The 96437-nt window shown below is 59.4% G+C and carries 74 protein-coding genes, 2 rRNA genes, 4 pseudogenes and 2 CRISPR repeat arrays; of the genes and pseudogenes, 34 read left to right on the top strand and 46 right to left on the bottom strand.

What is annotated here, in order from left to right:
- Both C483_RS20605 and rrf read left to right on the top strand, forming a co-directional pair.
- Positions 1-170 (top strand): 23S ribosomal RNA (locus C483_RS20605); the annotation flags it as partial.
- 129 nt (positions 171-299) lie between these two features.
- Positions 300-390: ribosomal RNA gene (rrf, locus tag C483_RS09485) — 5S ribosomal RNA — on the top strand.
- 150 nt (positions 391-540) lie between these two features.
- On the opposite strand, the gene C483_RS09480 is transcribed toward rrf, so the two are convergent.
- The gene (locus C483_RS09480) at positions 541-2361 is read right to left on the bottom strand and encodes a PAS domain-containing protein (RefSeq protein WP_006653138.1); all 1821 of its coding nucleotides are present in this window, start codon (positions 2359-2361) and stop codon (positions 541-543) included.
- A 289-nt stretch (positions 2362-2650) separates the two neighbouring features.
- On the opposite strand from C483_RS09480, the gene C483_RS09475 reads away from it, so the two are divergent.
- A complete protein-coding gene (locus C483_RS09475) occupies positions 2651-3280 on the top strand; it encodes a response regulator transcription factor (protein WP_049912531.1) in 630 nt (209 codons plus the stop codon).
- Positions 3281-3545: 265 nt separating this feature from the next.
- On the opposite strand, the gene C483_RS09470 is transcribed toward C483_RS09475, so the two are convergent.
- From C483_RS09470 to C483_RS09455, 4 genes are all read right to left on the bottom strand, one after another.
- Entirely contained in the window at positions 3546-4865 is a 1320-nt protein-coding gene (locus C483_RS09470; protein WP_006653136.1) for a DUF5305 domain-containing protein, read from the bottom strand.
- 164 nt (positions 4866-5029) lie between these two features.
- Positions 5030-6184 carry a S26 family signal peptidase gene (locus C483_RS09465; protein ID WP_006653135.1) on the bottom strand — a complete coding sequence of 385 codons (1155 nt, stop codon included), beginning with the start codon at positions 6182-6184 and terminating at the stop codon, positions 5030-5032.
- Positions 6185-6398: 214 nt separating this feature from the next.
- Complete coding sequence (locus C483_RS09460; protein WP_006653134.1) at positions 6399-7637, bottom strand: CARDB domain-containing protein; 1239 nt, start codon at positions 7635-7637, stop codon at positions 6399-6401.
- Positions 7638-7788: 151 nt separating this feature from the next.
- Positions 7789-8319: a hypothetical protein gene (locus C483_RS09455; RefSeq protein ID WP_006653133.1), complete on the bottom strand. Its 531-nt coding sequence runs from the start codon at positions 8317-8319 to the stop codon at positions 7789-7791.
- A 505-nt stretch (positions 8320-8824) separates the two neighbouring features.
- Here C483_RS09455 and C483_RS09450 point away from each other — a divergent pair.
- The 4 genes from C483_RS09450 to C483_RS09435 all read left to right on the top strand — a co-directional run bounded on the left by C483_RS09450 (position 8825) and on the right by C483_RS09435 (position 11761).
- Positions 8825-9322, top strand: a complete 498-nt coding sequence (locus tag C483_RS09450; RefSeq protein ID WP_049912535.1) for a DUF7344 domain-containing protein — start codon at positions 8825-8827, stop codon at positions 9320-9322.
- Positions 9323-9336: 14 nt separating this feature from the next.
- A complete protein-coding gene (locus tag C483_RS09445) occupies positions 9337-10110 on the top strand; it encodes a hypothetical protein (RefSeq protein WP_006653131.1) in 774 nt (257 codons plus the stop codon).
- Between the two features lie 234 nt (positions 10111-10344).
- Positions 10345-10938, top strand: a complete 594-nt coding sequence (locus C483_RS09440; protein WP_152419861.1) for a hypothetical protein — start codon at positions 10345-10347, stop codon at positions 10936-10938.
- 196 nt (positions 10939-11134) lie between these two features.
- A complete protein-coding gene (locus C483_RS09435; protein WP_006653129.1) occupies positions 11135-11761 on the top strand; it encodes an RAD55 family ATPase in 627 nt (208 codons plus the stop codon).
- 464 nt (positions 11762-12225) lie between these two features.
- On the opposite strand, the gene C483_RS09430 is transcribed toward C483_RS09435, so the two are convergent.
- A complete protein-coding gene (locus tag C483_RS09430) occupies positions 12226-13548 on the bottom strand; it encodes an aspartate aminotransferase family protein (RefSeq protein ID WP_006653128.1) in 1323 nt (440 codons plus the stop codon).
- Between the two features lies 1 nt (position 13549).
- Positions 13550-15031 carry a CoA-acylating methylmalonate-semialdehyde dehydrogenase gene (gene mmsA, locus C483_RS09425; protein ID WP_006653127.1) on the bottom strand — a complete coding sequence of 494 codons (1482 nt, stop codon included), beginning with the start codon at positions 15029-15031 and terminating at the stop codon, positions 13550-13552.
- Between the two features lie 176 nt (positions 15032-15207).
- Here mmsA and C483_RS09420 point away from each other — a divergent pair, with 176 nt between their 5' ends.
- The gene (locus C483_RS09420; protein WP_006653126.1) at positions 15208-16554 is read left to right on the top strand and encodes an aminotransferase family protein; all 1347 of its coding nucleotides are present in this window, start codon (positions 15208-15210) and stop codon (positions 16552-16554) included.
- Between the two features lie 96 nt (positions 16555-16650).
- Positions 16651-17145, top strand: a complete 495-nt coding sequence (locus tag C483_RS09415) for an Lrp/AsnC family transcriptional regulator (RefSeq protein ID WP_006653125.1) — start codon at positions 16651-16653, stop codon at positions 17143-17145.
- A gap of 78 nt (positions 17146-17223) precedes the next feature.
- Here the strand turns inward: C483_RS09415 and C483_RS09410 are convergent, their stop codons facing one another.
- The 8 genes from C483_RS09410 to C483_RS09375 form a co-directional block, all read right to left on the bottom strand.
- On the bottom strand, positions 17224-18459 hold the full coding sequence (locus C483_RS09410; RefSeq protein ID WP_006653124.1) for a Zn-dependent hydrolase: 1236 nt from the start codon (positions 18457-18459) through the stop codon (positions 17224-17226).
- Positions 18460-18570: 111 nt separating this feature from the next.
- Positions 18571-20028 (bottom strand): sodium:solute symporter family protein, encoded by a 1458-nt coding sequence (locus C483_RS09405; RefSeq protein ID WP_006653123.1) that lies wholly within the window; start codon positions 20026-20028, stop codon positions 18571-18573.
- Entirely contained in the window at positions 20021-20215 is a 195-nt protein-coding gene (locus tag C483_RS09400; RefSeq protein ID WP_152419860.1) for a hypothetical protein, read from the bottom strand. Before C483_RS09400 ends, C483_RS09405 begins: the two co-directional genes overlap by 8 nt.
- A 197-nt stretch (positions 20216-20412) precedes the next feature.
- Positions 20413-21576 carry a M20 family metallopeptidase gene (locus C483_RS09395; RefSeq protein WP_006653121.1) on the bottom strand — a complete coding sequence of 388 codons (1164 nt, stop codon included), beginning with the start codon at positions 21574-21576 and terminating at the stop codon, positions 20413-20415.
- 160 nt (positions 21577-21736) lie between these two features.
- Positions 21737-21934 carry a hypothetical protein gene (locus C483_RS09390; protein WP_006653120.1) on the bottom strand — a complete coding sequence of 66 codons (198 nt, stop codon included), beginning with the start codon at positions 21932-21934 and terminating at the stop codon, positions 21737-21739.
- Positions 21934-23709, bottom strand: coding sequence for a b(o/a)3-type cytochrome-c oxidase subunit 1 (locus C483_RS09385; protein ID WP_006653119.1), 1776 nt, complete (start codon positions 23707-23709; stop codon positions 21934-21936). Before C483_RS09385 ends, C483_RS09390 begins: the two co-directional genes overlap by 1 nt.
- Positions 23706-24620: a cytochrome c oxidase subunit II gene (locus C483_RS09380; protein WP_006653118.1), complete on the bottom strand. Its 915-nt coding sequence runs from the start codon at positions 24618-24620 to the stop codon at positions 23706-23708. The genes C483_RS09385 and C483_RS09380 overlap by 4 nt, the downstream gene beginning before the upstream one ends.
- Positions 24617-24844, bottom strand: coding sequence for a hypothetical protein (locus C483_RS09375; RefSeq protein ID WP_006653117.1), 228 nt, complete (start codon positions 24842-24844; stop codon positions 24617-24619). Before C483_RS09375 ends, C483_RS09380 begins: the two co-directional genes overlap by 4 nt.
- Before the next feature lie 101 nt (positions 24845-24945).
- Here C483_RS09375 and C483_RS09370 point away from each other — a divergent pair, with 101 nt between their 5' ends.
- From C483_RS09370 to gdhB, 4 genes are all read left to right on the top strand, one after another.
- Complete coding sequence (locus tag C483_RS09370; RefSeq protein WP_049912530.1) at positions 24946-25170, top strand: hypothetical protein; 225 nt, start codon at positions 24946-24948, stop codon at positions 25168-25170.
- Between the two features lie 234 nt (positions 25171-25404).
- Positions 25405-27975: a heavy metal translocating P-type ATPase gene (locus C483_RS09365; RefSeq protein ID WP_006653115.1), complete on the top strand. Its 2571-nt coding sequence runs from the start codon at positions 25405-25407 to the stop codon at positions 27973-27975.
- Positions 27976-28103: 128 nt separating this feature from the next.
- Positions 28104-29282: a M24 family metallopeptidase gene (locus tag C483_RS09360; protein WP_006653114.1), complete on the top strand. Its 1179-nt coding sequence runs from the start codon at positions 28104-28106 to the stop codon at positions 29280-29282.
- A gap of 6 nt (positions 29283-29288) precedes the next feature.
- Positions 29289-30587 (top strand): glutamate dehydrogenase GdhB, encoded by a 1299-nt coding sequence (gene gdhB, locus C483_RS09355; RefSeq protein ID WP_006653113.1) that lies wholly within the window; start codon positions 29289-29291, stop codon positions 30585-30587.
- Between the two features lie 28 nt (positions 30588-30615).
- Here the strand turns inward: gdhB and C483_RS09350 are convergent, their stop codons facing one another.
- The 4 genes from C483_RS09350 to C483_RS09335 form a co-directional block, all read right to left on the bottom strand.
- Positions 30616-30972: a type II toxin-antitoxin system PemK/MazF family toxin gene (locus C483_RS09350; RefSeq protein ID WP_006653112.1), complete on the bottom strand. Its 357-nt coding sequence runs from the start codon at positions 30970-30972 to the stop codon at positions 30616-30618.
- A complete protein-coding gene (locus C483_RS09345) occupies positions 30969-31412 on the bottom strand; it encodes a TrmB family transcriptional regulator (protein ID WP_241431499.1) in 444 nt (147 codons plus the stop codon). Before C483_RS09345 ends, C483_RS09350 begins: the two co-directional genes overlap by 4 nt.
- A 230-nt stretch (positions 31413-31642) precedes the next feature.
- A complete protein-coding gene (locus C483_RS09340; protein WP_006653110.1) occupies positions 31643-34861 on the bottom strand; it encodes an FAD-binding and (Fe-S)-binding domain-containing protein in 3219 nt (1072 codons plus the stop codon).
- Between the two features lie 6 nt (positions 34862-34867).
- Entirely contained in the window at positions 34868-35839 is a 972-nt protein-coding gene (locus tag C483_RS09335) for an NAD(P)-dependent oxidoreductase (protein ID WP_006653109.1), read from the bottom strand.
- A gap of 151 nt (positions 35840-35990) precedes the next feature.
- Between C483_RS09335 and C483_RS09330 the strand changes: the two genes are divergently transcribed.
- The 3 genes and pseudogenes from C483_RS09330 to C483_RS19490 form a co-directional block, all read left to right on the top strand.
- On the top strand, positions 35991-37313 hold the full coding sequence (locus C483_RS09330) for an amidohydrolase (protein WP_006653108.1): 1323 nt from the start codon (positions 35991-35993) through the stop codon (positions 37311-37313).
- A complete protein-coding gene (locus C483_RS09325; RefSeq protein ID WP_006653107.1) occupies positions 37310-38608 on the top strand; it encodes a threonine ammonia-lyase in 1299 nt (432 codons plus the stop codon). Before C483_RS09330 ends, C483_RS09325 begins: the two co-directional genes overlap by 4 nt.
- Positions 38609-38936: 328 nt before the next feature.
- Positions 38937-44046: direct repeats of the CRISPR family, unit length 30 nt; unit sequence GTTTCAGACGAACCTTTGTAGGGTTGAAGC.
- A 32-nt stretch (positions 44047-44078) separates the two neighbouring features.
- Positions 44079-44293: pseudogene (locus tag C483_RS19490) on the top strand (IS1595 family transposase); the annotation flags it as partial.
- Between the two features lie 369 nt (positions 44294-44662).
- On the opposite strand, the gene C483_RS20235 reads toward C483_RS19490, so the two are convergent.
- The 7 genes and pseudogenes from C483_RS20235 to C483_RS21340 form a co-directional block, all read right to left on the bottom strand.
- Positions 44663-44809 carry a hypothetical protein gene (locus C483_RS20235; protein ID WP_160166256.1) on the bottom strand — a complete coding sequence of 49 codons (147 nt, stop codon included), beginning with the start codon at positions 44807-44809 and terminating at the stop codon, positions 44663-44665.
- A gap of 4 nt (positions 44810-44813) precedes the next feature.
- A complete protein-coding gene (locus tag C483_RS09320) occupies positions 44814-45551 on the bottom strand; it encodes a hypothetical protein (protein WP_006653106.1) in 738 nt (245 codons plus the stop codon).
- A 234-nt stretch (positions 45552-45785) separates the two neighbouring features.
- Positions 45786-46630: pseudogene (locus C483_RS09315) on the bottom strand (eCIS core domain-containing protein); the annotation flags it as partial.
- A gap of 82 nt (positions 46631-46712) precedes the next feature.
- Positions 46713-47549 carry a hypothetical protein gene (locus tag C483_RS09310; protein ID WP_006653104.1) on the bottom strand — a complete coding sequence of 279 codons (837 nt, stop codon included), beginning with the start codon at positions 47547-47549 and terminating at the stop codon, positions 46713-46715.
- A gap of 93 nt (positions 47550-47642) precedes the next feature.
- The gene (locus C483_RS09305; protein ID WP_006653103.1) at positions 47643-48830 is read right to left on the bottom strand and encodes an eCIS core domain-containing protein; all 1188 of its coding nucleotides are present in this window, start codon (positions 48828-48830) and stop codon (positions 47643-47645) included.
- Between the two features lie 72 nt (positions 48831-48902).
- Positions 48903-49850 carry a hypothetical protein gene (locus tag C483_RS09300; protein ID WP_049912528.1) on the bottom strand — a complete coding sequence of 316 codons (948 nt, stop codon included), beginning with the start codon at positions 49848-49850 and terminating at the stop codon, positions 48903-48905.
- Positions 49847-51299 (bottom strand): annotated as a pseudogene (locus tag C483_RS21340) (eCIS core domain-containing protein). The gene C483_RS09300 and the pseudogene C483_RS21340 overlap by 4 nt, the downstream one beginning before the upstream one ends.
- A gap of 241 nt (positions 51300-51540) precedes the next feature.
- On the opposite strand from C483_RS21340, the gene C483_RS09285 reads away from it, so the two are divergent.
- Positions 51541-54522: an ATP-binding protein gene (locus C483_RS09285; protein WP_006653101.1), complete on the top strand. Its 2982-nt coding sequence runs from the start codon at positions 51541-51543 to the stop codon at positions 54520-54522.
- A 264-nt stretch (positions 54523-54786) separates the two neighbouring features.
- Here C483_RS09285 and C483_RS21165 read toward each other — a convergent pair whose 3' ends face one another.
- The 3 genes from C483_RS21165 to C483_RS09275 form a co-directional block, all read right to left on the bottom strand.
- Positions 54787-54933, bottom strand: coding sequence for a hypothetical protein (locus tag C483_RS21165; protein WP_160166255.1), 147 nt, complete (start codon positions 54931-54933; stop codon positions 54787-54789).
- 32 nt (positions 54934-54965) lie between these two features.
- A complete protein-coding gene (locus C483_RS21160) occupies positions 54966-55220 on the bottom strand; it encodes a hypothetical protein (RefSeq protein ID WP_160166254.1) in 255 nt (84 codons plus the stop codon).
- A 110-nt stretch (positions 55221-55330) separates the two neighbouring features.
- Positions 55331-55555 (bottom strand): HalOD1 output domain-containing protein, encoded by a 225-nt coding sequence (locus tag C483_RS09275; protein WP_049912526.1) that lies wholly within the window; start codon positions 55553-55555, stop codon positions 55331-55333.
- A gap of 850 nt (positions 55556-56405) precedes the next feature.
- Here C483_RS09275 and cas6 point away from each other — a divergent pair.
- From cas6 to cas2, 8 genes are read left to right on the top strand one after another with little or no spacing between them, the layout of a single operon-like run.
- Entirely contained in the window at positions 56406-57212 is an 807-nt protein-coding gene (cas6, locus tag C483_RS09270; RefSeq protein WP_086009730.1) for a CRISPR-associated endoribonuclease Cas6, read from the top strand.
- Positions 57199-59355 carry a type I-B CRISPR-associated protein Cas8b/Csh1 gene (cas8b, locus tag C483_RS09265; RefSeq protein ID WP_006653096.1) on the top strand — a complete coding sequence of 719 codons (2157 nt, stop codon included), beginning with the start codon at positions 57199-57201 and terminating at the stop codon, positions 59353-59355. The genes cas6 and cas8b overlap by 14 nt, the downstream gene beginning before the upstream one ends.
- Before the next feature lies 1 nt (position 59356).
- Entirely contained in the window at positions 59357-60430 is a 1074-nt protein-coding gene (cas7b, locus tag C483_RS09260) for a type I-B CRISPR-associated protein Cas7/Csh2 (RefSeq protein ID WP_006653095.1), read from the top strand.
- 4 nt (positions 60431-60434) lie between these two features.
- Complete coding sequence (gene cas5b, locus C483_RS09255; RefSeq protein ID WP_006653094.1) at positions 60435-61244, top strand: type I-B CRISPR-associated protein Cas5b; 810 nt, start codon at positions 60435-60437, stop codon at positions 61242-61244.
- A gap of 1 nt (position 61245) precedes the next feature.
- Entirely contained in the window at positions 61246-63918 is a 2673-nt protein-coding gene (locus C483_RS09250; protein ID WP_049912525.1) for a CRISPR-associated endonuclease Cas3'', read from the top strand.
- Positions 63915-64463, top strand: a complete 549-nt coding sequence (locus C483_RS09245; RefSeq protein ID WP_006165800.1) for a CRISPR-associated protein Cas4 — start codon at positions 63915-63917, stop codon at positions 64461-64463. Before C483_RS09250 ends, C483_RS09245 begins: the two co-directional genes overlap by 4 nt.
- Positions 64464-64465: 2 nt before the next feature.
- Complete coding sequence (gene cas1b, locus C483_RS09240) at positions 64466-65458, top strand: type I-B CRISPR-associated endonuclease Cas1b (protein ID WP_006653092.1); 993 nt, start codon at positions 64466-64468, stop codon at positions 65456-65458.
- A 1-nt stretch (position 65459) separates the two neighbouring features.
- Positions 65460-65720, top strand: a complete 261-nt coding sequence (gene cas2, locus C483_RS09235) for a CRISPR-associated endonuclease Cas2 (protein WP_006165803.1) — start codon at positions 65460-65462, stop codon at positions 65718-65720.
- A gap of 109 nt (positions 65721-65829) precedes the next feature.
- Positions 65830-67488: direct repeats of the CRISPR family, unit length 30 nt; unit sequence GTTTCAGACGAACCTTTGTAGGGTTGAAGC.
- Between the two features lie 55 nt (positions 67489-67543).
- On the opposite strand, the pseudogene nirK reads toward cas2, so the two are convergent.
- Positions 67544-68512: pseudogene (gene nirK, locus C483_RS21235) on the bottom strand (copper-containing nitrite reductase); the annotation flags it as partial.
- A gap of 537 nt (positions 68513-69049) precedes the next feature.
- On the opposite strand from nirK, the gene C483_RS09225 reads away from it, so the two are divergent.
- The 4 genes from C483_RS09225 to C483_RS09210 all read left to right on the top strand — a co-directional run bounded on the left by C483_RS09225 (position 69050) and on the right by C483_RS09210 (position 72138).
- Positions 69050-69646 (top strand): hypothetical protein, encoded by a 597-nt coding sequence (locus C483_RS09225; protein WP_006653090.1) that lies wholly within the window; start codon positions 69050-69052, stop codon positions 69644-69646.
- A gap of 92 nt (positions 69647-69738) precedes the next feature.
- Positions 69739-71082 carry a hypothetical protein gene (locus C483_RS09220; RefSeq protein ID WP_006653089.1) on the top strand — a complete coding sequence of 448 codons (1344 nt, stop codon included), beginning with the start codon at positions 69739-69741 and terminating at the stop codon, positions 71080-71082.
- Positions 71083-71192: 110 nt separating this feature from the next.
- On the top strand, positions 71193-71675 hold the full coding sequence (locus tag C483_RS09215) for a metal-dependent transcriptional regulator (RefSeq protein ID WP_049912532.1): 483 nt from the start codon (positions 71193-71195) through the stop codon (positions 71673-71675).
- Positions 71676-71811: 136 nt separating this feature from the next.
- Positions 71812-72138, top strand: coding sequence for a CGCGG family putative rSAM-modified RiPP protein (locus C483_RS09210; protein ID WP_006653087.1), 327 nt, complete (start codon positions 71812-71814; stop codon positions 72136-72138).
- 36 nt (positions 72139-72174) lie between these two features.
- On the opposite strand, the gene C483_RS09205 is transcribed toward C483_RS09210, so the two are convergent.
- From C483_RS09205 to C483_RS09160, 10 genes are all read right to left on the bottom strand, one after another.
- Complete coding sequence (locus C483_RS09205) at positions 72175-72753, bottom strand: nitrous oxide reductase accessory protein NosL (RefSeq protein WP_049912524.1); 579 nt, start codon at positions 72751-72753, stop codon at positions 72175-72177.
- Positions 72750-73661, bottom strand: coding sequence for an ABC transporter permease (locus C483_RS09200; protein WP_006653085.1), 912 nt, complete (start codon positions 73659-73661; stop codon positions 72750-72752). Before C483_RS09200 ends, C483_RS09205 begins: the two co-directional genes overlap by 4 nt.
- Positions 73661-74713 (bottom strand): ABC transporter ATP-binding protein, encoded by a 1053-nt coding sequence (locus C483_RS09195; protein ID WP_006653084.1) that lies wholly within the window; start codon positions 74711-74713, stop codon positions 73661-73663. Before C483_RS09195 ends, C483_RS09200 begins: the two co-directional genes overlap by 1 nt.
- Positions 74694-76118, bottom strand: coding sequence for a nitrous oxide reductase family maturation protein NosD (nosD, locus tag C483_RS19720; protein WP_006653083.1), 1425 nt, complete (start codon positions 76116-76118; stop codon positions 74694-74696). Before nosD ends, C483_RS09195 begins: the two co-directional genes overlap by 20 nt.
- Positions 76111-76890 carry a hypothetical protein gene (locus C483_RS19715; protein ID WP_006653082.1) on the bottom strand — a complete coding sequence of 260 codons (780 nt, stop codon included), beginning with the start codon at positions 76888-76890 and terminating at the stop codon, positions 76111-76113. The genes nosD and C483_RS19715 overlap by 8 nt, the downstream gene beginning before the upstream one ends.
- Positions 76891-76923: 33 nt before the next feature.
- Positions 76924-78825, bottom strand: coding sequence for a TAT-dependent nitrous-oxide reductase (gene nosZ, locus C483_RS09180; RefSeq protein ID WP_006653081.1), 1902 nt, complete (start codon positions 78823-78825; stop codon positions 76924-76926).
- A 542-nt stretch (positions 78826-79367) separates the two neighbouring features.
- Positions 79368-80729, bottom strand: a complete 1362-nt coding sequence (locus C483_RS09175) for a class-III pyridoxal-phosphate-dependent aminotransferase (protein WP_006653080.1) — start codon at positions 80727-80729, stop codon at positions 79368-79370.
- A gap of 142 nt (positions 80730-80871) precedes the next feature.
- Positions 80872-82545, bottom strand: coding sequence for a BCCT family transporter (locus tag C483_RS09170; protein ID WP_006653079.1), 1674 nt, complete (start codon positions 82543-82545; stop codon positions 80872-80874).
- A gap of 602 nt (positions 82546-83147) precedes the next feature.
- Positions 83148-83795: a hypothetical protein gene (locus C483_RS09165; protein ID WP_006653078.1), complete on the bottom strand. Its 648-nt coding sequence runs from the start codon at positions 83793-83795 to the stop codon at positions 83148-83150.
- Positions 83796-83866: 71 nt separating this feature from the next.
- Positions 83867-85147 carry an amidohydrolase gene (locus C483_RS09160; RefSeq protein WP_006653077.1) on the bottom strand — a complete coding sequence of 427 codons (1281 nt, stop codon included), beginning with the start codon at positions 85145-85147 and terminating at the stop codon, positions 83867-83869.
- 220 nt (positions 85148-85367) lie between these two features.
- Between C483_RS09160 and C483_RS09155 the strand changes: the two genes are divergently transcribed.
- From C483_RS09155 to C483_RS09145, 3 genes are all read left to right on the top strand, one after another.
- Positions 85368-85589, top strand: a complete 222-nt coding sequence (locus tag C483_RS09155; RefSeq protein WP_006653076.1) for a DUF7130 family rubredoxin-like protein — start codon at positions 85368-85370, stop codon at positions 85587-85589.
- A 72-nt stretch (positions 85590-85661) separates the two neighbouring features.
- Complete coding sequence (locus C483_RS09150; protein WP_083860417.1) at positions 85662-86945, top strand: ethylbenzene dehydrogenase-related protein; 1284 nt, start codon at positions 85662-85664, stop codon at positions 86943-86945.
- 76 nt (positions 86946-87021) lie between these two features.
- The gene (locus tag C483_RS09145) at positions 87022-88338 is read left to right on the top strand and encodes an MFS transporter (protein ID WP_006653074.1); all 1317 of its coding nucleotides are present in this window, start codon (positions 87022-87024) and stop codon (positions 88336-88338) included.
- A gap of 67 nt (positions 88339-88405) precedes the next feature.
- On the opposite strand, the gene C483_RS09140 is transcribed toward C483_RS09145, so the two are convergent.
- From C483_RS09140 to C483_RS09125, 4 genes are all read right to left on the bottom strand, one after another.
- Positions 88406-89230: an ABC transporter permease gene (locus C483_RS09140; protein ID WP_006653073.1), complete on the bottom strand. Its 825-nt coding sequence runs from the start codon at positions 89228-89230 to the stop codon at positions 88406-88408.
- On the bottom strand, positions 89227-89898 hold the full coding sequence (locus C483_RS09135) for an ABC transporter ATP-binding protein (protein WP_006653072.1): 672 nt from the start codon (positions 89896-89898) through the stop codon (positions 89227-89229). Before C483_RS09135 ends, C483_RS09140 begins: the two co-directional genes overlap by 4 nt.
- 305 nt (positions 89899-90203) lie before the next feature.
- A complete protein-coding gene (locus C483_RS09130; protein ID WP_006653071.1) occupies positions 90204-90593 on the bottom strand; it encodes a Rid family detoxifying hydrolase in 390 nt (129 codons plus the stop codon).
- Positions 90594-90615: 22 nt separating this feature from the next.
- Entirely contained in the window at positions 90616-91998 is a 1383-nt protein-coding gene (locus C483_RS09125) for an aspartate aminotransferase family protein (RefSeq protein ID WP_006653070.1), read from the bottom strand.
- Between the two features lie 281 nt (positions 91999-92279).
- Here C483_RS09125 and C483_RS09120 point away from each other — a divergent pair, with 281 nt between their 5' ends.
- Positions 92280-92732, top strand: coding sequence for a GAF domain-containing protein (locus C483_RS09120; RefSeq protein ID WP_006653069.1), 453 nt, complete (start codon positions 92280-92282; stop codon positions 92730-92732).
- Positions 92733-92758: 26 nt separating this feature from the next.
- Here C483_RS09120 and C483_RS09115 read toward each other — a convergent pair whose 3' ends face one another.
- A complete protein-coding gene (locus tag C483_RS09115) occupies positions 92759-93841 on the bottom strand; it encodes a zinc-dependent alcohol dehydrogenase family protein (protein ID WP_006653068.1) in 1083 nt (360 codons plus the stop codon).
- 132 nt (positions 93842-93973) lie between these two features.
- On the bottom strand, positions 93974-94573 hold the full coding sequence (locus C483_RS09110; protein ID WP_006653067.1) for an NAD(P)/FAD-dependent oxidoreductase: 600 nt from the start codon (positions 94571-94573) through the stop codon (positions 93974-93976).
- A gap of 473 nt (positions 94574-95046) precedes the next feature.
- Here C483_RS09110 and C483_RS09105 point away from each other — a divergent pair, with 473 nt between their 5' ends.
- Entirely contained in the window at positions 95047-96231 is a 1185-nt protein-coding gene (locus tag C483_RS09105) for a hypothetical protein (RefSeq protein WP_006653066.1), read from the top strand.
- The last annotated feature ends 206 nt before the right edge of the window (positions 96232-96437 follow it).

Here is a 96437-nt window from a genome sequence, read left to right as displayed (position 1 = left end):
AGCCACGCACCACGGGGTAAGAGCTGAACGCATCTAAGCTCGAAACCCACCTGGAAAAGAGGAGCCACTGAGGCCACTCGTAGAAGACGAGATCGATAGACTCGGGGTGTACGCGCCAAGGCAACGAGGCGTTGAGCCCGCGAGCACTAATCGGCCAAGCCACACATTCATACATATCGCATTGGATCCGTGACGCGAGAACGGGTCCGGACGCAAACTGGACTACACGTACGACACGGTCATCGGAGACCACTGATACTGGTGTCAGATAGTCACGGTTCGATTCCGTGGATCAGCGTTTAGGCGGCCATCGCGGCGGGGTTCCTCCCGTACCCATCCCGAACACGGAAGATAAGCCCNCCCTCTGGGAGAGCCGATTCGCCGCCCTCATTCATACTTCAATTCATACTCACGCTCCGCAGAGCACCTGCTCTGTGGGGCGTTTTGCATAATTTCAACCGTTCAGCAACAGCTCTCTCGGGTTTATACTATCGAAACAACTGTTATGATATCTCCCTGCGAGACCTCCTCCGTCTCCAGTTAATCGCTGTCAATGTCAGTTCGCAGTTCCAAACTGACTCGAGTACCTTGCTCCTGTTCCTGTTCCTGTTCGCCGCAGTGATCGATCGTGAGAGTACCGCCGAGTCTGGTAATTCCCCATTTCATGATCCATAAGCCGAGGCCACTGCTATGAGTGGTCGTCGAGATGGTTTCCTCGAGTACTGCCGTTCGGTCACGGGTGGGGATTCCGGGGCCGTTGTCGGTGATAAGCAGTTCGAGACGTGCCCCTTCGGTGGGTGCCGTTGTCACGTGTACTTCTGGCGGGTCAGTCTCGGTGTGTTCGATGCCGTTTTCGAGGGCATGCTTGCAGACGAGTGTGAGAAGTTGTCTGTCGGCAGCGACGGTTGCGGATGGTGGCACGTCGAGACGGAGAATCGCCTCTGGATAGGTTGCCCGTAGGTCGGTGACAACAGCCGTGAGTACGCTCTGGAGCGAGATGGATTGCATGTCAAGTGGTTGGGAGAGGAGTCGGTTGACGGCTCCTGCATCGTGTGCGAGGTCGGTGAGTTCGGTTGATTGCTGTTGGATCTGTTCGGCAACTGCTCGTTCCGGTTCCTCGAGCGATGCCACCAGTTCTGTGGCATAGCCGTGGATAATCTGCATATCGTTGCGCAGATTGTGGCGGAGGATGCGATTGAGGACGTCTAGATGTTGCTCTGTTCGTTTTTGCTCCGTGATTTCAGAGGAGACACCACAGGTCGCATAGAGGGTTCCGTCGTCGTCGAACAGAGGAGTGATTCTGGTGAGATACGTTCGATAGCCCGCGCTAGTGAGGCGTTTTTCTTCGAACGTCTGTGAGGATCCTTGTTCGAGTACATGCTGATCGTGGACACGGATTTCTGCTGCAACGTCGTCGGGGAACAGCGCTTCTGGCGGTTTGCCGGCGATGGGTTCGGTAGGGTCGATTCCGTATCGGGTTCGGTACTCCTGGTTGAGGAGGACGAACTGGCTGTCGGTATCTCGAATCCAGATCGCTGCTTCGATACTGTCGAGGAGTCCGTGTAGTTGTGCTGTCGTCTCCTCGAGTTCGAGTTGGCGCTCTTTTTTGGCTGTGATATTTTCGAATATAATCGTGAGCCCGTTTCCTGTCGGATATATGTATTCGGCGTACCAGCGATCGAGGGGCTCGTAGTACTCTTCGATTCGTTTTGAGCCGCCGTTGGCCATCACGTCACGGTAGTGGTCGTAAAACGTTGTTTCGACGACTTCTGGTACGAGGTCCTGTAGCCGCTGGCCGATCAGTTCGGACGATGGCCGCTGGAAAAACTCCTGTGCGCCGTCGTTTGCGTACGTGACTGCCCACGTCTCATCGAGAACGATGATCCCATCGGAGATTCGTTCGAGTAACACAGCCGGATTCTGGTCTAGCTGGTGGCGCAGCTGTCGGTGCTCATACGCTGTCGTCGCTTCTGCGATTTGCTCGACGAGTTGGTGGCCGGCAGTGGCACTCGATTGTGGGACGTATCCAGTGACATCAGCGGCGATTGCCTCACTTGCGAGTGCTTCGCTCCCATCGTCCGGAAATAGGATCACTGGGAGTGCTGGATGGTCGTCTCGTATTGTCGTGAGCAACTCGAGTGCGTCCAGAGTTGGTGGGTTGTGATTGGTAACAACACAGTCGACTGATGTCGTTTCGAGACGGGCGAGTGCGTCAGAGGGGTTCGATTCCCGCTGGACGGTAAGAAAGACGTCCGCAACGGTATGAACGGTGGGATACGACGTCAGCGGGCGGCCAGCCCCGACCTGCAACACGGTTGCAGTTTCGGCGAGATCATGGAGTGCAGAGGGGATGCTAGTCATTGCTTACTAGGTGAATAGCCCGAGTTTGCGAGGTGGATACTACCACTGTGTTTAGACGAATCTATTATATATTATACGGCCAATATGTATCATTTGTTATCGAAAATAGACCGGCAGAGAGCCGGATTGTTGTCAGAAAGAATATTTTGTTAGATTGTTGTAGTTATGTCGATTGCGGCAGTATAACTTATACCACGGCCAAATGTTGCCGCTATACGTTCCCGGATCGTCAAATCGGTCATGAGATTTATAACCCAGTACTGCCATTCACTTGCCAGGCGCATGACCAATGACGGAACGAAATGGCTCTCCGCCGGGTGAGGTGTCTGAGGTGCTCGTCGTCGACGACGAGCCACGACTTGCGGATCTCTTCGAAGGCTGGTTGGCGTCGAAGTGGTCTGTTAGCACTGCCTATAGCGGGGAAGAGGCACTCGAGAAGGTCAGTGAATCGGTCGATCTCGTCCTGCTGGACCGGCGAATGCCGGAGCAGTCGGGCGATGATGTGCTTGCGACGATCCGATCACAGGGGTACGATACCCGAGTAATGATGGTGACGGCTGTCGATCCCGATTTCGATATCATCGAGATGGGGTTCGACGACTACCTTGTCAAGCCGGTCTCTAAGGATGAACTCCTCGCCAGCGTCGAGGATGTCCTCGAGCGGGCTGCCTACGAGTCGTCTGTCCGTGAGTACTACTCGCTCGTCTCGAAGCGGGCGCTCCTCGAAAAGGAAAAGGCTGAGCACGAACTCAACGAAAATGCGGCGTATCAGGAGTTGATCGCGCGAATCGACGACGTTGCCGCAGAAACCGACCGAACGATCTCGCGCCTCGAGAGCCACACGGACTTTGCGGATGTCTTTCGCGATCTCGACGCCGGTTCAGATGGTGTTGGGTCTCGGCCACCTGGGTCGGATTGACGCTGATCTCGTCCTCAACAGTAGTTGGGAGTACGATTTCTTTATTTAGTGTGAGACGTGAAACTCACGGTCGGTGCAAATCGCTGGGATAGACGTTTCATCGGATCAACGAGCACTGTATAGTACTGACTTACTGGCGTTCCTTTGGCGTAGCGTTGGGTTTCCCGCTGAACTCTCGCCGCTTCGCGTTCTGTTCTGAGTGGCAGTTACTGACTCCGGCGCGGACAACCCCGTTCTTCTCACTAGAACGGTGGCCTGTCGGCACTCAGATTTGTTCCCAGGCGTCATCGTCGTCTGGGTCCGGAAGATCCGATTTCGAGAGTGGTGCGGAGTCACGCTCGCTATCAGACGCTGGTGTCCCTGCTGTGTCGGTCTCCGCTTGGCTGCGTTGCTCATCACTCCCCTGTCCACGCACACTGTCCGGTGCTTCCTCGTGTCCGTGCGACGTTGCAGACTCATCGCCCGGAATTCCGGGTGAGCCATGACCGGACTGTGCGTGTGCTTGCTGGTGGTCCACTGCCCCTGAGCCAGCCGTCTCGTCGTCGTGGTTGATCTCGACTGTTGGCCATGCCGTTTCACCCCAGCCACCGCGATCGCTGTAGTAGTAGACGACATCGTCGTTGACGACCGCAAACAGATCGCGCTGTGTATCGTGAACCACGCGTTCGTTCGTGTCGATTGCGACGTCGACGACGTCTTCGAGCGTATCGAGTTCGAGGTGGTGTTCACCGATCCACATCGGTATCGATCCCGTCGAGATCCACTCGTCGTAGCGTCGTTCGTGAATCCGTTTGCGAGCGTCTGAGACGTCCACGCCTGAGCGCGACGCCACGAGTGCAGCCCCACCCAGCGAGAGTGCGGCAAGGAGTGCACCCACACCAACAGCCACTGTATTCGGTGACTCCTGTACCTCGACTGGTGCCGTCTCGGGCGTCGTCTCCGTGATTTCGTGGGTCCCATCGAGCCAGTATGCACTCCCGGTGAGTGCCAGTGGCACCGCATCGTCGTCTGTCCCGCTGTTCGATCCCGTCTCGTACACCGTCTCCGCACTGATCGAGACCGACACGTCACCGACACCGTCGAGTGTCTCTTCCAACTCGAGTGTTCGCTCGCGAATCTCCCGGACGTCGACGGTCGTCGCCGTGCGTACCTGTCCATCGTCAGTGGCTGTGGTCTCGTTGTGCAGTACCTCGCGGTCGCTCCAGAACACCTCCCCGTCCCGCTCGGCCTCGTAGACCAGTGCCAGTTCGTGTGTCACGGTTACTTCATCGAGTGGCGCACCGGAATCGGTAGCCGTCGTCGCTGCCGTAATCGTCAACTCGGGCGTATCGTTGTACGTGTAGACCGGACTCGACTCGAGTGTCGTTCCACGTTCCCAGAGGCCATCCTGCACGACGGTGGCGTTGGTCGTGACATCGGTTTCGATGCGTTCCTCACCGACTTCCTGTGTTACTGTGGTCGTCGACGGCGTTGCGATTACCCACCCTGTGAGCACGAGAAGGGCGATACCGACGACGAGAAGCGCCACTACGAGTCGCTGTCCGTGTCTGGCAGCAATGAGGTCGAACCGTGGATTGTCGATCATCGTAGCGTCCCCCTTTTTTGTCGCCTTTTCGCCGACAACTGCGTCCCGTTGGTCCCTCGTGCCAGGGACTCCTGTCACGCACACAGTGACGTGAAATTCGTATGCATATCTACAAGTCGACACTCATAATGATACTGGTTCAATACAGCGATAGATGACGGTCACTACCGGAATTTCCGTCGAAGGCGTGTGAGCATAGAGACGTTCGCGCCTGGATTTCGGAGTCGCAGATCTGTCGTCCCAAAGAGGGCGACCATGATGGTAACGGTCACAGCAACGATCATGCCGTTGACCGCCGCGATCGCGACGAGCGGGTGGAGGCTATGCAGCCAGACCAGCAGTGTCGGCGGTAATACCAACAGATACCGGTTTTCTTCCACGTGGCGGGTATACTCGCCAGTTTCGTCCGGGGCAACCGCAGTGAACGTTGCTGTTTCGGAACTCCGCGGCGAGACCGTTTGCCTCTCTGGGGTTGCAGACACTGTCTCGTGGCTTGCATCCCGTGTGACAACGACCGGGAGATAGCCCGAATTTTCGGTTTCGTGTTCGATCTCGACGGACTCTCCGGGTGCAACGACCTGTGGGTTGTCACCGGGCGTCGTTGCACTTCCGACACCGAACGCAATCGTCCCCGAGGGGATCACCATCGACGCCGTTGCGAACGTGACGAAGACGAGCAAGACCAGTCCGATCGTCGTCCAGATACCGAGCATGTTCGGACGGCTTCGCGACCGCCGCGTGTCTCGTTTCCCTGGCCCAACTGTCTCGAGTAGGACGCCAAACCCGAGGAGTGCAGTTCCGACACCGACGAGCAGCGCACCGGCGTTGTCGGCGTCGAACGCGGCTGTGACGCCGACCGTCGCTGTGACGGTTCCGACTGCGGTTTCGACGATCGACTGCACCCCCATGATGATCGAGCCGAGATACGGAATCGTAACGACATCACCGTTGATCTGCAGCGCGTGGGCGACGATCTGCCCGTCGCTAACCGGTGGCTCGGTGGCGTCCTGGTCGGTGAACGGGTTCGCATCACCGGCCGTAACGTAGCCGTCATCGGTTTCCTCGAGCACGCGATGCGTGGTGAGTTCTCCCCCGTGAAGTTCGACTGCATCGAAGACAACGACATCGCCCTCCGCTGGCGGACCGGAGACGGCGCTTGGGACGGCGATGAAGCCGTCACCTGCGTTCATCGTTGGCTCCATGCTTCCGGTTGCGACGTAGCCAAGCAGGATCGGCTGGCCGAGCAGTTGGCCGAGCAACAACGAAACGACAACGAGCGCCAGCACGAAGCCGAGTGCTCGTTGCAGCAGTGCTCGCATTGGTCAGTGGTCGTGAGTTGGTCGTGACCAGCTGTCGTTCTGCCAGGTGTTCGTGGTCGTGGTCGTGGCCGTGACCGTGACTGTGGTCCTGGCCGTGACCATCGCCGTCCCCGTCATCGTGACCACCTGCAGATGCAGCAGGTTCTGAGTGCTCTCCTGGTCATCGAGATCATCTGCTCGTCCTGCTCACCGACCGTTGTGTGCTCAATACTGTTCATCGATGCGACCGAATCGACGTAATCTTTCCGGCACCACCGTACCAGACGAGAAACAGCGTCAGCGCCGTTGGTGGGACTGCTGCAACGACTGTTGGTGCGGCGAATTCCGTCGCAGACAGCGGTGTGAGTACACCGTTGATGCCCTCACCAACCGTCACCGTTCCTACTGACTCGCCTGCAACTGCCAGTTCGTACGTTCCGCGTTCGTCCATGCTGAACGTGAGTTCTACCGTCGTCTGCTCTCCCGGGGCGAGTGAGACGGCCCGGTCGTCTACGACAAGTCCGCCGACCGCGAGCCCGGGCGTGAACGTCCCCGTCTCGGTCCCGGTGTTTGAAACCGTCGCACGGACAGTCGTTTCTTCGCCGAGGTCGATTGCGTCCGACTCGAGTACCGTTTCGACGACGGTCAGTTCGGGTGTGGAATCGTTGTCTTTGCCGACGGTCACCGTCTGGCTGTACAGCAGCTCGTCCTCGTCACCGACGCCGATCTCGAGTGGCCCTGATGCGTGGGGGTACCACTCGAACTGAACGGTGGCTGTCTCTCCGGGAGCAGCGGTCACAGAGCTGGTTTCGACGATCGTTCCGTTGATGTGCAGTGTCGATTGCTTGCTTCCAGTGGCAGCTCCCACATTTTCGTACACCGCGGTCACGAGAAGCGGTGTGCCCGGTTGGAGCTTCGTCTCTGTCCCTGTCGCTCCCGCTGTGCCGTCATCCGAAACCGTCACATCCGTTAGTGTGAGGTCGGCTCCCGATCGTGGCTCCGTCTCGTCGTCGGCCGTTTCGACAGCGATCGTAAACGCCTCCGCATCGTACTCGTCTGCAGGGCCCGACGTATCGGCAAGCACGCCGACGGACACCGACTCGCCCGACTCAAGTACCACCGGATTCGACGTCGTAATCGGTGTCCGGGTGGCACTCTCGTAGAACGTCAGCGCGTCGCTCTCGAGGACGACTTCCTCGATGGTGTCATCGTGTGCGGTGATTGCAAACAGCTCGTCGACCATCGTCACCGCCTCGTCGTTGAGCTGTGTGAGGTCCAACTCGAGTTCGCCTGTCTCGGCACCGTCGGTGTCGTCGATGATCGCGTAGGGACTCGTGGACTCGAGTGAGAGTGAGCCATCAGCGAGGGACTCAGTTTGAGACTCTGCTGCTGGTTCGCCTGCCACCGTGACGGCCACCGTCGGCACTGTGATGCAGAGTGCGAGTAGACAGACGAGGAGGAGTTTGCCGTTCATCTCCGGTTCGTGTTGGGTTGTGGCCGATTTTCGGTTGGTGTGCCGTACTAGACGGCAGGTAGGACCAACCTCGATTGGTTCCTTCGCTACTACATTCGAACAAATCGTTAGATACGTCGTTGCCCGCTATCCCGAGGTTAGATCCGACGGATTATGAGTCGTCCTCTGCAGTCGTCGCTACAATCGTTATGGAGTCTGGAATATCGTCTTCTCCGGTATCTCCGGTCAGATCGAATTCGACAGCCAGCGTGGCTTGGTGCTCGTCCTCGTCGTCCTCGTCGTCCGTCCCGAGGTCGATCTCGGAATCAGACGAGTCGTGAGTGAACGACATTGCTTTGTCCACATCTCCAATGAGATTCTCTTCACCTTCGTCTTCAATCGTGACCGTTACCGGCTCCGTTCCGTTGTTTGTAATCTCCAATGCGTCTTCGAACGTCGTGGTCGCGTCAGCGTTGAGGTTATCGAGATCGAATTTGATGACATCCTCGTCCTCTTCTCCGTCACCGCTGAGCGTGTCACTTAGAATCTCGAGCCCCAACAGCGCACCACCGTCTCCCGTGGTTTCGACCTCAACGGACCGGTCCGCTTCGACCGTGTCAAACGCCCCCGTTCCAAGTGCTGCGCCGCCGCCTGCAACAATCGTACCCAGTCCAATCAGCGTGGTTCGTCGATTAACTTTCATGGTGTGTCCCTTTCCTGCGCGATCGACTCCGCAATCGACCGTCGTCGCGCAGTTCGTATCTCATACTCTATGACTCCACCTACTTTGTATTCAGCAGCCAGAACTTCTTCTGCCCGGGCAATACCGTCGTTCAAGCACACTCAGAACCCCATTCTGAAGTCCCCCCACTCCCATCAAATGGTAATATTCGGTAAAGGTTATGTGTCGCCGCTCACAAGATATAGGCAACCTGTCCGTTCTTATGCCTCCACAATCCGGATCCACTGTTGAACACGTCTCCGACTCGAGTACGGAGCAGACTCACTCGAGTCAGTCGACAGCAACTGGCTCTGGACAGGCGACTGACATCGACACCGGACACCGACCAGACGAGTCTGGTGAATCGGCATCGACATCGGTACCGGCATCGGCGTCGGCATCGACAAACAACCAGCAGACAAGCACTGCAGACACTTCTGTCCAGGGGGACGCAGCGACGCACGACCAGTCACTCGATCAGGGCACGATCTTCGACCTGCTGAGTAATCACCGGCGTCGCTACGTGATCCACTACTGCAAGCAGGAGGATCGCCCGGTCGAACTCGGCGAACTCGCAGAGCAGGTTGCTGCCTGGGAACTGGATACGGAGATCGAGGCGCTCACCTCGGCAGAGCGAAAGCGAATCTACACCTCGCTTCAGCAGACACACTTGCCAACGCTTGAACGAGCCGGGATGGTGCGATTCGACGACCGAACGATCGAACTCACGGAGGAGGCCAGCACGCTCGAGATTTACCTCGATATCGTTCCTGGCGATTCGGTTCCGTGGGGGCTGTACTACAGTGGCCTCTCGGGCATCGCGACGGTTGTGATGGCCGGCCTCTGGCTTGACTTGCTCCCGACGGAAACCGTGTCAGTACTCGGCTGGTCGACGCTCGTGGTCGCGCTGTTCGTCGGCTCTGCTGTCGTTCACGTCGCACAGAATCGCCGGATGCGTCTCGGCGATGTCGAACACCCGCCGTAAACGGGAGACAACTCATGCGCACGATCACACTATTTGGTGTCGCCCTCGTTCTCATCGGGACGGTGTTGCTCGCCGGTCCGGCGTTCGGATTCGCCACGATCAGCGCAGACCGCGGTGTGATGGTCCAGACGGCCGGCGACGACGAGGGACTGCTCGAAATTACGGACACCTCTGATGGTGCGACAGTCTCTCCCGAGAACGAGCCAACTCTCTTCGAGGTAATGGATACAACCGGACAGATCAGCGATATCACTGTCGATTCGGTGTCGATTGCGGGCACCGAGACGGCCGATCTCGACGTAATTGTCGAGCAGGATGATGGGACGTATACTGTTAGCGTCGCCTGTGACGAGTCCGATAGAGAGACAGCCGCTACTATCTCAGTAACACTCGAGGCCAGTGGTGACGTTCACGTCGTTGCGGACCGGACGACGGAGAACACTGTTTCAATCGAGTGTGGCGCTGAAGAGGAGTCCTACGACGACGAATTTGACGGGGGGAACGATGATATCGATATCGAAGACGACGGTACGTTCGAGGAAGATGTAGATCTCGATGGAAATGGAGGTATCGCTGCAGGTGGCGATCTGACGTTCGAAGATGATGTCGAACTCGATGGTACTTCGCAGATCAGTACCAACGGTACCATCACTTTTGAAGGGAGCGTTAGTCTTGATGGCAATAGTGTGGTGTATGCTGAGGAAGACATAATCTGCACCGAACCGCCTGAGATATCTGGTAACGCGGATATCACTGCTGAAGGCGAGACTATTGGATGTGAGCTATAACCTGCTTTGTGAGGTTGTGAAGTTGGTATTCAATCGCCTCATTCTCTGGCCGCTTTCCCTGTAGTTTTTGGTTCAAGCCGTTCCTGATCCTATTCTGATCACCATTCCCCCCCGTATTTCGGTTATAATGGCTTTCACTCTAACCAATACAAAGTGGGTTGCAGTAGTCGTCTTCTGTAACTCCCGTACTGTCACAGACACAGTTGTGCCGGTGCGGTTACGGTGAGTAAACGCATGAAACTACAGCGACGTACTATACTGGTGGGTGTCGGAGCGATTATTGCTGGCGGTGGCGCTGCACTCGGCACAGGAGCCTTCAGCTCCGTCGAAGCGTCACGGCAGGTGAGCATCGAGACAACAGGCGATTCGAGCGCATTGCTTGCGATCGAGATTCGTGACGACTATGCGACCGACAGCGATACCGCGGAAATCGCGCTTACCGACGAGGCACTCGAGTCCGATGGGTTGAACCTCGATGCGGAGACGACGTTCGAGGGGATGACTGCACTCAGTAACCAGGGTTCGGAGACGGTCCAACTCGGTGGCGTGTCACAGGAGTTGGGGGACGAGATCGAACTTTGGTTTGAGCCACAGACTGAGCCGCAAGCGTCACTGGGCGACGATCATTTCGAAGGGACCGTCACAGATTCGAATATCGCTGACGGAGAGTTCGCAGATCCACACTATCGGCACCCGGCGAGACGACGGTCTACGACCTCATCGTTACGACCGAGGAGACGCCGTCGTCGCTCAGCGAGGAGTAACGCTCAGTGCGATGTCGTTCGACTAGCAAGTAACGTTCTTCTCTTCGAAGAGAAACCGCGTTAGCTCTCCAATCCCGTCGCGTTCAAATACAACTATAGCGAACGGTAAATACCGTCAACGTCCGCTGAGGACGCTGTGTCTGACAATTCGAAGGTCTTCACAAAGATTATATTTGCGTCCCACAACGGTACGACTGACTTTCGCACAACTGCATTGCGATCGGTGACGACAGTCGAAATCATCGGAGGTACGCATCATTATGTATGATTTCGCGGACGTCCAGACGGACGCGACAATCGCTCCCGGGACAAACATCCTCGTGACTGGACCACCACTCACCGGGAAGCGACGACTCGCGCTTGACGTTCTCGCACAGGGGGCCGACCGAGGGGATGGATCGATCATCGTAACGACAAAAGACAATGCCGACACCATGCGGTCCGGATTTCGCGATCGAATACAGACATCGGACCCGCCGGTCGGCATTGTTGACTGCGTTTCGAACCAACAACGGGCTAGCGTGCCTGAAGACGACTCACAGGTCTCTTACGTTTCCTCTCCCGTCGATATGACCGGCATCGGGATTACGGTTTCAGAGTACCTTCAGGAGTTCTACCAGGAACGCGGGCTTACCGAGAACCGGGTCATGTTACACTCAATCTCGACGCTGTTGATGTACTCGGATCTCGAGACCGTGTTTCGGTTCTTGCACGTCTTCACTGGTCGGATTCAGAGCGCTGATGGACTTGGCATCTATCTCATTGATACCGCGGCACACGACGAACAGACAGTCAACACGCTCAAACAACTGTTCGATGGGGTCGTCGAAGTCACCGCAGAAGACGACACCGAGACGGCCGTCACGACGACCGGGCTCGCACTGTAGGCCGTCCAGTCGACGCCGCTTCGGTTGTTCTCATCCATCGCCCGTGGTCGACGCGACACTCGAGACCCTGTTGCTGACGATTGCGGCGGCAGATATCGAAATCACGGTCGAGTAACTACCACGGTCTCCGGCGACGACACCCCACCTTCGCCAGGTGTTTCAGAATGCTATCGCGAACGTACTCGAGTACGCTGGTAGTGAGCCACCGACCATTGCGACCGGGGCCGATCGACCGGCGATATCGTGTGGTTGTCAGCGATTTCATAGTAGGGTGGAACATGATGGGACCGGTAGTGGACTCGCACTCTGCCGACGAATTAGCGAGTGATACGATGGCGAACTCTGGGTGGGATGTAATTCTGGCGATGGATCGAGGTTTTGGGCTGTGGTAGAAGATTACTGAAGAGCGGGGAGTGTCGGTGCTCGGTACGAGGTGCGGAGAACGCCGGTTGTTGGAGGGGGTGTCAACGAGTGGGACTCTCAGCAATCGACTCGAGTGCCCGGTCGAACGCAGTCACAATCTGGTCGAGATCCGAGTCGGTCATCGGCGTCGAGAGGTTCCCCATTCCGCGCGGTGCGATGAAGACGCCTTCGCGGCGTAGTTCGTGGAAGAGCTGTTCTGCCGCTGGGTCGCCAGCCGCCGACGACGCGAGGTCCCGGACCGGTCCGTCGGTGAAGTGGATCTGAAACAGCGATCCTTCGCCGGTGATCGTGATCGGCTGGTCGGCGTCGTCGCCGATCTCCTGGAGCCGCGTGCGAAGGTCGGCTCCCTGCTGGTTCAGCGTCTCGATGGCGTCCGCGTCCAGCTCTCGAAGGGTTGCGACGCCGCCGGCCATCGTCGCTGGATTTGCGTTGAACGTCCCGGAGTGATCGACAGAGCCAGTTTCGGGGTGGAACTGTGCCATCAGGTCGGCGCGGCCGCCGACGGCACCGACCGGGAGCCCGCCGCCGATCAGTTTCCCGAACGCGGTCAGATCCGGCTCGATCACGCGGCGCTGCTGTGCGCCGCCGGGCGCGAGTCGGAACGACATCATCTCGTCGAAGATGAGTGGCGTGTCAGTTTCGGCAGTGAGATCCCGTGCCGTGTGCAGGAACTCGTCAGTCGCCGGAATCATGCCGCCGACGCCGAGGATCGGTTCGAGGATGAGACATGCGAGGTCGTCCCCGACGGCTTCGAACGTCGCTTTCAGTTGGTCAGTGTCGTTGTACGAGACCGTCTGCACTCGTTGTTCGGCGGTCCGTGGAATCCCTGTGTGTTCTCGTCCCTCGTCTGCGACGCCGACTTCGACGACATCGTGTGTTCCGTGGTAGCCACCGGTGATCTTACAGACGCGTTCGTTTTGGGTCCAGGCCATCGCAGCGCGAATCGCGTTCATCGTCGCTTCGGTGCCCGAATTACAGAATCGGACCTGCTCGACTGACGGGACGCGGCCGACGAGCAGTTCCGCGAGTTCGACCGCTGGCTCCGTCGGTGCTGCAACGCCGTTCCCCGCCCGGAATCGGGTGCAGACGTCGTCAACGACCGGCTCTGGCGTGTGACCGAGCACGCTCTGGGTGTAGTTGTTGAGCACGTCGAGGAGCGTTTCTCCGTCGACCGTCTCGAGTTGCGCGCCGTGTGCCGATTCGACGTACGACGGATACGGCCGGACGTAGGTCACCGAGCGCGTATCGCCGCCCGGCATCACGTCTCGCGCTCGCTCGGCGAGCTCCCGGGACCGCGGCGTCGACTCGACGTACGACTGTTCGAGTTCGTCGGACAGCGCCGTTTCCTCAGCAGGTGTCGTCATCTTAGGCGTCCGGCCAGCGCTCGATGTAGATCGCTTTGTCCGTGTAGAACTGGATCATGTCCTCGCCCTGGGCGTGTAGGTCGCCGAAGAACGAGTCCTTCCAGCCGCCGAAGTGGAAGAAGGCCATCGGAGCCGACGTGCCGACGTTGACGCCGATGTTCCCGATTTCGGCCTGGTGGCGGAACTTCTGGGCGTCAGCGCCGCTGCCGGTGAACAGGCTCGCGGCGTTTCCGAACTGGCTCGCGTTCATGCGTTCGATTGCGGCGTCGACCGACTCGACGGCGTCGAGTGCGAGTACCGGACCGAAAATTTCCTCCTGGGAGATGACCATGTCTTCGGTTACGTCCCCGAAGACGGTCGGGCCGACGAAGTTCCCCTCGTCGTAGCCGTCGACGCTGGCGTCTCGGCCGTCACGCAGCATCGTTGCGCCCTCTTCGATACCGGTCTGGATGTAGTTACGAACTGTCGTCTCGTGTTCCTCGCTGATGAGCGAGCCGATATCCGTTCCGTCATCCAGTCCGTAGCCGACCGTCTGAGCTTCGGCTTCCGCGACGACGAGGTCGGCGAACTCGTCGTACACCGACTCTTCGACGAGGACGACGTCGTTTGCAAGACAGCGCTCGCCGGCACAGGCGCAGGCCGAGGAAACCGTCTTCTCGGCGGCGAACTCGAGATCAGCCGTTTCCGTCACGACGATGTGGTTCTTCGCGCCACCCTGGGCCTGGACGCGCTTGCCGTTCGCGGCTGCCCGCTCGTAGACGAGCTTTGCGATCGGGGTGGAACCGACGAACGAGATGCCCTCGATTCCGTCGTGGTCGATCAGGGCGTTGACGGTGTCCTTGCCGCCGTTGACGAGCTGGACGACGCCGTCCGGGAAGCCGGCCTCGTCGATGAGTTCGAAGAGTTTCTGGGTGACGAGCGGGTCCTGCTCGCTCGGCTTGAGAATGAAACTGTTTCCGGTCGCGACCGCGTAGGGGAGGAACCAGAGCGGGATCATGCCGGGGAAGTTAAACGGCGTAATCGCGGCGAACGTCCCGAGTGGCTTTCTGACTGCACTCTCGTCGATTTCCGGGGCGGCGTTCAGCAGCGTGCCGCTCTGCATCATCGACGGAATGCCGCAGGCGACCTCGACGTTCTCGATGCCGCGGCGGAGTTCGCCGCGCGCTTCTGCTCGCGTTTTCCCGTGATCCTGCACGAGGATCTCCGCGAGCTCCTCGAGGTTCTCCTCGAGCAGGGACTTCAGTTCGAACAGCGGCTGGATTCGCTCCTCGACGGGACGTCCGGACCAGTCTTCGAACGCGTCGTTCGCCGTTCGGACAGCGTCGTCCACGTCGTCCGTCGAACTGAACGGTACCCGGCCCAGTTCCTCACCGGTTGCGGGGTCCGTCGTCACCAGTTCTTCGTCGCTTTCGGGCGTTACCCAGTCGCCGCCGACGTAGTTTCGAACCGTATCCGCCTCTCCTAACGAGTCGAGTTCGACCATAGCGGACATACCGCAAGGGCCGAAATAAATGCTTCGGAGAATGGGGAAATATTTCCAAATAGTGGTTTTCTACTCGAATAGAGTTCTCCAATATGTGTTCTAATCAGGAATTATAACTCGAATTTTTCTCAGACGGGAAAGATTAATGCCTGATGCTTTCGTACCTTTGCGAAAGAATGACAGGCGACGATACTGCAACGACTGCAGGCGACGAACGCACCGATGTCGAACGTCTCGACAAGGAGTACGTCTTCGGCACGTGGTCCTATCAGAGCGAAGTCGATCCGACGGAAATCGTCGGCGGCGAGGGCGTCCGTTTCCAGGATGCACACGGTAGCGAGTGGATCGACTTTTCGGGCCAGCTCATGTGCTCGAATCTCGGCCACTCCGCTGACGGCGTTGCGGATGCCATCGCGGAGCAGGCCCGCGAGGGTGCGTACTTCGCGCCCGGATTCGCGACCGAAGCGCGCGCGAAACTCGGCGAGAAACTCGCCGAGGTAACGCCGGGCGACCTCTCGAAGACGTTCTTCTCGACCAGCGGTACCGAGGCCGTCGAAGCCGCGATCAAAATCGCGCGGATGTACACGGGCAAACAGAAGATCATCTCGCGCTATCGCTCCTATCACGGCGCGACCGCCGGCTCGATCAGCGTCACGGGCGATCCGCGGCGACTCGCCGGCGAACCCGGTATCCCCGGAACGATCAAGGCACCCGACCCCTACGCCTACGGCTCGACGCTCGATCCAATGGAGAGCCTCGAGTACATCGACGAGATGCTGATGCTCGAGGGCGACACTGTCGCAGCGATTCTCGTCGAACCGATCGTCGGCTCGAACGGCATTCTCGTCCCGCCGGAGGAGTACCTGCCGCGACTCAAGGAGATCGCCCACGAGCACGATGCACTGCTCATCTGCGACGAAGTGATGGCCGGCTTCGGCCGCACCGGCGAGTGGTTCGGCTGTGACGTCTTCGACGTGCAGCCGGACATCATGACGATGGCCAAAGGGCTCTCCGGCGCATACGCGCCGCTCGGCGCGACGATCGTGACGCCCGAAATCGCGGACCACTTCGAGGACGAACTGTTCTGTCACGGCCACACCTACGCCGGCCACCCGGTCGCCTGCGCGGCCGGACTCGCCGCGGTCGAGACCTACCAGGAGGAGAACCTCATCGAGCACGCAAGCGAGGTCGGCTCCTATCTCGGCGACCGACTTGAGGAGCTCGCCGAAGCGCACCCGAGCGTCGGCGACACTCGCGGCGTCGGTCTCTTCCGTGGCATCGAACTGACCCGCGACCCAGACGAGCGTGTGCCGTTCGGCACCCGCGACGACAAGATTTCGAAGGGCTCCACCGTCGTCGACGAGGTTGCGGCCGCTGCGTCCGACGGTGGCGTCTACGTCGCGAACATGATCAACACGCTGATCATCGCGCCGCCGCTGACGATCACCGAATCGGATATCGACGAAGCGGTCTCGGTCCTCGATGACGCACTCGAGGTGTCTGACGCAGCCATGGACGGGTAACGAGTGTCTGTGGATTATGGGTGGGTATTGTCTCCGGGTCACACCACCCGCCGCAAGTAATGACATTTAACTACAACCTCACCAAAGAGTAGAAAAATGGACGTTGACCTCGACGAAACAGACATCGAGATTTTGAAGCGTCTCGAGAAGTCTGACGACAAGAATCTCGAGGAGCTCTCCGACGAGCTTGGGCTCTCGAAGTCTGCAATTCACTACCGCGTGACGAATTTGAAGCAGAGCGACGTGATCACCACCATCTCCGCAGATGTGGACCCGCATGCGCTGGATCTCAGCATGCTCCTGTTTACGGAGGTGACCGTCTCCCACGAGAGCGGCTACGCCGAAGACGTCGGCGAATCGCTCACCGAGATCGACGGCGTAAACCACGTCTACTACATGATGGGCGATGTCGACTTCATCGTCATTTCACGGGTTCAAAACCACGATCAGATGCACGCGCTGATCGACGATATCGTCGAGATCGACGGCGTCAACGAGACGTCCTCGCGATTCGTAATTCAGGAACTCGAGACTGGCGGTCAGCTCATCGATAATATGTCCGACGAGATGGTCGATCAGGTCGTCGAGTAAGAGCGAGCAGGCGAACGCGCAGTCGTTCGTTACTCACTTTTTCATCCGCTCACCGCTTACCGCTCGTCCGCCACTCAGTCACTCCGTTGCCAACTGCAACGCAGCGTTCGCAAACACCGTTGCCGCCTGACAGCAGTCGTCCCAACTCGTATACTCCGCCGGCGAGTGACTTTTGCCGTCCTCGCTCACCGCGAAGACCATGCCAGTATCACAGACGGACGTCAGATGTGTCGCGTCGTGACCGGCACCGCTCTCGAGTTCGATCGCTCGACAGTCCGCCATCTCATCCGCCGCTGCCGTCACTGCCGACACTGTCCGGTCGGCGAACGAAATACTCGGGGCGCGCATCCGGTCGCTCACTTCGTACTCGACGCCCTCCCGTGTCGCGGCGGCCGCCGCTTCCTGTCGTGCACGCTGTGCCGCTTGTTCAACGACCGCGTCGTCTCCGTCGCGAACGTCCCACGTGACGGTCACCTCGTTCGGGATCACGTTGATCGAGTTCGGTGAGACATCGACCGCGCCGACGGTACCGACTGTCGCCTCGCCGAGCGTTCCCGGCAACCGACGCACGGCGGTAATGAAGTCGGCCGCCGCGACGAGCGCATCCCGTCGGTGGTCCATCGGTGTCGGTCCCGAATGATCTGCCTCTCCAGTGAACGTCACCTCACCCCATGTGAACCCGACGATGCCCGTTACGATGCCAACGTTCGCGCCAGCGCGCTCCAGCCGCGGTCCCTGCTCGATGTGCAACTCGAGATACGAGTCGTAGGGCTCCGTGGGCTCCGCAGGGGATTCGCCCAGATAGCCGATCCGCTCGAGTTCCTCTCGTACCGCGGTCCCTGCCCGGTCGGTTTTCTGGTATTCCGCTTCAAGTGCGTGTGCGCCGGCCCAGACACCGCTTCCCTGCATCGCCGGCTGGAAGCGCGATCCCTCCTCGTTGGTCCAGTTCACGATCTCGATCGGACGTCTCGTCTCGATTCCCTCGTCCTCGAGTGTGCGGAGGAACTCAAGTGCGGTGACGACACCCAGTTGGCCGTCGTAGATACCGCCATTAGGCTGGGAGTCGAGGTGTGAGCCGATGAGGACGGGATTGGCGTCGGGATTGGTTCCCTGCCGGCGACCGAAGATATTACCGAACTCGTCGATTCGGACGGTGAGGTTGAGATCGGTGAGTTGGTCGACGAACCAGTCGCGGATCTCCTTGTCGGCGTCGGTGAGGGCGAGTCGGTGGAGTCCGTCGTCGGGTGTTGCACCGATTGCGGCCTGTTCTTCCATTGTTGCGACGAAGCGGTCCGTGTCGAGTTGGAGTGTCATTGGTGTTCGTTGAGAGTCGTTGTGTTGGGAGTCGCTGCTGTCTACGTCTGAAGCGGGAAAATCCGCGGTTGCATTCCCGCCCGTTTCAGGTCGCCTGATTCGAGCAGGCGGCTAGTCGCTCATCGGACTGGTGTCTGGGGTCGCTTCCTGTCCGAACAGGTAGTGGCCGACGAGCAGGACAATTGTCGCGACGCCAAGGCCGATGAAGACTGCTGGAACCGGCCCAATTCCGCCGGCGATGAGATCTGTCCCGAGGCCCAGAAGTGCACCTGCGGTAACTGCGCCGACCACTGCCCGCCCGTCCAGGTCAGTCCAGTAGATCGCGAGGTAAACTGGGATGAGGAACGCACTCGTGAGCAATACCGCACGCAGGTTGTACAGTTCGATGATCGTTCCCGGTGGATTCACCGCGACGGCGGTCGCCGTCACGCCGAAGACGACCGTCGCAATCCGGGATACTTTCATCAGTCGTTCTTCCCCTGCCTGTGGCTTGAAGTACTGATACAGGTCGCGAGCGGTCGTGATGCCGGTCGCGTGCAGACGAGTGTCTGTCGTCGAGAGGATGGCACTCATCACCGCGAGAATGATGATGACACCGATCTCAGTTGGGACGTAGTCGGTGATCAGGACAGGGAAGGCTGCGTCCGGATCGTCGACGGTGAGTCCAGCGTCGAACAGTGCCACCGTCGTTGCGCCGCCGAGGACGATGAGCAGCGAGTAGAAGACTGACAGGACGACGCCCGCTGCAGCTAGATGAATCTTTGCCGTTCGAATGTCCTTGGTTGCAGCGATTCGAACGATGTTGTTCTGTTCTGTAAAGATCGTCCCAAAGAACGCGATGAGCGAGGCAGCGATTGCGATTGCCGTGTACGTGCCGTCGTACGTCGGGTGGACAAACGCCTCGTCGACGGCAGCGAATTCGGCGCTAATCGCGGAGAAACTGCCGATATCGAACGTCATGTACGCCAGTGTGATCAACACTGCACCGACCATCAACAGGCCCTGTACGAGGTCGGTCCAGGCGACGCTGACGAGTCCACCCAGTACAGTGTACAGGATGAATACGGCACCGATGACCCAGACCATGTACTCGTAGGGAACACCGGTGATCGCCGTAATCAGCAGACTCGCCCCGACGAGTTGCATGATCAGGTACAGCCAGGCGTTTGCGAGGAGGACAGAGCCCGAGATCGGTCGCGCAACTCTGTAGCCGGTTACCTCTGCGACGAGATCTGGCAGTGTTAACACGTCGAGTGCACGTATTTTGCCGACGACGAAGTACAACCCACTGATCCCGACCATAAGGCCGAGAATCGTGTGTGTCATCAGCGAATACCCTTCGACGTAGACGGCACCGATGAAGCCGATGACGCTGACGGAACTGACGAAGTTCGCGATCAGCGACCACGTCGCCAGTGTGGGCCCCATTCCCTGTCCAAACACCCAGAAATCGAGCACGTTCTCCGTTCGTGTATACCCCCAGACACCGATCCCGAGTACGAGCACCAGGTACAGCACGAACGCACCAAGATAGTAGGGATTGACGTCACTCATTCCAGCCTCAATCATCTCCCTCACCTCGTTCTGCGAGCGCGTCTGTCGGTTTTGTTCCGCCCGTTTGTTCCCCCTCTTCGTCTGCGAACGGTTTCCCCAGGAGTACGTGTACGACCGTGTAATGAATTGCACCGAGACTGCCACCGATGACCGTGAGTGCGAACACGATGAACATCGACTCTGGCATGCCAATTATTGTCATGTTACTTCAGGACATACTGTCACGATACACTATTGTAAACGTACCGGTCGTTTTGAAATAGATACTATGAATAAGCGACCTTGGTGCATATATTTCTCAAATCAACCGAAAAGTTGGATGATTTATTTCACACCCCGTTTGCGGGAGAGGCCAACTGTACCCGCACCCGGTCCGTCTTGCGTCGCTCGCTTTCTGTACTATGTCTCTTCAAGGAGTTCACGAGCAGCACCGAGCAGCGCCTCCAACCCATCGACGGCAGCCGGGAGCGACACGTGCTCGTCGTATGTGTGCGCCTGTGTGAGATCACCTGGTCCCCAGGTGATTGCCTCTATTCCGTGATCGTTGACGAAGTTCCGAACGTCGGTCGAGGCACTAATTCCCCAGTCGCTCGTCGACGTACCGGCGACCTTCTTCGAGTGCTTCCTAAACACCGCCGCGAGGTGACTCTCAGTCTCGATCGACGCCGATTCGTACGTCCGCGTCCGTTCCCACGTCGTCTCGATGTCGTGCGCTGCCGATACCGTCTCGAGTACGTCCTCGATTTCGGCGTCGATTTCTTCGATGCTCTCGGCCGGCAGGAAGCGTCGATCGATCGTGATCACCGCCTCTTCGGGCACGACGTTCTCTTTCGTCCCTGCCTCGATCATCGTCACCGTCGAGTATGCCTGCCCGACGAGGTCGTCTTCCCGTTCACGAACGGTTGCATCGTATTCGTCGAGGGCCTCGAGTACTGGCTGAGCGTTGCGGATCGCGTTCGTGCCCTGATCAGGACGACTCGCGTGTGAGGGGTCACCGTTTACGCGGACTTTGTACCAGGCGAGTCCCTTCTCGCTCGTTCCCGTTCGCATCGATGTAGGCTCGAGGACAACGCCGTAGTCCCCGGCGTAACCCCGGTCGAGCAGTGTTTTCGTTCCTGGCTCGGCGGTTTCCTCACCGATCGCTGCGTGGAACACGACGGAGCCGTCGCGCTCACCGGCCTCGATTTCGTCTGCTAGCTGTGCCGTCGCGAGCATCCCGATCGCGACGCCGGTCTTCATGTCGACGCTTCCCCGACCATACAGTGAGTCGTCGACGACGGTCGGCTCGTAGGGGTCTGTCGCCCACTGGCTTCTGTCACCTGCTGGAACGACGTCGATATGCCCGTTGAGAACGAGTGTTGGATCACCGCCACCGACTTTTACGCCGACCTGTGGCCGATCTGCATACGGCTCTTCGACGAGTTCAGCTTCGATCTCCCGATTAGCGAACCAGTCCGCGATATACTCTGCACACACGCGCTCGTTCCCCGGCGGATTCTCCGTTTCAATTGCAACGAGGTCTTCGACGAGCGACTCGACGGCCTCGCGCTGTGGTTGTGACATGAGTTGCCAAATACCATTAACAAATAAAATGTTTTTGGTACTGGTGAACACACTCCGACAATCATCTCGAAATATCGGATTGTGGTTCCTCCTCCGTTCTACTCGAGGATTCTATCCGGAATAGTGGTGGTTTCTGTGCATTACCGCTTCAGCTGATCTGCTACCCCGCCGATTCGGACGTCCCCTCTTGGGGCCACAGTGCCCAGACGAGAATCACCCCAATCAGTCCGATGCCGAGGACGGCGGACTCGAGTAGGGTGAGCTCGACGTTGACCCACGCCAGCACTGTCCGAAGTTCGACGATGAGTGGCGCGATGAACGCGATGACGATGAGCAACGCGCCCTTCGAGATCCGCACTACGAACTCACCCCCGCAATGATCGTGATGGCAGTCTCACCAGCGGCCGTCACCGTCGAGACGGTGGTGACCCACAGGTACTCGAGTCCGAGTCCGATGCTCACGGGGAGTTCGGTGAGTTCGGGGCCGAACAGGCCGCCGCGTTCGATGATCGACAGCAGTGGGAAGCTGTAGGCGAAGATCACGAGAACGATGGCGATCGCCGTCCAGAGTTTCAGGTTGTCGAGGACCAGTGGGGCATCCGATGGTCCCGAGAGCGTGTCGGCGTACTCGTTCGCGGGGAGATCATCGCTGCGGCTGTTCAGGGCGGTTCCGACGACGTTGGCGAAGAACAACACGAGCGAGAGTGTGAGGAGGGCACCGCCGAGTGCGATCTGGGCGTCGAGTTCGCCGACGCTGCCGACGGCGGCTTCGAACTCGAATCCCTCGTACTGGGGTTCGGCGGTTCGGCGTGGGATGCCGAGCAGGCCGCCGCGGTGCATGGCGTTCGACATGAATGTCATGCCGACGAACCAGAGGACGACCTGCCCGAGTGCAACGGATCGGCTCCACAGCGCCTTGCCGGTTACCTGCGGGAGGAACCAGTAGGTGACTGCCATAAACGTCAGCGCGACCGCGGTGCCGACGGTGAGATGGAAGTGGCCGACGACCCAGAAGGTATTGTGCACGAGGTAGTTGATGTTCATTCCGGCGTTGATCATCCCTGAGAAGCCGGCGGCGGCGAACATCAGTCCGGCAAGTGCCATACCGGCGAAGACTGGGTCACGCCATGGAAGAGCCTTCAGCCAGCCGAGATAGCCGGTGCCGCCGCGCTGGCGTGCGCCGTGTTCCATACTGGCGACGACTGTAAATGCCGTGAGTAAACTGGGCAGCAGTAAGAACATCGTGTTCGTCATCGCGATGAATTTGAAGCCTTCGGCGATGCCGGGGTCGAGATACTGGTGGTGGATTCCGGTCGGCACCGAGAGGATCAGGAACAGGACGAACACGACGCGTGCGAGCGGGTCGCTGAACAACTTCCCACCCGAAATCTTCGGCAACAGGACGTACCACATCATGTACGCCGGCATGAGCCAGAAGTAGACGACCGGGTGGCCGAAGAACCAGAACAGGGTTCTGGTGAGCAGTGGGTTTACCGACTCGACGAGGCCGAGCGACCACGGCAACAGGAAGAGCAAGATTGCCGCGGCGACGCCGAGCGTCGCGATGTACCACATCAGCGTCGTCGTCAGCACCATAAACGTCGGCAGCGGAATCCGCTCGTCCGGGTGCTCTTGTTTCCAGGCCCACCACGAACGGAACCAGTCGACGCCGGCGAGCCAGGTTCCGACGACGAACAACACCAGCCCGAAGTAAAACAGCGGGTGGCCCTGCAGTGGTGCGTAGAACGTAAAGAGCACCGACGCACTCATCTCCGAGTCCGTGAAGCCGGCGAAGATCGGAATCGCGGTGAGGACCGTTCCGAGTACCATGAGTCCGTACCAGGCCCAGGTAAAACGGATGTCCTCGACGGGTCGATCCAGACTCGTCGTTGTCGCCCAGGTGAACACCCCCACGAGGAAGAAAATCGTGAACGTGATCGCCAGAAGGACACCGTGTGCGGTGAGGACCGTGTAGTAGTCCGCAGAGTCCATAAACCGGTAGTAGCCGGTTCGGTGCAGCGTCTGGATGATCCCGAACAGCCCGCCGATTGCGAGCGCGAGGAAGGAACTGTAGAACGCTGCGCGAACGACCTTTGCCTCCGCCGGGAACGACTCAATGTAGGTGTTCGTCATTCGTCGTCACCTCCGCTGGCATCGCTTTCGGTCTCGTCTGTGTCGGTTTCGTCTTCGGTGCCGTTCTCGCCACCGTCGGTGTCATCGCCCGCATCTGTGTTCTCGTTGGATTCGTCGTCTGCATCGTCATCTGCATCGCCGTCCTCGAGTTCGTCGACCACGGTCACGGTCCAGCTGTCAGTGTGCTCGTCGACCGTCACCGTCCACTCGTGGTCGCCCTCGCCTAACTGCGCCGAGTCGACGGTGAACGTCGTCTCGTCCGTCTCTCCACCGTCGATCGTCACGTCTTCGCTGACCGTTTCGTTCCCGATCTCGAGCGTGACTGTCGTTTCGATCGGATCGAGGAGGCGGTTCTCGACCGTTGCGGTGACGTCGATATCGTCACCGGTTTCGACTTCGTCGGGTGCCTCAGCGTCGAGTTCCGTTAGATCGAACTCGTCTTCAGGAACGACGTGGACCATCCCCTCCATATTGTGGTGATTGGGGCCGCAGTACTCGTTACAGACGACGCCGTAGTCCTGGGGTTCGTCGAACTCGACGGTCATTTCGGCTACCTCGCCGGGAATAACCATCGTGTTGACGTTGGTTCCGACGAGACTGAAGCTGTGAATGACGTCCCGGCTCGTGACGTAGAACGTCACCTCACTGTCTTCGGGGACCTCAATCGGATCTGGCTGGAAACTAAACATCTGCGCTGTAACGTAGGCTTCGTACTCGTTCTCGCCGACCTGTGCGACACGAGGGTCACTGAATCGCTCGTCGTCCAGTTCGGTCGGCTCGACCGTGTCCTGCTGGTCGCCGACCATCGTGATCCCCAGCCCAACCGAGCCGTACGTGATCGTTGCGATGAACCCGACGATCAACACCATCGCTGCGATCAGCCACAGTTTTTCGTAGGTGTGTATGTTCATGCCAATCGCTCTCCAGTCGCCAGGAATACCAGGGTCCCACTGACGACCGTGGGATCGTTCCCGAGAAACTCGACGAAGTACATGAAGAACCACAGGAACACCAGGATCAGGAAGTAGATCCCGATCAGCGTGAGCGTCCCGATGGGATCGAACTCGTCGTGTCCGATCTCCCGGACGTGCTCCGATGTTTCGTTGCTCGCTTCGTGTTCGGCCGTCTGACTCATACGGCCGGGTTAGGACAGGTGTTACTTAGCGGTAGACGGGGTTTGCCGCTTCGTTGGAATGGGGTGTAGTTATTAAGTATCTCTACTGTTCAGTTCACTACATGGAATTCGAGGACGTGTCTCCGCGGGTCGCGTTACCGGTTGGATTGCTGGCTCTCCTCCCGTTGGCGTGGTACGGTGTCAGTGGCTCCATCATGGCAGGCATCGTCTCCACCGTGAACGTCGTCCTCATCCTCGCGTGCCTCTATCTCGCGTTCAGTCCCGTTGAGGGCGGTCACGGTCACGATCACGACCATGAGCACGACTCGAGCGGCACCGCACCGTAATCGGACCGTCTCACGGGACGAACACACGTTGGCGACGCGCTCCGAGTACGACCCCATCGCCAATCGCCATCCCGGCCACACAGCTGCATCCGGGTACACAACCGCTCTGTCATTGCCGATGACTGCTACACGCTCCGGCTCCGTCGTTACTGTTCGATCGGTTACTCGCAGTATCCACAGCCACTCTTCGGACCCTGAGTACAGCCAGACAACGATGAGTCGCTCTCCGCCGCTATGACCGACCAACTTACCGACTCCAATTCGTCAATTTCGGATTCGACGCGGGCTGACAGTGATTTTCAGCCCTCGTCTACTCGAGTACCACCCGACGCTGACAACTCTTCTGGCGACGAGCAGTCGGACGGCTGTACGCTCTGCTCGCTGGCGCTTCCGTCCAGCCCGATCACTGCGGCCGATGTCGCGGGACGGTTCTGCTGTCAGGGCTGTCTCGAGGTTTCGCGGACGCTCTCGGCGGTCGAAACCGACGAACACGGGTCACAGATCGACCCGGCAGCCATTCGGGAGCGGATTGCTGACAGTGCCGACGCTGGCGGGTTATCTACCGAACAGGGTGACGCTCAGAAGACCGATGCGGAGTCTTCGTCACCATCATCGCCATCGCCATCGTCAGCGGCCGAGGCCGACGATGCCTTCCTGGCCGTTGAAGGGATGCACTGCTCGACGTGTGAGGTGTTCCTCGAGTCGGTTGCCGAATCGAACGACGGCATTCTCGCGGCTGAAGCCAGCTACGCAACCGAGACAGTCCGGCTAGCGTACGACCCGACGACGGTCGAGACGAGCGAGCTCCCCGAGCTGATTTCGGGGTACGGCTACGCCGCACGCGAACGCGGCACGGCCGACGACGAGCAGGACGGAGCCGACCAGGCGCTCGTGAAGTTTCTCATCGGCGGCGGGCTCTTCGGGATGATGGTGATGGTGTGGTACGCCGTCTTCCTCTATCCCACCTACTTTGGCTACGACCCGGTCGTCGACTTCGGCAGCTATGACGGCTACTACCTCGCGGTCAACATCTGGCTACTGACCACGTTCGTCCTCTTCTATACTGGCTATCCGATCCTTCGAGGGGCGTTCGTGAGTCTGAGAGCAGGCCATCCGAACATGGACCTGCTCGTCACGACCGCTGCGGTCGGCTCTTACGGCTACAGCACCCTCGCCATGACACTCGGTCGAACGGACCTCTACTTCGACGTTACCGTCGCCGTCATCCTCGCCGTCACCGCCGGCACGTACTACGAGGAGCGGATCAAACGCCGCGCCGCGGGCCTGCTCTCCGATCTCACCGAACAGCAGGTCGACGAGGCTCGTCGGGTCGACGGCGAGACGGTCCCACTCGAGTCCGTCGAGCCTGGTGACCACCTCCTGGTCCGTCCTGGAGAACGTGTCCCGCTCGACGGCCAGTTGCACGAGGGCACGGCCGCCGTCGACGAGTCGCTGGTCACGGGTGAGTCGCTTCCCGTTCAGAAGGAGCCGGGCGACGAGTTACAGGGCGGAACAGTCGTTACCGACGCGCCGGTCGTCCTCGAGGTCGGTGCCGACGCGACGAGTACACTCGATCGACTCGTCTCGCTGCTGTGGTCGATCCAGAGCGCCCGGCCCGGCGTGCAGCGCCTCGCCGACAAGTTAGCGACGATTTTCGTCCCGCTCGTACTCGTTCTGGCGGCCGGTGCGACTGGCGTATTGCTCGCCACTGGGTCGTCGCTCTCGTCGGCGCTGCTCGTCGGCCTGACTGTCGTCATCGTCTCCTGTCCCTGTGCGCTGGGGCTTGCGACCCCGCTCGCAATCGCATCGGGCGTTCAATCCGCCGCAAAACGCGGCATCGTCGTCGCTGCCGAGACAATCTTCGAGGACGCACCGGACGTTGACATCGTCGTCCTCGACAAGACCGGCACGCTCACCACCGGTTCGATGACGGTCGCGTCGGTGCACACGACAGCCGAGGTGGACTCGAGTACACTCCACCGTCGGGCGGCTGCGGTCGAAGCACTCTCCGAACATCCCATCGCGGAAGCCATCGTCTCGGACGCGCCAGGGGCGGACTCGGCCGACCACGCGAGAGCGACGGTTGCGGAGTTCGAGCGCGACCAACGGGGTGTGAGCGGGCTTGTCGACGGTGAGCGCGTTACTGTTGGCCACCCCGACTACCTTCGCGATCGCGGCCACGAACTTTCCTCGCGTCTCGAGGAGAGTGCCGAGGAGGCCCGGACAGCCGGTGACGTTCCGGTCGCAGTCGGCTGGGACGGTCGCGTCCAGGGGGTGCTCGTCGTCGGCGACGCGCCGCGTGAGGAGTGGCGAGCGGCAGTCAACTCGCTGGCCGACGGTCGTGAGGTCATCGTTCTGACCGGGGACGACGGCGGTGCGGCTGATCGGTTCCGCGAGGTCGCCGGCGTCGACGAGGTGTTCGCCGGCGTGCCGCCGGCGGCCAAGGCCGAGACGATTCGCCGCCTCCAATCGCGAGGAACGGTTGCGATGGTCGGCGACGGGAGCAACGACGCACCGGCGCTCGCGGCTGCAGACATCGGCATTGCGATGGGGAGTGCGACGAAGATTGCGACTGACGCGGCGGATGCGGTGATCGTCAGCAACGACCTCTCCGCCGTTCCCGAAACGTTCGATCTGGCTGCGGGGACACACAGCCGGATCCGACAGAACCTCGGCTGGGCGTTCGTCTACAACGCGATTGCTATTCCACTCGCTGTGACGGGGCTGTTGAACCCACTCTTTGCTGCGCTGGCGATGGCTGCCAGTAGCGCGCTCGTCGTGATCAACTCGGCGCGCTCGCTCTGAACGCTCTTCTTCTCAGAGTGAACACATCAGGACAGCCCTGAGCGCCATACTATAAACAGTATCCGTATCCACCATACACGAAAGTTTTTACGTCCGGGCGGTCGTCACTCCTCGTAGGGTTTGGTACCATGTCCCGAGATATCTTCGACGACGCCGAATACGACCGCCGGCTCGACCGGACGAAAACGCGATTGCGCGAGGAAAACCTCGACGCCATCGTCGTCACTGATCCGGCCAACATGAACTATCTCACCGGCTACGACGGCTGGTCGTTCTACGTCCACCAGGCCGTCGTCGTCACGACCGACCGCGACGAACCCGTCTGGGTCGGCCGTCAGATGGACGCCGACGGTGCCCGAGCAACGACCGCTCTCTCCGAAGAGAGCATCCGCGCCTACAGCGACGACCACGTCCACTCGCCGTACGACCTCCATCCGATGGACTACGTCGCAGGCGTTCTCGAGGAACTCGACGTTTCCGAGGGCCGCATCGGCCTCGAGATGGACGCCGCCTACTTCACCGCGAAATCCTACACGCGCCTCCAGCAGAACCTCCCCGACGCTACCTTCGAGGACACGACCCTCCTCGTCGGCTGGGTCCGGGTCAAGAAATCCGACCAGGAACTCGAGTACATGCGTGAAGCAGCCGAAATTTCTGAAACCGCGATGCAGGCCGGCCTCGATGCAATCGAGGCGGGTGTGCCCGAGTACGAGGCTGCAGCGGCGATTTACGACGCGCTAATTTCGGGAACTGACGAATTTGGCGGCGACTACCCATCTATCGTCCCGCTGATGCCGTCTGGTGATCATACGGGAACGCCACATCTGACCTGGACCGATCGGCCGTTCGAAGAGGGTGATCCGGTCATCATCGAACTCTCGGGCTGTCGGCACCGCTATCACTCGCCGCTCGCACGGACGACGTTCGTCGGGGATCCACCGGCCGAACTCGAGCGCACTGCGACGATCGTCAACGAAGGCATTCAGGCCGCTCTCGATGTCGCTGAACCGGGCGTCACCTGCGAGGAAGTCGAGAAAGCCTGGCGGGAGACGATTGCGAAGTACGACATCGAGAAGGAGGATCGCATCGGTTACTCGGTGGGGCTTGGCTACCCGCCGGACTGGGGCGAACACACCGCGAGTATCCGCCCCGGCGACGAGACGGCACTCGAGGAGAACATGACGTTCCACATGATCCCCGGGATCTGGACGGAAGACATGGGGATGGAGACAAGCGAGACGTTCCGGGTGACGAACAACGGAGTCGAAACACTTGCGGACTTCCCGCGGAAACTGTTCACCGCATAACGACCGATGACTACGATACCACCAGATCAGGACGCAGACTCGGAGTCGGGCTCGGGGGAGGAACTCGACTCGGCACTCGTCACGGCACGCCGGCAACTCGAGCGCGCCGCAGCACACGTCGACGTCGACGACGGCGTCGTCGAACGACTGAAACACCCGACTCGCGTCGAGCAGGTTTCGGTGCCACTCGAGCGCGACGACGGCAGCGTCGACGTGTTCACGGGTTATCGCGCCCAGCACGACGACGTTCGCGGGCCGTACAAGGGCGGCCTGCGATTCCACCCGGAAGTAAACGCCGACGAGTGTGTCGGCCTCTCGATGTGGATGACCTGGAAGTGCGCCGTGATGGACCTCCCGTTCGGCGGCGGAAAGGGCGGCATCTCCGTCAACCCGAAGGAACTCAGCGAGGCAGAGACCGAACGGCTCACCCGCCGCTTCGCGGAGGAACTGCGCTACGTGATCGGTCCGACGACGGACGTTCCGGCCCCTGACATGGGGACGGACGCCCAGACGATGGCCTGGTTCATGGACGCCTACTCGATGCAACAGGGCGAGACGATTCCTGGCGTCGTCACCGGCAAGCCGCCGGTCATCGGTGGCTCCTACGGCCGTCAAGAGGCACCCGGCCGCTCGACGGCGATCGCCACCCGCGAGGCCGTCGACTACTACGATCGCGACCTCAAGAACACCACCGTCGCCGTGCAGGGCTTCGGTAGCGTCGGCGCGAACGCCGCCCGCCTCCTCGACGAGTGGGGCGCGAGCGTCGTCGCCGTCAGCGACGTCAACGGGGCGATCTACGACCCTGACGGACTCGACATCGACTCGATTCCGACCCACGAAGAAGAGCCCGAGGCGGTCCTCGAGCAGGACGCCCCGGAGACGCTCACCAACGAGGAGATCCTCGAACTCGACGTGGACGTGCTCATCCCTGCCGCAGTCGGAAACGTCATCACCGCCGACAACGCCGGCGACATCGAGGCTGATATCGTCGTCGAGGGTGCGAACGGCCCGACGACGTTCGCCGCCGACTCGATCCTCGAGGAACGAGACGTTCCGGTCATCCCCGACTTCCTCGCGAACGCGGGCGGCGTCACCGTCTCCTACTTCGAGTGGCTTCAGGACATCAACCGCCGCAAGTGGAGCCTCGAGGAAGTGAACGAGGAACTCGAGAAGAAGATGCTCGACGCCTGGGAAGACGTCCAGTCCGAAGTCGAGGCGAAGGATCTGAGCTGGCGCGACGCGGCCTACGTCGTTGCACTCTCACGGATTGCAGAGGCGAAGTCGAAGCGGGGTCTCTGGCCGTAACGTTCTCGAAAACGCTGTTTTTGCGCGATTATCGGAGATATGCGAGCAGCATTTCGACGGCGAGATCGAGTGGCTCGTCTCGGACACGACACACATAGTCCGTAATCAACTGTGGCTGCAGCGAGGCAACTGCGTGCGGAACAATCGAACTGTCACGTGGTGCCTGTCGGTGGCTGTAATCGTCGTCGTTCAGTGGCACTCGTGCGTCGTACCATGTCTGTGTCGTCAATCCCATGACGACGTACTGTTGTGCGTCGAACGGATGATGCTCGTTGTTGACGACGACCCATGGTCTTGTGATGTCCGTGTCCGATTTGAACGGATCCGGTGCGAGAACGATGTGCCCTCGCTCGAGGTCGTCGAACGCGGGCTCTGATTCAGTCACTTGTCGTCCTCGTCTGCGCTCGTGTCGGTGCCCTCGGTTTCGGTTGTGCTTGCGCTTGTGTCTGCGTTTGTACTCTCGCTTGCCCTTCCGCTACCGTCGTTCGCAGATTCCTCCGCGGCCGCAAGCCATGCTTCCCGACTTTCGGAGCCCAATTCCTCGTCGAGAAATTCCGCCGTCGAGTGAAAGACGGCTGCCTCCTGTATACGCTCTATATCGCCGATCGCCCAGTAGGGCTCCTTGTGCCGAACGAGTTCCCGTGATCGGAGCCGATTGAGAACTGGCTGAATTGAGTTTACATTGACATCGGTCTCTTCAGCGATTTCAGCCGCTCTGAACGCCTTGTTACGGTTTTCAATGAGAAATCGGAGAACTCGCTGCGCATTCGTTTCGCGTCGATCCGGCGATTCGTGGTGGTCGAACTCGTCGATACTGATGGGCACGGTATTTTCCCCTACCTCGCACATCGAGTTCGAGGCTTATAAGTGTATTATGTACTCTCTGATTGCATACTGTGTATTCTGTACCTTCGTATTCTGTACCTGCGTATTCTCCCACCTCTGTATTCGAATATTCACGATCAGTTATACATTTGCGCTGCTGTCCAGCTCACCAGATACCGTCCCCACTACCCGCTCTCCGCTCGAAAACAAGTATCCGTCTCAAGACACCGCTACCGTGTGCTACCGACGAGCGCATCCGATACCGTCTCGATCGGATGCACTGGCTCGTCACAGCCGTCGTAACTCGCAAGCTGAGACTGACATGACGCTCCCGGCGCGACGACGCGCTCGCCGTCGCTGGCGGTCACCTGGTCGACCAGAATCTCGCCGATCCGCCGGCTCAGCGAGTAGTGTTCGGCCTCGTAGCCGAACGAGCCTGCCATCCCGCAACAGCCCGAATCGAGCGCGTCGACTTCGTAGCCGACCGACTCGAGTACCGCCACTGCGTGGCCGTCCTTCTTCGTCGCCTTCTGGTGACAGTGGCCGTGGTAGGTCAGCGCCTCGCCGGGTTCGCCGGCCTCGCCCGTCGGCAAGTCGTCTGCGAGGTCGAACCGGTCGAGGTACTCGAGTACCCCGTACGTATTCGATGCGACCAGCTCCACATCGGGCCCCGAGAGGAGGTCCAGATAGTCCGACTGGAGCATGACTGCGTCGGAGGGTTCGACGAGGACGACCTCCCAGTCGTCTTCGACGGCGGGTGCGAGCGCGTCGACGTTGGTCCGCGCTCGCTCGCGGGAGATGTCGAGGAAGCCCTTCGAGTGGGCTGGTCGTCCGGTCGACGTGATGTCGTCGGGAACCTGGACGTGGACGCCGGCGGTCTCGAGGACTTGCACGGCTGCCTTCCCGGCTCGCGGGTGGTTGTAGTTGGTGTACGCGTCGGGAACGAGCAGGACCGTGCGGTCCGCGTCGGCACGCGAAATGCGTGGGCCGCGCGTTTCGAACCAGTCGTCGAAGCTCTGGCTCGCGAACGTCGGCAGGTCGCGTTCGCGGGCGATGCCGACCGTCTTCTCCGCGAGGAAGCCGGAGCCGGGAAGGGCCGTCGCCCAGTTTGACAGCGGCGCGAACAGCGAGCCGACGGCGTTGAGTCGATCGACGTTCGCGAATAGGCGGTCGCGCAGGCTCGCGCCGTGGCGCTGGTGGGCCGCGTGCTCGACTTCGGCTTTGAGCTTCGCCATATCGACCTCGCTGGGGCAGTCCCGGGCACAGCCCTTACAGCCGATGCAGAGGTCCATGATTTCTGCCAGGAACTCCTCGTCAGTTGCGTCCGTCTCGATGTCGCCGCTCATCGCGGCCCGGAGCATGTTTGCCCGTCCGCGGGTCGTGAGGCTCTCTTCTTCGGCAGCGCGGTAGGTCGGGCACATCACGCCACCGGTCGTCTCCTGGTCGCCGCGACAGCCGCCACAGCCGTGACAGAGTTCGACCATGCCCTGGAAGCCGTTCTCGTTGTCCCACTCCAGCGCGGGGTCGAAGCCGGCCTCGAAGTCGTACTCCGGGTCGAAGCGCAGGTGCTCGGTCATGCTGTGGTCGCCACAGACGTTTCCGGGGTTCAGGAGCCAATCCGGGTCGAACGCGGTCTTGAGTTCTCGGAAGCACTTCCAGACGTCGTCGCCGTAGAGCTTGTGGTTCCACTGCGTTCGTGCCCGTCCGTCGCCGTGCTCGCCGGAGACGCTACCGCCGTACTCGACGACGAGGTCAGTGACGGCGTCCGAGATTGCTTCGAACTCCGCGAGCCCGGCTTCGGATTTCGTATCGACCAGCGGGCGCATGTGCATACAGCCCGGTCCCGCGTGCGCGTAGAAACTCGCGAACGTGTCGTGGGACTCGAGTACCTCCTGAAAGTCGGCCACGTAGTCCGCGAGGTTCTCGGTCGGGACGGCGGTGTCCTCGATGAACGAGATGTGCTTTGCATCCGAGGTTCGCGAGAGGAGGATCGGGGCGGCGCTCTTGCGGAGCTTCCAGAGTTCGGCGATTCCCTCGGGGTCGTGAGCTTCGAGGACGTCGAACGCGCGGACGGGGTCTGAGGATACTGTCTCGCCGTCGTCGCCGGTGGGATCCGGTACCGTCTCGTCCGGCAGCCGATCAGCGAGCAGATCGCCGACCTGTTCGCGACCGTCGTCGTCGCTTTCGGCGTAGAACTCGACGAGCAGCGCCGTCTCCGTTCCGGCGGGAAGTCGCTCGGCGACCGGTGCGAACTCCTCGGTTTGCTCGGCGAGGTCGATCAGGACGTCGTCGATGGCTTCTATTGCGGCCGGATCGTGGTGCTTGACGATCGTGTCGACGTCGGCCATTGCGTCGAGCAGGTTGCGGTACGTTAGCAACGCCACGGCGGTCGTCTCGGGAACAGGTTCGAGCGAGACGGCGGCTTCCGTCACGATGCCGAGCGTCCCCTCGCTGCCGGCGAACACGCGCGCGAGGTTGACCACGGCGTCCGGATCTGGTTCGGCGTCAGCGTCGATCTCGAGGCCGTCGCCGGTGGATTCGTCGAACGCGTTCGGCTTCCCGTAGGCTTCCGCGACCAGCCGATCGAGGTTGTATCCTGAGACGTTGCGCTTCAGTTGTGGAAAGACGTCCTGAATCGCGTCGGCCTCCTCGTCGATGACTCGCCGCAGTGCCTCGTGGATTTGCTCGAGCAGGGTGCCGTCGGGGTCGGCCTGTTCGCGCAGTTCGCTTACCGTCACCTCACCGAAGCGCTCTACCGTGCCGTCGGCGAGGACAACCTCGCACGACTCCACGTAGGCGTCCGTCTTGCCGTACTGGAGCGAGTGTGCGCCGGTAGAGTTGTTGCCGATTGCACCGCCGATCGTACTCCGATTACCAGCTGCCGGATCCGGTGCAAACTTCAGCCCGTGGGGATCGAGCTCGTCGTTGAGATCTGCGAGGACGGTCCCTGCCTGAACGGTTGCCCGCTGCTTGCCTGGTGAGACGGAGAGCACTTCGCCCATGTGGGCCGTGAAATCGAGGACGACGGCCTCGTTGACCGCCTGTCCTGCGAGGCTGGTCCCGCCGCCGCGTGGGAGGACGGGAATCCCGTGCTCGGCGCAGTAAGAGACGACGTTCGCTACGTCAGCCGTCGTCCGCGGAAGGACGACGCCGACCGGGACGACCTCGTAGGCGCTGGCATCGGTCGCGTACAGCTGTCGCGTGTACTCGTCGAAGCGGACCTCTCCCTCGATACGAGTCTGTAGCGCGGCGACGAGTGCTGGTTGATCGATGTCTCCACCAACGTAGTTGTACGCGGTGCGGTCGTCCGCTGCGGGATCGGATGCTGTTGTCTGCTTCCGGTTTCCCCCCGCTCTCTTCCCGCCACTGCCTCTCCCGAGCCGTCGCTCGTTCGGCGTCGACGTCTGCGGGCTGTGGTCGGTCGTCGACTGCGTATCGTCGGTCGCCATCGCTAGTTAGCTCGACTCCGAATGGAGGACGACGTTCTGGAGGCCACCGTTCTCCTCGAGTGCGTGTACGTTGTGCGCGACGATGTCGGCCAACCTGTCCCAGTGTTTCGGCGTGTGGCCGCCCGTGTGGGGCGTGATGAGACAGTTCTCGAGATCCCAGAGCTCGTGATCGTTCGGCAGCGGCTCCGGCTCGGTGACGTCGAGGGCAGCGCCGCGAATCGCGTTCGACTGCAGTGCGCCGACGAGTGCGTCGGTGTCGATGATCCCGCCGCGGGCGGCGTTGACGACGACCGCATTTGGGGGGAGCGTCGCGAGTTCGTCCGCGCCGACGAGACCGCGGGTCAGGTCGTTCAGCGGGCAGGCGAGCACGACGTAGTCGCTGCGGGCGAACGCATCGTGGATATCCGCCTCGTCGAAGCCGAGGACTTCGTCGGTCGGACCGCCCTTCGATGGCGTGTAGCGAATGCCGATCGTCTCGACGCCGAATCCCTCGAGTCGTGTGACGATTTCCTGGCCGATCGACCCGAGACCGACGACCGTGACGGTGCTGTCGGTGAACTCGTGCGATTGGAAGTGGCGCCACTCGTTGTGTTGCTTTCGCCGCCAGCCCTCGTGGAGGTTCCGCGCGAAGACGAGCATGTTGGCGATCGACTGCTCTGCGATGCCGGGGGCGTGGATGCCGCCCGCGTTCGTCACGGCGATGCCGTGCTCGGCCAGCGCGTCCATCGGTACGTGGTCCGTTCCGGCGAACGTACAGGCGAACAGCTCGAGCCGTTCGGCCCGCTCGAGAAGATCTTCCTCGATCGTGATTCCGGTCACGATCTGTGCCTGCGGGACGAGTTCGCGCTCTTCCTGTGGCGTCCGTGCGAGCGCAACACTGTAGTCGGGCAGTCGCTCACGCAGGGTTTCGGCGTACGATTCCATCGACAGGCCTTCCGTTCCCTCTCGGAGAACGACGATATCTGGGTTCGTGCTCATGTGAACTTTCTGTACGGTGTGACACGGGAGGTGTCGGTCTCCCGTCTCGCTCTTACCCTATGGTTGGTATCGTCTCTCTTATTCCTTTTGTGTATTCGTCGTTAACATAGATTGTGTATAGTTAAGTCGGTGGAGTGAGTCAGTCTCTGGCATGAACGAGCCGATACGAGACCGCCTCGTGACGCTTCGACGGAACCTCCACCGTCACCCAGAGCCGGCCTGGCGCGAGTTCTACACGACCGCGCGCGTCGTCGCGGAACTCCGCGCGATCGGTGTTGACGAACTGGCTGTCGGTCCCGATGCGTACGACCCTGCCGACCGAATGGCCGTCCCGGACACTGACATAGAGCCGTGGGTCGACCGCGCACGCGAACGCGGCGCAGACCCAGCGCTCCTCGAACGGATGACCGGCGGCAACACCGGTGCCGTCGCCGTACTCGAGTGCGGCGACGGCCCAGCGGTCGGGCTCCGGGTGGACATCGACGCGCTGTTCATCGAGGAATCGACCGACACAGGGCACGTGCCGGCCGCCGAGGGGTTCCGATCGGAGGTCGAGGGGACGATGCACGCCTGCGGCCACGACGTGCACATGACGTGGGGGCTGGCGGTCCTCGAGGCGATCAAAGAGAGCGACTTCGCGGGACGGCTGGTCGTCTTCTTCCAGCCCGCAGAGGAGACAAGTGGGGGCGGTTGTCCGATGGCCAAAAGCGAGTTCGCGGCAGATCTGGACTACCTCCTTGCCGTCCACGTCGGGCTCGATCATCCAACTGGCGAGGTCGTTGCCGGCATTGAGAAGCCGCTGGCGATGTGCCACGTCGACGCGACGATTCGGGGGACCTCCGCCCACGCAGGGAAGGCGCCGAACGAAGGGGCGAACGCCATGCACGCAATGGGGACGGCGATCGAGAACACCTACGGGATTCCCCGGCATAGCGACGGGATGACGCGGGTAAACATCGGCCGCGCGGAGTCGGGCACGGCGAGCAACGTCATCGCCGAACGGGCACACATGGAGGCCGAGGCGCGTGGCGAGACGACCGACCTGATGGAATACATGAAGGATCGGCTCGCGCGAACCATCAACTCGGCCGCGACGATGCACGGCTGTGAGGCCGAGGTCGACGTCGTCAGCGAGTCGCCGCGAGCGGACAGCGATCCAGAACTGCAGGCGCTCGTCAGCGAGATTGCAGCAGACGTTCCCGGCACTGAGCACGTGCTCCCCGCCGCTGATTTCGGTGCGAGCGAGGACGCGACGTTCCTGATGAATCGCGTCCAGCGTGACGGTGGGCTCGCGACCTACCTCATCGTCGGAACCGACCATCCCGACAGCCACCACACGCCGACGTTCGACGTGGACGAGGCGAGCCTCGAACACGGTGTCGACGTGCTCACCGAGACGATTCTCGAACTCGAACGCCAGCATCCGGTTCCGCACGTGAACACGGATTCCGTTAACGCGGAGGGAGGTGCATGACTGACGACACCGAGACCGACAGCAGCGATACCGACAGTATCGATCTCGTCACGTGCACCGATGTCGAGGACGCTCGCAAGCGAATCGACGACGTCGTCCACCGAACGCCGCTCGACACGTCGCGCACGTTCGCCGATCTGAGCGGCGCGGCGTCGGTCGGGCTCAAACTCGAGAACGTCCAGCGGACGGGCTCGTTCAAGATCCGCGGGGCGTACAACAAGATGGCTCAGCTCTCGGCCGACGAACGAGATGCGGGCGTCATCTCCGCCAGCGCGGGCAACCACGCCCAGGGCGTCGCGCTAGCGGGACAGCTACTCGACATCGACACGACGATCGTCGTTCCCGCGGTCACTCCCGCCGCGAAAATCGAGGCCACCCGCGGCTACGGTGCCGAGCTCGTCGTCGAGGGCGACATCTACGAACGATCGTACGAGTTCGCACGCGAGCGCGCCGACGAAACCGGCGAAACGTTCGTCCACCCCTTCGACGACGAGGACATCATCGCCGGTCAGGGAACGATCGGCCTCGAACTCCGCGAGCAGTACCCCGACCTCGACACCGTCTTCGTCGCAATCGGTGGCGGTGGGCTGATCTCCGGTATCGGAACAGTGCTGAAGGCCCACGACCCGGCGACGCGAGTGATCGGCGTCCAGCCCGAGGGGGCCGCTCACGCGAAACCGACACTCGAGTCCGCCCAGGGCGAGTCTATCTACGAACTGGCGGATGTCGACACCGTCGCGGAGGGGATCGCAGATACCAGGCTACTCGAGACGACAGCGGCGAACGTTCGCGAAGTGGTCGACGACGTGGTGAGCGTCAGCGACCGTGACATCGCGACCGCCGTCACGTTGCTAGCCGAGCGTGCAAAGACTGTCGTCGAGGGGGCCGGTGCTGCCCCGCTCGCGGCTGCGCTTTCGGATGCACTCGACGTGACAGACGAGCACGTCGCCGTCGTGATTTCTGGCGGGAACGTCAACCTCACCGACCACGCCGAACTCACTCGCACCGGCCTGCACGAACTGGGTCGCTACGCCGAAGCGAGACTGGCCGTCGACGGTTGGCCGACTGCGGTCAGCGACGTGGTCGAAACCGTCGAAACCGAGGGTGCAGAACTGGACGTACTCGAGCGTGCCCGCCGCGGGTCGGGACTCGGAACGGATACAGTGGACCACCCGAACCGCGTTCCCGTGACGGTCGGACTCGAGGGCAGCGGGCCGGATCATCTTGCGGGTGTGCTTGATGCGATTGCGGAACTCGACACCGTCGATGTACTTTCTTCGTTGCCGGAAGAGTGATTGGTCTCTCTCCCGTTCAGGTGTGCTTTTGGTTTCACTTTGCGCGCTCGAACGGTCGTTTGACGGTTGACTATTGGGACTTGTCCGCCGGCGTCGCCTCAATTAGACTGTCTGACTTGACTCTTTGTTGTGGGTTGCTCTTTGATCCTCCTGGTCTCGTTCCTCTTATCGTCTCAGTCTGTCTGTACGATGTGGGAACTCGCCTACGGGCACCATTCGTGGTGTGGTTTTCCATCGACCCCTGGGGGGAACACGTGTATTAGGGGTCGATGGAAATTACTTTGTGTGAACGGTCGAATGAGTGACTCATAGCCGGATTTCCGGCATGGTTTCAGACGAACCTTTGTAGGGTTGAAGCCTCGTCGCCGGCGAGTTAGACGACGGCACGCCGGTGTTTCAGACGAACCTTTGTAGGGTTGAAGCCTCGCAATCGTGTTCGCGATCGACCTCGAATAGACTGTTTCAGACGAACCTTTGTAGGGTTGAAGCGTCCGCAGAATCGGGCGACGTGCCCCAGGAACAGCAGTTTCAGACGAACCTTTGTAGGGTTGAAGCGACATCGAAGTCGTCGTCGACCAGATCCGGGATGTGTTTCAGACGAACCTTTGTAGGGTTGAAGCTCAGTGTTGCATCCAACCAACTCTCAGGTGGAACTCGTTTCAGACGAACCTTTGTAGGGTTGAAGCCGGGAGACGAAACGGACGTGGATGGCCGCCGGATCGTTTCAGACGAACCTTTGTAGGGTTGAAGCCACGGTCAGTCACCCCCGGTCGCCCGGCCGATGATCGTTTCAGACGAACCTTTGTAGGGTTGAAGCGGTCGACACGTTGCCGAAGAAGTCGTCTCCTAGCAAGTTTCAGACGAACCTTTGTAGGGTTGAAGCTGCCATTGACTACGCTGCTGTCGGCTTCCGTGTTGAGGTTTCAGACGAACCTTTGTAGGGTTGAAGCGGCGAGTTGACGATGGCCGGCGAGACGCTAACGACGTTTCAGACGAACCTTTGTAGGGTTGAAGCCGTGCTCGCACAGAAGGCGTTCACTGCCCGAGCTGTGTTTCAGACGAACCTTTGTAGGGTTGAAGCAACCGACGGCGCTGGCAAGTGGTCGCCCGCACACTCGTTTCAGACGAACCTTTGTAGGGTTGAAGCGCCACGAGGCAGACCGGACGGAGTACTCCGCCAAAACGGTTTCAGACGAACCTTTGTAGGGTTGAAGCTGTTGTCGTGGCTCTGCCTTAAAACTAGGCGCGCTGGTTTCAGACGAACCTTTGTAGGGTTGAAGCGTAGTCGGCGTTGCCAAAGTCTATCGTTTGCTCGGGTTTCAGACGAACCTTTGTAGGGTTGAAGCGATATCGTCGGCACCGACCCACTCGAAGGGCGAGTTTCAGACGAACCTTTGTAGGGTTGAAGCCGGGTGCCGGGCCGATGTTCCCAAAGTACGCGATTGTTTCAGACGAACCTTTGTAGGGTTGAAGCTTCTGCGAGCCCTCTTTCATCTTGGCCGCCGCCCAGAGGTTTCAGACGAACCTTTGTAGGGTTGAAGCAGGTAATGCGTGCCGTCGCCCTCGGGCTGCACAGGTTTCAGACGAACCTTTGTAGGGTTGAAGCGTCGGGTCCCGACCGAACGCTATCCCAGTTGACGAGTTTCAGACGAACCTTTGTAGGGTTGAAGCAGTATCCGTTCGTACCCAGTCGTATGGCGTCGTTACCGGTTTCAGACGAACCTTTGTAGGGTTGAAGCTCGTGATTCCGGCGGCGGCGGTGCTTGCCGTGTTGAGTTTCAGACGAACCTTTGTAGGGTTGAAGCGAGAACGACCTCCAGGCCGGCAAACTGGAAGTCGAGTTTCAGACGAACCTTTGTAGGGTTGAAGCGGAGGGAACGCGGACCAATGACAAACGAACACGAGTTTCAGACGAACCTTTGTAGGGTTGAAGCGTACTGGGAACAGCATGATTATCAAATCCGGTGGATGTTTCAGACGAACCTTTGTAGGGTTGAAGCGAGCAGCGGGAGGAACTCATCCTCGACGCGCTGCTCGTTTCAGACGAACCTTTGTAGGGTTGAAGCGCAAACGCATGGAACGATACGGTATCGAGCGCGAGGTTTCAGACGAACCTTTGTAGGGTTGAAGCTCCTCGACGACGCGGTCGACCAGTTTCGACTCGCCGTTTCAGACGGTTTCAGACGAACCTTTGTAGGGTTGAAGCCAAGGCGCGCGCGTACTATACTATAGGTATCTACTGGTTTCAGACGAACCTTTGTAGGGTTGAAGCCGTTGATTGTAATCTCAGGTTCTCGAGAGTCCGATAGTTTCAGACGAACCTTTGTAGGGTTGAAGCTTGGTGTTCGTTCATTGCTCAGTCCTCACAGGTCGCTCGTTTCAGACGAACCTTTGTAGGGTTGAAGCTCGAGTCGCGTCGTCGAGATCAGCGACCTCGAGATCGTTTCAGACGAACCTTTGTAGGGTTGAAGCTCAATCATTCTTGAGTTGTCCCGCGTATGGCTGCCGGGTTTCAGACGAACCTTTGTAGGGTTGAAGCACCGAACTCACGGTATGCGCCCATCACGTCGTCGGTTTCAGACGAACCTTTGTAGGGTTGAAGCTGTTGCTGGCTGACTAACCATGTCAGCACACACCGTTTCAGACGAACCTTTGTAGGGTTGAAGCCGTTCGTACACTCGAGTACGCACTCTGGGGACTCGTGTTTCAGACGAACCTTTGTAGGGTTGAAGCGGCCGCCCGCTCCGCGAGGTCCGCGAGTAACTCGTGTTTCAGACGAACCTTTGTAGGGTTGAAGCCAGACGCTCGTCCGGGATACTGAAACTCGGGTTTGGGTTTCAGACGAACCTTTGTAGGGTTGAAGCGCGAGAACCACATCGCCCAGGCCGCCGGCCGATACGTTTCAGACGAACCTTTGTAGGGTTGAAGCGAAGTCACCCGCTGGGGCATCATCGGCTTCGATGACGGTTTCAGACGAACCTTTGTAGGGTTGAAGCGTACTGGACGGTACCGTCGAGCGGAGCACCCTCGTAGTTTCAGACGAACCTTTGTAGGGTTGAAGCCTCGAGTCCATCGTCACTCTGAGCAGGGGGTGCAGCGTTTCAGACGAACCTTTGTAGGGTTGAAGCGCATCGCCCAGGCGTTCGACGATGCCGAGGCTCGCGTTTCAGACGAACCTTTGTAGGGTTGAAGCCCGAATCTCGTACACTGTCTGCATTAGTAACCACCCGTTTCAGACGAACCTTTGTAGGGTTGAAGCTCGAGTTGCCAATCGGGGGTCGCATCGAGATCCTGGTTTCAGACGAACCTTTGTAGGGTTGAAGCTCGTTCTCACCCTCACGAACGCTAAGAACCAGACCGTGGTTTCAGACGAACCTTTGTAGGGTTGAAGCACTTCTCTGAACTCAGCAGACGCGATCGCCGGCTCAGGTTTCAGACGAACCTTTGTAGGGTTGAAGCGCACCTCGACGAGTCGGATTACGAGGAGGGGGGCGACGTTTCAGACGAACCTTTGTAGGGTTGAAGCGCCCGATCAACAACTGGCGGTTAGTGGTGACCGGGAGTTTCAGACGAACCTTTGTAGGGTTGAAGCCGCTTTCCTCGCTTCGAAGGACGATTCCCGCGCCGAGTTTCAGACGAACCTTTGTAGGGTTGAAGCCGTTGTCCACGTCACAAGGAATTCATTGCCCGGCTCGTTTCAGACGAACCTTTGTAGGGTTGAAGCATACGCTCGTCCTCGTCGCTCTGGTACTGCACGTACGTTTCAGACGAACCTTTGTAGGGTTGAAGCAGTTTGAGTTTGCCTGAGTTAGAGCCAGTTGACTTTGTTTCAGACGAACCTTTGTAGGGTTGAAGCCGTTCTCTGCCGTTGCCTCCGGGTTGCTGTCCAGTTTCAGACGAACCTTTGTAGGGTTGAAGCAGTACAACACACGGCATCAGCTGGTCCTGATCAACACTGTTTCAGACGAACCTTTGTAGGGTTGAAGCCGTTTTTGTTCGCGGTGCGTGCGTCGTGTGATTCGTTTCAGACGAACCTTTGTAGGGTTGAAGCATGCGCTACTGTTCACAGGCCGGCGACGACTGTCACGTTTCAGACGAACCTTTGTAGGGTTGAAGCTTTATGAGTTGCATCTGTGGGGTCTGTCCCACCTGAGTTTCAGACGAACCTTTGTAGGGTTGAAGCGAAATTGACGTGAACCCGCGCGCCTATACTGGCACGGTTTCAGACGAACCTTTGTAGGGTTGAAGCGAAATTCGAATGCTCACCGGGCAGGAAACGATGGTTGTTTCAGACGAACCTTTGTAGGGTTGAAGCGATCGACTCGTGGTCGGGTGCGTCTACCAGCACGAGTTTCAGACGAACCTTTGTAGGGTTGAAGCGTCTAACTTGTCTTCGCCGACCGCGCCCGCGAAATGGTTTCAGACGAACCTTTGTAGGGTTGAAGCCCACCGAACAGGGCTGGGCATCGTGCATCAGTCTGGTTTCAGACGAACCTTTGTAGGGTTGAAGCGACGATGGGACTGTTAGTAAGATAGACACATCGGATGGTTTCAGACGAACCTTTGTAGGGTTGAAGCCACTCGTCGGTGAACGTGATCGCGAGCTCGCCGTCGCGGTTTCAGACGAACCTTTGTAGGGTTGAAGCTCGGGATATGTCGGCCGACCCGCCGCCGGACTGTTCGGGTTTCAGACGAACCTTTGTAGGGTTGAAGCGACAAACGCATCCGGATCAACCGGAGTATCATTATCGTTTCAGACGAACCTTTGTAGGGTTGAAGCCGGCAGTGCTCCATGTGAGGTCGTTGTCTTCGATCACGGTTTCAGACGAACCTTTGTAGGGTTGAAGCAAAAAGGGACTCAACGGCGAAGCACACCCCTGGCAGTTTCAGACGAACCTTTGTAGGGTTGAAGCGAGCGTGTCGACCGGTTGGCGATCGCCGTTGTGCCAGGTTTCAGACGAACCTTTGTAGGGTTGAAGCAGGAGGGCGGCCGCTACCCCGACGCAGGATACTACGTTTCAGACGAACCTTTGTAGGGTTGAAGCCGGGCTTTCACCCATCCGGCACTCGTCGCGCTCGTGTTTCAGACGAACCTTTGTAGGGTTGAAGCGTTCAGCGCGTCCTCGGCCCACTCGAGACTCGTCGTTTCAGACGAACCTTTGTAGGGTTGAAGCGCCCTCTTGACGCGTTTGAACTCCTCAGCGTTGGGCGTTTCAGACGAACCCTTGTAGGGTTGAATCTGGTGGTTTGACGTGACGCTGCCCTGGAGAGGGCTCGGTTTCAGACGAACCTTTGTAGGGTTGAAGCCGGCACAATATCCTTGACGAGTCTAAAGACGGCGCGTTTCAGACGAACCTTTGTAGGGTTGAAGCGATCAGTTCGGCAAAGCCGACCAGGGGGATCGCGAGGTTTCAGACGAACCTTTGTAGGGTTGAAGCATCACACTCTTGCGTTATAGGCGAGAAGGTCCTTCACGATTCACGTGTTCTTACGTCCCAACACGAGCATTCGGCAAAATCGAAGCTGAACTCGATCTCTCGTACAGAACGGTAAGACAGCGCGTCGAGCGCTTTGCCAGAGCGCTCAACGCGCCTTCGCTCACGCTATCTGGTCCGGTCGAAATCGACGAAGTATACGTCTCAACGGATGAAAGGCCGCGAGCGAGACCATAGTAGTTCACAGAAGAACTGGGTATTTGGAGCGACGTGTTCGGGGAGAGAAGATAGCTCCCTGCGGCTCATCAGTTCAGTACACCCAGAAGTTTGCTGGAGCACTAACGGGTGTCGCCGTCCGCTCTCACTCCCACGGTTCATCAAATTCCGCCGCGTAGCACTCGCTGAGCTGGTCTGCGAGCAACATTCCAAACCAACTCTACGACCTGCTCATTCCTCAAGTTGCGCTAACTAGACGGTGCCCCGACGAACGTATTATCAACTATCTCAAAGGCGATAATAGTCTCGATCAAGCGTGTAAACGGTACTCGGCGAGCAACTTCGAGGCGCTGGCCGAACCGATCGCATCCACTCCATCGGACCCGTAAACGTCCTCTTTCAACTATTTGACGTCGTCGATGATCAGATTGATCGACTCCGAGAGGTCGCCCCGCTCGTCGTCATCAATTGTGTGTACTCCCTCCTCGAACGCCGGCTGGTCGAGCGAGCGTGCTTCGCAGCAACGCTTGGTAAGTGAGCTTGCTGCCACCGGCTCAGATGAACGCTTCCTCGTCTTGAGGATCGACGTAGTTCGGGTACATCTCGAGGCGCTTGTACTGCTCGGCGGCTTCGAAATCACCGTAGCCGAGGATCTGGAACGGTTCCGGTGGTTCGAGGCCCATCCGGATGAAGGCGTCGCGCACCTGGCAGGCCAAATTATGGTTGACGTAGTCCTGGAACTCGGCGAGGCTACCGGCATCCATCACAGGGAGTTCGATCCGTGCGTCGGGTTCACGGTCGAACGGCTCGGCAGCATCGGTGACGTGTTCCTCACCCTGGTCATCGAGATAGGCCATGTGGAGCGACGAGACACCGTCGATTTGGAGGCCGTCGGACAGGTCACTATCAGCGGCGTCGGCCAGTGCTCCCAGTTCTCGAGACGCAACTCCCCAGCCATCGAGATCGACCGTGTTTCCGTCCTCAAACGACATGGTGTCTAGCCGGTCTGGCGAGAGATCCAGTCCATGTCGGGCAGCGATCGCTTCAGCTTCTTCACTGTATTCGGTCTCGAACGGGTCTACTCCCAAGTAGACGTTCTTGCGGTAGAGAACTGAGTCAGCGCTGGACGCTGCCGACGAAATTTCGACGACACGATCAGCACTGGAGTCGTCGTAACTTCGAAGCTGTCGATACAGGTCGCCGAAGTGTTGTTCAAACCCAGACTCGGCGAGGCCGGCGATAGCAACCCGAACAGCGTTGATACGCTCCGGATGGATTCGACGGGGCTTCATGGTGTCGTAGCCGCGTTCACAGTAGACGTAGTATTGGGCAAACCGACGGGCCTGTTCGTTTAGTTCGTTTTCTTCTGGGGTACGTTCGTCTGGTTTGTTAGCATACGCATCGCATTGGTGGTGATAAATGCTACCCGTTTCCTTTCTCAGTTCTATTTTGTGTTTTCCCCACTATTATCCGCAATATGGAGACCGATGCTTCGTTCGTTTTTACCCGTAATTATAGCTTTCATATTATATCAGCCCCTCAGAATTGTCGGCATGTTCAGTCCCACCGAAGCGCTGACGAAGCTTCTCGTCAATCAGTTTCTCGATCGATTGCTTGACACCTCCGAGTTTATTGAGGGAGACATCCGGGACTTCGGCGTTGGCGATCGCGTCGCGTCCTTTCCCCCAGAGTTTGCCGTAGAGGGTTTTGCCGACATCGGAAACGGCACCACCAGCGAGCGCCCCTAACACTGGGTTTGCAGTCATGGCTCCGACAGCCAAACCAACCGTGCCGCCGACAACTCCGGCTCCGGCAGCCTCACCGACGGTATCGATCGTACTCCGTTCGGAATTGACTGCGTTGAACAGTTTAGCCTGATTGGCCTTGATCTTTCGAACTTCGTCAGCCAATGCTTCGGGAGTAGCCTCAACCTCGTCAGGGACTAGTTCACCACCTTCCTGATCGTCGTTCCTACTGAACGGATTCAGTTTCCCCAGCGCTGTTCGCTGAATGTGGACATCCGTCCCCATCCGATTCACGATCACTGGATTCTCACCAGACAACGCCTTCGCGGCGGCCTCGTCGGCTTCCCGCTCTAACTGCGGATCCGGGTCGATCTGCAGCCCACCCTCTTTGGGCATCATCGAAATCGTCGTCCCCGTCTGCTGTTTGACATGTGCAAGTTCGTGGGCCAGCAAGAACTGTCCCTCCGAACTCTCCGGGTCGTACTCGCCGGAATTGAAGACGACATCGTTCCCACAGGTAAACGCCTTTCGTCGATCGCGTCAGCGGCTTCCGCCGCTTTCGCACCCGTGTGAATGCGCACATTCGAGAAATCAGTGTCCATGCGCTCCTCGAGGGCGCGCTGGACCTGGGCATGGCTCACAGGCGACGGCAGGAACAGCACTGGCTCGGAGCATCGAGAGACCATAAGATCGAAGTTCTTCTTACCCTCACGCGGTCGGCACGTCAGCCTCGAGCGTGTGGTACTCCTCGTACATATCGAGTTTCCCGTAGCGTTTTGTGTAGTAGAGACGACCGGGACCCAGCACACGGAACTCGGCAGGTGGCTCGACACCCATGCCGATGAAGCAATCCCGAATCTGGCACTTCAGGTGGTGAGCCAAAAACTCCTGACACCGTTCAAGGGAGCTGAATTCGACCGGCAACAGTTCGATGCGAGCGTCCGGATCACGATCGACGGGTGCGTCGCCGTCAACGACGTGCTCGTTCCAGTCATCGTCGAGGTAGAACATGCCGAGATCAGAGACGGCTCCAATCTCGAGTGAGCCACTGAAGTCGATCTCTGGGTGATCAGCAACGGCATCAGTGAACGCCTCCCAGCTAGCCGTCTCTCGTTCGGGTGGCTTCTCGAGGTCGATATCGTAGGCGTCGGCCAGTTCCGCTGCTCGCTCCAGACTCGTCGACTGGTCGGAACCGACTGTGAAGTATATGTCTTTCCGATAGAGGATTTCCGACGGCTCTTCGGCGTTTGCCGGGATGTCGACGACCGACTCGGTATCTTCGTCGAAGTAGCTGGTCATCTGCTGGTAGAAGTCACCAAACAACCGTTCGAACTCCTCGAGTGGGAGTTCCTCGAGGGCAACGCGGACGGTATTGAGACGGTCTGGGTGTTCCTCCCACGAGAGGGTCTCATATCCGCGTTCTTCGTAGACGTAATAGCGGGCGAACCGACGGGCTTGTTCGACGTGTTCGTTGCCCTCATCGGTGCGTTTAGCAGCTTTGTCTGGGTACCCCGATTGACCATGTCCCCTGATCCTCCCATCCAATTCAACTGCTATTTTATGCTCGGTGTTGTTATTATCTGTAACTTTAACACCAATCCACTCGTCTCTCTCCTCAATCAATTCACCCATCATGATTTATTCACCAGGGTATCCATCTGTATCAGAACCATCACCCAGCCCGAGTTTCTGCTCGAGGGATTTGTACTTCTCTTTGAGCCATTGGAGTTCGTCCTGGTATTTCTCGCCAGCCCATTCGCTGCCTTTATCGATCGCTCGTTTACCGACCTGTTCGTAGAGGTCTTCGCTGGTCGTGGCTGCGTAGGCGAGCAGCGGTGCGCCGATGAGTCCCGCTGCGGCACCGACGGTGCCGGTTGCGACGCCAACAAGCCCGGCACCGAACGCGAGGCCGCCAGCCAAAAGCCCTTTTTTGGATGCACCGATGGCATCCACTCCATCGGACCCGTAGACATCCTCCTTTAGCTGTTTGACGTCATCGATGATCCGATTGATCGACTCTGAGAGCTCGCCCCGCTCGTCGTCATCAATTGCGTGGACGCCGTCTTCGAACGCGGGTTGGTCGCCAGAGAGGAAGTTCTCGACTTTCCCTTTGATCGACCGCTGAATGTGGACATCCGTCCCCATTCGATTCACGACCACTGGATCCTCACCAGACAACGCCTGTGCGGCAGCCTCGTCGGCTTCACGCTCTAACTGTGGGTCCGGATCGATTTCGAGATCAGCGCCCTCCTGGGGCATCATGCTGACCGTTGCGCCGCCGTTCTGCTGTTTGACGTGTGCGAGTTCGTGGGCCAGCAAGAACTGTCCCTCCGAACTCTCTGGGTCGTACTCGCCGGAATTGAAGACGACATCGTTCCCACAGGTAAACGCCTTCGCGTCGATCGCGTCAGCGGCCTCCGCCGCTTTTGCGCCCGTGTGAATGCGCACGTTCGANCAGGTAAACGCCTTCGCGTCGATCGCGTCAGCGGCCTCCGCCGCTTTTGCGCCCGTGTGAATGCGCACGTTCGAAAAGTCAGTGTCCATCCGCTCCTCGAGTGCCCGCTGAATAGGCTGGTCGAGAGGGGTCCCGCTGCCACTACTGAGTACGTCCAAGACGGTGTCGGGGATGTCCGAGGGCCTGGTTCCGGTGCCTTCGATCGCGCGCTGGATGTGCTGTTGATCCTCGGAGCCGTAGCCGCGACTCGAGAGTGGCCGCCGACTCGCGCGCGGAATCACAACCTTGACCGGAAAATTCACCAGATTGATCGGCAACTCTATTTCGGGATCGCGATTGAGTTGCAGATCTACGCCTTCCTTAGATATCATGCTCCGACCCTGCCATGCTGTTTCACGTGTGCAAAGCGTAAGTGAATAAGATGTTGAATGAACTTTGCTCAGTTACTGCTGGAACGCTCTGGCATTAGGGTTGTGAAACTCGGGATAGAAGTCGACGTAATCGTAGCCGCGGGCAGCCATGAACCGGCCCATACCGAGCACGCGGAACTCCTCGGGTGGATGAACGCCCATTTCGACGAACGTATCTCGGATCTGGCAGCGCAGATAGTGGTCCATGAAGGACTTGAAGTATTCCAAGTCCTGTGGATCAATCGGCAAAAGTTCGATAACCGTGTCTGGCTCGCGTGCTGCTGGAGCCAGATGATCATCTGCAGCCACCAGATGACCGCCACTGGGGTACTTCACGTAGAGATCAGAGGTGTCGTCGATATACGCTGCGTCACTGAGATCGATGTCCTCGTCGATAGCACGGGCAGTGAACTCGCCAGCAAACTCGCCCCAGGTATCTAGTTCGCAGCCAGAGACGTCGGTGAGGTCGATTTCGGCCGCATCCTGAGTCACGTCCAAATTGTGTTTCTGAGCGAGTTCCGTTCCAAGATCGGTCTCCAACGGATCGACACCAAGATAGACATTTTTGCTGTATATCGCCGGATCGGTCGCTTCTGCTGGGGACGTTATTACCGGTCTGGTTCCTGCACCATCTTCGTAGTCGAACTGTTGGTAGAGGTCGCCGAAGTGATTCTCGAATTCGGCGAGATCCATCTCGCTAATCGCCTGGCGAACAGCGTCTATTCGCACCGGGTTTTCCGGTGCTGGGACAGTATCGTAGCCCTCTTCGATAAAGACATAATACCTGGCAAACTTCTGAGCCTGGAGTACGCGCTCACCCTGTTCATCAGTTCGCTGGGCTGGATCGTCTGGGTATCCATCTTGTTGGTGTCCAGTGATCGTTCCATATTTTTCCATCTCAATTACATGCTCTACGTTATCATTGTCCAACAAATTGACTCCGACGAGCCTGTCATTTTCTCCCGTAATGACGGCCTTCATTGTTTAGTCACCATCCCAGATTTGCCAACTCCCTCAAGGTCAGAGGAAGTCGAGGGATCCGCTTTCTTCAGTTCCTCGACCTCTTCCTTGAGAGATTCGTATTTCTGTTGGAGTTCCTGGACAGACTCGGAGTGCTGTTTTGGGAACGTGTACTCAGTTAGTTGCTTGGCTGCATCACTGGCAGCCCCTCCAAGCAGTTCGCCACCAATCGTCTCTCCGAGTTTCGACCCAACAGCAGCACCGGCAGCCGTCCCCATTGGCCCAGCAAAGCTTCCGAGAGCACCACCCAAGAAGGCACCGAGACTTGCCCCGCCAACCATTCCGACGGCTTTTCCACCGGCACCGACGAGGGAACCAATCGAACCTTTGGTTACTGCCTGGGAGAGATCACTCCCAACCTGCTTGGTCTTCTCCCACGCGTTGCTGAAAAATCCACCATCATCCGTCACCTGGGTGGACTTACCGGCGCTGTTTCCTGGTGTCTCACGCTCTGGGCCTGCCTCGAGCGGATCTTGCTCGGCCTGGTTCCTGACAACGCCCTCGTAGTGGTTCTGGACGATTTCGTACACCTCGCCTCTGGTGACGTATTCTGACTCGCCTTTCGCCGACCGTTGAATGTGCACGTCTGTCCCCATTCGGTTGACGACCAGTGGCACGTCACCAGTCAACGCCTGCGCAGCGGCCTCGTCGGCCTCACGCTCTAACTGCGGGTCCGGATCGATCTCGAGATCAGCGCCCTCCTGGGGCATCATCGAGATCGTCGCTCCACCGTTCTGCTGTTTGACGTGCGCGAGTTCGTGGGCCAGCAAGAACTGTCCCTCCGAACTCTCTGGGTCGTACTCGCCGGAATTGAACACGACATCGTTCCCACAGGTAAACGCCTTCGCGTCGATCGCGTCAGCGGCCTCCGCCGCTTTTGCGCCCGTGTGAATGCGCACGTTCGANACAGGTAAACGCCTTCGCGTCGATCGCGTCAGCGGCCTCCGCCGCTTTTGCGCCCGTGTGAATGCGCACGTTCGAAAAGTCAGTGTCCATGCGCTCCTCGAGTGCCCGCTGAATAGGCTGGTCGAGAGGGGTCCCGCTGCCACTACCGAGCACGTCCAACACGGGCTTGGGAATGTCCGAAGGCCTAGTGCCGGTGCCCTCGATCGCGCGCTGGATGTGCTGTTGTTCCTCGGAGCCGTAGCCGCGACTCGAGAGTGGCCGCCGGCTCGCGCGCGGAATCGTCGAGTCTACTGGGAGATCGGCCAGATCAACGGGCGAGCCCAGTTCCGGATAGGCGCTCTGGGCGACTGACCCGGCGGCGGCCGTCCGTGACGACGTTCGCTGGATCGAGGACTGTGACTGACGATGCGATTGTGTTTGTTTCGACTCACTGGCCGTTCTCGACTCGTCGGCCGTCTGGCTCGAGTCCGTCTGCTTTTGATCCCGATGCTGGGAAGACGCCATGATTAGGTCTTCCTCCGGTCGGAAAGCCTGCGATGTGCCGTCCAACCCGACCACGTTCCGTTCATTGGTAGGTAATTACTTCTATAGGGTAATAATAATTTTTCCTTCTGATGGAATATACAGTTGACTGGGTGTGTTCCCCGGCTGCACTGTTCCCTCCTGAACAAGATCACGAAAAGACCAAAAACCGAATAAGTTCAGTAACAAAAAATGTTAGTCACAATAGTTTGTAACGAATCACATGTACGACCATTTCGCCGATCGACTTCAGGCCGAGTTCGATCGGCTCCTTTTTGCTCTCGAGTCAATCATCACCCACGGAATCGAGACTGACGACTCGTCGTTCGAGCTGGTCGCCGAGCGGAGCAATGAATCGCTCTCGACGCCCGGCTTCGAACTGCAGTCGCTCGGATCGAAGATTCGAGCACTTAACGGCGAGACGGAGCACAGCGACGACGACGAACGCGGGCTGGCGATCGGGGAGGCTGATCGAACGGACCTCGAGGCGTATACGGCTGAGCTAGAGTCGAACATTCAGCAGGCCCGTGAGCAGGGCGTCGACCTTCGACTCGACCGACTTGTATCCGCGTTTGATCTCTCGCGGACCCATCTCGACGCGTTCTTGCTCGCGCTTGGTCCCGTTCTCGATCGGAGTGTCAGCGTTGCGTACGGACGCATTCGTGGAACCGGACAACCACAGTTACCAACGGTCGACCTTCTCGAGGACCTGCTCGTCGTCCTCCACGGGAGTACCGACAACGACGATTCGGAGCCGCCCGGCGAGGTGCTGGCGTCTCCCTCTCCGCTGTTCGAGTACGGACTCCTCGAACGCCAACACAGGAGCGAGAACGTGTCGCCGGTCTACGACACCGTCACCGTCGACGAACGCATTGTCCAGTACCTCAAAGGCGACGATAGTCTCGATCCAATTCTCTCTGAGAGAGTGTCGATCGAGCACCATAACCGCACTCTTTCGGATCTCGTCTTCGACGACGAAACTACGGCAACCCTCGAGGCGATCGAACAACGTACGAACGCCACTGACGTGCCCTCCATCTACTACTTCTCGGGCGAGGACGGCACCGGAAAGAACTCCCTTCCGGGGGCATTTTCCGACCCTGAGACACCGGTATTGCGTGCCGATGCGACAGTCCTCGAGGACACTGATCTGACTACCCGCCTGATCCGCGAAGCCGCCCTTCAGGAAGCAACAATCCACCTCGAGGGCCTCGAGTCAGTCACGGGCGACGAAGAGGGACCGACGATCGACGAGGAAGACGGCACTCTCGGGATCACGACTGCCGAGGATCGGCCGTCGGTCGATACAATCGTCGAACGGCTAGACGATGCTCCTGGCGATGTCTTCCTCTCACACACCGATGAATGGAAACCCGACATCGACCTTGAGGCCCACGGCGTCGAGACTGCACACTGCCTGTTTCCCGAGTATGACACCCGCCTGGCGATCTGGGAAGAGTACCGGACGGAATTCGCCGAGGACTCTCTTCTCGAGAACGTTGCGACGAATTTCCGGCTCCCACAGCGGGACATCCGACGAGCCATCAAAACAGCTCGGTATCTCTGTCGAACCGACGGCGATGCTGACGACATCGACCCCGCTGCACTCGAGGCTAGCAGCGAACCCGACAGTAGTGTCTTCGCCCCCGTCAACGGCGCACTCGAGCGCGACCATCTCTACGAAGCGTGTAAACGGTACTCGGCCAGTAATCTCGAGGCCCTCGCAGAGTCGATGGAACCGGGCTACACCTTCGAGGACATTTACCTCAACGACAGACCGAAGACCCACTTGCGGGAACTCTGTGGACATCTCCAGTATCGGGGCCAGGTCACCAGCGAGTGGGGCTTTGGCGAAACCGGCGATAGGGGCGACGGCGTCGTCGCCCTCTTTTACGGCCCACCCGGCACCGGGAAGACGATGGCCGCCGAGATTATCGCCACCGAAACCGGCCTCGATCTCTACCGCGTCGACCTCTCCCAGATCGTCAACAAGTATATCGGCGAAACTGAGAGCCGACTCGGGGCGCTCTTAGAGGAGGCCGAACGCTCGAACGCCATCCTGCTGTTCGACGAGGCCGACTCGCTGTTCGGCGAGCGGACCGACGTCGGCGATTCAACCGACCGCTATGCGAACAACGTGACAAACTTCCTGCTGCAGCGTCTCGAGAGCTTCGACGGGATTGCCCTGCTGACGACGAACAAACGCTCGGGGATCGATCCGGCGTTCAAACGCCGGATCGCCCACTCGATCAACTTCGATGTCCCCCAGGAGCGTGTACGCCGACAGATCTGGCGTAACGTCTTTCCCGACGAGGCCAGCGTCGACACCAGCGAGTTCGACTACGAGTACCTCGGTCGTATCGTTGTGACTCCAGCTATCGTTCGAAAGGTCGCAAAATACGCTGCCTACATCGCGGCCACCGAAGCCCACGACGGCCACCCTCTCGAGGACTCACCGACCGACTTCGCGGACGTGACGATCACCTTCGATCACGTGATCCTGGCGCTCCAGTATGCAAGTGAGGCGGGCGGGGTCGCCATCGAACAGGACTTCACCCAGTACGAGGACAAACTGCGAAGCTACGAGAACCAGAACGTCAGTCGGGAGTGGAGAGACGAACTCAGTCGAAAGTACGGCGACGAAACCAACACCGACCCCAGTGAGACCGACTCGAGTGGGGACGAAACCGGACGGGTCGTCGAAGACGAGTCGCCCGTCGACGAAGATCACACGAGTGCCCCGCCGGTAGACGCTGACGGTGGTGAAACTGTTGACCCGGGTTCGGATTCGGACGTTGATCCGGACACTGGGCCCCCCGAATCGACCGCTAATACGCCGTCCGGAAAACGGCCCGCTTCGTCCGTTGATCCGGCCGATGGTCGCTCCCCTGAAGCGGTCGTCACCGAATTCGTCACCCGGTTGGCCGACGGTGACGGTAGTGCCCACGCGTTCTACCATTCTCGGACGATCGCAGACGAATTCACCAGCAAAGATCTCGCAGTCCTGGACCACGGTAACGTTTCGATCGGCAATGATATCGAACGCGTTACTGACGCTCACGATAGTGTCGTGCTGCGGGTCGATCACGAGGTGAACACCGAGCAGATCCCCGAATCGATTGTGAGGATTCCGGAGACCGCTACGTACGAGTTACGCCCGGAGGAAGGTGAGGGATGGCGTATATTCTCGATCGCGGGCCGATAGTCTCCACCCTACCTCTGCGTTAAATCCACGTCTCTCGACCCCATCCACGCCCGCAGTCGCGCAGCCAACGCACCCGCCGTCTCTCTCCGGTCTCTTCTCCGGTGAGGATGGCACCGGTAAGGACTGCCTCTCTGCTGCGCTCACCGATCCCGAGGCCTCTATCCTACGGGCCAACGCCGCCGACATCCTCGAAGATAGCGGGATGCAAAACGGCGACCTCCTCACTCGCCTGCTACGCGAATCGACCCTCCAGGAGGCCGCTATCTACTTGACGGGACTCGAGGCAGCCACTGGCTGCGAGGATGGCGCGTCACTCGGATTCGACGAGGAGGACGGCTGGACGACGCGCCCGGCGACGTCTTTCTTGGCCACACCGACGAGTGGTAACCCGATGTCGACTTCGAGACCCATCGCGTCGATCCCGCCCACTGCCCGTTCCCAGACTACGAACTCGAGTGGCTATCCGGGAGGACGACAGCGAGGAGATCACCGACGAGCACCTGGTCAGTAACGTCGCGACGAACTTCCGGCTGCCACAGCGCGACATCTGCCGAGCAGTCAAGATTGCCCGGTATCTCTGTCGTACGGGGACTGATGTCGACGATTTTGACGAACTCGAAGCGCTCGAAGAGACGGACGCCTTTGCGGGCGAAACCGACACCTTCGCGCCCGTCGATGGCGAACTTGAGCGCGACCATCTCTACGAGGTCTGCAAGCGGTACTCGGCGAGCAACTTCGAGGCGCTGGCCGAACCGATAGAACCGAGAAAAAACGCGGTGATCGACTGCCACTCCCTGTCGACGATCCGTTACCGATTCTCGTCGATCACCTCCACCGCCACGTCGTCAGGCCCGGGGCCGATCACGACGCGATACCCTTCGTACTCGAAGCCAACGAGGACGTTCCCGCCAGACTCAAGCACCGCAGCTAGTGCCTCCGGGTCAACGACCTCGTACAGCGGTGGCAGATCGGCCACGTTGAGGTCGTTACGGGCCGCGATACGAGTGAGTGCCGTGGAAATAGCGGGATGCATTGGTAGTCTCGAGATCAATAATTCGCGCGGCGAACGTCGACTCACAGTCGGGACACGTGATCGCGCCCTGAGTCGGGTCCGCGCGGATGTCAGTACCGCACTTACAGTGGATCGTCAGTTCACAGTACATGTGTCGAGCTGATAGCGTGGCCCGACACGCAGCGAAGAGCACCCCAAGATGGTCCAACCGCCTGTGAGACTACGTTGGCGATAGGTCGGCAGGTCTTTATTTCGTCGCCGTCAATGGTGGAGTGCTCCCGCTACGCGGGGGCCGCATGTGAGCCGGAGTCCTGCCGCCAAGCTTGGAACTCCGGCTCTGCGCACTTTCGTGCGCGTCTGTTGGTTACTCAAGCAATCGTAAAGAACGTTAGGATATTGACCGATTGGTGGCTTCTTACGCCGTCGAATGGTCGTGACTCTTCTCGGCCGTAGTTGGATAGCGACCCGCCATCAGACCGATTTCGTAGCAGCCTCATGAATGGTCTCTCAATAGTGAACCAAGTGTGACATTGGGGATTAGCGGATCNTAGCGACCCGCCATCAGACCGATTTCGTAGCAGCCTCATGAATGGTCTCTCAATAGTGAACCAAGTGTGACATTGGGGATTAGCGGATCGCCGGAATCGAGATTCCGCGATCCACACTGAGGACAGTACGCATCTCCGCCAGCAACTCGCAATTTAAACGCTTGAGAACCGCCTTCTCCGTCGTCAACTCGCTGCACAGCAACAGCAGCTCATTCAAACGAGCATCTGTGATAATGATCCACCAATAACATTATGTGCTGTCAATATAATTGATTATTCGAGATGGCGGGTATCAACAATGGTGATGTATCATAGTTCGAATACTGATCCGTCTGTCCGCACGAGCAGACACAGCCTACGACAATACGTATCACCACAAGCTACGGGGACGAATCTGGAACGCACTTGAAAATACCGAATACGATACACTACATGATTCCGGTGGGCCGCCGGGATTTGTCATGTCTAACCCGTTCCCACCGGGTGATATGCAGGAAGGTGACGATCGAACGCTTTTGGTCGCCTCACACGATGAGGGGCTCCTCGCACACGTTGCAGAGGATTTACTTGACGACCGTGAACTGAATATCGGCCAGATGCCTTTTTTGGTCGACAATATTCAGTCACTCGAGCCGGATGTCGGTGAACCGGGGACGCGAGGCACGCTCGAGACGGGGACCGGGTTACTCGTTCGAATTCCGCCGTGGCAGTGCGAGGAGTACGGTATCGACCACCCAGGCGGGGATACGCCGGTCTTCTGGCGACCTGAACATACCACGGAGCCGCTGTTGACGCAACTCGAGTCGAACCTCGATCAGAAACACGAGTTGTTCGCACACGACGATTTACCTGGCCCGAGCGATGTAGACGGTGATCTGTTCGACGGCTACGAACTCATCAAGACCTTCGCGGTACCCGTGACGGTGACTGAGGGTCAGGAGATGACCTACGTCTTGAGCAAATGGGAGTTCAATTACACCGTCCGAGACGATTCTCACCGCCGACACCTGAATCTCGCATTGGATTGTGGGCTGGGAGAGCGAAATTCACTCGGGCTTGGGTTCATGAATATTACAAGTCGAACCCGACCAGGCGAAACTGAACTGGAGGGCGAGGATGCTTTCGCCTAAGGCGTTTCGAGAGGCATATTCCGAGACCGAACTGGACGAGGAGCTACCGGATAGCCCGATTGGTTCACTACGGGATATCCAGTACCTCTACGGCAAGCTCTATACGCTCGCGACCACGGGTGGTGGTGAGTATGCCCCTTATCTCACGCCCGACGCAGCCGGCGACATCATCGACACCGATGACAGCCTCATCGCCGTCCGGATTGATGTCTCTGGGGATGAACCGACGCTGGCGGATGACATGATCGGTCCCGTTCAGGTTACGCGATACACGGAAACGCTGGTTCAGAACGTCGGCCATTGCAAGTACCCAGCCGCTCGTGGAATCGACCATAGCGTCACCCATCAGGCTGGCCGCAATAGCGATCCTGAAAAGCTTGCGCGGTACGCGAAAGAACGACTTACGAAATGGGCGACTGATGATGTCGTGACGAATGCTGCGACAGAGCACCCGGACGGTTGGATTATCGAGGACCTGGCAGCACTGGGCACCGACGAAGCGACCCTTGAGGATATCGAGGACGCTGTAGTGACGAGGTTGGGCGGCGAATCGACTACCGCCTTACTCACGGTGCAGATTAAAACCGAACCTAACGGCGACTATCGCTGGCCGGGCCAAATCGACGCATTCCGTGAAGCAATGCGCCAGCGTAAACTCTCGAAGCTCGTCACCAAGAACAAAGCGGATGACTCCTCAGGGGATGCAACCGATATTGTGACCGGTCGATCGGCACGAACAGTTGGGACCTCGGAGGATCCCCAGAATTACTTCTTGGGTAAACAACTCGAGAAATTCCCCGGACTCGACATCGAGGAAGCGTGGCGTTCCCATCCCATTTCCGAGGATGCTGCCGTCACTGTGATGAACGCCGAGACGTTCGTCGAAGCTTGTACCTATCGGACGTTCGGAACGAAGGTGTACTCCCTGCCGTACTTCTTTGGCCGTCCGACACCAGAAAAGGCCTACGAGCTGTACAAACTCCTCTACCAAGCAGCAACCGACGAAGGGAAAGACACACCGATTGAGGACGCCTACGAACGACAACGAGAGGCCGACATCGACGAAACGGATCTTCGGTTCTACGTCTCGGCGGTGATGCCCCATCAGATGTCTCGATACGACGTTTTCGGCGAGACGCTGAACGGACGGCTACAGTATCCGCGGGAACTCGCCTTCACGCACAACCGTCTCGTCGATGTCGCGAGCGCGTTCAACAGCATCGACGATTGGACGCCACCCATGCCGACCACCGATAGTTGGGGGCTACTTGCATCGGACAATAATCGGCTCAACTCCGTCTCCACGGGCTGGTACTTCTATCAGACGTTCGCCGAGCGAGACGACGCCGACGCGGACGCCGACGATCCGCGGATCGAAGCGCTCGTCAGCGTTCTGAGCGGCGACACCATCGCTGTCGAGACGCTACTCGAGGAGTACGTCCAACGAATAATCGACGAACAGACCGACGACAGCGAGCATGAGGGATTCCCGTCGTTCCTCGTCGCCAGCCAGTTCGCACAGCTGTGTTCGCTGGCCGACGGCAAGCTCGAGTTGGTGACGACGAACGATAGCGCGAAGGAACCGATCACGCGAGAACCGACCTACGAGGAACACACAATGCCAGATTTCGAAGAGATAGCAATCACGGATGGGGGTAACCCCGCCGACGCGAAGCTCGAATCGTTCATCGAAAACACACCTGCGCTGTCGTCTACAGGGGATAGCGAAGGGACAGTCGCCAACCAGCGCCGCGGTGCGTTCTTGCTCGGCGCTCTCGTCGGCGATATCGGCAGCTATCAGGAATACAGCGAGGATCGATCGACGACGCTGGTCGATCAGTATCCGGTGAAATCGATCACCCAGTCGCGAATCAAGAAGGTCGCACAGGAGACGATTGCGAAGACGTTGACCTACACACGTCAGGAAAAGAAACAGCAAAACGGCTATCCTGGCACGAAAGCCGACCACATCGTCGACCGACTACGGGAGACGATCCTCGATCCCGAACCCGATAACTGGCAGATTGACACCGACGATCTGCGTTTTTACTACGCCCTCGGCGTAACCTACGGCATGAACGACCATCCGTGGGACAATGGTGCACAGGACGACGAAGCAACGACACCCGAGGAGGAACACTAACATGGCAGACACTACCGACACCGTCGAGAATCGCTCAGAAATCGTTTTCCTGTACGACGCCGTCGACGCGAATCCGAACGGGAACCCGCTCAGCGGTGCAAACCGTCCCCGGATCGATCCACAGACCCAGCAGGCGATCGTCACCGACGTCCGACTGAAACGATATCTCCGCGACCAACTCGAGGACGACGGTCACGGCGTCTACATTCGAAATGTGCAGGAGGAAGGTAACCAGTACACGCGCGGACAGTTGCTCGAGGACCGATTGAAGGAAGTCGATCCCGATGACTACGACCTCGAGGACGACGAGGAAACAGAGCGATTCCGCGACGACATCTTTGGCGAGTTCCTCGGCAAAAGTGTCGACGTTCGGTACTTTGGCGCAACGATGTCTGTCGACACGGACGACGAATACGCAGAACACCTTCCAGACCACTTCACCGGCCCCGTCCAGTTCTCGCCCGGCAAGACGATGCACGCGGTCAACGAGAACGAGGAGTACGACAGTTTGACGAGCGTGATCGCAACGCAGGAGGACAAACAGCAGGGTGGGTTCGACCTGGATGATCACCGAATTCAGTACGGACTCATCCGATTCCACGGACTCGTCGACGAACACGGCGCAGAGGATACGAAACTCACGAGCGACGATGTCGAGCGACTCGACACGCTTTGCTGGCGCGCGATCAAGAATCAGACGATCAGTCGGAGCAAGGTCGGGCAAGAGCCGCGTCTCTACTGTCGCGTCGAATACGCCGACGAGAGTTTCCACCTCGGCGGTCTGGACAAGGACCTTGCGCTGGACGACGAACGGTCGAAACCCGACGAAGAACTTCGCAACGTCCGCGACCTCGCCGTCGATATCGAGACGTTCGTCTCTCGACTCGAGAACGCGAGCGAACAGATCGAACGAGTTCGGGTCGTCGCAAGCGACGTGCTCACGTTCAGCCACGAGGGTGACGATGGCGGGCCCGGCGTGTTGTACGGTGCACTCGAGGACGCACTGGGGGCAGACGCCGTCGAGGTTGTCGACGTCTACGACGAACACACTGCAACGATCCCGGACGACAGTTGAGACGATGGGACAGCAATCACTCGAAACGTGGACGACCGAGGAGGATGGCAGTAGCGACCAGCCGGAGCGCTGCCTGTCCTTTACCGTTCGAGGGCCCTGGGGGCACTTCCGTCGTATCGAGGGTAATATCGTCAAACAGACCTACCGAATCATCCCGCGGACAACGGTCGCCGGACTGATCGCCGCAATGCTCGGTATCGAACGGGACGGCTACTACGACCTATTCGGACCCGATCAGTCGGCGATCGCAATCGAGCCGGAAAACGAAGTCCGGACGATCAACATGCCGATGAACACGCTCTCGACGGCCGACGGAAACCTCCAGTCGCTGAACGGACGAGGGAAAATCAGCGTCAAGCTCCCGGATCCGACGACGCTACGCCAGCAACACAACTACGAGGTGCTCGTCGATCCCGCGTACCGTATCGACGTGGCGCTGGCAGACGATGAGCGATACCACGAGCTTCGATCGACGCTCGAGGATGGGCGGTCCCACTACGTCCCGAGCTTAGGCTTGTCGGAGTACCTCGCTGAGATCGAGTACCACGGTGAGTTTGATGTCGAACCCGAGTCAGTCGATGGAGAGCAAGCGGTCGCCGTCGACTCCGCCGTGCCAGATGCCGTCGAAGATGTCGTCCTCGAGGCGGGAACACGCTGCGAGGTCGAAGAGTCGCCCGCGTTCATGGCGACGGACTCGGGTGGACGGACGACGACTGACTTCACCGCGTACACGTACAACCCGGACGCCGACCCACTTGCTGTCCGAAATGTCGATCCTGCGACGGTCGACGACAGAACCGTCGTCTTCGTCTGAGATGCCAACGCGCTATTCCCATCCGCCGGAAGACGATCATAATCCCTCGAGTGGAGCCAATGGAGGTGTCTTGCTCATCGACCACCTCGAGGACGTTGCAAAGCGAACTGGCCACATCGTCCCAGACGACGCACAGACACCCGAAGGCGAGCCGCTACAGGACATCGTCGAAACGCTCGCGTACGTTCACGATTTCGGTAAAGCGACGACGTTCTTCCAGGACTACCTGCTCGAGTCTGTGGAACCGGACCCCAAGATGTGCCGGTACCACGCTCCACTCGGTTCGTTCGCCGCGTTCTACGCGCTCGAGGCAAAAGGATACGACGCCGAGACGTGCCTTGCGGGCTTTGTCGCCGTCGCGAAGCACCACGGCAGTGTTCCGGACGTTGCGTCGTACGCCTTTGATCGTTCTCACCGACGCGAGAACGTTTCCGAACAGACACAGACAGAACGGTCCCAGACTGCGATCAGAATGCAGATCAGAGACATACTCGATCACGCTCCGGATCTTGCCTCCGAGGTGTTCGAAGCCGCGACCGACGGACACGGCTCGTGGAGCGAGTTCTGTGAACGGTATGCCGGGAACCTACTCGAGGACATCGAATCGACCGTCACAACAACTGAGACGGGACCGTTCGATTACGAGTCGCTTTCGGAGTCGTGTTACGCACTCGTTCTCGAGTGTTGGGGGTCGCTTGTCCTCGCAGACAAGACGAGCGCAGCACAAGCGGAAACCGGTGACGACGTTTCTGAAGCGACCTACGCCGCAGACTCGCCCACGCTTTCGAAACTGGACGAACACGTTGCAGCGATCGAAGCTGGTGTCACCGCCGACCCGAACGGAACGCGATCGGAGCAGTTGAATCACTATCGCTCTCGAGCGCGGCAGCGAGTGCTCGAGAACGCCGCTTCATTTGCGGACAACGGTGGTGGCGTCGCGACGCTAACGCTGCCGACTGGAATGGGAAAGACCCTTTCCGGGCTCTCAGCAGCGATGGAGATCCGTGATCGAACCGGTGGCGACAGAATCGTCTACGCGCTCCCGTTTACGAGCATCATCGATCAAGTCGTCGACGAGATCGAGGAGATCTACGACGCTGATACCGCTGGTCGGTTGCTCACGGCACACCATCACCTCTCGGAAACGACGATACAGGACGAAGAACACCCCGGTGAGGATTCGGACCAAGAAGCTGACGACGCCGATCAAAATGACGATGTTGCCGGGATGTTAGCAGAAAGTTGGCGGGCTGGACTTACGGTGACGACGTTCGTCCAGTTGTTCGAGAGTCTCGCCGGTCCGGCGAACACGCAATCGATGAAGCTTCCAGCCCTTCGCGACAGCGTTGTCATTCTCGATGAACCACAGAGTCTCCCACTGAACTGGTGGAAACTTGTTCCCCGACTGGTTGCACTGTTGACCGAACGCTACGATGCGACGGTCATTGCCATGACGGCAACGCAACCGCAACTCTTCGACGAAACGACTCCGTTCGTCGAGGATGCGACCGAACTCGTCGATGACCCGGACGTATACTTCGAAACGACTGAGCGAGTAACGTACGAACTCGATTCGTCGACCGAACGGTACATCGACAAGCAGACTGGCCCAAAGTCGTACGAGGACGCTGCGGCAGAACTTCTCGGGGCGGTAGATAATAACGAGTCTGCACTCGCAATCTGCAACACGATAGACAGCGCACAGACACTCACAGACCACGTCTCAGGAGGGCGTTCGGAACTCGCAGACGTCGGTGAGGCGTACGCTGCCGAACTCGAACGGTGTGGTAGCGTCGACGATGTCGATCCGGAAGTACTCGCAAACCGGATTATGGATAGCGGAGAGAACTCGATATTGCATCTCTCAACACGACTTCGTCCTATCGATCGACTTACACTCATTGAAACGGCGAAGATTCTTACCGGAGACGGACATCCCCTCGTTACCATTTCGACGCAACTCGTGGAGGCAGGCGTCGATATTAGCTTCGATCGCGTGTATCGAGATCTCGCACCGATCGACAGCATCGTTCAGGCCGCCGGTCGGTGCAATCGGTCGTTCGAACGCGAATCCGGGATCGTCACCGTCTGGTGGCTTGACGTTCCCGAAGAGCAACAAAAGACGCCGGCAGAAGCAGTCTACAATCGCGGTCCGTCGTTGCTCCCTGTCGCGGCCGAAACGCTTGCCGAAGTACGAGTGGACGACTCTACACTCTCCGAAACCGCCGTCGCTCGAACCGCCGTCAAGCAGTACTACAACCGACTACATCAGGAGAAAAACGTCGGGAAAGATGCGTACCCTACGTATGTCGACGATGCTCGAGGCGACGAACTCGAGGCACTCTCGCTGATTGAGCAACGGCATGCCATTGATGTCGTCATCTCCCGGACGGACGAGGACCGAGAACTGATAGAAGCGGTTGAAGCCGCGATAGACCGATATGATTTCGAGACCGTCAACTCTCTTATGGACGAGTTGCGGACGAGACAGATTTCGGTTCCAATCTATCAGTCCGGGTCGGAAGAGGAGCGAAAACTAGCGAATCTTCCGACTGTCCATTGCGAGACCGACATCCGCCTGCTCGACACATCCAACTCGCAGGTTCGGAACTTCTTCGATCCGGTAACCGGATTCGTCGTCCCTGACAACACCGTCGAGCGTCGATTCCTATGAGTGACACCGATCCCGTTACCCGCTTGCTCGAGACCGCTCGCGGAAACCCCGTCGACGAACCGTTTCGCGTTACCGGCGTCATGATGCAGTACTATCACGTCTGTAAGCGAGAACTCTGGTTCGAGTCGCGAAACCTCGAAATTGACCGCGAAAACCCGACGGTCGTCCGTGGCACCCGCGTCGACGACACTGCATACGAGGAGAACCGGCAGAATCTCCACCTCGGGATGATCTCGCTCGATCTCCTCGAAGACGGGCGCGTCATCGAGGTCAAACCCTCGTCGACACTTACTGAGCCAGCCGAAATGCAGTTATCGTACTATCTCTGGTATCTCGATCGCGTTGCGGGTATCGAGAAGGGCGGCGTCCTCGCACATCCTCGAGAACGAAACCGTGAACACGTCGAACTCACAGACGAACGCAAAGATGCCGTGGAAACTGCAATTGATGGCATTCACGAAATCGTAAGCAAAGAGACGCCACCGCCGGCAGAGGAGAAGCCGTTCTGTGACTCCTGTGCGTACCACGACTTTTGCTGGTGCTAACCATGGACAAGAATTACCACGTATTTTCAGACGGGCGAATCGAACGAAACGACGACACGGTCAGAGTTGTCACTGAAGACGGTGAAAAGAAATATGTCCCAATCGAGAACGCGGAGGCGCTGTACCTCCACGGCCAGATCGATTTCAATACTCGGCTGATGTCTTTCTTGAACGACCAAGGTGTCGCAATGCACGTCTTTGGCTGGGAGGATTACTATGCTGGCTCTCTCATGCCAAAGCGTGGCCAAACATCCGGCCGAACTGTTGTCTCGCAGGTCCGTGCGTACGACGATACTTCTCACCGACGCCGGTTAGCGGCAGCGATTGTTTCTGGAAGCATCCACAACATGCGAACCAATGTCGTCTACTACAACAGCCGTGGCTGCGAACTCGACCAGATCATCGACGACCTCGAGGCGGCTGCCGAACGCGTCGAGAAGAATCTCGCGGTCGACGAACTGATGGGTGTCGAAGCCACGGCTCGCAAAGCATACTACCAGTCGTTCAACGAAATTCTGCCGCCGTCATTTCAGCTCTCGCGCCGAGAGTACAACCCACCACCGAACGAAGTAAACAGCCTCATCTCATTCGGCAACTCGCTCGTCTATGCGAATTGCACCTCGGCGATTCGGGCAACCGCGCTCGATCCGACGATCAGTTATCTCCACGAACCCGGTGAGCGGCGGTACTCGCTTTCGCTGGATATCGCGGATCTGTTCAAACCCGTCATTGCGGATCGCGTTCTCTTTCGACTCTGTAACCGCAACCAGATCACAGCCGATGACTTCGAAACCGAACTCGAGTCGTGTCTCCTGAACGAACAGGGTAGACAGACATATTCTAAGGAGTTTGAGAAGACGCTCGAGCGAACAGTTGACCATCCAAATTTGAAACGAAAAGTCAGCTACCAGTATCTGATGCGACTCGAGGCGTACAAACTCAAGAAACATCTCCTGACCGGTGAGAAGTACGAGCCGTTCAAACGGTGGTGGTAACATGTACGTTGTCATGGTTTACGACCTTCAGGCTGATCGCACACACAAAGCTCTCAAGATCGGTCGTCGGTATCTCACTCACGTTCAAAACTCTGTTCTTGAGGGTGAGATCTCGAAGGGCGATCTCGAACAGCTCCGTGGTGAAGTAGAAGAGTTACTCGAGCCCGGCGAGTCTACGATTATCTACGAGCTCTCGTCAGACGCACTTCTCGATCGAACGGTGTACGGCGAAGATCCAACAGAGGATCAGCGCTTTCTCTAATTCTGGAGTGTTCCGTCGACCCCCACGGGAATGACGACTATTGAAGGTCGACGAAAATAGATTTGTAGGAGTGGTACATAGTAGGCTTTACGTCCGGATTTCCGGCATGGTTTCAGACGAACCTTTGTAGGGTTGAAGCNATTGAAGGTCGACGAAAATAGATTTGTAGGAGTGGTACATAGTAGGCTTTACGTCCGGATTTCCGGCATGGTTTCAGACGAACCTTTGTAGGGTTGAAGCAATATAATTCTTCTTTTTGTATACAGTTCTATTTCGGTTTCAGACGAACCTTTGTAGGGTTGAAGCCGTGTTGAGGGGGCTGCTGGCGAAGAGGGCGAGCCGTTTCAGACGAACCTTTGTAGGGNGGTTTCAGACGAACCTTTGTAGGGTTGAAGCCGTGTTGAGGGGGCTGCTGGCGAAGAGGGCGAGCCGTTTCAGACGAACCTTTGTAGGGTTGAAGCCTCGCAGCCCGTGGCTGGGCAGGGAAACTCGTTGTTTCAGACGAACCTTTGTAGGGTTGAAGCCAGAGCAGGCGATGACCCTTGAGGACACGATCGACGTTTCAGACGAACCTTTGTAGGGTTGAAGCCTGATCATCGGGCGGGTCGGGGGGGACTGACCGGTTTCAGACGAACCTTTGTAGGGTTGAAGCGGTAGCTCGGGGACGTAGCTGAGCCAGTCCGATTTGTTTCAGACGAACCTTTGTAGGGTTGAAGCTATCGCGAGTTTGCTGCGCCGGACATCCAGACACTCGTTTCAGACGAACCTTTGTAGGGTTGAAGCCATCGGTCGGAGTTGCCACACGTCGGGCATTCGTCCGGGTTTCAGACGAACCTTTGTAGGGTTGAAGCATCAGCTACTGAACGGCTGATGAATTCCACACCGGAGTTTCAGACGAACCTTTGTAGGGTTGAAGCGCCAAGCACGGCGAGCAGGTGGCCGCCGCCGACGGGTTTCAGACGAACCTTTGTAGGGTTGAAGCGCCTGCCAGCACGTCCTCATCCCAGCGCTGGCGGGTTTCAGACGAACCTTTGTAGGGTTGAAGCATACGTCGTTCACCAGGGCTCCGAACTCGAGTCGCTGTTTCAGACGAACCTTTGTAGGGTTGAAGCCTCCTTGGCGCGTTCGCGGGCTTTCTCCCGCTCGTTTCAGACGAACCTTTGTAGGGTTGAAGCCGCGTAGAGTTCGCCAGGTCGCCGACGTCGCCGCCCGTTTCAGACGAACCTTTGTAGGGTTGAAGCGCGCGTGACGTAGCGGTAGATGTTCTTCGCGAGCGGGTTTCAGACGAACCTTTGTAGGGTTGAAGCTCTATGACCACCGATCGGTAGCGTTCGGCAAGCGCCTGTTTCAGACGAACCTTTGTAGGGTTGAAGCTCTATTCTGCACGCACCGCACGGGGCGAGCCGTCGGGTTTCAGACGAACCTTTGTAGGGTTGAAGCATCTACGCCGTGACGTGACGACAACCCGAACTAAATGTTTCAGACGAACCTTTGTAGGGTTGAAGCCTGTTCGTCTCGCGTTTCCGGGCCGGCGACCGCTTGTTTCAGACGAACCTTTGTAGGGTTGAAGCCGAGTCTGATGCTGTCTCTGATGCTCGTGATGCTGGTTTCAGACGAACCTTTGTAGGGTTGAAGCGCCCCTCTCCATGTACTCACGAGTCCCACGGTACGCGTTTCAGACGAACCTTTGTAGGGTTGAAGCAGCACGTACAGCGACGTGACCTCCTGGACGTCGCGAGTTTCAGACGAACCTTTGTAGGGTTGAAGCCCTCGACGTCGATGACTGCGAGAGCGCCCTTGTGGACCACTCGCGAGAGCGCGTGGTCAACGACCTTCACAGGTCCGGGAACGGTCATCTCCAGTTCACCCACGGTGACCGTACCGGGAGCGACGGGCGTCGTTTCGACGTTCCGCGCGGGTTCGCTCAGGAGATCACCGTCACGGTAGAGTCGGCTGAAGACGTTCCCGATCGGGTGCACGGCGCTGTGGAGGTTCGGACCACCGTTGGCAAAGTACAGGCGAACCGTCTCGCCGACTTCGGCGTGCATTGGCCCCTGCGTTCCATCCTCGGTGATTCCGTACGCTTCCCCGTTGAAGATGACGTACGTTGGGTCTTCCGCGGCCCCAGCGTCGTAATCGTACGAGTGGTGGCCTTCTTCACCGGTGTCGCCGTCGGTGTAGAGTTCGTGTTGGCCGAGGTAGAGCTCGCGGTCGACCTCGGGAAGCCCGTCCGTGGGTTCGACGAGGATGGCTCCGAACATCCCCGCACTGATGTGGTAGTCCATGTCGGGGACGGCACAGTGGTAGATGTGGGCACCCGCAAAGTCCATCTTTGCCGAGAGGGTTGCTTCCTCGTCACCGGGAGCGAGCGTCGTGTGTTCGGCTCCGCCACCAGGACCGTACACCGCGTGGAAGTCGATGTTGTGCGCGTGCATGTTCGACTCCTCGGGAACGCGGAACGTGAGGTTGATCGTGTCCCCCTCGCGAACGCGGATCATCGGACCGGGAACCTGCCCTTCGAACGTCATGAAGTGGAAGGTGACGCCCGGTTCGATTTCCGCGACGTGTTCCGTACACTCGATGGTGATGTCGTGTTCGCGTGGCTCGTCCCAGTCGACCGGCGGTGGAATGTTCTCCGGGTCGGCTGCGACAGAGTCCACATCGACCGGTTCGGCGGCGGGGAGCCCCTCGGGATCGTCGTCAGGCGACTCACTATCAACGTCAGCGGGGTTTTCGTCGGCTATGCAACCTGCAACTGCAGTGATGCCAGTTGCGCCCAGTACCTGCAGCATGCGTCGTCGGTGTAGGTTAGTTGGTTGGGTCATCATCGTTCACAGTTAGTATAAGGTGTACAAGGAATATATACGTGGTAAATCACTCCCGGGTATCAGGAATGAGTTTTAATCTGCCCACGATACCGCGGGGGGTTTTTATACGAACTGGCAAAGATATTCGTCTGGGACCCCTGAAACCTCAACGCGGCCGTATTCGGTGGCCTCGTCGCGGTCGTAGTCGGCGACCGTCACACTCTCTTTTGATCGGCGACGAAGGGAAATTCCTTAGTGGCCACTGCAAATCACCGCACACCTAATCGCACGACAAACGCGCGGTTCGGAGCGATCAGGGCACAACACAACCCGTGAACGAATGAAATACGTGAGGACCGCGGGGCAGGAACGGGAGTACAGTGAGCGGAGAGAGTCAGATCGCCGCTCTTTCGGAACGGCTGGTGGTGTTCGGGGCACGATTATTTCGTTTTGATTTAGACGATGTCGGTGTCGAACATCTCCGGGATCAACGATAGCCCTGGTCAGTCCGTATCCATGTCCATGGTACCATTTCCATCACCGTTCGGAGACGACAACGGCGACGATGACGGGCTGTTCGATGAATACGACCAGTTCGTCCCGGAGCACCTCCCGGAACCGGGGCCGTTCCTCAGGAACCATCGCGTCTTAACGGACGATGAGCACGTCGAATTCCATACGTGTACCCGTGATCTCTTCGAACAGCGCACAGTCTACGACATGACGTTCAACTACAACCTGGCACGCCTCAATCTCGATACGCGCCACCTCGATGCGGGATACCGGTATGCAGCGGAGACGGACGATCCGTCCGTACTTCGGGCCGAGTTCACACCGACGACGCCGTTCTGTCCCCAGTCTCACACGCTCACGATCGGCTCGTTTCGGGCGTGGAACGGGCTCTCCGAGAAGCACGACTACGACCTCGTTCGCGTTCGGACCGCACCGATGCACCACCAGAGCGACTCGATCAACGAGCAACTCGAGGAACTCGAGGAGGTGTATCTCGAAACTGGGTCCGTCGAGCACGAACCCGAGGGAGACGTCGGCTCAAATCCCATGGAACGGACGATGCAAAACGAGCGGCCGAGCCGCGGGAATCCGGATGCGCCATTTTAACGCCGCTGGCATCGTTCTCCTCCCGAGGATCCGTTTTCGGGTGAATATATTCGGTGCTATCGGGACATACCTGGGGTGCCAACCCTCTGAGCATGGGCGCGATTCCGGGAAACATTGACGCCGATCAGAGTCCACCACTGACAGTACCGCTTCGCCACTTTCTCGTCGGACTCGGATTCCTCCTCGCCGGTGCCATCGTCGGTGTACTAGGGACGATCGATGCCGTTTCAGGAAACCTCTCGCTTGCACATGCTCACCTGTTGCTCGTCGGCTGGGTGTGTGTCACGATCATGGGTGCGATGACGCAGTTCGTTCCAGTCTGGTCCGCCGTCGAGGTGTACTCGAGACGGCTCGCGAAGACACAGCTATGGATCGTCGTCGTCGGATTGGTGGTGTTCGCTACTGCCTTGCTGGTGGGTGCACAGCAGTGGCTCCCTGTAGGTGGGATAATTATGCTACTCGGGTTCTGGGTCTTCGTCTACAATATCGGACGAACGCTCGTCTCTGCTCGTCCGTGGGATATCACGGAGCGCCATTTTGCAATCGCGCTCGGTTTCTTCGTGCTGCTGACTACGTTAGGCGTAACGCTAGCGATCGGATTCGTCTCCCCAGTTTTCCGTGACTTGCCAGTCTCCCATGGAAGTGTTCGGCTGGCCCACGGGACCCTTGCGATCTACGGTGCCGTCCTGACGACGATTTTCGGGGCGCTGTACCAGCTGGCGACGATGTTCACCCAGTCAGATCTCCACGGTGTCGACTACTCGATTCAGTCTCTCGAGGAGATCGGATTTCCGATCGGTGTGGTCGCACTGGCCGGCGGTCGACTGTTCGAACTCGGAACGGTTGCTCGTCTCGGCGGGATCCTGATCCTCGCGAGTGTTCTCGGGTTCGGTGTCCTTCTCGCACGGCGACTGTACGAGGCGCAGGCTCCATGGACGCCGATGTTGAGTCGCTACGTGGTCGTCGCGGCGACGATGGTGCTCTGGCCGCTCTGGTCTGCGGTCTATTGGATTCGAGACCCGCTCGATCCAGCGACGTTCTTCGGTGCGCCCGGCGCAGTTCACCTCCTGGCGCTTGGCCTGATCGGATTCGTTGTCCTTGGGACACTGTATCACATCATTCCCTTTATTATCTGGGTCCACCGGTACAGCGATCTCCTCGGTCTCGAGGACGTCCCGATGATCGACGACCTCTACGACGATAGGCTGGCGGCAATCGACTGTACGCTACTTACCGTCGGTCTCGCTCTCATCGTTGTGACAGATGTCGTCTCCCTTCCGACGACAGTCTCTCTCGCGGGTGGTGGTGCCGTAATCAGTGGGCTCGTGGTCTTCACGGCGAACATGGTACTCGTTGTTCGGCGACACAGCCCTCAGCCTCTCTTGGGAATCCTCTTCGACCGATTCACCGTTGCAAAGGACGGCGACACAGCGTAGTGACAGAGCGCGAGTTCACTGGTCAGCCTCGGACCTTGTCCTCGGGGCAGTTGACCGAAGATATTCGGGACACGAAACTCACGGGTTCCCATAGTATGTTACCCCGAACGATGGCTACTACGCATTCGCCGGCGGATATCAGTGGGAGAACTCCTCTTCCCGAATCGCTAAACGAGACCGAAGGCTGGTACCTACTTACCATTTACCGGCTCTCGAACCGGGATGACGCTCGCGTCCGGACCGGCGAACTCGCCGCCGAACTCGAGATCAGCCCAGGAAGCGTTACCGAGATGCTGGCGAAACTGTCGGCAGCCGACTTCGTCCGCTACGAGAAGTACAACGGCGTCGAGACCAGGGCTCGAGGGACGTCGATCGCCGAATCGCTCGCGTGGCGACAGTGCGTTGTCGTCGCGTTTTTCGATCGTGTTCTCGGGTACGAACTCGACAGTCGAACCGCCTATCGGATCGGGTTCAGCCTCCCTCGCGAAGCGATCGGACGGCTGGAACGACAGGTCGGTTCCCCGCGTCCCGATGCGTGTCATCGCATTCGACCCGACTCGGGGAACTGCTTCGTCACTGCCTGTGCCGAATGAGACGTCCATCCCTGCCTTGCGGTAGTGTCGCCTGTTCGAATCGACGATCACGAACCAGCGAACGGTACATCTCCGCGTTCCCACCGGCGTGTAATTCGGGATACACTATATGGGGATTCCAGTCCGAGTAATACGTATGGCAAGCACTCCAACAGCGTACGACCGCGCTCGTGAAGAGGCCACACCGGTCACAGACCAGATCCACGAGCAGTCGTGGTCGGCTCCCCTCGAGCACCCCGAACACGCCGACGACCGTGAGTTAGTCGTCAGTCAGGCGATCGATGCCATCGAACATACCGCGTCCGGCTATCACGTGAACTTAGTCACCCACGAGGCACACGGTCATCCCTCCGAGTACCTCTATGACGAACTTGCGGCGGCATTCGATCCAGCAGCACTCGAGTGGGAGCACGTCGACCAGTGTGGGTGCGGTGGCCACGTCGTGCGTGTCCATGTCCAATAGCAGTGCATCGAGCGGAGGCGAATCTCAGTTATTGCTTCACTGCGCTGTCGGTGAGAGCGTCTCCCAGTCTTGGACTTCGCCGTCGTACTTGTCAGCGAACACCGTCGCATCGTCTCGGGCAGAGAACGGAAGCACCTCCTCCCCCATCGCACCCATGACGTCACTCCCGACGACGTAGGAGAGACCCGTCGCATCGGCGAAGGTCTCTTCTGCAACGTGGCTCGAGATATGTGGTGTCTCGTTTCGGTCCTCGAGCTGATAGTCCACACTCGAGTAGTCAGTGACGAAGACAGCACGAAGTTCCCATCCCTGGTCGCTGCGCGCTTCGTGATACGTGAGGAGTTCTGTGAGGCTGTCGAACTGTGCCGGGCCGTCTGAATCGGCGTCGGAAGCCGCATAAAACAGCTGTCCTGCAGGTCCGTAGTGGTCTGCAATCACCATGCCGCAAGCGTCACACGTCTCCCCATCGTCGAGAGCGGTCGGCGTTGCTGGCTCGAGGTCGGTGTCGTCCTCGTCGAGACAGCCGCCAAGACCGGTTGCAACCACTGTGCCAGTCGCAGCGAGGAGCTGGCGGCGTGACCATCGCCGGTCGGCGGCGCAACGAGTATGGTTCATAGCCGTCGCCTCCGGATTGCGAGGGCTGCGAGTGCGAGCGGGAGGGCGATCCAGAGCAGTACCGCTCCAAGAAGGATCCCCGTCGAGAGGCCGGTATCCGCCAGTACTGTGGCGAAGCCGGCATCGCTGGCGGCTCCTAACGTGCCGAGGACGAGTGCACGAAAGATGCCGGTCGGATTCGCGAGCACCATCGCAGAGACGGCAGTCTCCGAGAGGCCAAACGCTGCGACGAGTCCGAGTCCAAGCAGGTCGTGCACGAGAACGAACCACGCCCAGATGAGCAGGGCGATTCCGAGTGCGTGTGTCTTCTCGTGAACAACTGTCGATATGAAGACACCAATTGCGAGAAAGACCAGTCCAAGCCCGACAGTTGCGAGCAGGAACGTCACGTAGGCATCGAACCCGGAGAGACCGTACTCGAGAATGAGGAATCCGCCGGCAATCCCGAACCCGATAATCGTCGCACTTGCGAGTACGACTGCTCGTCCGAGCGCTGTGCCAATGACGAGCCAGGAACGGTTGACCGGGAGAGCGAACAGTGTCTGGAGCCAGCCACTTTCCTCGCGGCCAACGATCGCGTCATAGCTGAACGCAAGCGCGACCAGCGGAACGAGGTAGACCGCGAGGACAGCGAGGCTCGCGACAGTTCGCTCGAAGCCTTCGGGACTCACCGATGAACCGCTGAACGTCGTCAGCCCGAGTGCAAACGCAGCGAAAATGGCAGTCAGTGCGACAGCCCATCGTCCGCGGACTGCGAGACGGTATTCCGTCTCGGCGACGACCAACAGCTGTCGGTACCAGGATCCAGAGTCGATCGGTTGGGACAGGTCGACGTCGACGGCCGTTGCACAGCCACCGTCGGCTCTCGTCGTCGGCTCGTCTGTCGGCGTTTGCTGGTTGTCGGACATTATGTACTCACCTCCGGTGTGTCGACTGTCGCTGTCTCGTCGGATCCGGTGTTGGTATCAGAGTTGGAGCGGGTGTCTGTGTTGGTGCCGGGGTTGGAGTCGGTGTCTGTGTCGGTGCCCGTATCGGAGTTGGAACCAGTACCCGCGTCACCCGTCGCGAGCGCCTCGTGGAACGCCGCCTCGAGACCGGGTTCATGAACCTCGAAGTGGTCGACCGCGTCGGACTCCAGTCCACCGCAGAACTCGACGGCAGCACCACGTTCGCAGGTAACCGTGAGTTCCCCGTCTGTCTCCGTAACGTCGCCGTACTGGTGGGCTGCCTCACGGAGTTGTGTTAGTTCTTGATCCGCCGACGGACGGACGGTTACGGTCACATGCTCGCCGTCGGCCGTGCGGAGCTCGTCGACGGAGCCGGCCGCACGGAGGACGCCGTCCTCCAGGATGGCGACCGAGTCACAGAGCCGTTCTACCTCCTCTAACACGTGCGAAGAGAGGACGACAGTCGTATTGGTCTCTCGATCGATTCGTTCGATGATTTGGTGGAAGGTCGCAACGCCACGTGGATCGAGTCCCGCCGTTGGCTCGTCGAGGACGAGCACCGGTGGTTCACCCAACAGTGCAGACGCGAGTCCAAGACGCCGTCCCATGCCGTTCGAGTAGCCGGAGACTGTGCGGTCGGCCGCGTCTGTGAGCCCGACCGTCTCCAGCGCTTCGTCGATGGACTGTTCACGGGCTGTGATTCCGCGGATACGAGCGTGCACCGAGAGGACCTCACGCCCAGTCATCGCTGGCGGAAAGCCCGCGTGCTCGGGCAAGAACGCAACACGCTCTCGAACGCGATGGCCCGCCTGTTCGACGTCAACACCGCCGACTTCGATGTGACCCGAATCCGGCGTATCGTGCCCGACGAGGAGCCCGAAGAGGGTTGTCTTTCCCGCACCGTTCGTCCCGAGGACGCCGAACGTCGACCCGGACGGAATGTCGAACGACGGTCCGTCGAGGGCAACGACGTCGCCGTAGCGCTTGTGGACGTCAGTTATCGTGATTCTCATAGTATTGTCTCCAGTCGTCGGCCGGTGGTTCGGTGAGCGGTCGGTGGTCGACGACACCGGGTGATTCGATGACGGGGAACGAACTCTCCGCCATCCGCACGGCGTCGAACGCCGGACTCTCGGCGAAGATAGCTGCCTGCGGGTGATCGTAAATAACCGCCTCAACGGCACCTGCAGGCTGGTAGCGTGTTTCGCTGGTTCCGTCGTTATCGAGGTCGACTGCACGTGCATCGGACCAGTAGTTGCCCCGTTCAGTATCGTTCCAGGCGATCTGTGCAGTTGTCGGGGCGTGTGCTGGCTGGCCGTTTCCGATAAAGCTGTTTTCGACGACCAGCTCGTCGGAGCTGCCGGCCGTGAACTGGACCCCGATCTCGTTCTCGAGGATCAGGTTGCCGGTGAGATTGTTCCCGTGGGCGTTGTAGACGTAGAGTCCGTTCCTGTTTGCAACCACGGCATTGTCGCGGATCGTGGTGTCATCGACATCCTTCACGAGAATGCCTTGTCCACTCGGCCCGTCGTTGTTCACCGCGACATTGTTGGTGATAGTCAGGTTCTCCGAGACCATCAGTGCGAAGCCAACGTCGTTGTCGAACGCGACGTTCCCCTCGAGATGGTTGTCGTTGGAGTACATGTAGTGGACACCGTACCGAAGGTCCCACATCGTGTTGCCCGTCGCGGTGACTCCCTCAGACCACGAGAAGTAGATACCATCTCGAACGACGGTAATCTCGTTGTCCTGTAGCTGTGCGCCGTTTGCGCGGTCGAGGTGGATGCCGTTGCCACGCTGTGATTCGCCAACCGCTTCGCGCCCTGCGATGGTGGCGTTCTCGACGGTGACGTCCGTCGCCTCACTGATCCACACACCAAACGTCGCCTCGGTGATCCGCACATCCGACAGCGTCACATCAGAATCGTTGATATAGATCCCCGCGTCCTCAGCGCTTCGATCTGGCCCCGTCTCTCGGATCCAGACCCCATCGACGGTTACGTTCGCCGCCGTCACCTCGAGGACGGTCCCTTCACCGCCGCCATCAATCAGGGCTCCTGCAGTGTCGCGTTCACTGTCGGCGGTATCGACCGCCCTGAGTGTGATATTCGGCGTTTCGACCGTTATCTGCTCCTCGAACTCTCCTTCGAGAACGACTGTATCGCCTGCTTCGGCGGAATCGACTGCTTCCTGAACGGAGTCGTACTCCTGTTGTCCGAGCGTCGCGATACCTGGCTCGTCAGGTGCCTCTCCCTCGCGTGGGTCGTCGACGTCGGGTGTCCAGCCATCGATCGTCGCATCGGTGTCACTCCCGGGGTCGTCGGCTGCAACGACTGCTGCACCAAGCCCGACGAGTACGACGACAGCCCCAATGAGGAGCCAGGCTTCACGATCACGATCACGATCACGATCAGTCATCGCGGCTCACCTCGTCCGCTGTCGACAGCGACCCCACAGTCTGTTGATCCTGATCCGACTCCTTACTCGAGTTGCGCCCGGATCGAATACGCACAGCGAGCCGGCGAGGCAGTGTCCGTCCGAGTTCGGGAGCGTCCGTGAGAGTTGCACTCGAGTCGCGCAACTGGAACGCGATCACCAACAGGGCCAGTGCGACGAGCGTGAGATACCCGCCGGGGCCGAACCAGGCGAGTCCGCTGATGTTGGCGATTTCGTAGCTTCCGAGAAGCGGTGGCGTGAATCCGTCGACACCTCGGAGTGGTGCGTTCGGATCGAGTGAGTGACCGGTCTGATACAGCCGGTACTGAATCACTGCAAACATCGTGACGAACACTGCAAGCGTGCTGGCGAGTTGGCACGCTAAACCGAGTTTTAGCTTCCGGACCGTTGGTGCGAGTGCGACGAACACGCCGGTTGCAGCAATGCCGACGAATGCAAGCGGACCCGCCGACCACTCGGGAACCGAAATCGCATTTGGGTGTACGTCGTAGTTTGGATCGAGGTACACCGGATCGGGATAGTAGAAGCCGACGTACTGGTTGAGAGATTGTGTTTCGCCAACGTCTCCCTCGAGACGGGGATAGGCGTACAGTTCGACGAACAGCCCCTCGGGGTACTGGGGTGCCTCGAGCGTGATCCGCCACATCGGCAGCGCGATTGCAACGAGCAACAGCGCCGCCGCTGCCAGCGGAAGCGCGCGGCGGAGTTCAGTTAAGGTACTGAGTTTTGACATGGCGGATATGAGTGCGAAAGAGGGTGGGAGGCGTTAGTCAGCCGGTTCGACGAGTAGCCGCGAGCGCATCTCGAGGTGGAGTGCGCTACAGAAGAACGCACAGTAAATCCAGTAGACGCCGGGCTTGTCGGCCGTGAACGTTACTTCACGCGTTTCCTGTGGTGCGATTTTGACGTTGATGTCGTACTCCGGAATCGCGACCGAGTGGAGCATGTCCTCCGTTTGTTCGATGTTGGTGGTCCTGATCGTGACCGCATCACCCTCCTGAACGGCGATATCCTCGAAGCTGAAGTAGTTGCGCTGGCTGTGCATCTCGACGTGGACCCGGTCTCCATCACGCTCGATGAAGTTGTCCTCGTCGTCCGTCGAGATGAAGTCCAACGTGAGATCGTCGGGGTCGTACACTGACGCGGGGTCGAGCCTGTCAGCCCGGACGATCGAGGCGTCGTGTGGCTCGGGGTAGGCAGGGGTGTCTTTGACGAGTTCCATCCCGGCGTCGTCGTCACCGATGTAGAACAGTTGGTCGTTCTCAGGGAAGACCGGCCCAACGGGAAGGAACCGGTCCTTCGAGAGTTTGTTGAGGACGATCAGCCAGTCTCCCTGTGGGTCGCCTGTGTAGGATTCAGCGGCGATCAGGTGGCCGGGACTGTAGTGAACCTCATGTTTCTGGATAACCGGATCTGCGGACCCCATCTCGGCTTCGACGGCTGCATCGATATCCCACTTGACGACCTCGGAGTCGACGAATAGTGTCGTGTAGGCGTGCCCGCGACCGTCGTAGGCGGTGTGCAGTGGCCCGTTTCCGACGTTTACCCGTCCAACGATAGCATCGTTGGGGTCGTCAACCTCGGTGAGTTGATCGATCTCGATGATCGTACACGTCGGATCGAGTTTCCCGGACGCGATTGCGTACTGTCCGTCTGGCGTCACACTCACCCCGTGGGGGTTCGTCGGCACATCGATGTACCGAACCAGCGGCTCACTACCGGTATTGAGCGGGCTGTCCTCGGTGCCGTCGACGACAGGGACGCCGTTGATCGTTTCGTACTCGCCGGCGTCAACTGCCGCCTCGATGCGCGGAATGTTGAACGCAACGACGTAGTCCGTGTCCGCCGCAGTCATTTCCGCCTCTGTGACGCCCTCTTCGCTGTTGTAGCTGGTCGTGAAGAACCACTCTCCGTTCTTTCCGGAATCGCCGTTATCGAGGTTGCAATCGACCCGCACATCCCACTCGTGGTCGAACGGGTCAGCCGACATCGCCGAAAGAGTCGATCCGTACTCGCTCGGGTCTTCAAGGTCGCGACCGTCGTTGGGGATCGGGACGCGCAGTTCGCCAACACCAAAGATCAATCGCGTATCGGGCATCAGCGCGCACGCACCGTGGGTCCCCTGCTGGTTCGGTAGATCGATAATCGCGTCCGTTTCGAAGTACTCGAGGTCGACCCGAGCCATCCGACCGTTAGCCTTGTCGTTGACGAACAGCCATTCGCCGTCGTACTCGTTGTCCGTCTGGCTCACTCGAGGGTGATGAGTGTCTCCCCACGTGTAGCCGCCCGCATCCTGCAACATATCGTGCGTTTCATCGTCGAACCCGTAGCCGCGTGCGCTTTCGACGTTGAACACCGGGATGCGCATGATTTGGCGCATCGACGGCACACCGTAGACGCGGATATCACCGGAATGTCCCCCCGAAAGGAACGCATAGTAGTCGTCGAGCTCACCGGGTGGGACCGAAGCGTCGACGTCGGCCGCTGCCGGCATATCGTCGCTGTCGAGCAGACCCGTACAACCCGCCAGTGAACTCATCGCACCGGCCGCGGCCCCTGCTTTCATGAAATCTCGGCGTGGGATCCGTGCAAAGAGAGGATCCCGATCATCTACTGCGGTGGTCTCGGTCGATCGACCGTTGGTGTCGGATGCGTGTGTATCTGTCATTGTTCTGGTGTTGACCAGACCGTCGTTCGTTCAGTTCAGGTACTGTTCTGTCCCCAGCACCGTCTCGCTACAGATGACATTCGGGGAAGTGCGATGTTAGGGGTGGTCCAGATTCTCGATCAGCAGTAAAGGGCGGGAACACGTTCGGCCAAAACGGTATCCGCGATGAACCGCTACGTTTCTAGCTGCAATTCGACTATATTTCCAACAGCAGTTAATCGATGTTCTGCCTGCTGCCCTCCTCTCAGTGTAGACTGACTGCTGGCATTTCGTTTCTCATCGCTGGTAGTCGTGGGGTGTTCGTATTTGGACACCTCATCGAATCACGAGAGACTCCAAATCGCAGCGATTCTCTGTGCCAGTGCTGTCACCTCCCTCACGATGAGGTGGCTGGTACGCATGCATATCTTGCCGCCAGTGCAGCAGAACAATCGGTCGCAAAATCGTCCGTAACTCAGTCCCTACGTTGGGCCATCGAATAGCGTGCCTCGCACGCGAGTACTACGAGTATCCGAGTACTCTCATGCGTTCGTGTTCGAGTGCTACATCGCCTTCGCGTTCGGACCGACCGCATCGACTGCCTCACAGAACAGTCCAATCCCGAGTTCGATCTCGCGGTGACTTGAGTCCAGCGGCGGGAGCAGCCGAATCGTCTTCTTGCCACAGCCGAGGGTGAGCAGGCCGCGCTCGAGTGCTGCTTTCACGACCGCGTTTCGGCGCTCGGTGGTGTCGAACTCGACGGCGAGCATCAGGCCTTTGCCGCGGATGTCGTCGACGTAGTCGGGTGTCTGGTCGCGAAGAAGTTCTTTGGCCTGTTCGCCGCGGCGGGTGGCGTTCTCGAGGAGGTCGTGTTCCGCGATGGCCTCGAGGGTGAACGTTCCCATCATCGAGCCGAGGAGGTCGCCGCCGCCGAAGGTAGAGCCAAGGCGGTTCTTCTCGCTGGGGAAGATGTCCGACCGGGAGATGGTCGCCCCTACCCGAAGTGCCTTCGCGCTGGCGATGACGTCGGGTTCGATCGGATAGTGGTCCGACGCCCAGATTTCGCCGGTACGGCCGATACCGGCCTGGATCTCGTCGACGACGAGCGGGATGTCGTACTCGTCGGTTACGTCTGCGACCTCCTGCATGAACGTCTCGCTGGGGAAGCGGTAGCCGCCGACGCCCTGGATCGGTTCGAGGGTCAGAAACGCGATTTCGTCGGGGTCGATTCGGCCGCCTTCGGGTGCCAGCATGCGACGGAGCTGTGAGGTCTCACCCGCAAAGAAGCCGCAGTCACAACTGTCGGCCTCACAGCCGCGGTCGGCGCAGAACGGGATCGTTTCGATACCGCTGAGCTGTGGATAGTGACGGGTGTAGACCTCTTTCGACTTCGTAATGGAAAGGGTCCCGAACGTCCGCCCGTGGAAGCTGCCCTCGAACGCGACGCCGTACTTTGCGGGTGCACGGTAGTCGTGGGTGATCTTCATCGCGTTTTCCATCGCCTCGGCTCCGGAGTTCGAGAGGAAGACTGTGTCCATGTCGTACTGACTCGAGATGTCGGTCAGTTTGTCCATGAGGTGACTCGAGCCGGGGACGTCTGACTCCTCGGGTGTCGGGCCGGCACCGAAGTACATGTCCTGGCCGGCGATCTTCATCGGTTCGACGAGGTCGAACTCGCGGAGTTTCTCGGTGAGTTTCTCGTTGTTGTAACCGAGCGGTGCCGCGCCGATGTGGCAGGTAAAATCGAGCAAGACGTTGCCGTCGACGTCGGTGACGAAGGGACCGTCAGCCTCGCGGGTGATGTCCCAGACGAACTCGTGGGAGTACTCGCTGGGGGCTGCGTTTGTCCCGTGGAACTCGACCCACTTTTGGGCGTTCGGGCCGGGATATGCGTCCACGTCCGGTTCCGCACTGTCTCTGTCCATACACAGATTGTGTGTATGGCATAAATTAAAACTTGTTATGGATTGCGGAACACTCCGGGTGAGCGGGGTATTGTTCCGGAATTTACGTCGATTTCAGAAGCGGGATGGTGGGTTCAATAGCAACTAAAGCAGGGAGAGTGCGCTAGTCGTCGCCAGGTTCAGCGGCCGGCGTCGGATCGTCACTGGTTTGGTCTTTGGTGGATCCGATCAGCACGGTTTTGTCCTGGAGCAACACCCGTCCTCTGGTAGCGCTGAAGTTCTTGATCAGCGAGAGCATGGCGAGGAAACAGACGATCGCGAACGGTGCGCCGGTGATGACGACCGCCTGCTCGAGTGCGCCGGCACCGCCCTCGCCGCCGAGGATCATCAAGATTGCAGCGGTCATCCCGAGGACAACACCCCAGAAGATGCGGTTGATCGTCGATGGTGACTCCTTGCCGCCCGTCGTCATCATCGAGACGGCGAGCGTCGAGGAGTCAGCCGACGTGATGAAGAACGTCGTGACGAGGATCATAAACCCGAAGATCAACACGGAACCGACTGGAACGGCGAACTCGGCGATCCCGAGGTCGACCGAGAAGGTGAGCGCTTCGAACAGGATGAAGCCGGAGACTTCTGCACCGGCATCACCAGCGATCACGGCACCGAAGTCTGCGATCCCGTTGTGCTCTGCCCACACCGCGGTCCCGCCGACGAACGTGAACCACGGAATCGTCGCTGCAGAAGTCGCGACGATGCCGGTAAAGGCGACCTCGCGCACGGTTCGGCCCTTGGAAATACGGGCGATGAACAGGCCGGCGAACGGCGACCACGAGAGCGCCCACGCCCAGTAGAAGACGGTCCAGTCTTCGACCCAGCCAGTGCCGCCTTCGGCAGCGCCCGTGTAGAGGCTCATCGCGGTGAAGTCTGAGATCATTCCACCGACGGCCTGCGAACCGAGCAACAGCAGGAACATCGTTGGGCCGACGATGAACGTCACGACCATGAGCAGGACGAACAGGCCCATGTTGAAGTTCGACAGCCGGCGAATGCCCTTGTCGATCCCGAGAACCATCGAGATCGTAAACAGGATCGTCATCGTCGTTACCACGAGGAGAATCCCCGTATCGCCGAAGTTGAGCCCCCACTGGTAGTCCAGTCCCGTGACGAACTGACTGCCAATGAAGCCGAGCGAGGTCGCGACGCCGCCGATCGTCGCGAAGACGGCGAGGATGTCAATGATCTTCGCTAGCGGCCCATCGAGGTTCTCCTTCCCCAGGATTGGGGTAAGTGCGGAGGAGACGCGGAGTGGAACGTTGTCGTAGTTGTACGCGAAGTAGCCGATCGCGATGCCCATGATGGTAAACACCGCGAGCTGTGGCAACGCCCAGTGGAACAACGTCTGCTGGACGGCGAGCGGAATCGCCTCGCTCGTGCCACCCTCGACGCCGAACAGCGGATTCGGATCGGCGTAGTAGAACAGCCCCTCAGTCGGCCCCCAGAACACGACACCTGCGGCGAAGCCGGCCGAGTACAACATCGCGAAAAACGACAGGAAGCTGTACTCCGGATCCTCGTCGCCGAGTTTGATCTTCCCCCACGGCCCCACGATCAAGAATAGGAGGAAGACGACGATCAGGAACACGATCACCAGCAACGCCCAACTCATGTAGCTGAGCATTTCACCCTCGACAAGGTCGATCGCTTGCGCGACGGCCTCTCGGTTGACGAAGAACGCCACGATCACGCTCACCGTCAACAGTGCACCGAACGCGAACACGACCGTGTCGAGTTCGTTTACGAACCGCTCAATGGCGCTCCCTTCACTTCCGCTCATCGCTATCACCTCGATTCGAGCGGTATACCGCCGCTGTTTGTAACCAACCCCCGGTACCGTGCGCCATGTTGAGCGATGGCATACCAGTGTGATTGCTGGTATCATGCATAAATATTTCCTTTTCGTAACCAACATACACAGATTACGTTTATCCAGAACATCACCTGTCGGAGTGGCTACACTGTGAACAACTATACGGAACGGTCACTTTTGTTCCCACTTTTCAGCAGACGAACTCTACTTGCCTCTAACTTGCACGATCTATACACTCATACCCGGTCTCAGAACAACACTGTCCACAGCGGTACCGGGATCTACTCGAGTACCCGGTCGCCATCGCGGTCTAGTCACTCCGCTCACAGCAACTCGCTGTCAGTGGCGAACCGCTGTCCCGCGGATCGACGCCGCTGGCCGGACTGCGTGAGGGAATCAGAAATCGTGTGTGCTGGTCTCGGAGGCCTGTTTTCGAGAGACGAACGACTCGCTATCGACCGTGCCGGTGTGAATCGACAGCGATCATATGGCCCGTTGTCGTTCTGTACTGGTGCCCGCTGGCCCGTACGGGTGATTACCGGTAAAACGCTCCACCACTCCGTATTTGTTCAGTTCGTCAACTCCTCGAGTTTGCGCTCGCGCTCCTGTGCGCTCTCTTCGACGTTACTCGAGTACTCGTCGAGTCGGTCCTTGATGTGCTCGCGGGCGGTGTCGGGGGAGAACTCGTCGGACATGGTTAGCAGGCGGACGAACGCGCGCAGTTCCTCGTCGGTGAGTTCGGCGAACTCCTCGTTGTCCAGTTTTTCGATGACCTCGTCGACGTCGATCTGGCCGACCGGATCGACGTTGAACTCGACGTTGACCATGCGGTAGTTCGAGCCGGCGAGGCGCTGTTCGGCTTTCCCGACGCCTTCCGAGAGCATGTCCTTGAACGGGGTGTGATAGCCCATCGTTCCGAGGTGGAGGAACGCGAGCATGTCCGTAATGCCCTGCGTGTAGGCGTCGCGGTCCTCGTTGTCGGGGTCGAACACCGTCTCTCGGTCCCGTTCTTCCATGTACTCGAAGAGAATACTGAAATCGAGGATTGCGTTCCGAACGCGCCGTCGAATTCGGTTTCGCTTCTGTTTTTTCGAGTGGTCGGTGTAATCCGTCTTTCGTCCCAGAAGGAAATCGCGGTCAGACGGGGTGAGGATCCCGCGGGGCCGATCCGAATCCGCTGCCGTCTGTAAGGACTCCGGCACGTCGTCCTGGCTCATAGAGGATACACGGAGAGCCCGCGAATTAATCCTTCTGATCCGGCTAACATGACTGACAGAAGACAGGTGGATCAGGGCTGCTGGTGTGTACACTCCCGGATCGCTTCGGAGAGCACAGTCACGCCGATTTCGAGACTTGCTTCGTCGATATCGAACGTCGGCGTATGGTGGTTCGTCGGGTGGTCCGTCCCGATGAGGACGTAGGACGCGAGTCCGCCGTCGTCCTGTACGCGTTCCATCAGGTAGGTGACGTCCTCGCTGACGCCGAACTCGGTCGTTCCGATCACCTGGTTGACGCCCTGTGTTCGCCGTGCGACGGCGCTGACGAGGTCTCGCAGCGCCGGATCGCTGTCTGCCCGCGGCGACTCGCTGATGACGCGCGGGGTCACGTCGCAGTCGTGCATCTCCGCCGCTGCGTAGAGGACGCGCTCGAGTTCGGTTCGCATGTACTCCATCAGTCCGGTGGTCTCACCGCGCACTTCGGCTTCAATCGTGAGCTCCTCCGCGATGACGTTGCTCGCCGTTCCGCCCTCGATGTAGCCGACGTTCACTCTGGTCATCCCCTCACTGTGGCGGGGGATCGCGTAGGCGTTCTGGATCGCCGTTGCGGCGGCCTGCATCGTGTTCCCACCCTCGTTCGGTGCCTTTCCGGCGTGGGCGCTCGCTCCCTCGAAGGTGGCCGTCAGGTGGGCCATCGCCAGCGGCTTCTCGATGCCGGCGACGATTTCACCGGTCGGGTGATCCAGCCCGATGTGTGGCGCAAACAGGTAGTCAACGTCGTCGAGATAGCCGCTCTCGGCCATCGCCTTCCCGCCGCCCGAAATTTCCTCTGCGGGCTGGAAGAACACTTTGAGCGTCCCGCTGAAGTCGCTGGCTTTCACCGCCTGAATCGTGCCCAGCGCAATTGCAATATGTGCGTCGTGCCCGCAGGCGTGCATGTATCCCTCGTGTTCCGAGCGAAATTCCTTCGCTGCCGGATGGTGGTCGTTGGCCGACGACTCCGTCATCGAAATCGCGTCGAGGTCGACGCGCAGCCCGACCGTCGGCCCCTCTCCTTGCTCGAGGACCGCGATCGCACCGGTGTAGCCGCCGGCAGTCTTCTCGAGTACGTCCTCGCGCACACCCGCATCGCGCGCTCGCTCGAGCCACGGCTCGAGTTCCGCCTCGGGCGGAACCGCCATTCGTTCCTCGGTGGCGAGCGCGTCCCGGCCGACTGCGATTTCGTCGACGCCGAGGGACTCGAGTTCGGAGACGACGCGGGCGGTCGTTCTGAACTCGCGCCAGCCGGGTTCGGGGTGGCGATGGAACGCTCGTCGCAAATCGACGACGCGGGTGTGCACATCGGTAGCCATCGTGGTGGCGTCTACGAACAGTGATCACTTAATTGTGGTCGAAAATCGCGTACGCCTTCAACATGATCCACGTTCGATTTACTTGCCCTCTCCTCGACTCTCGACTCCGACTGTGCGATGTCGGCACCTGTCGGCTAGCGGCTCCTTCAAAATACAGTGACGGATACATGTGATTCTATCCGCTATGCTTTACCATACCACTGCTGTAGCTGTGGGTGTGATGCTTCCCGACAACGATCCGCTGCGAACCAAAGCCGGCGTCGACAAGATGGAAGAGACCGAAATTCCGATCGGCGAGCCACACGACTCGACCGAGCCGAGCTACATCATGTGGCGCTGCCAGAACTGTGGCGAGATGGGGGAACTCGAGGAGGACCTGCCGGACGAGTGTCCCAACTGCAGTGCACCGAAGGAAGATCTGTACTACTGGGAAGAAGACTGATCACTGGGCCAGCTCACGGTGAACGGAGCGCCAATACACTGATTCAAGTACACACCGTCCGCGTATGCTGGTGTGCCCTCGGACTGGACTCCCAAGACGACGCTCAAACGGTTGCGGACGCAGATTGCCTACAACGACGAGCGGATTTTCTTTCGCTTCAACTGGGCGCAGCCGGACCCAGGCGGCTGGCTACACGACATGCTCGTCTATCGCGACGGTTCCTGGGAGCGCTTTGCCGAGCCGTCGCCGTGGGTCCCACGCCGCAGTGACGAGGATCACACCGGTTTCTACGAGGACAGGGTCAGCTTCCTTCTCGATGACGGCTCCGTCGAGGGGTTCGAGCAGTTCGGCGGCTGGCTGACCGCACACCGCGGCATGCGAAGTCTGCCCAGCGAAGTCCCGCCAGAGACCGTGCAGAACCACGACCACTTTGGGTCCGAGGGCCTCGACAAGACGGACATTCGAAAGTATATCCCGCAGGCCTGTGCAGGCGAGTGGTGGGAAAATGACTGGGAGACGATTCGCCCGCAGGCCGAACTCGAGCAGCTCAAATCCGACGGCGTCTTCCTCGACCTGCCGATGTGGCGAGCCCACCGCAGCAACCCGAAGGGATACGGCACGGACCACCACATCCTCGACTACCGTCACAGCGACCAGGGACAAAACACCTACACGACCCAGTCGTGGACCCCCGACGACGGCCCCGAACTCATGTGGGATCCGGCGGTCGTCGACGGCGGCGCGCTCGACTACCACGAGATCCGCGACGGCTCCATTCCAGACCAACAGGACGGGACGTACGCACTCGAGTTGGACGACGCAGTCGAATACGATCCGTCGGTCGCCGAGTGGGAGGGCGCGATGATCCCGCGCCGACCGCTCCAGGAGCCACACGGCAGCGCGGCGGACTGGCGAGCGACCGGTACGTGGGCCGACGGCGAGTGGACCGTCGAGATGTGGCGCGACCTGCAGACGGGCCATCCCGCAGATACGACCCAACTCGAGTCGGGCGAGGTCTACACGTGGTCGCCGGCGATCCACCACAGTGCGGGAAAACGCTGGCATTGGGCCGGCTATCCGTACAAACTGGGTCTTGGCGTAGAACCAGAGTATTCGGGGTCGCAGTACACCGAGGGGACGGCCGAACTGGTCGCCAGCGAATTCAGTGGTGAGACGCCGTCGTGGTCGTCGATCGAGACGTATACGATCCCGCTCGTCTTCCCGGGAATCCTCATCTGGGACGATCTCGTGGACGCAAACCATCCGCGCGCCGCGGACGTTCGTGACGGAACGGTTACTATGTGGGAGCTGTACGAAAACGACCCCGAGACGTTTCTCGTTGCCGAGGAGTGCTGACGAACTGGTATGAACGCTGGTCTGTCAGGACTACTGTAACAATAATCTCTTAGTAACCCCCAGTTCACCTGTTCGTATGGCCCAACAGCAAGCCGAGGTTGCCGGCCCGGTCGACGCCTTCCGGCAGTTCTTCTCGCTTCGTCGGGACGTGTTGGTGCTCTCGCTGGCGATGTTCGCGTTTAGTCTGGGGTTCCAGATGACGAATCGGTTCATTCCGGACTATCTCGTCTATCTGGGCGCAGGCGGCTTCGTCGTTGGTCTGTTTGCAACCCTCGGAAACGTCATCGGCGCAGTGTACCCCTACTACGGCGGGGTCGTCTCCGACCGCGTCGGTTCGCGATACGCGCTGACAGTGTTCGGTTTCCTCTCGACGTTTGGGTTTGTGATCTGGCTCGCTGCCGCGTACGTTCCCACTGACTTCGGTGTGATCACCGTCGAGCCGTGGGTCTGGGTCTTCGTCGGCCTCCTGCTGGCCCAGTGCTGGAAATCGTTCGGCATCGGCGGCCACTACGCCATCGTCAAGCAGGCGACGGAACCCAGCCAGCTGGCGCGTGGCTTTGCCAGCACGGAGACCTTTCGGCGGACGGCGTTCCTGATCGCGCCGCTGATCGTCGCCGTGCTCGTGGTCGACGAACTCATGCCGGGCTTCCTCTGGGTGCTCGTCATCGCGATTATCTTCGCGCTGCTTGGCACGATTATCCAACATCTCCTCTACGAAACTGATCAGGACACGCTCGGCAAGGAGTTCCAGGGCGTCAGCCAGGTCGTCGACGACCTGCGGGCGCTGCCGGACGAACTGCGTCCGCTGCTCGTCTCGGACGCATTAGTTCGGTTCGCCAACGGCATGGTGTACGCGTTCTTTATTCTCGTGATCACACTCGAGATGGGGATCGGTCTCTCGCTCACGCTCCCCGTGATTGGCGCAATCGATCTCTCTCCGGCCGCGTTCTTCGGCGTTCTCCTCAGTATCGAGATGTTCGTCGCGCTGCTCACGATGGCACCGGTAGCCAAAGTCGCCGAGTACACCGGCCTCAAGCCGGTCGTCGCACTCGGGTTCTTCGTCTACGCAATCTTTCCAGTCATGCTCATCTTCGCACCGCAGGACAACGCCTGGGTACTGATTGCATTATTCGCCTTCTCCGGACTCCGGTTCGCCGGCCTGCCGGCTCACAAGGCGCTGATCGTCGGCCCCGCCGAACAGGACGCAGGCGGCCGCGTTACCGGGTCGTACTACCTCGTACGTGGCGCGCTCGTCATCCCGAGCGGTGTGCTCGGTGGCTTCCTCTGGGAGTTCGTCACGCCAGAAGTGTCATTTACCGTCGCTTCGATCATTGGGCTGATCGGTGTCGCTTACTTCCTGCTCTACGGCAAGGAGTTCGACGCGTACCAGTAGCGCTAGTCGCCTTTTTGTGTTGCGCCTCTTTCGGATCCGCTTTCGCAGCAGCCCGTTCCGACGTCCATCACGTTTCGATGGCGTCGATGACGGTCTCATCGAGTTGCTTGGCATCGGTGAACACGCGTCGACTGAGCAACAGCGTGTTCGCAACGACGGTCAATCCGCCAGCAGCGAAGATCATTAACATGACTGCGAACTGGTACTGAGCGGCGTAGATCGGATTTGCGCCGGCGATGATCATCCCAGCCATCAGGCCGGGAATCTTGACGATTCCGAGGCTCTTGATGGCATCTATCGTCGGAATCAGTGCTGCGTAGACGCTCGTCGAGACGTATTGGGTGATGGCCTCGTCCGGCGATGCACCGACGCTCAACAGTGCCTCGATCTCCGCACGGTTGGACGCGACTTCGCCCGTGAACCGATCTAGCGCCAACGAATTCGTCTGCATCGCGTTAGCGATGATCATGCTCCCGATAACGATGAGATCTTCCACCGTCATTTCGATCGCTCCCGCGAGCGTCATCGCCACGATCGTCAACCCCGCTCCGAATCCGATCGAGATGACTGATGTCCGAAACACGCCCGGGAGCGCCACTCCACGTTTGTACGAAATCCACGCCGCTACGAAGATCATGACGACGAGCACGATACCCGCCCACGCGAGGTGTGCCGCCAGCAGAATTCCGATAACCGCCCCCGCGGCAACTACTTGCACCAGCCCTCGAACGGTGGTCGTGACAATTTCACGCTCGAACCCCAGTTGACGAAGGTAGACGACCCCCAGAACGATCGCCGTCAGCGCTACCGCAATAGCGATCTGGACGAAACCGGTGACGATAACCGGATCGGCCGCGTGCTCGAAGAACGTCTCGAGAGCGGTCCACGTCATCCAATCACCTCCGCGGGGGTGCCCTCGTCAACCACTCGTCCATTTTCGAATTCGACGACCCGGTCGGCGAGTCGTTCGGCCTGTGCGGTGTCGTGCGTGACGAGAATACAGGTCAGGTCGCCCTCCCGAATTAGTTCGCCGAGTAGTTCTTCGATCTGCGCTTCGGTTTCCGTATCGAGATGTGCCGTCGGCTCATCGAGCAACAACACCTCGGGATCCACATAGAGCGTGCGCGCGATGGCAATACGTTGGCGCTCGCCCCCGGAAAGGTCGTCCACATTCCGATCCCCGTACCCGGAGAGGTCCATCCATTTGAGGAGCGTCGTCGTCAGTTGATCGTCGATCGGTTCGTCCCGTATTCGATCGCTAATCCCAACGTTTTCACGAACGGTTCCGGGTTGCAGCGCAGATTCCTGTGGAATGAGCCCGATTCGACGGCGAAGCTCCTCCGGTTCGAACTCGCGATACTCGGTGCCGTCGAGATACACCGTTCCTTCGGTGGGTTCGTCGAGTCGATTGAGCAGCCGAAGAAACGAGGATTTGCCCGCACCTGATGAGCCGATGATCGCGAGCACCTCCGATTCGCGAACGCGAACCGAAATCGAATCGACGATGGCTTCGCCCGCTACGACCCGCGTGAGAGACTCCGTTTCGAGTTTTTGGGCCATCTTCTGGCGACCTATTCTCCCGCGCTCAAAAGCCACTGTGGTCAGATTCGTGTTCATACGTCCATGTTCTTTTATATAATATGGCCACTGCTCCCATGTTGAACTCGCACTCTCAATCCGCTCGTCGACGCTGCCAGCAATCGGAGAGGCCGAGTGTTAGCCCGCTGAGCGGACGTCCCGTATCGATTCCGTGAACGTTGATTCGTTCCTTGTTTCGGTTTTCAGCGGCGCTGTGTGCGTCTTCTTCGTTCGTCGCTCCGGGGAGAAAGCCAGCACCGCCACGCGGCAAAAACGGTCGCGGCCGGCTAGCCGAGATACGCGGTTGCGTCCAGTTCGACACGCACGTCCTCTGGAAGACGTGATACCTCAACACAGACGCGTGCCGGCGGCTCTTCGCCGAACTGCTCGCCGTAGGCTTCGTTGACCCGCTCGTAGTCCTCGAGATCGGTCAGATAGACCGTCACCTTCACGACATCGTCGAGGCCATCACCGCCGGCTTCGTCGACGACTGCTGCAATGTTCTCGAGTACCCGCGTGGTCTGGTCCTGAATATCGCCGTCGACGACGGCTCCGGTTTCAGGATCGACGGGGCCGTAGCCGGAGACGTAGAGGGTGTCGCCGGCCCGGACGCCCTGGGAGTAGGGGTTGTCACTGCTCGGTGCATCGTCGGTTTCGATGGGTGTTGTGTTACTCATCGTTAAGCGCTAGGTTCTGCGTTCAGGCTGTCTGGGCCGCGTCTGCGGTTGCGTGTTCGATTGCGTCGACGATCACGTCGAGCGCCGTCTCGGCGAGGTCGTGCGTGAGGACGAGCGGCGGGAGCAGGCGAAGCACGTTGCCGTGGCGACCGGCCGTCCAGACGAGCACGCCGTGTTCGAAGCAGTACTGCTGGATCGCGTCCACGACGTCGCTGTCGGCTGTGCCGTTCTCGTCGACGAATTCCGCGCCGATGAACAGTCCCTTGCCGCGGATATCGGCGAGCTGGTCCGTCTCGTCGGCGGCTTCGTGGAGACGCTTCTGGATGTACTCGCCGAGGTCACGCGCGTGGGCGAGTAGGTCGTGTTCCTGGATGTACTCGATGGCTCGCGTCCCGGCACGCATGCCGACGACGTGGCCGCGGTAGGTGCCGGCGTGGTCACCCGAGCCCCAGGTGTCGAGTTCTTCTTTGTACATCGTCGCCGAGAGCGGGAAGCCGACGCCGCCAAGCGCCTTCGCGGAGGTCATCGCGTCCGGCGTTACGTCCTCCCAGTCGCTCGCCCACCACTGGCCGGTGCGGCCGAGGCCGCTCTGAATCTCGTCGAAAACCAGCGTCACGTCGTTGTCGTCCGCGATGTCACGGAGCCCCTGCAGGAAGCCCTTCGGCGGCGTGACGATGCCGCCCTCACCCTGGATCGGTTCGACAATGATCCCGGCTGGATTCGCGAGGCCACCGTAGGGATCCTCGACGATCGCCTGGACCTCCTCGAGTGCGTGGTCGACCGCTTCCTCGGGCGTCTTTTCCTGCCGGAACGGATGTGGATACGGTGCGTGGACGACGTCCGAGAGCAGCGGCGCGTAGTGTTTCTTTAGCTTCGTGTTCGAGGTGACGCTCATCGCCCCGGTCGTCGCGCCGTGATAGGAGCCGCGGAAGGCGATGAGTCCGTCGCCGTCGGAGTTGTACTTCGAGAGCTTGATCGACGCCTCGATGGCGTCGCTGCCCGTCGGGCCGCCGAAGACGACCCGGTTGTTCCCCTGCAATCCGCTCGGGGCGATCTCGTCGAGTTTCTCGATCAACTCGAGTCGGGCGTCGGTCGGGAAGTCGACGGTGTGGACGAACTTGTCGGCCTGGTCGTGGACGGCCTCGAGGACGTAGGGGTTCGAGTGGCCGACGTTCAACACGCCGATGCCGGCGAACATGTCGATGTAGGTGTTGCCGTCGGCGTCGCGGACGGTCGCACCCTTTCCTTCTTCGAACGCGATGGGGATGTCGTTCGGATACGCGACCGCACTGCTGTCTATTTCTCGTTGCTTCTCGAGGAGCGATTTCGTCGCCGGACCGGGGACGGAGCCGACGTCCGGCGCGTCGTCGAAGTGTAGCTCGTCGATCGGTGGTCCTGCTGCCATACCGCATCCCAGGTGAAACAGCTACTAATAATTTGTCCACAATATCTATGTTTACTGTATACAGAAATCGAATATGCAGCAGGTGATGTCCGTCCGTCGCTCACTGCACGCACTCATCGCGACTGGTCGACTCAGACTGCGACTCGGTCCGCAGTTCGTTGCCTGTCGAATTCAACCGAGAGTAGCGGCCATCCAGTTGTATGGTCTCGTTTACCAGCCACTCCAACTGAAACCGTCCACAGCTTTAAGCAGCGCTCCGTCGGGAGTGAGTCGTGAGTACGATGGACGACAGCCACCAGCAGCCGTCTGCGGAACTGCACGCCACCGACGAGGTGGACGACCGCTTGCAGGAGATCATCGACGAATTCGACTGCACGTCCGGAACGCTGCATCGACTCGAGGACGGAACCCTCGAACTCGTCGCCGCGGTCGGCATCCCCGATCCAGTCCTCGAGCGTATCGGTTCGATTCCGGTCGGAAAGGGCATGGCCGGGCTTGCAGCCGAGCGCATGGAGCCAGTCGACGTCTGTAACCTCCAGACGGACGACTCCGGCGTCGCTGAGGCCGGTGCCCGCAAAACGGGGATGGAGGGCTCGCTTGCTGCGCCGCTTCTCAGTCCGGAGGGGGCACTCGAGGGAACCATCGGCGTCGCCAAACCCGAGCAGTACGAGTTCACCGACCGGGAACGCGACCGATTGCTGGAGCGGGGGACGGAACTCACACAGCAGCTGTAGTCGAGCGCAACCGATTCAACGCCCGCTCAAAACTCGGTAACGACTTCGATACCTCGCGTCTCGTACTCGCTCATCGCGGCGAGCCGATCAGAGACGTTCTCGAGTGCAACGCGATTCGTGACGAGCTGCTCGGGTTCGAGCGTGCCCGCGTCGATGAGCCGCAGGAGTTCGTCGTAGCGTGAGGGTGGCATGCCGCGGGAGCCGACGACGGTCACGTCCCAGCGGGCGAGTTCGTCGATCGGCAGCGCAACCTCGCCGCGTTCGGCGTCGGTAGTCAGCCCGACCTGAACATGTGTCCCTCGAATCCGCAGGCAATCGACGCTGTTCCGGCAGGTCTCGGCGCGGCCGAGGGCGTCGACGGAGACGTGTGCGCCGCCGTCGGTTCGGGCCTTGATTGCGGCGGGGACGCCTTCCTTTTCTCCTGTCCCGTTTTCGAGTTCCGACGCGTCGATCGTCACCTCCGCGCCGAGTTTGCTCGCCAACTCGAGTGGTGCCGTCCGAATATCGACGGCGAGCACGCGAGCGCCGAGTGCGGCCGCGATCTGGATGGCGGCGAGTCCGAGGCCGCCGCAGCCGTGGACGGCGACCCAGTCGCCGGCGTCGATGTCGGCCCGGTGGGCCAGCGCGTGAAAGGCCGTGACGTACCGACAGCCCAGTGCGGCGACCGCTTCTGTAGAGACGCCGTCCGGGAGCGTGACGGCGTTGAAATCCGCGTGCGGGACGTGTATCTGCTCGGCGAACGCGCCGGGAACGCTCGATTCGAAACCGAGCGCGTAGCCGTCCTCGCAGACGTTTCCGTGGCCGTTACGACAGTAGTAGCAGGTTCCGTCTCCCAGATTGAACGGCACGGCCACGCGGTCGCCGACGGCGAGTTCGTCGACGCGCTCGCCGACCCGTGCGACTCGGCCCGCGGGTTCGTGACCGAGAATCTGGCCGATCGGTACCTGGTCGTCAGCCCACTCGCCGTGGCCCTGCCAGGCGTGCCAGTCGCTCCGGCAGAGGCCACAGGCCTCCACGTCGACGACGACACCATGCGGGTCGGGCGTCGGTGGGTCGACCTCCTCGATCGAGAGCGGTTCGCCGTAGGACTCGAGTACTGCAGCGCGCATGCGTACGTCGTCGCGTTGGGGTGAGTTAACGTATCCGGACTCGGAGCGTGGCAGTGGCTCGTCAGGGTATCGTGCAAAAATAACAGATGCCGAAACCGGGCCGAAGCCGAGAGTTATGTCCCAGGTGTCGCGTTACTCGGCGACGACGGATTCGAACACGTTCGTCGCGTCCGCAGGAACGTCGAAATCGTGGTAGTTCTCGCCCTTCGTCTTCGAGAGGATGTTCAGCGCGGCCGCGGCACCGTCGCCGGCGGAGATGACGGCTTGCCACTCGTCGACGCGAACCATCGCCCCTGTCGCGTACGCGTTCTCGACGCTCGTCTCCATCGTCACGCCGACATCAACGACGTCGTCCTCGAACTCGCAGCCAAGGTCCTCCGCGAGGTCGCGGTTGGCACCCGTCGCGAGGACGACATAGTCGACCGCGTACGTGCCATCGTCCGCTTCCGTTTCGACGTCAAAGCCGTCGTCCGTCTCCGTGACACTGGTGACTGCCTCACCCTGATTTCGATCGACGCCGAAACTGTCGACCTGTTCGCGGGCGGTCTCCATGAACGCCGAGCCGTCCTGTGAGCCGATTCCCAGGTAGTTGAACAGGTGTGCCTTGTGCATCCACGTCTCGTCCGTATCGAAGAGAACGGTGTCGAGACCGTTCTTCTGTGTGAAGAGGGCTGCACTGAGTCCGGCGGGACCGCCGCCAACGACAGCAACGGTTGCGTCTGATTCGCTCATACAAGTAGTCGTTATCGTTCGACGGGTAAATACTCACAAGCGACACTCGAGTTACCCCGTGACAGCGGTGTCACCTGCCTCCCGTGTGCTTGCTGTGTGGTATCGTGTGATGTAACGTAGCGCAGTGTAGTGTGGCACTCAAGTGCACCGTTTGCTGTCGGTAGTCGACCTGCCAGCACACACCGTAGTATCCATTTCCTCTAGGGTAAATATGACTACAGCCCCTTCCTAACCCATTTCAATCAGAGCCTTTATAATTGATCGAGAAAGTTGGGATAACAAACAATTCGTATGAACGTCTACGAGGGGAGCGAGTGTCGGTCACATCGGTGGTGGGCTCGAGTCCACCGTCAGCATCGATGCCGGTGGTCAGTTCCAAGCACGATGCCCGCTGTCGATCCCGATACGTCGTCTGACTGTCGCTGTGCTATCGGCTCATCGTACCGGCGATGGCAGGAGGTGCAATAACAGTGATGCTGCTGCAATCACTTCGATCATTCATCGGTAGCGGGATCCGAAAGCGGCTGTATCCGGTTTTGCTCGTTGTCGGCTGTGGGATCGCGTTCGGACTGGTTACGATCGCCATTGGGCGTCTCACGGGACTCACAACGCGGGTTCCGTCGACGTCACCGCCGGTCGTCTCACAATCGCTTGGTTCCGAGACGGTGCTCTTTCTCGTCTCGTTCGCCTGCAGTGTGCTCGCATGTGTTTGTCTGCTTCTCTACCGAGCAAATCGAGCGACGATCGACGCCCACTGGCGACAGTACTCGACCTGGGCCCAGTCGGTGATCGTAGGCTGTCTCTGTGCCGTTGTCGCCGCTCTGGCGCTCAGTTCGCTGACGCTCGTAACCGAGCTCACGGCTACTGCCGTCGTTCTCACCTTTCTCGTCACCTGGCCGCTTGCGGCCGGCCTGTTACTGCTACAGGATCGACGGAGTGCAACCGCTGACACCTCGTTTTCGTCGGTCCGGACGGGCTATGCGCATACGAAGGGATTGGAGAGTCGAACTCTCTCCGTCATCGTCGGCTTCTCGGTCGGTGTTGCAGGCGGTGTCGGTCTCTGGTACGGTGGAACCTGGTACAGCGGTCACGTTCCGCTGGCAGCAGCGGTGACGACTGCACTCGTACTCTGGATCGGAACGACGATTATCGTCTATAACCGGTACGCGGCCGCAACGAGTGCACGAACTGAACTCACTATCGTTGCGCTCAGAACTCCCGACTCTCGGTCGACGCGCGAACTCGCCATCAGGAACGATTCTGCTTCAGCGATCGATCTCTCGGAGTCTCGCATCCGTGACACCGAGTTCGATCTGTATCGACTCGGCGTCAACGTTACACTCAAGCCGGGTGCCGTCTGTTCGTTCGAAATCCCCGAATCGTTCTCGATCGAACCGAACGACGATTCTGTTGCGTTGCCGCTTGGCTACAGTCTCAAACGAGGGGGTGAAACACCGACGCTTCTGACGAAAACGGGGACGATCTATTCGCTCCAGTGGTCGGTCACTGCTCCAACAGACGAGGGCGAACCGACTACGACGGGGCGCTCCGAACCGATGACCGGCACAGCGACGAACTCGTTTGAATCAGCAACCGACCCCACAGCAGGAAACTCCGAGGGGGAGCCACCCGTTGCTGGCACAGCACCACGTGAGTAATGATTCTTGTGCCCGACAGTAGAAGCAATAATTAATATATTTCGAGACATATACTTATATAATACATCCCAGATGAAACGGTTGTCTTTCGGCGTCCAATCCGGACAGTGGACCCAGCTGCGGAGGCCTGCTCTCGATGACTGACCCATCACTACCGACGATCGAACCCACGGTACGCGATATCACCGAGAGAGCCGACAACAGGG

This window comes from Natrialba hulunbeirensis JCM 10989, from assembly GCF_000337575.1.
Lineage (GTDB): Archaea > Halobacteriota > Halobacteria > Halobacteriales > Natrialbaceae > Natrialba > Natrialba hulunbeirensis.
Note: the sequence above shows the minus strand (reverse complement) of the source record. Positions and strands in the feature narration are given on the sequence as shown.

Bases quoted from the DNA above. Each gene is read 5' to 3' on its own strand.
- C483_RS09480 (WP_006653138.1), bottom strand. From the start codon at position 2,361: ATGACTAGCATCCCCTCTGCACTCCATGATCTCGCCGAAACTGCAACC.
- C483_RS09475 (WP_049912531.1), top strand. From the start codon at position 2,651: ATGACGGAACGAAATGGCTCTCCGCCGGGTGAGGTGTCTGAGGTGCTC.
- C483_RS09470 (WP_006653136.1), bottom strand. From the start codon at position 4,865: ATGATCGACAATCCACGGTTCGACCTCATTGCTGCCAGACACGGACAG.
- C483_RS09465 (WP_006653135.1), bottom strand. From the start codon at position 6,184: ATGCGAGCACTGCTGCAACGAGCACTCGGCTTCGTGCTGGCGCTCGTT.
- C483_RS09460 (WP_006653134.1), bottom strand. From the start codon at position 7,637: ATGAACGGCAAACTCCTCCTCGTCTGTCTACTCGCACTCTGCATCACA.
- C483_RS09455 (WP_006653133.1), bottom strand. From the start codon at position 8,319: ATGAAAGTTAATCGACGAACCACGCTGATTGGACTGGGTACGATTGTT.
- C483_RS09445 (WP_006653131.1), top strand. From the start codon at position 9,337: ATGCGCACGATCACACTATTTGGTGTCGCCCTCGTTCTCATCGGGACG.
- C483_RS09440 (WP_152419861.1), top strand. From the start codon at position 10,345: ATGAAACTACAGCGACGTACTATACTGGTGGGTGTCGGAGCGATTATT.
- C483_RS09435 (WP_006653129.1), top strand. From the start codon at position 11,135: ATGTATGATTTCGCGGACGTCCAGACGGACGCGACAATCGCTCCCGGG.
- C483_RS09430 (WP_006653128.1), bottom strand. From the start codon at position 13,548: ATGACGACACCTGCTGAGGAAACGGCGCTGTCCGACGAACTCGAACAG.
- mmsA (WP_006653127.1), bottom strand. From the start codon at position 15,031: ATGGTCGAACTCGACTCGTTAGGAGAGGCGGATACGGTTCGAAACTAC.
- C483_RS09420 (WP_006653126.1), top strand. From the start codon at position 15,208: ATGACAGGCGACGATACTGCAACGACTGCAGGCGACGAACGCACCGAT.
- C483_RS09415 (WP_006653125.1), top strand. From the start codon at position 16,651: ATGGACGTTGACCTCGACGAAACAGACATCGAGATTTTGAAGCGTCTC.
- C483_RS09410 (WP_006653124.1), bottom strand. From the start codon at position 18,459: ATGACACTCCAACTCGACACGGACCGCTTCGTCGCAACAATGGAAGAA.
- C483_RS09405 (WP_006653123.1), bottom strand. From the start codon at position 20,028: ATGATTGAGGCTGGAATGAGTGACGTCAATCCCTACTATCTTGGTGCG.
- C483_RS09400 (WP_152419860.1), bottom strand. From the start codon at position 20,215: ATGACAATAATTGGCATGCCAGAGTCGATGTTCATCGTGTTCGCACTC.
- C483_RS09395 (WP_006653121.1), bottom strand. From the start codon at position 21,576: ATGTCACAACCACAGCGCGAGGCCGTCGAGTCGCTCGTCGAAGACCTC.
- C483_RS09385 (WP_006653119.1), bottom strand. From the start codon at position 23,709: ATGACGAACACCTACATTGAGTCGTTCCCGGCGGAGGCAAAGGTCGTT.
- C483_RS09380 (WP_006653118.1), bottom strand. From the start codon at position 24,620: ATGAACATACACACCTACGAAAAACTGTGGCTGATCGCAGCGATGGTG.
- C483_RS09375 (WP_006653117.1), bottom strand. From the start codon at position 24,844: ATGAGTCAGACGGCCGAACACGAAGCGAGCAACGAAACATCGGAGCAC.
- C483_RS09370 (WP_049912530.1), top strand. From the start codon at position 24,946: ATGGAATTCGAGGACGTGTCTCCGCGGGTCGCGTTACCGGTTGGATTG.
- C483_RS09365 (WP_006653115.1), top strand. From the start codon at position 25,405: ATGACCGACCAACTTACCGACTCCAATTCGTCAATTTCGGATTCGACG.
- C483_RS09360 (WP_006653114.1), top strand. From the start codon at position 28,104: ATGTCCCGAGATATCTTCGACGACGCCGAATACGACCGCCGGCTCGAC.
- gdhB (WP_006653113.1), top strand. From the start codon at position 29,289: ATGACTACGATACCACCAGATCAGGACGCAGACTCGGAGTCGGGCTCG.
- C483_RS09340 (WP_006653110.1), bottom strand. From the start codon at position 34,861: ATGGCGACCGACGATACGCAGTCGACGACCGACCACAGCCCGCAGACG.
- C483_RS09335 (WP_006653109.1), bottom strand. From the start codon at position 35,839: ATGAGCACGAACCCAGATATCGTCGTTCTCCGAGAGGGAACGGAAGGC.
- C483_RS09330 (WP_006653108.1), top strand. From the start codon at position 35,991: ATGAACGAGCCGATACGAGACCGCCTCGTGACGCTTCGACGGAACCTC.
- C483_RS09325 (WP_006653107.1), top strand. From the start codon at position 37,310: ATGACTGACGACACCGAGACCGACAGCAGCGATACCGACAGTATCGAT.
- C483_RS09320 (WP_006653106.1), bottom strand. From the start codon at position 45,551: ATGAAGCCCCGTCGAATCCATCCGGAGCGTATCAACGCTGTTCGGGTT.
- C483_RS09300 (WP_049912528.1), bottom strand. From the start codon at position 49,850: ATGAAGGCCGTCATTACGGGAGAAAATGACAGGCTCGTCGGAGTCAAT.
- C483_RS09285 (WP_006653101.1), top strand. From the start codon at position 51,541: ATGTACGACCATTTCGCCGATCGACTTCAGGCCGAGTTCGATCGGCTC.
- C483_RS21165 (WP_160166255.1), bottom strand. From the start codon at position 54,933: ATGGGTCTCGAAGTCGACATCGGGTTACCACTCGTCGGTGTGGCCAAG.
- C483_RS21160 (WP_160166254.1), bottom strand. From the start codon at position 55,220: ATGGTCGCGCTCAAGTTCGCCATCGACGGGCGCGAAGGTGTCGGTTTC.
- C483_RS09275 (WP_049912526.1), bottom strand. From the start codon at position 55,555: ATGCATCCCGCTATTTCCACGGCACTCACTCGTATCGCGGCCCGTAAC.
- cas8b (WP_006653096.1), top strand. From the start codon at position 57,199: ATGCTTTCGCCTAAGGCGTTTCGAGAGGCATATTCCGAGACCGAACTG.
- cas7b (WP_006653095.1), top strand. From the start codon at position 59,357: ATGGCAGACACTACCGACACCGTCGAGAATCGCTCAGAAATCGTTTTC.
- cas5b (WP_006653094.1), top strand. From the start codon at position 60,435: ATGGGACAGCAATCACTCGAAACGTGGACGACCGAGGAGGATGGCAGT.
- C483_RS09250 (WP_049912525.1), top strand. From the start codon at position 61,246: ATGCCAACGCGCTATTCCCATCCGCCGGAAGACGATCATAATCCCTCG.
- C483_RS09245 (WP_006165800.1), top strand. From the start codon at position 63,915: ATGAGTGACACCGATCCCGTTACCCGCTTGCTCGAGACCGCTCGCGGA.
- cas1b (WP_006653092.1), top strand. From the start codon at position 64,466: ATGGACAAGAATTACCACGTATTTTCAGACGGGCGAATCGAACGAAAC.
- cas2 (WP_006165803.1), top strand. From the start codon at position 65,460: ATGTACGTTGTCATGGTTTACGACCTTCAGGCTGATCGCACACACAAA.
- C483_RS09225 (WP_006653090.1), top strand. From the start codon at position 69,050: ATGGTACCATTTCCATCACCGTTCGGAGACGACAACGGCGACGATGAC.
- C483_RS09220 (WP_006653089.1), top strand. From the start codon at position 69,739: ATGGGCGCGATTCCGGGAAACATTGACGCCGATCAGAGTCCACCACTG.
- C483_RS09215 (WP_049912532.1), top strand. From the start codon at position 71,193: ATGGCTACTACGCATTCGCCGGCGGATATCAGTGGGAGAACTCCTCTT.
- C483_RS09210 (WP_006653087.1), top strand. From the start codon at position 71,812: ATGGCAAGCACTCCAACAGCGTACGACCGCGCTCGTGAAGAGGCCACA.
- C483_RS09205 (WP_049912524.1), bottom strand. From the start codon at position 72,753: ATGAACCATACTCGTTGCGCCGCCGACCGGCGATGGTCACGCCGCCAG.
- C483_RS09200 (WP_006653085.1), bottom strand. From the start codon at position 73,661: ATGTCCGACAACCAGCAAACGCCGACAGACGAGCCGACGACGAGAGCC.
- C483_RS09195 (WP_006653084.1), bottom strand. From the start codon at position 74,713: ATGAGAATCACGATAACTGACGTCCACAAGCGCTACGGCGACGTCGTT.
- nosD (WP_006653083.1), bottom strand. From the start codon at position 76,118: ATGACTGATCGTGATCGTGATCGTGATCGTGAAGCCTGGCTCCTCATT.
- C483_RS19715 (WP_006653082.1), bottom strand. From the start codon at position 76,890: ATGTCAAAACTCAGTACCTTAACTGAACTCCGCCGCGCGCTTCCGCTG.
- nosZ (WP_006653081.1), bottom strand. From the start codon at position 78,825: ATGACAGATACACACGCATCCGACACCAACGGTCGATCGACCGAGACC.
- C483_RS09175 (WP_006653080.1), bottom strand. From the start codon at position 80,729: ATGGACAGAGACAGTGCGGAACCGGACGTGGACGCATATCCCGGCCCG.
- C483_RS09170 (WP_006653079.1), bottom strand. From the start codon at position 82,545: ATGAGCGGAAGTGAAGGGAGCGCCATTGAGCGGTTCGTAAACGAACTC.
- C483_RS09165 (WP_006653078.1), bottom strand. From the start codon at position 83,795: ATGAGCCAGGACGACGTGCCGGAGTCCTTACAGACGGCAGCGGATTCG.
- C483_RS09160 (WP_006653077.1), bottom strand. From the start codon at position 85,147: ATGGCTACCGATGTGCACACCCGCGTCGTCGATTTGCGACGAGCGTTC.
- C483_RS09155 (WP_006653076.1), top strand. From the start codon at position 85,368: ATGCTTCCCGACAACGATCCGCTGCGAACCAAAGCCGGCGTCGACAAG.
- C483_RS09145 (WP_006653074.1), top strand. From the start codon at position 87,022: ATGGCCCAACAGCAAGCCGAGGTTGCCGGCCCGGTCGACGCCTTCCGG.
- C483_RS09140 (WP_006653073.1), bottom strand. From the start codon at position 89,230: ATGACGTGGACCGCTCTCGAGACGTTCTTCGAGCACGCGGCCGATCCG.
- C483_RS09135 (WP_006653072.1), bottom strand. From the start codon at position 89,898: ATGGCCCAAAAACTCGAAACGGAGTCTCTCACGCGGGTCGTAGCGGGC.
- C483_RS09130 (WP_006653071.1), bottom strand. From the start codon at position 90,593: ATGAGTAACACAACACCCATCGAAACCGACGATGCACCGAGCAGTGAC.
- C483_RS09125 (WP_006653070.1), bottom strand. From the start codon at position 91,998: ATGGCAGCAGGACCACCGATCGACGAGCTACACTTCGACGACGCGCCG.
- C483_RS09120 (WP_006653069.1), top strand. From the start codon at position 92,280: ATGGACGACAGCCACCAGCAGCCGTCTGCGGAACTGCACGCCACCGAC.
- C483_RS09115 (WP_006653068.1), bottom strand. From the start codon at position 93,841: ATGCGCGCTGCAGTACTCGAGTCCTACGGCGAACCGCTCTCGATCGAG.
- C483_RS09110 (WP_006653067.1), bottom strand. From the start codon at position 94,573: ATGAGCGAATCAGACGCAACCGTTGCTGTCGTTGGCGGCGGTCCCGCC.
- C483_RS09105 (WP_006653066.1), top strand. From the start codon at position 95,047: ATGCTGCTGCAATCACTTCGATCATTCATCGGTAGCGGGATCCGAAAG.